Origin of the sequence: Shewanella sp. GutCb (genome assembly GCF_002836135.1) — a bacterium.
Lineage (GTDB): Bacteria > Pseudomonadota > Gammaproteobacteria > Enterobacterales > Shewanellaceae > Shewanella.
The window spans coordinates 173,014-288,356 of sequence record NZ_PJBL01000001.1 but is presented as its reverse complement, the minus strand read 5'-3'; the positions used below and the strand labels follow the sequence as shown (position 1 = coordinate 288,356).

Annotated in this window: 98 protein-coding genes and 1 riboswitch (2 of these 99 only partly in view); of the genes, 40 read left to right on the top strand and 58 right to left on the bottom strand. The window is 43.6% G+C overall.

The genetic code is table 11. From position 1 onward, the window contains the following. The 4 genes from CXF86_RS01270 to yghU form a co-directional block, all read left to right on the top strand. Window positions 1–241 carry the end of an HAD family hydrolase gene (locus CXF86_RS01270; RefSeq protein WP_102038150.1) on the top strand. 764 nt of this gene lie to the left of the window's left edge, so 241 of the gene's 1,005 nt are visible here — the last part of the coding sequence; its start codon lies off the left edge, out of view; the stop codon is at window positions 239–241. A gap of 446 nt (window positions 242–687) precedes the next feature. Then, complete coding sequence (locus tag CXF86_RS01265; protein WP_102038149.1) at window positions 688–2,172, top strand: GIY-YIG nuclease family protein; 1,485 nt, start codon at window positions 688–690, stop codon at window positions 2,170–2,172. Further along, the gene (locus CXF86_RS01260) at window positions 2,172–3,227 is read left to right on the top strand and encodes a coiled-coil domain-containing protein (protein ID WP_101093020.1); all 1,056 of its coding nucleotides are present in this window, start codon (window positions 2,172–2,174) and stop codon (window positions 3,225–3,227) included. Before CXF86_RS01265 ends, CXF86_RS01260 begins: the two co-directional genes overlap by 1 nt. Window positions 3,228–3,435: 208 nt before the next feature. Beyond that, complete coding sequence (gene yghU / locus CXF86_RS01255) at window positions 3,436–4,293, top strand: glutathione-dependent disulfide-bond oxidoreductase (RefSeq protein WP_102038148.1); 858 nt, start codon at window positions 3,436–3,438, stop codon at window positions 4,291–4,293. A gap of 137 nt (window positions 4,294–4,430) precedes the next feature. On the opposite strand, the gene CXF86_RS01250 is transcribed toward yghU, so the two are convergent. The 6 genes from CXF86_RS01250 to CXF86_RS01220 form a co-directional block, all read right to left on the bottom strand. Then, window positions 4,431–5,303 (bottom strand): DMT family transporter, encoded by an 873-nt coding sequence (locus CXF86_RS01250; RefSeq protein ID WP_257985246.1) that lies wholly within the window; start codon window positions 5,301–5,303, stop codon window positions 4,431–4,433. A 374-nt stretch (window positions 5,304–5,677) separates the two neighbouring features. Further along, window positions 5,678–7,729 (bottom strand): hybrid sensor histidine kinase/response regulator, encoded by a 2,052-nt coding sequence (locus tag CXF86_RS01245; protein ID WP_102038147.1) that lies wholly within the window; start codon window positions 7,727–7,729, stop codon window positions 5,678–5,680. After that, window positions 7,719–8,027: a hypothetical protein gene (locus tag CXF86_RS01240; protein ID WP_102038146.1), complete on the bottom strand. Its 309-nt coding sequence runs from the start codon at window positions 8,025–8,027 to the stop codon at window positions 7,719–7,721. The genes CXF86_RS01245 and CXF86_RS01240 overlap by 11 nt, the downstream gene beginning before the upstream one ends. Continuing rightward, complete coding sequence (locus CXF86_RS01235; RefSeq protein ID WP_101093027.1) at window positions 8,014–9,234, bottom strand: EAL domain-containing response regulator; 1,221 nt, start codon at window positions 9,232–9,234, stop codon at window positions 8,014–8,016. Before CXF86_RS01235 ends, CXF86_RS01240 begins: the two co-directional genes overlap by 14 nt. Further along, window positions 9,231–10,193 carry a helix-turn-helix domain-containing protein gene (locus tag CXF86_RS01230; protein WP_198553555.1) on the bottom strand — a complete coding sequence of 321 codons (963 nt, stop codon included), beginning with the start codon at window positions 10,191–10,193 and terminating at the stop codon, window positions 9,231–9,233. The genes CXF86_RS01235 and CXF86_RS01230 overlap by 4 nt, the downstream gene beginning before the upstream one ends. Window positions 10,194–12,350: 2,157 nt before the next feature. Next, window positions 12,351–12,590 (bottom strand): hypothetical protein, encoded by a 240-nt coding sequence (locus CXF86_RS01220; RefSeq protein ID WP_102038144.1) that lies wholly within the window; start codon window positions 12,588–12,590, stop codon window positions 12,351–12,353. A gap of 455 nt (window positions 12,591–13,045) precedes the next feature. On the opposite strand from CXF86_RS01220, the gene CXF86_RS01215 reads away from it, so the two are divergent. Continuing rightward, window positions 13,046–13,234, top strand: a complete 189-nt coding sequence (locus CXF86_RS01215; RefSeq protein WP_101093035.1) for a hypothetical protein — start codon at window positions 13,046–13,048, stop codon at window positions 13,232–13,234. A gap of 64 nt (window positions 13,235–13,298) precedes the next feature. On the opposite strand, the gene CXF86_RS22635 is transcribed toward CXF86_RS01215, so the two are convergent. Then, window positions 13,299–13,469 carry a hypothetical protein gene (locus CXF86_RS22635; protein WP_180960980.1) on the bottom strand — a complete coding sequence of 57 codons (171 nt, stop codon included), beginning with the start codon at window positions 13,467–13,469 and terminating at the stop codon, window positions 13,299–13,301. 147 nt (window positions 13,470–13,616) lie between these two features. Between CXF86_RS22635 and gloA the strand changes: the two genes are divergently transcribed. From gloA to CXF86_RS01195, 4 genes are all read left to right on the top strand, one after another. Continuing rightward, complete coding sequence (gene gloA, locus CXF86_RS01205; RefSeq protein WP_102038143.1) at window positions 13,617–14,006, top strand: lactoylglutathione lyase; 390 nt, start codon at window positions 13,617–13,619, stop codon at window positions 14,004–14,006. A gap of 4 nt (window positions 14,007–14,010) precedes the next feature. Then, the gene (locus tag CXF86_RS01200; protein WP_102038142.1) at window positions 14,011–15,111 is read left to right on the top strand and encodes an alkene reductase; all 1,101 of its coding nucleotides are present in this window, start codon (window positions 14,011–14,013) and stop codon (window positions 15,109–15,111) included. 164 nt (window positions 15,112–15,275) lie between these two features. Further along, the gene (locus CXF86_RS23145) at window positions 15,276–15,545 is read left to right on the top strand and encodes an EamA family transporter (RefSeq protein ID WP_308303106.1); all 270 of its coding nucleotides are present in this window, start codon (window positions 15,276–15,278) and stop codon (window positions 15,543–15,545) included. 17 nt (window positions 15,546–15,562) lie between these two features. Continuing rightward, window positions 15,563–16,126, top strand: coding sequence for a DMT family transporter (locus CXF86_RS01195; protein ID WP_308303105.1), 564 nt, complete (start codon window positions 15,563–15,565; stop codon window positions 16,124–16,126). A gap of 97 nt (window positions 16,127–16,223) precedes the next feature. On the opposite strand, the gene CXF86_RS01190 is transcribed toward CXF86_RS01195, so the two are convergent. Further along, window positions 16,224–18,614, bottom strand: coding sequence for a TonB-dependent receptor (locus tag CXF86_RS01190; RefSeq protein ID WP_257985244.1), 2,391 nt, complete (start codon window positions 18,612–18,614; stop codon window positions 16,224–16,226). Between the two features lie 380 nt (window positions 18,615–18,994). On the opposite strand from CXF86_RS01190, the gene CXF86_RS01185 reads away from it, so the two are divergent. From CXF86_RS01185 to CXF86_RS01175, 3 genes are read left to right on the top strand one after another with little or no spacing between them, the layout of a single operon-like run. Next, window positions 18,995–21,793: a xanthine dehydrogenase family protein molybdopterin-binding subunit gene (locus tag CXF86_RS01185; RefSeq protein WP_102038141.1), complete on the top strand. Its 2,799-nt coding sequence runs from the start codon at window positions 18,995–18,997 to the stop codon at window positions 21,791–21,793. Further along, window positions 21,790–22,323 (top strand): (2Fe-2S)-binding protein, encoded by a 534-nt coding sequence (locus CXF86_RS01180; protein WP_101093045.1) that lies wholly within the window; start codon window positions 21,790–21,792, stop codon window positions 22,321–22,323. Before CXF86_RS01185 ends, CXF86_RS01180 begins: the two co-directional genes overlap by 4 nt. Window positions 22,324–22,330: 7 nt before the next feature. Further along, entirely contained in the window at window positions 22,331–23,662 is a 1,332-nt protein-coding gene (locus tag CXF86_RS01175) for a cytochrome c (protein ID WP_102038140.1), read from the top strand. A gap of 118 nt (window positions 23,663–23,780) precedes the next feature. On the opposite strand, the gene norW is transcribed toward CXF86_RS01175, so the two are convergent. The 4 genes from norW to torS form a co-directional block, all read right to left on the bottom strand. Beyond that, window positions 23,781–24,941, bottom strand: coding sequence for an NADH:flavorubredoxin reductase NorW (gene norW / locus CXF86_RS01170; protein WP_102038139.1), 1,161 nt, complete (start codon window positions 24,939–24,941; stop codon window positions 23,781–23,783). A 23-nt stretch (window positions 24,942–24,964) separates the two neighbouring features. Then, window positions 24,965–26,476, bottom strand: a complete 1,512-nt coding sequence (gene norV / locus CXF86_RS01165; RefSeq protein ID WP_101093051.1) for an anaerobic nitric oxide reductase flavorubredoxin — start codon at window positions 26,474–26,476, stop codon at window positions 24,965–24,967. Between the two features lie 779 nt (window positions 26,477–27,255). Next, window positions 27,256–27,468: a transcription antiterminator/RNA stability regulator CspE gene (locus CXF86_RS01160; protein ID WP_101093053.1), complete on the bottom strand. Its 213-nt coding sequence runs from the start codon at window positions 27,466–27,468 to the stop codon at window positions 27,256–27,258. Window positions 27,469–28,040: 572 nt separating this feature from the next. Next, window positions 28,041–31,079 (bottom strand): TMAO reductase system sensor histidine kinase/response regulator TorS, encoded by a 3,039-nt coding sequence (gene torS, locus CXF86_RS01155; protein WP_308303104.1) that lies wholly within the window; start codon window positions 31,077–31,079, stop codon window positions 28,041–28,043. Between the two features lie 234 nt (window positions 31,080–31,313). Between torS and torT the strand changes: the two genes are divergently transcribed. Next, the gene (torT, locus tag CXF86_RS01150) at window positions 31,314–32,390 is read left to right on the top strand and encodes a TMAO reductase system periplasmic protein TorT (protein WP_101093057.1); all 1,077 of its coding nucleotides are present in this window, start codon (window positions 31,314–31,316) and stop codon (window positions 32,388–32,390) included. A 55-nt stretch (window positions 32,391–32,445) separates the two neighbouring features. Here the strand turns inward: torT and torR are convergent, their stop codons facing one another. The 4 genes from torR to CXF86_RS01130 form a co-directional block, all read right to left on the bottom strand. Further along, a complete protein-coding gene (gene torR, locus CXF86_RS01145; RefSeq protein ID WP_101093059.1) occupies window positions 32,446–33,156 on the bottom strand; it encodes a two-component system response regulator TorR in 711 nt (236 codons plus the stop codon). A gap of 205 nt (window positions 33,157–33,361) precedes the next feature. Next, the gene (locus CXF86_RS01140) at window positions 33,362–34,099 is read right to left on the bottom strand and encodes a TorF family putative porin (RefSeq protein WP_102038201.1); all 738 of its coding nucleotides are present in this window, start codon (window positions 34,097–34,099) and stop codon (window positions 33,362–33,364) included. A 113-nt stretch (window positions 34,100–34,212) separates the two neighbouring features. Further along, on the bottom strand, window positions 34,213–35,040 hold the full coding sequence (locus tag CXF86_RS01135) for an ion transporter (protein WP_102038137.1): 828 nt from the start codon (window positions 35,038–35,040) through the stop codon (window positions 34,213–34,215). A 406-nt stretch (window positions 35,041–35,446) separates the two neighbouring features. Further along, window positions 35,447–35,743, bottom strand: coding sequence for a winged helix-turn-helix domain-containing protein (locus CXF86_RS01130; RefSeq protein WP_102038136.1), 297 nt, complete (start codon window positions 35,741–35,743; stop codon window positions 35,447–35,449). 162 nt (window positions 35,744–35,905) lie between these two features. Between CXF86_RS01130 and CXF86_RS01125 the strand changes: the two genes are divergently transcribed. The 3 genes from CXF86_RS01125 to CXF86_RS01115 are packed head-to-tail and all read left to right on the top strand — an operon-like array spanning window position 35,906 to window position 38,767. After that, entirely contained in the window at window positions 35,906–36,685 is a 780-nt protein-coding gene (locus CXF86_RS01125; protein ID WP_257985242.1) for a PH domain-containing protein, read from the top strand. After that, window positions 36,675–38,183 carry a PH domain-containing protein gene (locus CXF86_RS01120; RefSeq protein ID WP_102038135.1) on the top strand — a complete coding sequence of 503 codons (1,509 nt, stop codon included), beginning with the start codon at window positions 36,675–36,677 and terminating at the stop codon, window positions 38,181–38,183. The genes CXF86_RS01125 and CXF86_RS01120 overlap by 11 nt, the downstream gene beginning before the upstream one ends. A 2-nt stretch (window positions 38,184–38,185) precedes the next feature. Next, window positions 38,186–38,767, top strand: coding sequence for a DUF924 family protein (locus CXF86_RS01115; RefSeq protein ID WP_101093068.1), 582 nt, complete (start codon window positions 38,186–38,188; stop codon window positions 38,765–38,767). A gap of 38 nt (window positions 38,768–38,805) precedes the next feature. Here the strand turns inward: CXF86_RS01115 and CXF86_RS01110 are convergent, their stop codons facing one another. The 3 genes from CXF86_RS01110 to CXF86_RS01100 all read right to left on the bottom strand — a co-directional run bounded on the left by CXF86_RS01110 (window position 38,806) and on the right by CXF86_RS01100 (window position 40,185). After that, a complete protein-coding gene (locus CXF86_RS01110) occupies window positions 38,806–39,249 on the bottom strand; it encodes a universal stress protein (protein ID WP_101093070.1) in 444 nt (147 codons plus the stop codon). A 52-nt stretch (window positions 39,250–39,301) separates the two neighbouring features. Beyond that, entirely contained in the window at window positions 39,302–39,733 is a 432-nt protein-coding gene (locus CXF86_RS01105) for a universal stress protein (RefSeq protein ID WP_102038134.1), read from the bottom strand. 71 nt (window positions 39,734–39,804) lie between these two features. Then, a complete protein-coding gene (locus tag CXF86_RS01100; protein ID WP_101093074.1) occupies window positions 39,805–40,185 on the bottom strand; it encodes a SpoIIAA family protein in 381 nt (126 codons plus the stop codon). Between the two features lie 217 nt (window positions 40,186–40,402). On the opposite strand from CXF86_RS01100, the gene CXF86_RS01095 reads away from it, so the two are divergent. The 3 genes from CXF86_RS01095 to CXF86_RS01085 all read left to right on the top strand — a co-directional run bounded on the left by CXF86_RS01095 (window position 40,403) and on the right by CXF86_RS01085 (window position 42,735). Then, window positions 40,403–41,830, top strand: coding sequence for a coniferyl aldehyde dehydrogenase (locus CXF86_RS01095; protein WP_102038133.1), 1,428 nt, complete (start codon window positions 40,403–40,405; stop codon window positions 41,828–41,830). 20 nt (window positions 41,831–41,850) lie between these two features. Further along, window positions 41,851–42,423, top strand: a complete 573-nt coding sequence (locus CXF86_RS01090) for a TetR/AcrR family transcriptional regulator (protein WP_101093078.1) — start codon at window positions 41,851–41,853, stop codon at window positions 42,421–42,423. A gap of 90 nt (window positions 42,424–42,513) precedes the next feature. Next, window positions 42,514–42,735, top strand: coding sequence for a DUF1272 domain-containing protein (locus CXF86_RS01085; protein WP_101093080.1), 222 nt, complete (start codon window positions 42,514–42,516; stop codon window positions 42,733–42,735). 121 nt (window positions 42,736–42,856) lie between these two features. Here the strand turns inward: CXF86_RS01085 and CXF86_RS01080 are convergent, their stop codons facing one another. From CXF86_RS01080 to CXF86_RS01040, 9 genes are all read right to left on the bottom strand, one after another. Beyond that, window positions 42,857–43,378 carry a DUF4823 domain-containing protein gene (locus tag CXF86_RS01080; RefSeq protein WP_102038132.1) on the bottom strand — a complete coding sequence of 174 codons (522 nt, stop codon included), beginning with the start codon at window positions 43,376–43,378 and terminating at the stop codon, window positions 42,857–42,859. A 311-nt stretch (window positions 43,379–43,689) separates the two neighbouring features. Then, window positions 43,690–45,081, bottom strand: a complete 1,392-nt coding sequence (locus CXF86_RS01075) for a sensor histidine kinase (RefSeq protein ID WP_102038131.1) — start codon at window positions 45,079–45,081, stop codon at window positions 43,690–43,692. Further along, window positions 45,065–46,513 carry a sigma-54-dependent transcriptional regulator gene (locus CXF86_RS01070; protein ID WP_102038130.1) on the bottom strand — a complete coding sequence of 483 codons (1,449 nt, stop codon included), beginning with the start codon at window positions 46,511–46,513 and terminating at the stop codon, window positions 45,065–45,067. The genes CXF86_RS01075 and CXF86_RS01070 overlap by 17 nt, the downstream gene beginning before the upstream one ends. A 121-nt stretch (window positions 46,514–46,634) precedes the next feature. Beyond that, on the bottom strand, window positions 46,635–47,846 hold the full coding sequence (locus CXF86_RS01065) for an ABC transporter permease (protein ID WP_101093088.1): 1,212 nt from the start codon (window positions 47,844–47,846) through the stop codon (window positions 46,635–46,637). 12 nt (window positions 47,847–47,858) lie between these two features. Next, the gene (locus CXF86_RS01060) at window positions 47,859–49,160 is read right to left on the bottom strand and encodes an ABC transporter permease (RefSeq protein ID WP_102038129.1); all 1,302 of its coding nucleotides are present in this window, start codon (window positions 49,158–49,160) and stop codon (window positions 47,859–47,861) included. Between the two features lie 11 nt (window positions 49,161–49,171). Then, the gene (locus CXF86_RS01055; RefSeq protein ID WP_101093092.1) at window positions 49,172–49,963 is read right to left on the bottom strand and encodes an ABC transporter ATP-binding protein; all 792 of its coding nucleotides are present in this window, start codon (window positions 49,961–49,963) and stop codon (window positions 49,172–49,174) included. A 71-nt stretch (window positions 49,964–50,034) separates the two neighbouring features. Beyond that, on the bottom strand, window positions 50,035–50,376 hold the full coding sequence (locus CXF86_RS01050) for a hypothetical protein (protein WP_102038128.1): 342 nt from the start codon (window positions 50,374–50,376) through the stop codon (window positions 50,035–50,037). A gap of 10 nt (window positions 50,377–50,386) precedes the next feature. After that, complete coding sequence (locus tag CXF86_RS01045; protein ID WP_101093097.1) at window positions 50,387–51,649, bottom strand: efflux RND transporter periplasmic adaptor subunit; 1,263 nt, start codon at window positions 51,647–51,649, stop codon at window positions 50,387–50,389. 375 nt (window positions 51,650–52,024) lie between these two features. Further along, on the bottom strand, window positions 52,025–52,408 hold the full coding sequence (locus tag CXF86_RS01040) for an MAPEG family protein (RefSeq protein ID WP_101093099.1): 384 nt from the start codon (window positions 52,406–52,408) through the stop codon (window positions 52,025–52,027). A 392-nt stretch (window positions 52,409–52,800) separates the two neighbouring features. On the opposite strand from CXF86_RS01040, the gene CXF86_RS01035 reads away from it, so the two are divergent. Then, entirely contained in the window at window positions 52,801–54,624 is a 1,824-nt protein-coding gene (locus CXF86_RS01035; protein ID WP_102038127.1) for a hypothetical protein, read from the top strand. A 259-nt stretch (window positions 54,625–54,883) separates the two neighbouring features. On the opposite strand, the gene CXF86_RS01030 is transcribed toward CXF86_RS01035, so the two are convergent. The 9 genes from CXF86_RS01030 to CXF86_RS00990 all read right to left on the bottom strand — a co-directional run bounded on the left by CXF86_RS01030 (window position 54,884) and on the right by CXF86_RS00990 (window position 64,166). Beyond that, a complete protein-coding gene (locus CXF86_RS01030; RefSeq protein ID WP_257985257.1) occupies window positions 54,884–55,627 on the bottom strand; it encodes a cobalamin-binding protein in 744 nt (247 codons plus the stop codon). 421 nt (window positions 55,628–56,048) lie between these two features. Next, complete coding sequence (gene cobO / locus CXF86_RS01025) at window positions 56,049–56,690, bottom strand: cob(I)yrinic acid a,c-diamide adenosyltransferase (RefSeq protein WP_102038125.1); 642 nt, start codon at window positions 56,688–56,690, stop codon at window positions 56,049–56,051. A 111-nt stretch (window positions 56,691–56,801) separates the two neighbouring features. Beyond that, window positions 56,802–58,340, bottom strand: a complete 1,539-nt coding sequence (locus CXF86_RS01020) for a cobyric acid synthase (protein WP_102038199.1) — start codon at window positions 58,338–58,340, stop codon at window positions 56,802–56,804. 60 nt (window positions 58,341–58,400) lie between these two features. Next, on the bottom strand, window positions 58,401–58,943 hold the full coding sequence (gene cobU, locus CXF86_RS01015; RefSeq protein WP_101093107.1) for a bifunctional adenosylcobinamide kinase/adenosylcobinamide-phosphate guanylyltransferase: 543 nt from the start codon (window positions 58,941–58,943) through the stop codon (window positions 58,401–58,403). After that, window positions 58,940–59,719, bottom strand: coding sequence for an adenosylcobinamide-GDP ribazoletransferase (locus tag CXF86_RS01010; protein WP_101093109.1), 780 nt, complete (start codon window positions 59,717–59,719; stop codon window positions 58,940–58,942). The genes cobU and CXF86_RS01010 overlap by 4 nt, the downstream gene beginning before the upstream one ends. A 411-nt stretch (window positions 59,720–60,130) precedes the next feature. After that, on the bottom strand, window positions 60,131–61,159 hold the full coding sequence (gene cobT, locus CXF86_RS01005; RefSeq protein WP_101093112.1) for a nicotinate-nucleotide--dimethylbenzimidazole phosphoribosyltransferase: 1,029 nt from the start codon (window positions 61,157–61,159) through the stop codon (window positions 60,131–60,133). A 55-nt stretch (window positions 61,160–61,214) separates the two neighbouring features. After that, complete coding sequence (locus CXF86_RS01000) at window positions 61,215–62,267, bottom strand: FecCD family ABC transporter permease (protein WP_101093114.1); 1,053 nt, start codon at window positions 62,265–62,267, stop codon at window positions 61,215–61,217. Then, window positions 62,260–63,141, bottom strand: coding sequence for an ABC transporter ATP-binding protein (locus CXF86_RS00995; RefSeq protein ID WP_257985239.1), 882 nt, complete (start codon window positions 63,139–63,141; stop codon window positions 62,260–62,262). Before CXF86_RS00995 ends, CXF86_RS01000 begins: the two co-directional genes overlap by 8 nt. A 73-nt stretch (window positions 63,142–63,214) precedes the next feature. Then, window positions 63,215–63,371, bottom strand: a riboswitch (cobalamin riboswitch). Window positions 63,372–63,530: 159 nt separating this feature from the next. After that, a complete protein-coding gene (locus CXF86_RS00990) occupies window positions 63,531–64,166 on the bottom strand; it encodes a histidine phosphatase family protein (RefSeq protein WP_102038123.1) in 636 nt (211 codons plus the stop codon). A 244-nt stretch (window positions 64,167–64,410) separates the two neighbouring features. Between CXF86_RS00990 and metH the strand changes: the two genes are divergently transcribed. Further along, window positions 64,411–68,169, top strand: coding sequence for a methionine synthase (metH, locus tag CXF86_RS00985; protein WP_101093120.1), 3,759 nt, complete (start codon window positions 64,411–64,413; stop codon window positions 68,167–68,169). 140 nt (window positions 68,170–68,309) lie between these two features. On the opposite strand, the gene CXF86_RS00980 is transcribed toward metH, so the two are convergent. After that, window positions 68,310–69,047 (bottom strand): hypothetical protein, encoded by a 738-nt coding sequence (locus CXF86_RS00980; protein ID WP_101093121.1) that lies wholly within the window; start codon window positions 69,045–69,047, stop codon window positions 68,310–68,312. Between the two features lie 443 nt (window positions 69,048–69,490). Between CXF86_RS00980 and CXF86_RS00975 the strand changes: the two genes are divergently transcribed. Next, window positions 69,491–70,513 carry a transposase gene (locus CXF86_RS00975; RefSeq protein ID WP_101093123.1) on the top strand — a complete coding sequence of 341 codons (1,023 nt, stop codon included), beginning with the start codon at window positions 69,491–69,493 and terminating at the stop codon, window positions 70,511–70,513. Between the two features lie 243 nt (window positions 70,514–70,756). Here the strand turns inward: CXF86_RS00975 and CXF86_RS00970 are convergent, their stop codons facing one another. After that, on the bottom strand, window positions 70,757–72,028 hold the full coding sequence (locus tag CXF86_RS00970; protein ID WP_102038122.1) for a YeeE/YedE family protein: 1,272 nt from the start codon (window positions 72,026–72,028) through the stop codon (window positions 70,757–70,759). Between the two features lie 345 nt (window positions 72,029–72,373). Then, complete coding sequence (locus CXF86_RS00965) at window positions 72,374–73,411, bottom strand: alpha/beta hydrolase (RefSeq protein WP_102038121.1); 1,038 nt, start codon at window positions 73,409–73,411, stop codon at window positions 72,374–72,376. A gap of 228 nt (window positions 73,412–73,639) precedes the next feature. Between CXF86_RS00965 and CXF86_RS00960 the strand changes: the two genes are divergently transcribed. The 4 genes from CXF86_RS00960 to CXF86_RS00945 all read left to right on the top strand — a co-directional run bounded on the left by CXF86_RS00960 (window position 73,640) and on the right by CXF86_RS00945 (window position 81,483). Beyond that, window positions 73,640–75,328 (top strand): sensor domain-containing diguanylate cyclase, encoded by a 1,689-nt coding sequence (locus CXF86_RS00960; RefSeq protein WP_102038120.1) that lies wholly within the window; start codon window positions 73,640–73,642, stop codon window positions 75,326–75,328. A gap of 376 nt (window positions 75,329–75,704) precedes the next feature. Next, entirely contained in the window at window positions 75,705–77,243 is a 1,539-nt protein-coding gene (locus CXF86_RS00955; protein ID WP_102038119.1) for an endonuclease I family protein, read from the top strand. 760 nt (window positions 77,244–78,003) lie between these two features. Further along, window positions 78,004–80,139 (top strand): bifunctional metallophosphatase/5'-nucleotidase, encoded by a 2,136-nt coding sequence (locus tag CXF86_RS00950; RefSeq protein WP_102038118.1) that lies wholly within the window; start codon window positions 78,004–78,006, stop codon window positions 80,137–80,139. 138 nt (window positions 80,140–80,277) lie between these two features. Then, the gene (locus CXF86_RS00945; RefSeq protein WP_102038117.1) at window positions 80,278–81,483 is read left to right on the top strand and encodes a YibE/F family protein; all 1,206 of its coding nucleotides are present in this window, start codon (window positions 80,278–80,280) and stop codon (window positions 81,481–81,483) included. Window positions 81,484–81,653: 170 nt separating this feature from the next. Here CXF86_RS00945 and CXF86_RS00940 read toward each other — a convergent pair whose 3' ends face one another. Further along, window positions 81,654–82,766: a DUF2955 domain-containing protein gene (locus tag CXF86_RS00940; protein ID WP_101093137.1), complete on the bottom strand. Its 1,113-nt coding sequence runs from the start codon at window positions 82,764–82,766 to the stop codon at window positions 81,654–81,656. A gap of 27 nt (window positions 82,767–82,793) precedes the next feature. Beyond that, window positions 82,794–83,861, bottom strand: a complete 1,068-nt coding sequence (locus CXF86_RS00935) for an HlyD family secretion protein (protein WP_101093139.1) — start codon at window positions 83,859–83,861, stop codon at window positions 82,794–82,796. Window positions 83,862–83,961: 100 nt separating this feature from the next. Here CXF86_RS00935 and CXF86_RS00930 point away from each other — a divergent pair, with 100 nt between their 5' ends. Next, window positions 83,962–84,846 carry a LysR family transcriptional regulator gene (locus CXF86_RS00930; protein WP_101093141.1) on the top strand — a complete coding sequence of 295 codons (885 nt, stop codon included), beginning with the start codon at window positions 83,962–83,964 and terminating at the stop codon, window positions 84,844–84,846. A 115-nt stretch (window positions 84,847–84,961) separates the two neighbouring features. On the opposite strand, the gene CXF86_RS00925 is transcribed toward CXF86_RS00930, so the two are convergent. Beyond that, a complete protein-coding gene (locus CXF86_RS00925; protein WP_101093142.1) occupies window positions 84,962–85,840 on the bottom strand; it encodes a LysR family transcriptional regulator in 879 nt (292 codons plus the stop codon). Between the two features lie 94 nt (window positions 85,841–85,934). Between CXF86_RS00925 and CXF86_RS00920 the strand changes: the two genes are divergently transcribed. The 3 genes from CXF86_RS00920 to CXF86_RS00910 all read left to right on the top strand — a co-directional run bounded on the left by CXF86_RS00920 (window position 85,935) and on the right by CXF86_RS00910 (window position 89,842). Next, window positions 85,935–86,375: a PACE efflux transporter gene (locus tag CXF86_RS00920; protein ID WP_101093144.1), complete on the top strand. Its 441-nt coding sequence runs from the start codon at window positions 85,935–85,937 to the stop codon at window positions 86,373–86,375. Between the two features lie 596 nt (window positions 86,376–86,971). Next, window positions 86,972–87,589 carry a MarC family protein gene (locus CXF86_RS00915; protein ID WP_101093146.1) on the top strand — a complete coding sequence of 206 codons (618 nt, stop codon included), beginning with the start codon at window positions 86,972–86,974 and terminating at the stop codon, window positions 87,587–87,589. A gap of 762 nt (window positions 87,590–88,351) precedes the next feature. Beyond that, window positions 88,352–89,842: a lytic polysaccharide monooxygenase gene (locus CXF86_RS00910; RefSeq protein ID WP_219622715.1), complete on the top strand. Its 1,491-nt coding sequence runs from the start codon at window positions 88,352–88,354 to the stop codon at window positions 89,840–89,842. Window positions 89,843–89,966: 124 nt separating this feature from the next. Here the strand turns inward: CXF86_RS00910 and CXF86_RS00905 are convergent, their stop codons facing one another. Further along, entirely contained in the window at window positions 89,967–90,386 is a 420-nt protein-coding gene (locus tag CXF86_RS00905) for a ribosome recycling factor family protein (protein WP_101093147.1), read from the bottom strand. Between the two features lie 243 nt (window positions 90,387–90,629). On the opposite strand from CXF86_RS00905, the gene CXF86_RS00900 reads away from it, so the two are divergent. Beyond that, a complete protein-coding gene (locus CXF86_RS00900) occupies window positions 90,630–91,751 on the top strand; it encodes a TDT family transporter (protein ID WP_102038116.1) in 1,122 nt (373 codons plus the stop codon). Window positions 91,752–91,936: 185 nt separating this feature from the next. On the opposite strand, the gene CXF86_RS00895 is transcribed toward CXF86_RS00900, so the two are convergent. Next, entirely contained in the window at window positions 91,937–92,860 is a 924-nt protein-coding gene (locus CXF86_RS00895; RefSeq protein ID WP_102038115.1) for a LysR family transcriptional regulator, read from the bottom strand. A 116-nt stretch (window positions 92,861–92,976) separates the two neighbouring features. Between CXF86_RS00895 and CXF86_RS00890 the strand changes: the two genes are divergently transcribed. Next, on the top strand, window positions 92,977–93,645 hold the full coding sequence (locus CXF86_RS00890; RefSeq protein WP_102038114.1) for an SDR family oxidoreductase: 669 nt from the start codon (window positions 92,977–92,979) through the stop codon (window positions 93,643–93,645). A gap of 72 nt (window positions 93,646–93,717) precedes the next feature. Beyond that, window positions 93,718–94,914 carry an MFS transporter gene (locus CXF86_RS00885; RefSeq protein ID WP_101093155.1) on the top strand — a complete coding sequence of 399 codons (1,197 nt, stop codon included), beginning with the start codon at window positions 93,718–93,720 and terminating at the stop codon, window positions 94,912–94,914. An 88-nt stretch (window positions 94,915–95,002) separates the two neighbouring features. Here CXF86_RS00885 and glnD read toward each other — a convergent pair whose 3' ends face one another. The 3 genes from glnD to CXF86_RS00870 all read right to left on the bottom strand — a co-directional run bounded on the left by glnD (window position 95,003) and on the right by CXF86_RS00870 (window position 99,570). Then, window positions 95,003–97,606: a [protein-PII] uridylyltransferase gene (gene glnD, locus CXF86_RS00880; protein WP_102038113.1), complete on the bottom strand. Its 2,604-nt coding sequence runs from the start codon at window positions 97,604–97,606 to the stop codon at window positions 95,003–95,005. Between the two features lie 359 nt (window positions 97,607–97,965). Beyond that, entirely contained in the window at window positions 97,966–98,484 is a 519-nt protein-coding gene (locus CXF86_RS00875) for a hypothetical protein (protein WP_101093159.1), read from the bottom strand. Window positions 98,485–98,988: 504 nt separating this feature from the next. Then, complete coding sequence (locus CXF86_RS00870) at window positions 98,989–99,570, bottom strand: TetR/AcrR family transcriptional regulator (protein WP_102038112.1); 582 nt, start codon at window positions 99,568–99,570, stop codon at window positions 98,989–98,991. Between the two features lie 140 nt (window positions 99,571–99,710). Between CXF86_RS00870 and CXF86_RS00865 the strand changes: the two genes are divergently transcribed. Then, window positions 99,711–100,763, top strand: a complete 1,053-nt coding sequence (locus tag CXF86_RS00865; protein ID WP_102038197.1) for an alkene reductase — start codon at window positions 99,711–99,713, stop codon at window positions 100,761–100,763. Window positions 100,764–100,977: 214 nt separating this feature from the next. Here the strand turns inward: CXF86_RS00865 and CXF86_RS00860 are convergent, their stop codons facing one another. From CXF86_RS00860 to CXF86_RS00840, 5 genes are all read right to left on the bottom strand, one after another. Then, window positions 100,978–102,324: an aspartate aminotransferase family protein gene (locus CXF86_RS00860; RefSeq protein WP_232775149.1), complete on the bottom strand. Its 1,347-nt coding sequence runs from the start codon at window positions 102,322–102,324 to the stop codon at window positions 100,978–100,980. 167 nt (window positions 102,325–102,491) lie between these two features. Further along, a complete protein-coding gene (rihA, locus tag CXF86_RS00855; protein WP_102038111.1) occupies window positions 102,492–103,454 on the bottom strand; it encodes a pyrimidine-specific ribonucleoside hydrolase RihA in 963 nt (320 codons plus the stop codon). Window positions 103,455–103,767: 313 nt separating this feature from the next. After that, complete coding sequence (locus CXF86_RS00850; RefSeq protein ID WP_101093167.1) at window positions 103,768–104,970, bottom strand: ammonium transporter; 1,203 nt, start codon at window positions 104,968–104,970, stop codon at window positions 103,768–103,770. 466 nt (window positions 104,971–105,436) lie between these two features. Beyond that, window positions 105,437–106,336 (bottom strand): pyridoxamine 5'-phosphate oxidase family protein, encoded by a 900-nt coding sequence (locus CXF86_RS00845; RefSeq protein WP_102038110.1) that lies wholly within the window; start codon window positions 106,334–106,336, stop codon window positions 105,437–105,439. Window positions 106,337–106,345: 9 nt separating this feature from the next. Then, window positions 106,346–106,780, bottom strand: coding sequence for a VOC family protein (locus CXF86_RS00840; RefSeq protein ID WP_101093171.1), 435 nt, complete (start codon window positions 106,778–106,780; stop codon window positions 106,346–106,348). A 131-nt stretch (window positions 106,781–106,911) separates the two neighbouring features. Between CXF86_RS00840 and CXF86_RS00835 the strand changes: the two genes are divergently transcribed. Then, window positions 106,912–107,445 (top strand): TetR/AcrR family transcriptional regulator, encoded by a 534-nt coding sequence (locus tag CXF86_RS00835; protein WP_102038109.1) that lies wholly within the window; start codon window positions 106,912–106,914, stop codon window positions 107,443–107,445. A gap of 117 nt (window positions 107,446–107,562) precedes the next feature. Here CXF86_RS00835 and CXF86_RS00830 read toward each other — a convergent pair whose 3' ends face one another. Next, window positions 107,563–108,648, bottom strand: coding sequence for a DUF3083 family protein (locus tag CXF86_RS00830; protein ID WP_102038108.1), 1,086 nt, complete (start codon window positions 108,646–108,648; stop codon window positions 107,563–107,565). 353 nt (window positions 108,649–109,001) lie between these two features. Here CXF86_RS00830 and CXF86_RS00825 point away from each other — a divergent pair, with 353 nt between their 5' ends. The 5 genes from CXF86_RS00825 to CXF86_RS00805 all read left to right on the top strand — a co-directional run bounded on the left by CXF86_RS00825 (window position 109,002) and on the right by CXF86_RS00805 (window position 111,787). Further along, entirely contained in the window at window positions 109,002–109,619 is a 618-nt protein-coding gene (locus CXF86_RS00825) for a cytochrome c oxidase subunit 3 family protein (protein ID WP_101093177.1), read from the top strand. Window positions 109,620–109,622: 3 nt separating this feature from the next. After that, on the top strand, window positions 109,623–109,880 hold the full coding sequence (locus tag CXF86_RS00820; RefSeq protein WP_232775150.1) for a cytochrome C oxidase subunit IV family protein: 258 nt from the start codon (window positions 109,623–109,625) through the stop codon (window positions 109,878–109,880). Window positions 109,881–110,013: 133 nt separating this feature from the next. After that, a complete protein-coding gene (locus tag CXF86_RS00815) occupies window positions 110,014–110,823 on the top strand; it encodes a CbbQ/NirQ/NorQ/GpvN family protein (RefSeq protein WP_101093181.1) in 810 nt (269 codons plus the stop codon). A 12-nt stretch (window positions 110,824–110,835) separates the two neighbouring features. Continuing rightward, entirely contained in the window at window positions 110,836–111,468 is a 633-nt protein-coding gene (locus CXF86_RS00810; RefSeq protein ID WP_257985235.1) for a cytochrome c oxidase subunit 3 family protein, read from the top strand. A 31-nt stretch (window positions 111,469–111,499) separates the two neighbouring features. Beyond that, window positions 111,500–111,787 (top strand): cytochrome C oxidase subunit IV family protein, encoded by a 288-nt coding sequence (locus tag CXF86_RS00805; protein WP_102038107.1) that lies wholly within the window; start codon window positions 111,500–111,502, stop codon window positions 111,785–111,787. Window positions 111,788–111,898: 111 nt separating this feature from the next. On the opposite strand, the gene CXF86_RS00800 is transcribed toward CXF86_RS00805, so the two are convergent. The 4 genes from CXF86_RS00800 to CXF86_RS00785 all read right to left on the bottom strand — a co-directional run. After that, window positions 111,899–112,267 (bottom strand): hypothetical protein, encoded by a 369-nt coding sequence (locus tag CXF86_RS00800; protein ID WP_102038106.1) that lies wholly within the window; start codon window positions 112,265–112,267, stop codon window positions 111,899–111,901. Window positions 112,268–112,294: 27 nt separating this feature from the next. Beyond that, window positions 112,295–112,516: a DnrP protein gene (locus tag CXF86_RS00795; RefSeq protein ID WP_101093187.1), complete on the bottom strand. Its 222-nt coding sequence runs from the start codon at window positions 112,514–112,516 to the stop codon at window positions 112,295–112,297. A 25-nt stretch (window positions 112,517–112,541) separates the two neighbouring features. Then, complete coding sequence (locus CXF86_RS00790; protein WP_102038105.1) at window positions 112,542–114,383, bottom strand: nitric oxide reductase activation protein NorD; 1,842 nt, start codon at window positions 114,381–114,383, stop codon at window positions 112,542–112,544. Window positions 114,384–114,465: 82 nt separating this feature from the next. Beyond that, window positions 114,466–115,343, bottom strand: the 3' portion of a protein-coding gene (locus tag CXF86_RS00785) for a cbb3-type cytochrome c oxidase subunit I (RefSeq protein ID WP_101093191.1). The gene runs 511 nt beyond the window's last position; the window shows 878 of its 1,389 coding nt (coding positions 512–1,389); the start codon falls outside the window, past its right edge; it ends in the stop codon at window positions 114,466–114,468.

Below are 115,343 nucleotides of genomic sequence, written 5' to 3'. Positions count from 1 at the left end.
CATACTGGCAGTTGGTAACTCCGATGGCGATCATGCCATGTTGCAATGGAGTACCAGCCAAAATAGTCCGAGTATGGCGATGATAGTGCATCATACTGATAGCGAGCGTGAATGGCAGTATGACCGTGACTCATCGGTCGGCCGTTTAGACAAAGCGCTCGATGAAGCCAAACAAAAAAGCAACTGGCACCTAATTGATATGAAAAATGACTGGTGCACGGTTTATGGAGCGGAAAAATAATAGATACAGTCGCTAATCTCTGCCATTTAGCCGCGTTATTACGACAAGATAGACTAACTTAAACAATCATCACGATATAAGCGAAGGCCTGATGACAGAGGCCTTCTTTGTTAGCGGTTAAATGACAAGCCCCTTATTGTTTCCTTTATTAGCGATAACAGCACTAAAAACAAGCAAACGATTAAGCTTAACTTCATAATGAGAGCTAACACTCTATTTCAAGTAAATACAATATGTTAGTTTCAATTCATCATGTTAAGACTCAATTAATATAGTACGTGCTTCGCTGCCTGAAATCCTCGTTATCGCTCATCACGATACCTGAAGCTTACTTACCGCAGGATTCAAGCAATACACGCACTTTATGACCAGTCAATAACAGCCATTCCCGCTAACTTGCCAAGGCAAGCCGAGCACTCGCCAAGCGTATAGCAAGGATTTACAAAGTGAATGACTCTCCCATTCCCGATACCACACATACTTTATCGCCACTTTCTAACGCCATTGTTGATAAGGCAATAGATAATGTCACACGTAAGCTTGTCGGTGGTGCCAGAAACAAAAACAACTCCTTACCCAATAGTCATAAGGCAACGATTAGCACCTCAATTTCCGACACATTAAGCGCCACCTCTAGCGACTCTGTGATGGCTGTTGCCAATCGTGGTGTGGCGTGGAAAGAGATGATCGCTAAAAGCCTATCGCACGGCATATCATCACTATCAGATATGCAGTTCGATGGTCAGTTCACCGTTAGAAATGGTATTGCGGAAGGTTTACACCAAGTGCCTTCGACTCCCGGAGTTTATGTTGTTTATGACAAAAACAACTCTGCAGTTTATGTCGGCGATAGCACTAACATTCGTCGCCGTTGGCACGCTGGCCACCTCAATGAAAACAAACAAAAACTCGACAGTGGCGAGCAATACAAATTGAGTAGCCAGCTAACAGAGGGCTGCACGGTAAAATTTATCAGCTGTGAATCAAAAGAAACGGCAGCCGCCATTGAAGCTCACCTAATTAAAGAGGCAGCTCCAGAGGTCAATGCACGCGAAGAGTTACTGCAGGAGCAAGGCACACGCTCAAACATTGAAGCCAAGAAGATGAAAGATGCCTCTGGCAGTACTGCGAGTTTAGCCGCTGGCGCAGCAAAGGAAGCCGCCAGTAACGTCGGCTGGTCAGTACTTGAAAACTTAATCACAGCTTGCCTTAAAGCCCTCAAAGATGAGTTAGTTGATATCGTCGGTGGTGGCGAAGACAAACTGAAAATACGCATCAAACGCCTATTCAGTAAAATTTGGCATGTCATTGAGAATATCGTTAAGCACCCAGGAACCTTGCTCAAAGGCATTTTTGAATTCATCATTAATGCTTTTGCCAGTGCAATACGCAAGGTGTACCAACTGGCACGTAACATTTTTGACCTTGGTTACGCCGCATGGCAACTCTATAAAGGCGCGAAAACCCTTTCCAAAGCGGAGTTGATTCAAAAAATTTCAGAAACCATTATTACCAGTGGCTGTCTTGTTATTTGGGATGCATTAGATCCGATAATTGAAGCCAATCTTATCGCGCTATTTCCAGCCATTACGCCATTCGCCCCCTATTTGGCAGCCACTATTGCAGCGATTGGTTTTGGTATTTCAAGCCACTATCTTTCAGGGATTATCCCATTGATTGTCGAAAAAATTATCGACTTTAAATTTACCGCCCAACTATCTTACCAACAACAAGTCAGTGCCTGTGAGCAACTGGTCAGTAACGCTGAAAAAAGTATGTTTTTAGTCAATGGATTAGAAGATTACTTGCGGTCATCCAAAGAGCTGATTGTTGATTTAAAAGTGCAGACTGCAACACTCAAGCAGCATCAAGCCATCAGCCCTTTTAGCATTGAAGACAGACTAAACAGTATTACCTTAGGAACAAAATAGTGACGTTAGTAACCACCAAGCAAACATTAATCGAACGAAAAGAGTACCAAGCCTTCTATCAAGACTTTGAAGGTAATCTCGGCAAATTAACCTCAGCCTTAAAAACCACCAAAGATGTGCAAAAGCTAGCAACTCAAATAAGTGAAAAAGGCTTTTGGGGGACTGCGCTAGGGAGTATTTCAGGCCGCAATGATAAAGATCTCGCCGCGATGATCGAAAATCTTGGTGCCAGTTTAGAGGTCACTCAAAGCATTTTAACGATCGTCCTTAAAGTGCAAAACATAAAAAATGGCTTTTTAAAGGAGTTTCATCAAGCACTGGTTGAGAAAATGACTCGACTGAAAGAAGATGATCTTACATTAGACTCCAACCAAAAAGACGCGGCGATCGCGATAGTCACTAAAATCGAGCAGCAGGTCAGTTATCAACTGGCACAATCGGAACAGATAGAAAACCATGAACGGAAACTGACCCAGCTTGATGACTTTGTCGAGGTCAAAGAGATCCTTGATAGCGAACAAAGCGCAAAGATTGCCCACCTTGATAAAACCTCACAAAAAATCATTCGAGGCGCGGATAACCGTCAACAATTGATTGTTGAATTACAGCAAAAAAGTGTCGCTAAACAGCAAAAAGACATGTCACAAGACAAAGTGATACACCACTTAACAGCGCAAATTCAATCACTCCAGTTAGACAAAGAGCACATGATACAAACGCTTCAATCTCAAGCTCAAGCCATTGAACAACTTAAGCAGAGCAGCAGTGAAATGGGCTTGTCACTTCAATCAAACAAAGAGCAAATGACACAAGCGTTTCAGTCTCAAACTCAGGCAATGGCACAGCTAAAGCTAATCACTGCTGAAATGAGTCAAGGTATACAGAATGCCGATGCAAAAGTGACTCAGTTAACCGATGCCATAACTGAAACCCAAAACACACTGTACTGCACAGAGAAACATCGGAATTTGTTACAAACTAAAATGCTTCAAAGTGCGTTGCCATTACTCGCGCTCATCGCCAGTGGCGCTGCCATTTATTTGAGTTTGGCTTAACACCGTCAAATAAGTGGTAGGCTTAAAGCTGAGCCTACCACTAGCAAGATGATTAAAAAGTGCTTATGTTTAATCACCCCACCGACCGATATTTAAGTTAGACGATGTAATACTTTCTCATTACCAACAGTTCTACCCACAAAGGTTTTAATCTAGATAATCAGCCCCATATCGGTAAGTAATAGTGACTAAACCAATAGGAAACTTTATGAGCAAAGAATATACACCGGCAAACATTTGGACAATGGATAGCGAGAATGGTGGCCAATGGGCAAGCATCAACAGACCGGATTCAGGTACCAGACATCAGCACGATCTTCCAGTCGGTAAGCAGCCGCTGCAACTGCACTCGCTGGCAACGCCTAATGGCCAAAAGGTCACTATTATGCTGGAAGAGTTATTAGCTAAAGGGGTTACCGAAGCGGAATACGATGCCTATCTGATTAATATTGGTGAAGGCGATCAGTTCTCTTCCGGCTTTGTCGATATTAACCCAAACTCCAAAATCCCCGCCTTAGTTGATCATTCTGGTGAGAGCCCCATCAGAATATTCGAGTCAGCCAGTATTTTGTTGTACCTTGCAGAGAAGTTTGGCCATTTCCTACCGAGTAACATTGCAGCGCGCACAGAGACCATGAACTGGTTATTTTGGTTGCAAGGTTCAGCGCCTTATCTTGGCGGTGGTTTTGGACACTTTTATGCTTATGCACCCGAGAAATTCGAATACCCAATCAACCGGTTCACTATGGAAACCAAACGCCAACTGGATGTACTCGACAAACAACTGGCAAACAATGAATACATCGCGGGTGATGAATATAGTATTGCCGACATGGCAATATGGCCTTGGTACGGCAGCCTAGTACTCGGTAATATTTATGATGCAGCAGAATTCCTTGATGTCTCGAGCTACACACACGTTCAGCGCTGGGCCAAACAGATTAGCCAGCGCAGTGCCGTTAAGCGGGGCCAAATAGTAAACCGTACTTGGGGTGAAGAATGGGAGCAACTCGCCGAGCGTCATAGCGCAGCAGACATAGATGACGTGCTAAAAAAACAGCCTTAACGTTATACTTAAAAGTAAGCGAGCAAGTCATTAAATGCGGCAGTGGTTATATTTAACTGCTGCCGCATAGCTCCTGAATAAGAAGCAGATCTTTTCACTACTCGCATGCAGATCTACGCAGTACATTTAACACGCTATTACGCTGTATTCGTTTTCAACACACTTCGCGTTTGCATAAGCGTGTAAGCGCCGCTGGCAACAATCAGTAAACTGCCCAATAGAGTCAGCAGATCGGGCGACTCGCCAAATACAAAAATGCCTAACGCCAAAGCAAACAGTAAACGGGTGTAACGAAAAGGAGCAATAACAGACACGTCACCCGCACGCATCGCGATGGTCAATGCATTGTATGCCATCACCCCAAACACTATCGCCCCTAAAATCTGTATCGTTGCAGTACCATTGATTTGAAGCGGTTCATTTTGATATATCAGCATGACTAAACCTGTCGGGATCAACACGAAAAAGCCATACACTCCAAGCTGTAAGTTGGATAAAACTGGCGGCGCAGCACGAGTTGCCAAATCTCGACCAGCAAAGCCTAAAGTTGACACTACCGCAAATAAAGACGCCGTCTCAAATCCTGCAAGGCCTGGACGAATAATCATTAACACTCCAATAAATCCGACCAGCACAGCAAGCCAACGCTTAACCCCCACTTGCTCGCCAAATAGAAGCGCTGCGCCTATCATTGCAATTAGGGGAGTCGCTTGCAAGATCGCCGATGCACTCGATAGAGGCGTTAATGTAATCGCTAAGGCAAAACAAAACCGCCCAACAATCTCACAGACAGCCCGCATTAATACTGCTTTAGATAATATAGCAGGATGAATAACACGCTGCCCTTGCCGGTACGTCAACAATATAAAAATCAACATGCCACCAAGGCCAAATAGCGCCAAAATAAGCCCAAGAGATGTTGTCTCAGCGGCCGCTTTAATCAGCATGTCCTCTATGGAAAACGCTGCCATTGCTGCAACCATAAACAGGCTGCCTCTAGTATTATTCAAAAAAACTCCAACAATATTTATTCATCAATGATTTCAAGAGAATGGGTTAACCTACCCTCTGAAATGTAAAGTAGTAGCTTAAAATAGAAGTAAAGCATGGTTATCGAACAATCTGAAAAAAGAGGTTATCGATAATGTCTGCTCGCGACGAATGTCAGATATTTCAGGCTCTTCATATAAGAGCTAATAGCAGTGACCTTAATACTATAGGAGGCGGACTTTACATACCATGAAAAGCCATCAACCCCACTGCAAAGCCCGGCCAAATCAACAACTTACAAAGCCATTCCTTTTCAAGATAACATTTGAATTGGTATGAATAAAACGTCCAACTAGTGCGAGAAACTCTAGATATTATCTAGTTAGCTTTAACTTCAAAATAGCTTGAGAAAACTCGGGTCATTTAGCGCTCTTATCGTTTTGATATCAAGTGGTTTTTGTAAAAAAGTAATCTCAGGAAACAGAGCTGACTTTGGTATTTCATCTTTACAATTGGCAGAGAGAATAAAATACTTTGGCTGATGAAAACCTAACGTTCTTAATGACGATATCAGTGTTAAACCATCAGTTTCGTCAAGCATGTAATCCATTAATACAATAAGAGAGGGGGCCTCACTATCTTCCTGAGCTTCAGCATAAATGTTATTTAATGCACTAATTGATTCTCGTCGATCTTTAGCTGTTGTGACTATGTACCCATCACTTTCGAGCATTGACTTACAGACCTCTAAATTAAAAAGATTGTCATCTACGAGTAATACCTGCTTTCTGTTGGTTACATTGGATTGGTAAATTCTGGCATTTGTGGCCAGCTGATGAGTCTCCTTTGCCTCAGTTACACTCACACTTGGATGGTACTGCTTGGCCATTGGGTCGACTACACTTTCTTGGCCATGTGACATATTAGTTAGCCGAAAAGGAAATTGGAAGATAACTAAAGTGCCTTGATTTTTACGACTGCGGATTCTGATACTACCTCCCACACTCTCAATCACTTTTTTACAGGTATACAAGCCAATTCCAATGCCCGATTTAAGCGCCAAGGACGATTTCAAATCTGTGGTAAAAGGTTTTGTTATTGCTTCCATTGATGCTTTTGACATTCCTTTGCCAAAATCCTTAACTGCAACTCTAACAAAGCCATCTAAAGGCTTTTTTCCCCTTTCTGACGTATCCACTAAATGGTGTGGCAATGGACTAACTTTGACATTAAAGATCACAAGGTCACCACTGCTGTACTTAAAGGCATTATTAAGAAAATTGGTGGTTAACTGGAAAAACTTAGTATCATCTAATTGAATAAATTCAGGAATATCCCCAGAAAATTCCATTTCCAAGTGTTTTTTGTGTGTATGACTAAACGCCCGATAATAATCGTCAATATTGTGCAGCAATTGGGGAAAGTTAATCTCTTCATAATGCAGCTTTAAAGTTCCTGAGCTAGCCTTACTGTAGGTTAATGTGTTTTGTGCAACGCTATTAAGTAAGTTAGCTGACCAGATGATTTTATCGAGGGTATTTTTACCACTTATTGAACAACAAGCCTGTGCCTTTAACATATTGGCATAACCTAAAACAGCGTTAATCGGTGTTCTAATCTCATGATTGAGTGTAGACAATAATGCCAATTTTGAGTTTGACTCAATACGCTGCTTTTCTTTATCGGTACGATTTTGAATCATCAAAGAAACGAGCAGTGAGAACGTCAATCCGAACAACGTAAATGCTACTAAAAGTTGTGCTATTTCAAGCATCTCTTTCTTTGTTGGTATGTAATCAACAGAGAAACGATAGCTGATATTATATTCTGGTATATCAACAAATTGCTCTGAATGAAATCCAATTAACGAGGCTGAAAAACTGCTTTCATAGCGCTGACATTCGAGATTACTAAGTGTCCTATCGCCTAACGTAAGCCTCTCACAAATGTCACTATTTTCTTCTATTTTTCGCTGTAGCCTTTTATGAGAAACCGCATAAACTAGATAAGGTTGCTTAGGCTCATCAATACTAATCACTATTGTGGAAAAATCTTCAACCTCATAAGTTATTTTGTCGTTAAGTTCGGTATGAACACGCCCGGAATTTATAACATCATAAAATTCCGGGTCGGAGATATATTTCGGTTTTAAATCTGCACCCAACGTAAATGCAATTGCCGATTTTATTTTCAGTAAGTCTTTAGCAAAGAGCGTAAACTCGGCATTAGTGACCTCATTAGAAGCATTAAAAAACGAGCGAAGTGCATCCATCATAATTCGGTGCTGAATTAACATGTCTCTAGATGAATCGTACAGCTTATCAGCCCGACTTTGGTATCGCTTCGCCATTTCCCCTTCGCCATGATTCCAAAGCACAACATCAATCAGCACTGTACCTAACACCCCAACGACAAAGGCTACGCGGGCAAGACCACTAAATTTCACTTTCAATATCCTTAAGCAACCCTTGAAGACTAGTGATATTGCCGAGCAGTTCAATTTTATTGGTTTCATCGCTGTATAGCGCTTCATTGTGAATGTTCAAATACCGACATATCCCTTTGTACTTATGAAGTTGTGCCGAAATATTAACGGTATTGGTGCTAGATAATAAACTCGTCTCAAAAGCCAGATTATCCAGTTCTAATGCTAATACTCCATAGAGGTGACTTCGGCTATCATCATTGAAATGAGCAAAAAAAGTACGGAGTTTAGTTTTAATCCCTTGGCTAGCAGCTGACATATTGGCGCTCGTGTTGTAGGTTGTAATCATTAATCCAAGCCATTAAATAGCGGCCTTCGATGGGGGGGCTGATGAAATAACCTTGTGCAACATGACATCCGAGCATTTGTAGTCGCTTTAGTACCGATAAGGTTTCTACCCCTTCAGCAACAACTTTGACGTTGAGTTTACGGGCTAAAGCAATCGTAGACTCAACAATGGCTTGGTGCTGTAAATTGACGTCAAGGTCTGACACAAAGTCTTTATCAATTTTGATTTCATCAAATGGAATACTGTCTAACCGATCAAAAGTGGAATAGCTTTTACCGAAGTCATCTAGCGATATCGGAATGTCATTAATAATCAACTTAGCGATAGCCTGTAAGGAGCGATCTTGATTGATCGTTTGTTGAGACTCAGTCAGTTCGAGCATGAGTTTAATATCAGAATTAGTTAAATGTTTATCAATTACGTAATTAATAAAGTCATCAGATAACAAATCATTAGCGCTAATATTAATGGATAAGCTATAGCTCTTAAGTTTCTCAAATAGATGCCATTGCGATAACGCCTGATTGAGCACTAACTTGGTAAATTGACAATTCAAGCCAGCCTTTTCAATCAAAGGGATGAATTTATCAGGATAGATAAACCCATCACCTTGAATGCAAAGCCGAGACAAAACCTCAAAACCGACTAGTTCACCTGTCTTTATGTTTATCTTTGGTTGATAGCACAGAAACAAATTCTCTTCGTTTAGTAGTGAAGTGATGTTCGCTTCATTACAAATAGGCGTGATGTCTGCGGATATATCCGGTTCTTGTGGAAAGGCTTTTTTTGCTGCTATTGAAGCGTAAATATCATTAATATCCAGCGGTTTTTGAAATACCCCGACTAAATTTAAACTAAAACTGTTAGTAATATTACCAATGAGTTCAAGTGTTCGTTTATCAGAAGAACTGACTATTGCTATTGGGATCTCACGGCTACGGGTTGTCGCCATATGGTTGATAATGGCGAGACCATCACCATTTTCCATTTTCAGATCTGCAATCACCAATTCGATAGTTGGCAGATCACTTAAGCTATTATTTTCAAGCATCTCGATTGCCTTATTACCACAATCTGCTTCATGGAAATCAAAAATCACCTCAGGCGCTATTTGGGCAAACTCGCTTTTTATTGTTTCTCTTACAAATGCCTGATCATCAACAATAAGTATCTTCATGAGCAACCTCCTTGTTCATCATTGCCAAGAAAGGTGACTAATCGCTTCGGCGATATCACCGCCAGCTTGAGTAAAAATCGATTCGCCATCAATTCAGAGCGACTTAATAGAAAGGAGTGAATAGCAATCATTCTGTCGTTAAATTCCATATTTCTTGCCTTAAACGGCTCTAACTTGGCCGTGTTTAGTTTTTTGATGAAGCCTTCATCACAGATGCTAAAGCAGAGGTAGCGTAGATATTTTTGCTGAGAAAATTGATTGATATAGGTCGACATGATGCTGTTCTCAACTTGTTTAGTTGCACCTGCGGAGGACAAAACTAACATTGCGTCACGATCTTTTTTATCGCAATTAGCCACTATTTCACTAAGATCACTATTGATATTGACTAGTTCAAGAAAATTTTGAGCCGATGTTTCAAGGTACAAACCATGACCAACAATTTGACCGTTAAATGCGATTGCTATGGATATTTTTACATTTTTCAACCAAAAAAAATCTTCAAGAGGATGCTTTAATTTAAGACTTGGATTACCTTCATAACGTAGGATCATCTTTAGCACTAAGTAAAAACTATCATCTTCAATATCAATATTTTTAATCTGATACTCATCATTTGCGTAATAGGGGTGGCTTGATTTAATCTCCGGCGCATTAGGAATAGCCACTAAATTGCTACACTCTTTTAAGAACTGTTTATCCCGGCTATAAATACTAGTGAGTTCATTATCGTACAGTTCAACTATTTCGGCTTGTTTAGCTAAAGATGGAATATTGACACCACGCTCCCAGCGACTAACAGTAATAGTATCTAAGTTATAAAAAAGACTACTGTGTTGCCTAAGGTGTAAACATAGCTGCTCTTGTGACAGGTCGTTATTTTGACGAAGATGTTTCAAAAACGTCGAAAACACATGGTTCTGCTTGTCTTTTGAATAAGAGTAATTGGTAGAGGTCATCACGCGTTCCATTAGTTTTGCTTAATTGTTTTAATAGTCCCACATATAGTTCTCTGTCTACGCCATCGATACGTTCGGGGTATAACTGTGTATACATAATCCACATACGATGGTTGCTCTCATTAAAATAAAGTCCTGTTACTTGCTCGTTCTTCATACTCTCACCAGTAAGTCATTCGGTAGAATTAACTGATTACTGAGTGTAAAACATTATTAAATATGACAACATTGGCAAGTTATGTACAAAGTTCCACCTAACATGCCTAGCTAATACATGCTGTTACATAAATCACCATAAAATCATTGATAACAAACAGATAAAGCTAAGCCTACAAGCTGAGACAGATTAATATTAGGCATAAAGTTACTTATTCAGTCCGATACAACTGCATTGGTTCAGGTCATTGAACTCAACTATCTTCTCCAACAACACATCATACCGTTTCACTTAGGATTTGTAGCGATTAGTCGTTCTATCATTAACCTTGCCGTTTTAGAATGGATTTCGATATAGTCGTCATTTGACTTCAAATATAATAATTACCTAAAGTAAGGAATCAAAAATTTAGTGCTATCAATAATCAAGTTTTCTTTTCAGAACACCCTATTTTGTAATCTAAAACATCACTAAGAAAACGTTATACTGACGAATTAATTACATCAAAAAATAAATAATTATCTGTCACTTTATGAGAGGTTAATTAAAAAGTTGTAAATTGTAATCCATAAAAAATACAAATGAGTACTTGTGGAACAAATCAAGTAAATTGGAGTTAACTTGAAGGGCACAAAGAAATACAATATGGAATATCATTAGGCTTTGTTCATATTTTTTAAACGTTTAGTCGGTTATTACATGCTTAAAATACGCTGTATAGGAACATATCCATTATTACTCTCACAGCATAATCCGTTAGTAAAAACATATTACAACTACTGCTCTAGGGGATCCCCATTACATTTTTATACTATATGACTTGATTTGTATTAAATACATCGCATCGTTCTTGCAGCTAATGACATATAGGCAGACAATTTGGTTATTATTGAAGATGTCAAAAATTTGGGTCACTAAGCCATCTCTATAGCTCACCAACCAGAATGCATCAACAAGCACCTCAGCCCCTGTTAACGCCTACTAACCCAATGACAGTGGTTAATCGTAGGTTTCGTAAATGGGAAAATAACATAACTAACGACCTTCTACATTTGCTAATACCTTTTGATATCGTGAATGAAGCTTGCTTATAAGAACCCCAAAGAGCTTCGCTGGACTAGAGACATAACCGTCTTAACCAGTCAACTGACTCTTATAAGCCTTATCTATGCCCTCTGCGGGCCAAGTTTGTTAAATACTAGGTTTACACTATATTTGTTCTGAGGCAGCCATTTCCTTTTAACAAATTAATCAACAATTAGTGTTTCCTCCCCTCACCTATTTGACTTTATTTGCAACAGGACCTTCTGAAAAAGCTTTTACTAGCTTGCCTTTTCCTAGCTTATCTCTTTACTCAATCAACTGAACTTAATTCAATTGAAAGCTTACTCGTTGCTAATGACTTGCCATATTTTTTAGAAAAAGAGCAAGCTGTCCAACGTACTAATGATTTAAAAAAGCTATCGATGACATTGATGAAAAATTAGATAATGGTACAATGCAGTTAGAGCTGCAAAAAATAGCAATCATAAACTGTCTAGACACAGTATGACTGTTTTTTTACTGGAGCTTAACCAAGCACCATGCATTTGATCTTGAGGCAAATATTGGTGATGGTCGCCAGAACTATGTTGCGAGCTATACCTACAAATACTGATAACTCTGACTAGATTTAGACCTTAAAAATTTAAGTTCTGATGCCTAGAATCTGGCTTTCTAAAGCCTAGCATTTCCCTTTATTGCTCAGACTAGATCAAAAAGGCAAACCATCAGGTTCACCTTTTGTCTTTCTCATAATTAAAAATCTTGAACCTATTGTCGATGCGATTGCAGTGAGTTTTGCAGATGTTTTCTGTGGTATTACAGCTCAGTAAACGAGCCAACGATAAACTATTACGACTAATCGCTCATCTACTCCCATTCAACATAAAGCCGATATAACGCCCTATGCTCTATCATAGGTGGTATACGCTAGATCCATTTCATAAATCAAAACAAGCCTAATCTTGTTGCTTTTGCTGCTCTGATTCTCTTCTAACGAGAATAAACGTCAGATACATTTTTGTTGGCAATGACAGCACCATACCAAAAGCGATGCACATTGCACTGATAATGATGCCATTGACTCCCATCGCCTCTACTGACGCACTAAAGTTATGGCAATAGATCCCCAGCAAGATGAGTAGCACGCCAAGAGTAATACAGGTTTTTAGCAGTAAAATAAGCTTTGCATCCGCCACTCGTCCCCCTTATATAAGTATTATCCCATACGCTAATATTGAATTGATTCGACATGCAACGTGTTGACTCAGATCAAAGTAGAATAAGTGGCATTTAATTAAATAGCCGCTGTAATAGCGTAGGCTAAAGCCCCCACTTATGGCGACAAATCTAACTGTAGCGCAATAATCTCAGTAAGGAAGTACATATCGCTACGATGCCAACCGCTCAGCACCGTTTCATCTTTTTTTAATGTGAAAGTCTATTCAATTAGATTTTAATGTTGCTGAGTTCCGTCATCAGAATCGCTAATCACATTGGCTTTGATTTAGATCAATGAGTGCCTACGCCTTTTCAGGTCATATAAGAGTGAGCTAAGTCACAAACGTAGATTGCCGTTACATCGCAAGGCTCACGCAATTAATGACTTTATCTCTTTTAACAATAACTGAAACGTAACATTTAGAGGTGCACGATGGAACTATTACCAAATTGTTATACCGATCTTTGTGTCAATGGAAAATGGTTCCACTATGATCATGGCGCAAGCTCAGTGTTCATGCTCAATGGTAGCAAGCCACTCTCTTTTGAATTGAACTGCCTTCCTAAAACTGAAGATGAGTTGGAAATGCATTTAAGCCATATTTCGAACAGCCTGATATAAATTCGGCTGTCTTTATCTGCACCGATAACATCAAGCGGTTGGCTTCAACGAGTAAGCTAAACGGTTAGGCTAAAAAAATTAAACGACTCACACCTTTAACGAATGGGCCACCTATGGCCTTTTTCTGTTTGATTTGACTGTCGCATTCAAACCATTCAAACCATTCAAACCATTCAAACCATTCAAACCATTCAAACCATTCAAACCATTCAAACCATTCAAAAACAATATTCATAAAAAATAATTATTAAATCAATAATTTTTGATAATTTTATGTTTACATTAATTCGCTATAAACTCTGTACATCGAAAATAAATCATCAAACCGCGCTACTCATACTGTTCACGTTCAAGTTCGGTGAGGCGTTTCAAAAGGCAATATATGAAGTTTTTACACACCATGTTAAGAGTCACAGACCTTGAGACATCCATCGAGTTTTATACCAAGGTATTGGGTATGAAAGTACTAGAAAGAACAGACAACAGTGAGTACCGCTACACCTTGGTCTTTGTCGGGTACGAGGCTCAAGCCGATAGCACCACGATTGAGCTGACCTTTAACTGGGACACTAATGAGTACGAGATGGGCAACGCATTTGGTCATATTGCACTTGGTGTTGAAGACATTTATGCCGCGTGTAACAAGATTAAAGCACTGGGTGGCAATGTCACTCGTGAAGCCGGTCCCGTAAAAGGCGGCAATACTCATATCGCCTTCATAACCGATCCAGACGGTTACCAAATTGAACTCATTCAAGTTTCAGGAGAATAACTCTATGACTAATGCACTATTTCAACCAATCCAACTGGGTAAACTTGCGCTAAAAAACCGTATTGTTATGCCGCCGATGACTCGCTCTCGCGCTAGCCAACCAGGTAATGTCGCCAACCAAATGATGGCTGAGTATTATGCACAAAGAGCATCTGCCGGACTTATCGTTGCCGAAGGCACGCAAATTTCTGCAAATGGTCAAGGTTATGCTTGGACACCTGGTATTTACAGCCCTGAGCAAATTACCGGCTGGAAGCTAGTGACTGATGCAGTGCACGCTAAAGAGGGCAAGATTTTTGCGCAGTTATGGCATGTTGGCCGAGTTACTCACCCTGACAACATTGGCGGTGAGCAACCTATTTCATCTTCAGCACATGCAGCTAAAAACGTAAAAGTATTTATCGATAATGGCACTGACGCACCAGGCTTTGTTGATGTTGTTGAGCCACGCGCCATGACTAAAGCCGATATTGAACAGGTCGTTGGTCAATATCGTCAAGCGGCACTCAATGCTATTGAAGCAGGTTTTGATGGCATTGAACTGCACGCTGCAAATGGTTACTTGATCAACCAGTTTATTGATTCTGAAGCTAATCTTCGCACCGACGAGTACGGTGGTTCAATTGAAAACAGATTACGCTTTATGGCCGAAGTTGTTGCAGCGATGACTGATGCTATTGGCGCCGATCGCGTCGGTGTCCGTCTTGCTCCATTCACCTCACTCAACGGCACTGTTGATGCGACACCGGTTGAAACTTATACTGCTGCTGCTGCACTGCTCAATACACTCAACGTCGTTTACATCCACATTGCAGAAGTTGACTGGGACGATGCACCTGAAACTCCAAAAGAGTTTAAACCTGCAGTGCGCGCTGCATACCAAGGTGTGCTCATTTATGCGGGTCGTTACAACAGTGATAAAGGGGCAAAAGCGATTGAAGATGGCGTGACCGATATGGTTGGCTTTGGCCGTCCATTTGTGGCAAATCCGGATCTGCCAAATCGTATTAAAAATGGCTACCCATTAGCGCCTCACGATCCAAATACCCTGTTTGGTGGCACAGAGCAAGGATTAACGGACTATATAGAGTACAATCCGAGCTAAACCGCTTGTAGATTATTGGCCAGAGAGTATCTCCCGAAGCCATAATCTATCACAAGGTCTGCAAACGATACCCTACGGTTATGCACTGTGATGAATAGCGCTCGTAGGGTTAATACGTTACCTCCCAACATATTGTTCAAGAAGCAGAAACTGAAAGAATAACAATGAGAATACCAGCGCTGCGTGGAGAGATATTATTGTTGCTTGCGACCTTGCTTGCAGCTGTGGGTTGGATAGCCTCAAAACGTATCATTTTAGAAGTGCCTGGTGAGACGTTCATCACCGCACGTTTTCTACTTGCCAGTCTCATTTTACTGCCATTCTGTTACCAACGCATTCTCACTCTTACCCTTAAACAAGTTGCCTCAGTTTGTGCTGTAGGGCTTATTTTAGCGGCCTCTGTTCAAGTGTGGGTACACGCACCAATACGCTAGCGGAAGGGGCTTTCATTATGAGTTTGGCGATGATTATTGCGCCAATCACCTCATGGTTACTGTTCCAAATAAGACCGAACCGTGCTTTTTGGATAGCCTTACCGATTGCCATCAGCGGCATGACATTGTTAACACTAGCCAATGGTTGGCAGGTAGAGCCTAGCCAATGGTATTTCCTGCTAGCATCGGCGTTACTATCACTGCATTTTGTATTTAATAAAAAAATCCTAACCAGCATCAATCCACTGACCTCTATCTGCTTACAGTTGTTTATGGTCGGCATTAGCGGTGCATTTTCGGTCTTATTAACCTCCCCTGAAGCATTTGAGATCAACCGCGATATTATATTCTGGTTTGCTATTTCAACAGTTATCGCGACTGTCCTGCGTTATCTCATGCAAACCATCGGACAGTTTTCAGTGAAAATTGAAACGGCGTCGTTGATTATGATCTTGGAGCCTATCTGGACACTGATATTAAGTATGAGTGTGCTTGGGGAGGTTATAGAGACACAAAAGCTCATCGGCGGTGGCATTATTTTTTTATCATTGTTTGTCTACATCAAGTTGTCAAAAAGATAACCGCCAAATCGATTGGTTATTTTTTAAAGACGCAATTAAAGTCAATAAAGGCCACTAATGTGACCTTTATTTAACACACTCTAAAACGATACTTTCGCTAGAATTTATACGCCACACTAACGCGAACATCTCTGCCAGCAGCCGCTACGCCATCGGCCATGTAAGGCTTGTAGTACTGGTTAGTAATATTCTTGACCGTAAGGTAGGCTTCCCAGTTATCTAATGCGCCAGACTCGCCAGTAAACGCCACATAAAAGTCCTGCAAGAAATACGCATCAGTGGCTTGATCCGTTCTAAAGCTACTTTTAGTCGGCATCTCATCTTCAGACTTACTGTCGTACCACTTACCACGCCAAGCAACCATTACGTCACTCGTCAGATAATATCCCAGCTTTAGTCCAATATTGGTCGGCGCTAAATCAGCCAGGTACTCATCTTCACCCGTTGAGTCCTTTAAGCTGCCATCGTGCTTGCCCTCTATATAAGAGGCGTCTAAATCTGCGAATAGATCTTGGTAGCGATAATTTAATACCAAGTCGACACCTTGATTGTAGTATCCGCCAAGATTGGTGTTGTAGCCTTGAGCTTGTTCTACAGAGTTAACCCCAGAGCGCTTAGCCACATCATTCTCGCCTTTGTGGTAGTACAAGGTTATTTGAGTTGATAACGTGTCGCTATTAGCAAACAAGTCATGATTAAGCTGGGTCAACCCTAACTTATAGGCGTGTAAACGCTCAACCTCTAGATCACGGCTTGAGGTGATAGCTTTACTGGCCTTGGCATATTGCACCGTATAAATATCATCAATGACTGGCGCCTGTAATGTATAGGCGTAATCAAAGTAGAGCTGGGTCTGTTCAGTTAAGGCGTAATGAACACCTAATCGCGGTGAGAGTCCCGAGTGTGAAACTGCGCTGTAGTCATGGCCTGCGGCTAAATCATTATAATCAGACGCCAAGTTTCCCTTACCTTCACTACGAATATAGTCATATCTAACGGATGGTTTAACCGTTAGAGCATCATTAACTTGGTAACTTAATTTGGCATAAGCGCTTGAGGTTTGCTGCTTACCGCTGGGCTGATAATACGGCGTATACAGACCAAAGTTTTTCGCTTCTTTCTTCTCATAGGTTTTATTATAAACCAGAGAGTCACGGTCTGAACTTAAGTACTGCAAGCCGATTAATAAGCTGTGGTCGCCGAACCAGCTGGTGTTATTGATATCGACAAAAGAGCGTTTGTAGTTGAGCCAAGACTCATGGCCAAAGTTACCCACCGAGACATACATCTTTTCCCATGCGATATCAGGGCGTACCCAATGACGCTGATTCTCACTGGTTGAAACGACCAACTGAGTATCAATCAAATCATTGTCTGGTGTATAACGATAGTTCAACGAGTAATTCGTATCTTCGTAAATATTGTGAGCCGTTGTTGCGTAAAGCGCTGTTTTATAATCACCATACTTTTTAATATTGTAATCACTGATATTCGGCATTTGACCACGGCGATTAGCCCACGGCTTTTGGCCTTCATCGGTATAATCGGTCATCGATAAAGACAATAAATGTGAACCATAATCAAAATCTAACTTCGCTAATAGGCTATTTTGACGATAACCTGAGTAACTAAATTTAGCTTCATTGCCCATATCATATTCAACGGGCTCGCCCTCATCAGCAATATTCCCCCCCCAAACTCCATTACCTAAAGTGGTATCGTTAGCGTCTCGATAGGTGTAATTAACAATGGCAGACAGATGGCGGTTAAACTGACCATATAAGCTCACTAAACTACGCTTTTCATCGTCATTATCACTATAACCTGCTTTAACTCTTGCGCCAAAATGCTCTCCAGTATCCAAAAAGTCTTCCGCACTTTTACTGGTTACATACATAGAGCCACCAAAACCGCCGTTGCCTGAACGAACATCGTGAGCCCCTTTAATCACCTCAACCTGTTTAATTAGGTCCGGGTCGATAAAGAAAGAGCCATAGCGGTATTGCTCAAAACCCAACGGTGCATTATCTAAGTAGAGGTTCAAATCCTCCACAGCGCCAAAGCCCCAAACATTAATTCGTTCGCCACCAGAACGGGTTCCACCATCAATGTTAACCCCGGGAAGTTGATCGACCAACTCAGCAAATTGTGAAGACTGCTGCTCCTCAACCTCTTTCATGGTAATCACAGCTTCACCCGGAGGTGTTAATTTTAAACCACGACGATATGACCTGCCGGTAACTTCAATAATCTCAATTGCATCAACCTTAGGCTCGCCTAATACTTGATTCATTGAGCGAGAACTGCCTTCTTCAACCCTTTGTTGTAGATGTTGATCCGTTTGCGCATATACATGCGACTGAACAAATAGAGATAAAAAAGACAATAAAAACAGCTTAATAGAACGTGACAGCACTAGGATATACTCATGAGGATGTAAGATGGCGGCAGTATAAAGAAAAAACACCCAAATGATAATGATTATCAACTGCAATTTACATTTGAAATAATTGTGTTACCAAAACACCCGATTTTAACTCATATTTTACAAAATAAAACACAAAGTTAAAGTTCATGTTTTATCTGCGAGCGCATCCCCAATTACGTATCGGCAATTGACCACCGGCAAAATACAGCCCCTTTAAGCAACCAAGCCTAACACTATGAATATTCCTACATTAGACATCCACATACTGCTGTATGTTGAACCTAAAGAATTTATCAATATAGTATTAAAATTAGACTATCATCTTACTAGTATCGCTTGCCTATTTAGGTGTTGATTACACTTAACATTAACACTCTAATCGATGGCAACAAGGATGAAATTACGGCGTCATACCTTCAATTTGTACGTTAGGATCATAGATGAAAAAACTTAAGCAAACTCGTAGAGACTTTATTAAAACGGTCGTTATTGCGGGGGTCAGTGTTTACTTCTCACCGCTTGTCAGTGCCAATAGTCGAGAGCAAGAGTACTTATATAAGCCAAAAAAACCATGGGCTAGTGGGGGTAAGGCTAAATTTAGGGTTGATGCAATTCAGAAGGTTACCGGTGAAAAAGTGTTTGCTCGCGACTTTAGAGCAAAAGACTTTGATCTCTGGCCTGATAAGCAGTGGCACGGATACATTGTGTGTGCAACGGTGGCTGATCGTACATTTGAGAGTATCGATTTATCTTTTTTAGAGAAACAACCCACTAAAGTTATTTTGGCCGAAGATCTTGCTAAAAATGACGTCAAACTCCCCCCTTTTCATGGTGAAGAGATGTTACTAACCAAAGGGAGTGTCGCCCACTTTATTGGCCATCCGGTGGCGATTCTATTGTTTGATGAGTTTGATGACTTTAACGCCGCGAAATCACGCTTAGATTTCAATCCAGATGTACTCAAATTTGGCGATAAAACAGAACTTTATCAGAGAAATCCCTATGCATCATGGCGTGTGGTACGCATAGCAAAAGAGAGAAATGATTCAAGCGATGTTTTTTCCCCCTTCCAAGATGGGCTATTTTTCCCCGCCTATCAGTTAAGACAACCCAAATGGCCTAGGGAACGTAATATAGGAGGAACCCTAGGTGAAAAAGGGATGTATTACGCGGATACAATCCAACAAGATCTATTAAAAACAAATATTCATGTCGTTGAAAAGCAATTTCAAACACAAATTGTTGAGCCGATGATGCTCGAGCCAGAAGCCGCTAATATCTGGTTTGATCAAGCGACTCAGACCGTACACGGTACCGTTACCTGCCAAGATCCAAGCGACTTTACCGAAATGGCAGTACATCTGCTAAAACAGACCAAACAAGCTAAAGATATTAAAAGTATCGTGCTTTATTCAGGATTTGTTGGCGGCGGATTCGGTGCAAAAGACCACTCAGTATTCCCTTATTATGCCCTTGTTGCTAGCCTATTTTCCGATGGTAATCCGATTAGAATCGCCAATGACCGCTATCAACAGTTCCAGTCCGGTCTTAAACGTCATCCCTTTAAAATCAACAACCGTTTAGGGATCAATAAAGACACCTTAAAAATTGAAGCATTAACCTCTGTATGTGACGTGGATGGGGGCGGAAGAGAAAACTTCAGTGCCAGCGTAGCCTCTGCTGGTATGTCTGCAATGCAGGGCGTGTTTTATATTCCAAAAAGTGATTTACAAGCAACCGCTTATCACTCAAGGAATGTCACATCAGGCTCAATGCGAGGTTATGGCTCGACACAATGTATGCCAGTGGTCGATCTCATGATAGGACAGGCTGCCGCAGAGTTAAATGTAGATCCGTTTGAGCTTAGACGCAGAAACCTATTACACACTGATGATCTTAATACTCAAGGAGCCGAAATTGCAGGTGAGCTGCGCTATCGCGAAATTTTAGATAAAGCAGAGCAACATCCTATCTGGAAGAATCGAGCGGCTAACAAACACACTTTTGAAACCAACAACCCAAACAAAACATTTGGTGTCGGCTATTCATTGCTTTCTAAGAATTATGGCACGGGTAATGTTGGCCCTAATGCGGCAGTCAACCTGCTGGAGTCCGGCGAAATTGTTTTAGAAATTGAATATATGGAGATGGGCAGCGGCGCTCAAACCAGCCAAGGGTTATTAACCGATAAGTTCTTTGGCCAAGCAGCTGATGAAGTGCAAGTTGCTGTTACTGAGACTTGGAAAGCACTGCAACTGTTTGAAACAGACAACCCCTATACCATCAGTCAAGAGAAGCAAGATAAGATGTCTAAAGACCCACTCTGGACACCCGTAAAGCTGATGGCAAGTAGTGCATCCGATTCCGCTACTTTTCAAACCGAAGCAACCAAAGGAGCCTGTGCGGTCGTCTATCAATACGGGATTTTACCTGCGGCGCGTACATTGTGGAAACTCGATAAAAACAGCGACCTTTCCGCAGCAACATGGCAAGACGGACAATTCACCCAAGCAGGTTACCCCAACTTACCTTTGGCGTTACTGGCATCAACTGCACACCACCTTGGGTTAGTTACAGGTTGTGTGGCACATACGGTAAACCGCTGGGCTTGGACTGAAGCAGAGTTCACCATTGAAGGTCATACCCAAGTACATTCGTTAGATGCATTAGCGGTTCGCTATGGTAACGGCGCTAATAGCGCTAAAACACAGTTGATGGATAATTTAGGCTACCACCTCATTAAACGTAATTGGGTAAAATACCCAAGCACTCAATATAACAATGCCATGGTGACCTATTACGCTCCCTGTGATTGTCTAGTAGAGCTCAGCGTTGATAAGTACAGTGGAAAGGTCGATATTCTCCGCACTCACAGTGTACTCGATGCTGGCCCCGTGATTTCAAAGCCTATCGTCGAGGGACAAATTCAAGGTGGACTCGCCATGGGAATAGGCCATGTTTTACATGAGTATTTACCACCATTTGAAGATGGCCCCGGTAACGGACGCTGGAATTTGAATCGTTATCACGTGCCACTAGCTAGAGATCTCAGCGTATGGGACATGACACTTGAAATCCTGCCATCAAATGACAGTTCAGAGCGACCTAAAGGGATCGCCGAAGTGGTGATGTTACCGGTGATCTCCGCAGTTCAAGATGCAATATTCAATGCGATTGGCGAACGCTTCGACCACACCCCTATTACCGCTGAACAAATAAAGTCGAGGTTAAGTGTATGAGCAAAAGCACCGTTAATTTCATCCTAAATGGTAAACAAATCGGCCCTATTGCTGTCGATCAAAATACCATGATGATCCAGTTTCTACATGAGCACTTAAACTTAACCGGCACTAAATTTGGTTGCGGCGCAGGGATATGCCATGCCTGCGTGATCTTAGAGAAAACGGCTACTGGGCATGTGACCCATCGAACCTGTATTAATGGCGTAGGGTCATTTAATGGTAAGAACTTGATGACGGTAGAAGGTCATGCACGAATTGATGTGAAGACCCAAGAGCTTGAGTTACATCCGGTGCAACAAGCTTTTATCGAACACTTCTCTTTCCAATGTGGTTGGTGTACATCGGGCTTTGTTAATGAAGCCATCGGTTATTACGAGTCCCTTAAACAAAATCCAGTTAAAAAGTCTGAGCTACGATCTTCAATTGAAGCCTCACTGGCTGAACATGTATGTCGCTGTACAGGCTACGTTAAATACTATGAGGCAATAGAGGATCTTATATTGTCTCAACCAGAACTTGTTCGATAAGGATGTTATGAAAAAGCTCATTATTATCGGTTTGGCTTTGGGTCTAGCCGCGATCATTTTTATCTATCTTGGTAGCGGTAAATTAGCCAATGTCGCAAGTGCAGCTCATCAAAGTGAGGCCGTAGACTTAATCGTTGAGCGTGGCCGACAAGTCGCCATTGAAAGTGATTGTGTTGCTTGCCATACAGGCCCCAGTGGCGCGCCATTTGCCGGAGGCGTGGCGTTTGATTCACCATTCGGAATGATCTATTCAACCAATATTACCCCTGATAAACAATACGGCATTGGGCTTTACCAACGTGAAGATTTTTATCGGGCTGTAAAATGGGGTTACTCAAGTAAGGTCGGCAACTTGTACCCTGCTATGCCATTCACTTCGTACCGGAAATTAAATGATGAAGATCTTGATGCACTGTGGGCTTATTTCCAGTCCATTAAGCCGATTGCAGAGCCTAACAGTGCTAATGATCTTATCTTCCCAGCCAACATTCGCTTTTTCTTAGGAGGCTGGAACCAACTCTTTTTTGAAGACTCCGACTTTAGCCCCGACAGCAACCGCAGCAAACAATGGAACAAGGGTAAGTATTTTGTCGAGGCTGCAGGACACTGCGGTGAGTGCCACACGCCGAGAAACCTATTGTTTGCGATGCAACCCAGTAAAGCGCTACAAGGTGAATTTTTGGAAGGTTGGCAGGCGGGTGATATCACCGCTAAAGAGCTAAATTCACAGGGCTGGAACGCTAAAGATCTGGTTGATCTGCTAAAAATGGGTGAGTCTCGAATGGGCTCAACCTACGAGAATATGTATTTGGTCGTTAACCATAGTTTGAGTCACATGCCTAATGAAGACTTAGCTGCTATATCCGGCTATTTACTGGATAAAGATCAGGTCTCGATTGCAGAAGTTGATGGCTCTAGTGATCTTAAAATGGCTAAGCGAGTGTATTTAAGCCAAGAAGATAAAACACTTTCAGGCTATCAAACCTATGTTGATTATTGCGCAGGTTGTCATGGTTTAGATGGCTTAGGAAAACCCGAAGCCGTGGTGGCCTTAAATCAAAATAGCGCCTTTACCGCCCAATCGCCGTACAACTCTATCGCCGTTATTCTGCGAGGCTTGCCCAGTAAACGTCAAAGCCAAACCAGAGGCGTGGTGTCGATGTCATCTTTCAATGCACAAGTATCAGATCAGCAAGTGGCTGAGCTCGTTAACTTTGCAAGACAAGTTTGGGGAGCACAAAAGGATGCAAAAGTTGATAATGATATGGTCAAAGAGATTAGAGAAAAATTGGATAAAGAGGGTTATTTGAATCATCTACAGATGAAAAAATCGGATTAGAAGCTTTAACGTTATTCCCAAAAAAAACGAACCTAACGGTTCGTTTTTTTTGATCTCGCTAGCCAAATCCAAATAGACACACTTGAGCTTGCGTATGATAAATATCTATCCTATTTGATTAAGTAGCCGATACTTTTCTTAGCAGTGAAAAAGCCTGTTTGGCATTTTCATTGGTCACCACAAACCCTGTCATATTATTTTGATCATCATATGCTTCTGCCGTCACGCCTTGTTTATCAAAGCCCACTTTCCATGATGAATCAGTATTAAACCTGCCGCCGACTTGGATCGGATATGACGGTGTTTTCACTTTCACCATCATCGCTGGGAATGTCAGTTGTGATACTTGACCAAGTAACTGCTTAGCAAGCGCATTGGCACTCAAAATAATAGGTTGTAAATAAGCCATGACCTTGCCGTTAATCTCGGCGCAATCACCAAGGGCGTAAACATTGTTGGCAGATGATTGTAGCTTTTCATCCACTACAATACCGCGATTAACCTTAATATCCGCCTGCTGCGCTAAGTCGGTATTCGGTCGTAAACCCGCTGCAGAGATAACGCAATCGACAGTAAATACTTTACCCGCTTTAGTGGTAACCAGCATAGCTTGCTTGCCCTCTTCAGCTTTTGCGTTAATTTGCTCTATTGTCGTCACGTAGTCGTTAAGCTCGAGTGTCATTCCACCATCACGCAAAGGCTGTTCAAGCTTCAATGCGACAAAATCTGGTGCTACATTTGCGAGTAATCGACTATTAGGTTCAACAACAATCACCTTTTTGCCGCTCGTTTGTAGATCCATAGCCAGCTCAGCACCAATTAAGCCGCCGCCCATTATCAATATGCGATTAGCCGTGGTTAGCTTTTTCTGTGAAGCTCGGTACTCAGATAAACTGTTTAAAGTGACAATATCCACTGCAGCATCGCCTTTTATTGGCGGTACAAACGCGGTTGCGCCTGTTGCAAAGACTAGTTTAGAATATTGATAACTCTGCCCATTAGCTAACAGAGATTGCGTTTTGGTATCAACTTGTTCCACCCGTGTGTTGGCAAATAATTCAACCTGATACTGCGCAGCAAAGTCAGCTGCAGACAAGGTGATTAATGCATTTGCATCCTGCTGCTTGGAAAATACATGGCTTAAATCTGGCTTGTTGTATTCATCACCTTCATCAGCGGTAAAAACCTGAATAGGCAAACTAACATCTTGCCTGCGTATGTTCTTTATTAACTGATAGGCGGCGAAACCACTGCCAATGATTACAATCGGTGCTGTCATTACTACTTCCTCAAATACGTCGACTAAACCTTGTGTGCAATAAACACGTCTTTTCCCAAGTTACACTCAGGACAGAGGAAGTACTCAGGAACATCAGACCAAGGAGTACCGGGTTCAATTTCTTGGTTTGGCTCACCAATAGCCGGATCGTAAACCCAATTACACACGGTACAAATCATGCATTGGCAATCAGAATCATGCTCAGCATCTTTGTTATTGGCAACCGCTGCTTGCTGTGGTTGCTCAGACAAGCTGGCTACAGGCTTATTAGCTTCAGCTTTCTCATCCACAGCTACAGCCTTAGCAAATTGATTTATAGCAGGCGCATCGACCAATGGATGTAACGCCCACTGCTTAGCAATTTGACGGCCATGTTCACGGCATTCTCGCATCGCATTCCCATCTGGACGCCACTTAGTTTTCAAGCTAAGGGCCGTTTCGAAACCCGCGTCCATTAAGCGAGTTTGAATACGATCGACCGCACCGCCGCTCCAACCATAACTGCCGAACGCAGCGGCTTTTTTACCTTTAAATCTTAAGCCGGTGATCTCTTCAAGCATGCCTGCAATTTTTGGCATCATCACATTGTTCATTGTCGATGAACCTACCAATAAACCCTTTGATCGGAAGGTATGCGATAAAATTTCGTTCTTATCATGCTTTGAGACATTAAAGACTTTTACCGCCACGCCAGGGTCCACATCATGGATACCTTGAGCAATAGCATCAGCCATCATGCGTGTGTTGTTCGACATTGAATCGTAAAAGATGGTGATCTTATCTTCTTGATAACTGTCAGCCCACTCAAGGTATTGATGAATGATCTGCGTAGGGTTGTCACGCCAAACGATACCGTGAGAAGTAGCAATCATGTCCACAGGTACATTAAAGCTTAATACTTCGTGGATCTTAGCGGTCACCAGGCTGCTAAATGGAGTTAAGATATTTGCGTAATAGCGAAGACACTGCTCCTTAAGCTCATTCTGGTCCACTTCATCGTTAAATAGATGCTCGTCGCAGTAATGCTGGCCAAAGGCATCGTTACTAAATAACACCGCGTCCTCGGTCATGTAAGTCATCATACTGTCAGGCCAATGCAGCATAGGTGCTTCAATGAAGATGAGTTTCTTACCATTGCCGATATCTACGCTATCACCCGTTTTAACAATTTTAAAGTTCCACTCTGGATGGTGGTAGTGACCTACAATCGAATCAACAGCCGCTTCGGTGCAATAAATGGGCGTGCCGGGGATTTTTTCCAGTAATGCGGTTAATGCGCCGGAGTGATCTTCTTCCGCATGGTTCATCACGATAAAATCGATAGTATTAAGATCAATTTCCATCTCTAAATTTTGCACAAACTGATGACTAAAACGATGATCAACAGTATCGATTAATACTGTCTTCTCTTCACGGATGAGGTAACTGTTATAGCTAGTGCCTCTGGTCATCTTATATTCAGTACCATGGAAGTCTTGCACTTCCCAATCGCGTTGACCGACCCAATGAATGTTGTTTTTCACATGAATTGTCATTAGTTACACCCTAAAATATTAAATAAATTAAATCTTCTACTTGAGTAATTGCACTAACCATGCCAAAAAGTTAATTCATTGAAATAATTAGATAATGACAAAATCAAATCTAATGGGAGTGTAAATATGACAATGCAAAAAAGTGTCAAATAAACACTATCAATGTCAAAAAGACAATCCGATAATAGTCGCAATGACAGGCTAATAAAGAAGGAAATATCGCAGATAATGTCCATTTAGACAGAGTAAAATCAAGTAATTTGAGGACGAGAAATAGGTGCCGAGAGTAAGGATAATATTCGAGGGTCAATTCTGGGACGACTATATGACAACGTGGAATATAGGCAAGAGTAGATTTTGGCTGCCGTCTACAGCAAAGTTTATCAACACATATGACTAAACACATACCGCCAAGCCGATACTAGCTTCAAGCTAGCTCACAACCCTCTTTTTATTCTGACTCATTTGCTTTTTTATACGTATTATACCAATTGCATTAAGCATCTGTGTATTCAGTAGCAATAGCTCATGGTTTTCACTTCTGCTTTTCATTGAACCACTGCAGTCTCATCGATGCGCTTTGATTTGAAAATGGGTGAATGTGGCTGAGTTGACGACCTATTTAATCTAATGGGGATTAGAACAGAATTATTTTCTTTTAAACGCAAAAAAGCGAACCTAAAGGTTCGCTTTTTTTAATAACTAAAGAAAATTTAACTTTTCTTCAATTATTTAAAGTTGACTCAAACAGTAATTAAACTCTTTGTGTCGACTTTCGACTAGATAGCAACTACGTTAGCTGCTTGTGGGCCTTTTTGGCCTTGCTCTAGGTCGAAAGAAACTTTTTGGCCTTCAGCAAGAGTCTTGAAACCCTCTGAAGTGATAGCGCGGAAATGTACGAATACGTCAGCGCCGCCATTGTCTTGAGTAATGAAGCCAAAACCTTTGTCTTCGTTAAACCATTTTACGATGCCAGTAGTTGAGTTAGACATTTTATGTCCCTTATATTTAGTGGAGAATTAATAAATCTATCGCGAAAGTGCGATGTGCTGAGAGCTTGAATTATTAAATGTTACGATGAAGCTAAGGGAAACACAGATGATACAACGATAACGCAGAATCTGAAGCTTTACTTTTACTTGATGTTTCATTAATAACTCTGTATGCCAGAGCAAGGCGTACTTTACAGCACTTTGAGATATTGTAAAGCTTTTATTCATAAAAGATGAAGAGATACTATAAAAATTGAAAATCATTACCAATGTCGCATAGCTTTCAGTTTAGCCGCACGACTAAACTCAGTTCAGATGCTTGATGCTCTAAAGTCATCCTCGTAGCAATAGTACCCGCTCTATTTAGCTGCACTCACTTTATATACCATTCTACTTGAAGATGCAGGATTCAGGTAGAACGGGGATAGTCGTGTTCGTGAATATAGTATGAGTGTACCGCTGTCAGCTTCGCTTAGCCTTGGTAAGGGTAAACATCTTAATCTGCTGAGATGAGGAACCCTGAATGCTTTGATAACAAATATCTTCTATGTCTGCGCCTTTAACTAACAGTTCTACTGCGCTTCTTCCTGCTCGTCTAGCCACAATGATAATGCCTCCATCGAGCGCTGCCATAACGCTAACAACTGTTGATGTTGCTGCAGGTACTCTTCAGCCGTTACTTTTAATTGTTCGATATCACCACATGTCGTTGCCAGTTGCGTTAACCCCATGCTGGCGCTGCTGCCTTTTAGTGCATGTAATATTCGCTCGAAATCCTTAGGCGCTGCCGCTAAAGTTGCCATATGTGCTTGGCTAGAACCACGGTAAAGCTCAAATAGCTCAACCACAGCCTCTTTACCTAAGTAACTCATATCTTGCGTTAGCAGCGTGCCATCTAATAGTGCTAAGTTCACATTTGGCATAGCCTTAGATCCGGGCGCAGTTTCGAGCAGTGGTGCAATAGCTGTCGTTTGCGATGCCGCCTCGGGCGTAGCATTCAATTCATCAATCTCTTTTGCTCGTCCAAGCCAAGCCGTTAACGCCTTCATATCAAGCGGCTTCATTAACACCAAATCAAAGCCTTGCTGTTGATAATTTTCCATATCTTCTACTTGCAGTTGAGCGGTAAAGGCCGCGATCGGCAGAGAATGGCCTATCTGTGCATTTATCTGCTGTAACTCTTCAAGCAGAGTCATCCCCGAGCCATCGCCGAGTTGAATATCAAGCATCACCGCATCGTAATCACTGGCACTTATAGTTGTGTAGGCCTGCCTTGCAGCCTCACAACTAGTCGCTAACACGGAATCATGGCCAAGATGTGCTAAAAACCCTTGCGCAACCATCGCATTAATCTTGTTATCTTCCACCACCAACACCCGTTTAGAGCTAACAAGTACGGCTTGTAGCTGCTGGGCCATATCAGGTTCCACGCACTCTGTAAGCGGTAATGAAAAACCAAAGCTACTGCCTTGAGTAACTTGGCTTGTTACCCATAAAGCCTTTGAGGCTTCAGCACCCGCACTCATAAGTTCGACCAGCTGTTTACTGATAGCAAGCCCGAGTCCTGTACCACGATCGCGGCCTTTACTGGGCTCGTTACTGTAGGCTTTAAAGAGTTTTGTCATGGCACTGCAATCAATGCCTACACCGCTGTCTTGTACTTTAAAGGCCAGTGCACCTTGTTCAACCATCACGCTCAATTCAACAGTGCCTTGCGGAGTGAATTTAATGGAATTACCCAACAAATTAAACAGTACTTGACGTAATTTTGGACCGTCTATATAGACCCACTTTGGCAGGTTTTTATAGTTTGCCACTAATGTCAGGCCTGCCAAACCTGCGCCAGCAAGCATAATGGCCGTAACTTCATCGAGTAACTCAGCAAGATCCACAGCTCGAGGCTCATTAGCCAGCTTACTTTGCTCAAGGCGGGAGAAATCCAATATGTCGTTTAACAAGGTTTGCAACAGCGTTCCACTGTATTGTGATAATGCCAACATCTGCCGTTGTGATGGCGGTAGTTTTGAGTGACCAAGCAAAGTTAACGTGCCAAGCAGACCATTTAACGGTGTTCTAATTTCATGGCTCATAGTGGCCAAAAATAATGACTTTGCTTGGTTAGCCTGCTCTGCCATATCACGGGCTAATACATGCCCTTTGGCTTCTTTATCTAGCTGAACATTGGCCTCAGCCAGCTCTAATGTACGCGCCTCAACGGTGGCTTCCAATGCTTGTTTATGTTCAAACAGCTCTGTAGCAGTATCACGTAGTTCGGCTTGTAGTTTAAGGTTATGTTCGGTCTTCTGCTTAAAGGCTTTAATCGCGCTGGCCATTGCCGCTAATTCATCATCACCTTCAGTATCGATGGTCACAGCAGTATTGCCAAGACTCAACTGCGCCAATGCGGTTGTGGCCGCATTGAGTTTGAGTGCTATGCCTTGATAGATCACTTTGTAGACAACAAAGGCGATAACCAGCAGCATCAACAAGCCTGTCAGCAACAAGCTCACCTTAGACCAACTCAGCTGATTAAGATAATCGACTCTGGCCTTATCAGCTTCCACACGTTGAATGTTCATCGCCGTATCAACGGCACCATTTAGCGCATCTAATTTATCGGTAAGGGCTTGTAGTTTTAACTCTTGCGCTTGATTTAGTTGAGTGTGTTGTTTTTGCAGCAATATACTCTGGGGCAACGTCTGTAAAATACGGACTTGTCTTGCAAAAGCTTTCGATCTTACAGGGTCACGAATAATATTAGATAAGCTGGTCAAGGATGCAAAGTAGCGTAATCCAGCATCTGATGCAGGATCATTCAAACCTGAAATGGACACCCCGAGTTCTCTCAGCTGACTATCGTTTTTAGCTAACGAATTAAAAATGCCACTATCTAACTCTGGAGATTGAAACACTTGCCCCATCAAAGCAATATTATGCACAATTTTAAGGGCACGATTCAGGCGCTCTTGAATATCGAGATCTTGTTCAATCAAGGTATCGAGCAACTTTGAGGTTTGCTCTACTCCCACGACTTGCGGATATGCCAAACTGATTTTGGATAAGATACCCGAGTCAACGATGGCTAACTCTGCCAATAACAAGTCAGTGCTTTCGTTTGACGCGTCCACCAGCGCTTTACCTTGGAGCTGTAATTGATAAGCCGCCAAAATCCGCTGTCCCACTTGCTCTCCAAGACGCGACAAATCGAGAATGATATCCGATGCACTCTGTTCAAGGCTTAAGTCAAAATTTACATTCAAGGCTTTTAACGCACCAATCGCGTTAAGCATTGCGGCGCTATTAATCGACAGTTTACGACCGACCAACTGCCGCTGAGACTCAAACTCAGATTGTCCAAGTAATTTGGCATTTTCGGCCAATGCATTACTTGATAATACCAACTGACGCGCCGCCTCTGATGCTGGTAGTGCTTTATCGTAAAGGTATTTATCGGCTTGCTGTACCCAGTGCAAACTTAAGCTGCCTAACGTCACCAGCAGCAATAACAGCAGTGCCAATAAACTAAAGGCCAGCATTAGGCGACCTATAAGGCTCTTCCTTGATAAAGATAGTCTGGGTCGCGATGATGGAGTCAAATACAAAGCACTCACTCTTTTACGTTATGCTGTTACAATATTGACTCACACATTAATACCAATTGCATTAAATAGGTAGTCAATTCAGAAACACTCAAGCTTTTCAATTCAAGACGCCTTGACCAGATAATGGTTAATCCTTTGTGAGCCGACGAAAGCAGAAGTGCAATGTCTGAACGCTCCCCATAGGCTGGATTTCAACGCTGACTTAATGCAATTGATATAACATGAATCAAGGGTATGTTAATTATGGCAAAACCATTCCAATTGTGGGTAAAAGTATTACTCGCACTATTGCTTGCCAGTCCATTTGCGGAAGCGGCCATATCGGTGCCCTCTTGGTCACTTGAACAAAGATTGCCTTTCGATAACAAAATCCAACACAGCACAGAGGTGCAATATACGCCGCTGACTAACGCTAAAAAAGACTGGCGTATTTGTGTGTTAATGCCTCATCTAAAAGACAGTTATTGGACCGGTATTAACTATGGCCTGGTACAACAAGCAAAGAAGTTAAAACTGCATGTAGAACTATTTGAAGCAGGTAGCTATTACGGCTTAGATAAACAATTAAGCCAACTCGATAACTGCATGAAGCACAATTTTGATGCCATATTACTCGGGGGAGTTCGCCCTGATCTACTTGAATTTTACAAGCCACCCATTAACAAACCTATTATTGCGCTGGTCAATCGCCTTGACCATAAACAGGTCACCACACGGGTAGGCGTTAACTGGTATCAAATGGGCTTTCAAGCAGGGCAATTTATTCGCCAGCAAACAGATAAAACCACCCAAGTCAGTTCCCAAGTCGCGCTACTTGCCGGCCCCGATAAACAAGGTGGCAGTGGTTTGGTTGAGCAAGGGTTAACAGCGGCTCTAATCGGCAGTAAAGTCAGTATATCAGCAGTGCGTCACGCTGATAACAATCGCAACTTATATCGCGATGAAATGGAGGCGTTATTAAAGACACAAACGCCGCAGTATATTCTGGGTAGCGCAGTCGCTATCGAGGCGGGCGTTTCAATTTTAAAGCAGTACCAGCTTGAACATAAGGTCAAATTAGTCAGCAGCTATCTGTCCCCCGCAATACTCAGAGGGATCTATCGGGAGCGGGTTGAGTTCAGTAACGATGATTTGGTCGTCGTGCAAGGCATGCTTGCCATTGACGTTGTAGTGAGGGAACTGCAAGGTGCTAAACCCTTTGGCGATATTGGTCCCAAAATACAAAGCCAAGTCATTGGAAATATTCATCCACAGGTGTTAAAAACCAGCTTAGCTCCGGCCGACTATTACCCTATCTATCGAGTAAACCCAGAAAATTAATACCTAACGGAGCCTATAAACTGCGGCAAGTAAAACCGTGAAATATTAACAGCCCCTAGTCTTTCACCTTCGCGGCAAACAGATAACCTTCGCCATGTACGGTGACAAATAACTCTGGAGATAACTTGTTGCGCAGGCGTCTGATAATCACATCGATAGTGCGATCATTAACGTCCTGATTACGGTGACTGGTTTGCTGCATTAATCGGTCGCGCGACAACACTTGCTGTGGGTGAAGAGCAAAAGCAGTCAATAGTTCAAACTCTGCTTTAGTGAGTTTAATAATCTCACCACTGCAAATCAGTTTTCGGCTATTGAGCTCTAATACATAGTCATTAAAGGCAATAATATTGTCATTGGGATCAGCTTGTGCGCTACTCTCAGTAATCGCTTTTTGAACCAAAGAGATACGCCACAATAAGTTTTTAACCCGCACCAGCAACTCCCTTAACTCAAAGGGTTTGGTCACGTAGTCATCGGCGCCCATCTCTAAACCAACAATTTTATCGATGGTCTCATCACGGCCAGTCACCAGTATGATCCCTACATCGCCGCGACTGCGTAGTTCACGCGCCAAGCTTAGGCCATCGGTTCCGGGCAAGTTAATGTCGAGCATCACTAAATCAATATGCTGGCGATTAAATTCATACCACATCTGCTCACCATCTTGAGCTTCAAGGACTTGATAGCCCTCTTTCTCAAAATAGCCTTTTAATCTAGCCCGAATGACCGCTTCGTCATCGACAACTAGCACTCTGTAGCCCATACATCACCTCAACCAACACGCATTTATTTATCTAACAGCGGCATGCGAATAACCGCTTTATCGCTCTTAACGCCACATCATATACATAATTAGCCGCTAATACACTTACAGCGATCTCAATCTGCCGCAAGAGGTCTTGGTTTCAGCTTCAATAACAAAAAAGCCGATTCTGTAGAATCGGCTTTTCAATATAGGTTCGGTAGGCTTAGAAACTCTTACTTAAGCCAAAGACAACGCGATCATCAAAGATCTCAGTTTGTGTGCCATAGACTAAGTGTGACTTATCAACTGAACTTCCGTGGTAACGAAGATCAAAGACTAAACCGACATAGCTCGCTTCGACACCCAAGTTCCAGTGTGTCCAACCTTCAGCACCTTCACCGTCTAGGTCTTGGTAGCCCATTGATCCAGATACTTTAATGCCGTTATTAAAGTCATAACTTGGATGCACGGCGTAGTTAACCCCTTGCCAACCATCAACACCAAACCAATCATCAAGAGTGGGAGTCACTTCTAGCGTGACATTCGCTTGACCAAATTGCTTACCGACTTTAATCCATAATTCGGTGTAGTTAGAATATGATGCACCGGGATAAAGATATGAAAACACCATCACGTCGTAAGTAAAACCGCTATCACCGAAGCCACCAGCTTTACCGATGTAAGGCGCAGTGACAATCTCTAGGTTAGGATCGGCAAACTTGACGTTTGATGCAAAAACACCGGTATACCAACCCTCATCATTGCCCCAACCTAACGTGCCTTGCACTACGGGAACATCGCCATCCATCGTTTCAGACTCACCGCGGAAAACATAATCAGAGGCAAACTTAACGTTACCACTGAGCTGGCCACCAAACAGGTCATTATTGTCAGCAGCAAATGCAGTTCCCATGGTCGTAGCCGCTAAGCTTACAAACATTAAAGCGTGTGCAGTTTTCATATTCATCATCTCGTTATGTTATTTGAGACAAAGGTTACTCCCAAGTTATTAATAACTTTGGCAGTAGTTGTTAACCAAAAAATTAACTATATGAAAAAATATGAACGGCGAAGTTAGCCCGCCCTCTGCAATAGTAAGCATTTCAGCTCTTCGATTTGTACTTTAAGCTCAGCGACGTCCGCAACACTAGCAGGCTTTTCATCATCGCTTAACTCTGCTTCTTCTTCAGCGCGCATGGCTGCGGTTTCTTGCGTCATCACATCCAGCACCGCGCCCACCATCATATTCAAAAAAACAAATGCAGTCAGAAAGATAAAGCTTAAATAATAGATCCAACTCAGTGGGTAGACCGCCATGGTTTCGTACATCACCGACGTCCAAGACTCAAAAGTCGATACCCTAAACAGGGTTAACATCGCCACTGACACATCGCCCCATAAGAAGTCGTTGATATCCGCAAACAACATGCTACCGATAGCGCCGTAGATATAAAAAATCACGAACATCAAGAGTGCGATGTAACCCATTCTCGGTATAGCTTTAAACAATGCATTCACCAGCATTCTAAGCTCTGGGATCATCGACACTAAGCGTAATACTCTGAAAATACGCAGTAGTCTTGCTAGCAAGATGGCCGAACCACCAGCCGGAATTAAACTACCTATAACAATAATGGTATCGAAGATGTTCCAGCCGCTACTGAAAAAACGTTTCGGGCCATCACTGGCGAGAAAACGGATGACAATTTCAATCGCAAAGAACACCGTGATGCCTATATCTAGCAGCAGTAATCCCTTCTCCATCCAATTTGGCAGGTGATATGTGTGCGCGCCAATCGACAATGCTGACACTAAGATGACGAAAATAACAAAGCCCTGAAACGCTTTGCTGTTATCAATTAATTTTAACTTTGATTGTAAAACGGAGACATTGGCGAGCACTTACAGTTCCCTCAAGTAGAACGAAAATAGATGTGTAAAAGAAGCTGATTATCCCTTAATGCACAAGGATCGCGAAGTTTAATCAGTAACAGTTAATTTGACCTTAATTAATCGCAGTTAATTTTGCACTAGCTGTGCGCTGGCAAACGTTAATTACCACGTATTGGTTACCGCGGTTAGTACAGAGTTGAAGTGTTAACCGTAAAATGTTGTGTGCCACTGCAGTGGTGAAATATTGAATGCTTGCTTAAGGGACTTCCGATAAACGCTCTCCGAACCAGATAGAAAGCAAAAAAGGTACAATTCAGCGATTAATCAACCATTAATCACTGAATTGTACCTTTTGTGAGGCTTAACCAAGCCACTCAGTGTTGAGCACTGTCGCCAGCATAATTTTGAAGTAAAGTTACCCCAGTTCGGCTTCAATTAACGCCAAGTGTTCGCCAACCCAAACTGGGTTGATCGGCCCCCAGTCATTAATTCGGTAGTAGCCAGCGTTATTACGCTCACCATCTTGTACAAATTCACACTCGATACCCAGATCGGTAAAAGCCGCGATGGCATCTTGCAGGGTTCTGCGGGGCATACTTGTCAGCTTATGCAGCGACAGTAAATTGTGCTGCTCATGCTCAATCTGATAAGCGATGTAGAGCTTTCGATAAAAGGCTATTTGCTGTTTTGACGCCACTTTTTCAGTGTTCATGTATATCGCTCAAGCAGTAAGGTAATTAATTTGTATTATATGGCCTTTGATCTCTAAAACAAAATGTAGCCAAATATGTCTCAGGCTGGTGATTTATCACCGCATACTGATATAGTCGATTGAGGAACTGCGTCTTACATACGTCATATAATGAGTAATGAAATGGAAAATTCACACTTGGCTACTGATACAACATCTTCAGCAGCTAAAGCTGATACTGCAACAGCTGATCTCCAAAACCAACAAATGAGCGCTTTGAATCAACAGCACTCAGATTACCAGCAGCATAACACTGTCAGCCAAGCACAGTGGCAAGGGTTCGACCAAATCCCACTGCAGCCCATTGATAAGCGTCACTATACACAAGTGCTTTATGAGTCCTTATTTGTCGCGGTAATTATCTTTAGTGGTGCAACCATAGGCATTATTTTACCTGCTGCATTGAGTGTCGTAATGGCTGTTGTGGTGTTAACCACGCTATTACTGTTACTTAGCAGTATTACCTACCTGAGGTATTTACAAGCAAAAAAGCTTAGCTACGCGGTTTGTGAGCATGAGTTTATTATGGAGCAAGGTTTGTGGTGGCAACAACGTACGTCCTTACCCTACTCTCGGCTGCAACACGTCAGCCTTTCTCAAGGCCCACTAGAGAGACACTTTAACCTGTTCACCTTAAAGTGCTTTAGTGCTGGCAGTGGCAGTGCTGAAATAGAACTCCCAGGTATTGAGCAACATACTGCTGAACATCTGCGCCAACACCTACTTGCTCAAGCGGCGAAGGTACATTTAGCCGATCCTCAGACCTCTGACGTTGAGACGATTACCGCTGGTTCTGAAGCGACTGATGTTGAAAATGTGAGTGTTGAGGCTGATGCTGTAACAGCAGATGCTATAAGCCCAGAGGCCACCGCTAAACAAGCAGAGGCTCATCATGACCAATAAGTTTTCACAGTGGTCATCGCTGTCGGCTTGGTCTGTTATTAGCTTTACCCTGTTTGCTATTAAACAAGTCTTTAGCAGTGGCTATGCATTAATCCCTGTGGTTTACACTGGTTGGAATCAAGGATTCAGTAGCCCCTGGGTGATTGTGGTCGCCGTACTGAGTGTTTTGAGTATTCTTATTTATAGTGTGCTGCAATGGCTAAAGTTTAGATTTAAAATTGACAAGGATAAGCTCAATATTAAACACGGTGTCATCTTTAAAAAAGTCGATGAGATCCCCTTCAATAAAATTCAAAATGTGCGCTTACAGCAGCCATTATATTTTCGCCCAATGGGGCTTTATAGCATTGTGGTTGAAACAGCAGGCTCAAAAGGCAATGAAGCTGAGCTTTCAGCACTCGATTACAAAGAGGCATTAGCGTTAAAAAAGCGCTTAATGGCAGAGCAGGATCAGCACAGCCAAACCGCTAACACAGAGGCTATCTCCAATGAAGATTCAGAGAATCAACACAATATCGTTGCTCGTAAAAGCCTAAAAGAGTTAGTGCTATTTGGTCTATATCAAAATAACGCAATTTGGTTGGCCGTTATTCTTGGGCCTATTTTTGGCCAACTAGATTGGGAGTCGATGGAAAACCTGCAATCGATGCAATCATTTTGGGCTTGGTATGATACCAATATAGCCGTTAGCATGGTGTTGCAGTTGGCATTCGCGATGTTTGCGTTGACGCTATTCTACTTACTGTTTTCATTGCTCTCTATAGCGTCCGCAGTCCTTAAATACTCTCCTTATCGCTTAACCCGCAGTGGCAATACGTTACATCGCACTGGTGGCATCATCGCCAAACAAAACGATGCATTGGCTATAAAGCGTATTCAGGTGGTTAAGTTTTATCAGCCACTAGTGGGTCGACTTTTTAAATTATGGACCGTGTATTTTCAACAAGTAAAAGGTCATGAAGTTGAGCATCGAGGCAGTAACAATATGTTAGTGCCATCAATGAATCGCAATAATATTCTTGAGCTACTCCCCAAGCTTAAAGGTATTGAAGCGACATCAACCCAGTTACCCCATCGCTATCAACATATCAACCTAGGTTGGTTTTGGCGCCGTGGCTGGTTGCCTTTATTAGTTCCGGCCATCAATACTTATTTCCACGGTTTGGATATTTTCACTGAGATATTGTGGGTCGGTGCAAGTATTTTTTGCTTAGGGATCTACCTTAGATATCGCCAATATGGCTATGTAATAGAAGGTGATAATCTTTGGTTCCATTCTGGTCTATTGGGCCATAGCTGGCAACTTATCGCATTAACCAAAGTGCAGCATGTCGCCATTACCCAAAGCCCGAATCAAAAACGTAGTCAGCTGGCTAATTTAGAAATTGGGCTGGCCAGTGGCAATATTAAGCTACCCTATATAACAGTAGAAGATGCCCGCCATATCGCCGAGCGCTCTCTTACGCTTATTCACAATGATCACCGCAACTGGATATAATTATGAGCCCACAAAACAGTCATCCATTAGCAGAGCAGACGCCTGTGACACCCAATACCATCCTGACCTTTTGGTTTGAAGAAATTGAGCCGAAACTATGGTGGGTAAAAGACACAGAGTTTGACGCTTTGATTAAGCAGCGATTCGAAGGTGTTCTAACTCAAGCCATGGCCGGTGAACTCTACCATTGGCGAGCGACTCCAGAGGGGCGTCTTGCCGAGATTATCGTGTTAGATCAATTCTCGCGTAATATCTACCGAGACACACCGCAATCTTTTGCCGCGGACCCTATTGCTCTAGTATTAGCACAAGAGGCAGTCGCCTTAAATAGTGATAGCGAACTGAAAGCCAAGCAAGTGCCGTTTTTATTAATGCCATATATGCACAGTGAGTCACTGCCGATACATGAGGTTGCGATGCGATTATTCAGTCGTGAAGCTGCGCAAGGCAATCTCGAATTTGAGCGTCGACATAAGGCTATTATTGAGCAGTTTGGTCGCTATCCACATCGTAATGCTATTTTAGAACGCAGCTCTACTGAAGCCGAAATAGCCTTTTTAACTCAGCCAGGATCGAGCTTTTAAGCGTTAAATAGCATACGTTCTAATCCACGCAAAAGGGCTTATTTAACCACTAATACTGGGCACTTTGCTTTATAAGCTAAAGCTTCGCCGATATTGGGATTGAGCAGATGCGAAATCCCCTGTCGTCCATGACTCGCAATAACAATCATACCAATCTCGCCTTCCTCCGCTTCTGCCAGAATTTCTCTTAGTACCAGTCCACTGCGAATAACGGTTTTAACGGTCAGCCCTGCATTAAGCTCTTGCTGCACTTCGAGCTGAATTTTCATTAAGCTTTCAGTCGCAAACGAGGTTATCTGTTGCTCAAGTTCAGCAGCAGATTCTACCGCTAGCCCATAATGATGATCACTGAATGGTTCACTCACTACGTGTAACAACCGAACACCAACCCCATATAAATTAGCCATTTCCACCGCATAACTTAGCGCATGCGACGCCGTGATAGAAAAGTCTGTAGGACATAATATTTGACGAGATCGCATAGCGACTCCTTAATCGAATTTAACACCTTAGCCGCAATGCTAACCTTATTAGTTACTTCACCACCAACACCGGGCATATAGCGCCATTAGCCACCGCTTCAGCCACATTAGTATGTAGAAAGTGTGCCAGCCCTGAACGACCATGGCTAGCAATAACTATCATGCCAGCTTCTGACACATCCGCCTCTTTAAGGATCTGCTCGGACGCTACGCCATGGCGTATAACACTTTCCACTGACAGCTCACTCTTAAGATCTGACAGCAACGAATGCATTTTCGCTGCAGCAGATTCCTCCATACTTTGAGCTAGCTCTTCTGGTGTAACAGTGAGTATTTGGTAGTTCTCTATGCCTACAGGCTGATCAATGACATGAACAAGTCGCAATCCGACATGGTAAAGGTTAGCCATTTCAATCGCATATTTAAGCGCATGAGAGGCCGTTTCAGAAAAGTCTGTTGGGCATAATATTTGACGAGTACGCATAACTAATTCCTCCAAACGTTGTTTAGTCCGTTAGCACAGATGCAGCACGCCTAACGATAACAAGGTTAATCTTAGTCTTTTAACCACTGATGTGCTTCAGTAGTGCTCTCAAAAAACTTAGCATCATAAGGGGTAAACCAATCTGCAATTTTCGCCATCCATTGTTGCAAATTTCCCTCTCCGACAATCGCTATCTTTTTAAAAGCACGTCCATGGGCCAAGCCTAGCTTAAGATCATCCCATGCCGCTCTTAATTCCCAGCCATCGAGTTCGGTCAAATCGGCGAGGACATTGATTTCAGGATGTTCAACCCCCGCTAAAGCGGATTCAAGCAGTGGCACCATATATTGATAGTCTTGATGTGTAAGCTTGCCTTTCGCAACCAAGTTCAAATAGAACTGGTTATCTAAGCGCTCAATTCCAATTGATATTCCGTGTCTTTTATCACTCACCTTAATCTCCTTAGAGGTTAGCTATTAAAGAGGGCTTTTAACGATAGCGTTAAAGAGCAATCTTCAAAACAGTCCATATTTCATTCTAGTGAAGTTTAGCGAAGCCGAGTTGATCTCGCTCACAAAGTAAACGAATATTTGACCTTTTCACAAAAGTGGATTACCATCAGACCGACTAATCAGTCGGTTAATTAACATACTCTCAGGAGCTTCGTAAATGAACATGCCTATTCAAGCCCAAACAGCATTGCCTCTGTCTCAAGTCTTAGTCAATCAGCGTACCCACTACCTTGCAGACCCTTCTCCCTCTTATGAAGCAAGAATCGAGCACCTGAAAAGTCTTAAAAAAGCAATTTTGAGCTATCAAGAGCAGCTAGTACAAGCATTGAATCGGGACTATGGTCATCGCTCAGTGGATGACAGCATTATTTCTGACATCATGCCCTGTGTTAACAATATCAATTACAGCATAAAGCATCTGAAAAAGTGGATGAAACCAAGCCGCCGTCATGCGGGATTATTACTGGCTCCAGCCAGTATTAAAGTGCAATACCAGCCACTTGGCGTTGTCGGTATTATTGTACCGTGGAATTTTCCTATCATGTTGTCTGTCGGCCCGCTTATCACTGCACTTGCTGCCGGTAACAGAGCGATGATAAAACTGTCTGAATTTACCCCAGAAACCAATACCGTTCTCACCGCAATGCTTGCCAGTATTTTTGATCAAAACCATGTTGCCTGCATTGAAGGTGAAGCCGATGTCGCCGCCGAGTTTTCATCGCTGCCGTTTGACCACCTACTATTTACCGGTTCAACCACCGTCGGCCGCCACGTAATGCGCAGTGCGGCACAAAACCTGACGCCAGTGACCCTTGAACTTGGCGGAAAGTCACCGGTGATTGTTGCCGATGATATCGACATGGACACTGCGGTAGAGCGGATGATCTATGGTAAGTGTCTCAACTCTGGGCAGATATGTGTTGCGCCTGATTACGTATTGGTTCCAAGCGAAAAACTTAACGATTTTGTGCGAGCCTACAAACGTAAATTCATCAAAATGTATGGCCAAGTCAGTGACAACAAAGACTACGGCAGCATTATTAACCAACGCCAATTTGACCGGATAATGCTGGTTCTCGAAGACGCTAAAGCCAAAGGTGCTACCGTGATGAGTGCCAATGATGAAGCGATTAACATCGAACATCAAAAAGTGCCAACTCAGCTTATCACTGACGCAACCGATGACATGCTGTTACTGCAAGATGAGATATTCGGCCCACTATTACCCGTTATCCCTTATAACAATTTGCAAGAAGCAATTAGCTACATCAATCAACGTCCGCGTCCCTTAGCGCTGTACTTGATGAGTTTCGATAAAAATACCCAGCAACAAGTCATGACCCATACCCATTCGGGAGGTGTTTGTATCAATGAAACGGTATTTCATGTTGCTGCAGAAGATGCCCCCTTTGGCGGTGTTGGTCCTTCAGGTATGGGGCATTACCATGGTAAAGAAGGCTTTCAAACATTTAGCCATGCTAAAACCATCCTCAAACGCGGTAAGTATTTTAATACCGGTAAACTGATCCACCCTCCTTATGGCGGCTGGTTACAAACCCTATTAGTAAAATTCTTCTTGCGTTAAACACCAAGGTAATCGCTTTTATGAGCCGAATAGATAAAAAACAAGCCATATTAGACACTGCGCTGACACTGTTTGTCAGCCAGGGGTTTTATGCGACGTCTACCGCCTCAATAGCCAAAACGGCAGGGGTCGCTACCGGGACGCTTTTTCACCATTTTGCGTCAAAAGATGTATTGATGAACCATCTTTTTATCTCAATAAAACAAGAGTTTGCTTCTGCAATCAAGTCAAAAATGAGCAGTAAAGGGGATCTAAAGCTTGATGCAGAACACCTGTGGCAAGTTGCTATTGATTGGGCAATAGAAAACCCGCTAAAGCAGGAGTTTTTTCAGCAGTATTCAATGTCTCCCTCCATCGCTTCAGAGATAAGACAACAAGCGATGAACGGCATCCTTAGCTTTATGGGTGAGCTAATAATTCAAGGTCAAAAATTAGGCGTTTTAGCTAATTATCCACTACCATTAATGTTAGAAGGTTGTCACGGACAATACTTGGCCGCGACAAGGTACTTTCTAGACCACCCTGATAGGTGGAAAGATGTAGTCCACAAACAGGCGAGCTTTTCCATGTTTTGGAATGCCATGAGAGCCTAAATATTATGTGACAAGCTCATGGAAGAGATAAACCCTTGTTACCACCGCTGTAGATTTAAACTTAAAGACGTTATTCAAGGGAGTGAATTTATGTTAAGAATGAAGACTGAGTGCGAACACTGTAAAACCAAGCTAGCCCGAAAAGAGATCGCTTATATCTGCTCATTCGAATGTACTTACTGTAAGAGCTGTAGTGAAAAAATGCATTTCATCTGCAGTAATTGCCAAGGCGCCTTAGTCATTAGGCCGCCGAGATTAATAGAACCGTTTAAGATCCCCGCAGCCGAGCTTAAAAACACCCTCTTTAGCTAGCGAACGTTAGAAACATAAAGGTCAGCACATGCTGACCTTTATTGTATCTGGGCTTTAAAATATAAACGTTCATTTTTATGCTGTAAAAATACACACTCAAGATTAAGTATTTATTTTTAAGCTACTTATATAAAGTGCCGATATATTCATGAGTGGGCTGTTCAAGAAGGTCTTGAGGGTGATCTCCGCCGAATGTTAACCATTTACTTTTACCAGAGTAGGTCGTGTTACCAATTTCTTTTTTTGTTTTAGTATCATAAGTAATGATTTGAATTTCTACTTTATCAGCCTTCCCAGACCACTCAGTCGCTCTATCTTCCCAATGCAAAATAATGGGCTCGACATAGTAGCCATACTGACTCGAATCTATAGAATCTAAACAATTTTTCCCTTTGCAATCTGCAGTGATAGCGACTTTTCTAGTATTTTTAGAAAACGCACTTCTAATAGCATTAGCAGTCATTTGTCCCGAATTTTTATATTCAGTTTCACCGTACCAACCATTCTCAGGAGTTGAAATTAGTACAGCAAAATTTTGATCTAATTTAACTTCTGGTGATTGAAATTCATTGTGTTTATATGAAGAGCTACAACCAGCAAGAAAAACAATTGCAGTTCCAAACATCATTAAATTGCGGTTCATTTGTTTACTCCTGTAATACAGTTAACGTGACATTTTCTTCTATCGGTAGAGTATCTTCATTACCAGAATAAAAAAACTCTTTGCAGAAAGTATCGACTTCTTATGAGTAAGCTCAATTAAACATCTGAACTCTAGGAGGGGAGGCAATGCCAAATTCTGTCCGTAACATAATTGGCCTGTTTTCGACGGCCTCAGCCGCATCTACACTGGGTTAGAAAAGCGCAACCGTCTAGCATTCGAGTTTAAAGTAGGAACTTAGAAATAGAGGCCACCGAAAACATCAATCAGCAAACCAAAGCCTAACTTGATAGTTAACGTTGTTTAGGTAACCACAACCTAACGCAAAGCCCTTTTTTATCGCGATTTTGCAAGCTTATACGCCCATCGTGAGCTTCTACAATTTCACGGCATAATGGCAAGCCTAAGCCCGTGCCTGATTGCTTAGTGGAATAGAAAGGGAGTAGAGCTTGGCGCAGCACTTCTGGTGGCATTCCAGAGCCTTCATCCTTTACCTCAATGTACACACCTTCGGTGCCATCCGACAGGCTAGAATCAACAATCGACAAACTGACTTTATCGACAGCAGAAGCTGATTCATGCGCATTTTTCAACAGATTAAGCAGCACTTGCTCCATCTGAATCAAATCAAGCTCCACAACTGAGTTAGGTAATTCATTTTCAAGAAAAAACGAGTAATGCTGCTTCAATTGTTCGGTTAATTTAAGCCAGTCTACGGGACTTTTCTTGGGTAACGGCAACTTGGCAAAACGAGCATAATTGAAAATAAACTGACTCAAGTGGCTGGTACGATCTTCGATGGTATCAAAAATAAGTTTGAGTTTAGGATCATCAAGATCTTTAGTTATTATCCGACCAGAATTGACCATTGAGGCTATTGGCGCCACGGAGTTATTAAGCTCATGGCTAATAATTCGGATCACTTTTTTCCATACTGCGACCTCTTGACGATTGAGTTCCCGCGTCATCTGTTTAAGTAAAACAAGATGATGAAACTGGCCGTTCAGTAGAAATTGTCCCCGCGACAGATGCCACGTTTCGAGCTCATCTTCACTGTCTTTGGCGCTCAGTGAAAACAAACCATCCTTGGGGTTTTCAAGTGCGGCCCCTAATTCATCGGCAACCTGCTCCACCAGCTCACTGAGCGGTATCCCTTCAATTCTCTGCCCATGATTAAACAAGTGCCTTGCGGCATCGTTGGCGTAGATGACGCGCTTGTCATCATCGAGCAACAACATGACATTAGGCGAACTTTGGATCACTTTATCGAGCAGTAATTCACGTTGGTAAATATATTGGCGCTCTTTTCTCAGCGCTTCTGCCGAGTCATTAAACAATACCGCCAACGCCTGCAATTGCTTATCTCCGCCCACTGGAAGAGTGACACTAAAGTCGTTGTCTTTAAAATTAAGTAGGCCAACTTCAAGCGCCATTAAACTTGTGGCTAAATGCCGAGAAGACACATAACTCACTGTAATCGTCAGGCCTATTGCAGCAAAAAAGATCATCAACAACAGATTAAACTGCTTAGCAATCGCCTGCGATAAATCCGCATCAGCAAACCATAATAGCAAGCTAAGCGACAGCATTAGCCCGATAGCCGTCGCCAATGCACTGCCAACAATCAACTTAGCTCGCAGCGAGATCCTAGCTAATACAGAGGGAAGCTTATTTTTCAATGCCATACTTTTCCATGCGTCGATACAGTGCTTGTCGACTTAGCCCTAAAGATTTAGCCACGCGGGCGATGACCCCTTTATGGTTATCTAATGCCGCTTCAATATCGGCTTTTTCATCTGTTGAGCTAACAGGCACCCGGTGGTCAAATGCTGTTTCAGCACTCACTACTGCGGGAGGAGTTTGTGGTTGCACCGTGCGACTAGACACTGTGCTGCCATAAACGGTGCCGCCATTAGTCACATTCTGGGGGCTCGGTTTTGCCGTGATATCCATCAAACCAAAATCATCCGCGGTTAAACGGCTGCTTTCAGCCAATATCACCGCACGTTTGCAGGCATTTTCAAGCTCACGCACATTGCCTGGCCAGTGATGTGCCTCTAACGTTTGTTGAGTGTGCTTATTCAAGGAATATTCAGCGCCAACGAAATGGCTGACTAAAGGCAATACATCATCTATGCGCTCATTTAATGCAGGTAAAGCCAACTCAATCACGTTAAGCCGGTAAAACAGATCTTCTCTGAAACGTCCAGCCTGGATATCTTCAATCAAATCAGCATTGGTTGCGCTTATCACCCGCACATTCACTTTATGGGTTTGATGGCTGCCTAGGCGCTCAAACTCACCCGTTTGCAGCACTCGCAGCAGTTTGACCTGTCCAGAAAGCGGAAGATTACCAATCTCGTCTAAAAACAGGGTGCCACCGTCGGCAGCCTCGAAACGACCAATGCGGGTTTTAGTCGCACCAGTAAATGCCCCTGCCTCTGCGCCAAACAGTTCAGCTTCAAGAAGCTCCATTGGCAATGCGCCAATATTAACTTTGATAAAAGGTTTATGCTTTAAATTTGAGTTAGCGTGAATAATATCGGCCAGCTTATCTTTACCCGCACCATTAGGCCCTGTCACCAATACAGACACATCGCTACGGGCTATCTGTAATGCTAAATCCACGCAACGCTGCATCGCACCGCTACTAAAAATAATGCCGCATAGATCGGCATCTTTTATTACCGCCATACGCTGATTATCGACTCTTGATAACTTAGCATTGGCTTTAGATAGGGTATGCAGAGAGATCAGGTTACCCACACTGGTCAACAGCTTGGCATCGTCCCAAGGTTTGCCCATGTAATCTACCGCGCCCTCTTTGACCAGCTCAACGGCGATCTCAAGTTGGGTCCATGCAGTGAGTAGCACAATGGGTAACTCAGGCTGTATCTTTCTGATCGCATAAAATAGGGTTTTGCCCTCTTCACCCGATGTGGTGTCTTGTGTGAAATTCATATCCTGAACCACTAAGACAATATCATGTAATGTAATCAGCTCAAGGGCGACTTCAGGAGAGAGACAGGTGAGCGTATTAAAGCCGTTAAGCTCTAACATCAGTGCCAATGCATTACACACGGCTTGGTTATCGTCGACAATGAGAATCGTATCCATGCTTTTATTCTTGTTTTATGCTGTTGAAATCTAGATGCTCGGCTGTTAAAGCTAACTGAAAAAGAAAGAGAATTAAAGGTTAATACCCATTGATATCATTCTCTTCCTTCAGGCTCAGTAACTAAACACTGCGCGTTGCGATTGCCGGAGAGATATTTGCCGCCTTCCTGGCTGGCAGAATAACCGCAATGGTCGTGAGCACCAATAGTCCTGCTATCGTCGCTATCGGGTAGATAAGCTCGAGTTTAGGCAGGCTATAAACCGTCATTAATTGTTGCCCTAATTGCACCGCAACCAGACCACCAATCACTCCACCAACCACGCAGATAATATAGTTTTCAACCAGGAAGAAGCTGATAATATCTCGTTTCTTAGCCCCTAATGCACGGCGGGTACCTATCTGCTTAGTACGACGTTCAATATTGAACATCACCATACCTGCAAGACCCAGTGATGTGATAAGTAACAAGAGGATCACCATCATCGACAGTACCGTCGCCATCAACTCATGGTTACGGTAAACGCGTTTTCGATGCTCACTAATAAGGGTAAAATTTTCAACAACACGATTACGGTTGTCTTTAAGCAAGGTCGTCGTTATCTCTTGTTTCAGTTGAGCTAAAGTCCCAACCTCAGCACGCACTAATACCTTGGTAAACACATTAACCAGTTTTATGTTTAAGATGACGCTGTTATCCAGAGAGTCACTATTAACCCATGCGCCTTGAAGCTTGTCGACCACGCCGACCACCTTGATTGGCATGTTACCAAAATCCCCTGCATACATGGTTTTTCCAATCGCGGTGTCATCTCCCCAGGTCGCTTTAGCGAATGCTTTTGACACTATGCCATGAGTTGCAAGATCTGGACTTCCCGTCAGCACTTCCTCTTCATAGAAATTACGACCTTCTATCAACTCCACACCTAAGGTATTGAGCATATGTTCGTCACCATAATAGACGGCTGTATTTTCTGTATCTTTAGCCGTTTCTTCGCTGCTTCCGACGGTGTAACCCGATGACCAGCCACCGCCACTTAATGGCACCATACTGGTTGTTGAAGCGTCGATAACACCGGGCAAGTCTCGAATAGCACGCATATCACGTTGAATTTGAGACTCAAGATCGATGTTTTTATCGAAGCTATAAAGACGGAAGTCAAAAACTTGCTCTTCAGCCGTACCCGATGCTCTGTCCATCAAAGTGAGTCGTTCACTAATGATAAAGCTGGCATTTGCCACAATCGCGACCGAGAGAATTATCTGAATAAGCAGCAGTATAGGGCCACTTTTATTACGCATTAGCGTACTTAAAATTGGTTTAATCTGTAACATAATAAATTCCTTTTACTGACTCTTCAGGTGAACGCTAGGATTGGTCGAACATATTCGCCACGCTGGATATACCCCTGCAATAAGTGCGGCGGCAATAGCGATAGTCGGTGCTAACACCCACATCGTCAGATCCAACTGTGTTAGCGCAGCTTCCAGATCAAAGTGAGCCGACAACATAGACAGTGATCCCCAAGCCCATAAAAGCCCCAGCACTCCACCACCGAAGCCTATCAAACCTACCTCAACCATATGTTGAGCAAATATCTGTGCACGACTGGCGCCAATGGCGCGACGTACACCGACTTCAGGCGCTCGCTTAAGAAACTTGGCCAGCAGTAGACCTAACATGTTAACCAAACAAACCAGCAGAAATAGCCCACTGAGGCCAACCAAAATCTTGTTGTCTTCTGGTACCACTTCATTGATTTCCAGCCATTGCTCAACATTCGAAAGCTTTGCTGCAGCTTCAGGGCTATCAAAGCGTCCTAAAAGCTGTTGCTGCTCCACATAACGTTTCAACCACTGTGCATATTCATCACGCTGTGCGTCGTCTTGCACCTCTGCCCAGTACTGGATCCAATGCATCTCAGAGCTTAAACGTTGGTTGTAGGTATTAATCGGCTCTCTTTTCCAGCTTTGATTATTTCCCCAGCTCTGAAACTCCTCAATAGGCGCGAGTGAAAAGGGGACAAATATTTGCGCTGAATCTTTAAATGCACCAGTGGTGATATCATAATAGAGTGGGCTTGGGCTCCAAGTCTTAGTCACGCCGACAATTTGATAAGGCTTGCTGTCCAGATATAACGTTTTACCAATACTGTCCTCACCCGCGAATAACTGCTGATTAAGGGCTTCATTAATAACGACTTGATAAACCGCTTCGGTATCGACGCTCTTATCCCAGACTTTACCGTAGATAAAGGGCACCGAAAACATGTCGAAAAAGTCGCTATCGGTGACGCGAACAGCCTCTAACAAAGGCACGAAATCAGGGTCTTCCGTTTGTACTGCTAAGCCGGTGACAAACATGGCCGTTTGACGTACTGGCACATCACTTTGACGCAGATTATAAGCGTCTTGATAAGTCAGTTGTGCATTGAACTCTTTCCACGCATCTTTATCTTGGCTCCAAAGCTGCACTGCAACCAATTTGTCCGTGCGCTCGCCAGCAGGATTCTCTGACATTAACTGGTATACATTTAAGGTAGTAATGGTAATGCCGATACCAATTGAGATAGCTAACACCATCAGCAGTGACAAAAATGGCGTTTTTTTAATGCTGCGCCAAGCAAGATCCAAATAATAAAAAAACATAGTGATGCTCCTTAGCTTGCCGCTTGTTCAGTTTGAGCCTGCTCAGACTCATCACTCGGCTTATCTGCATCTGTCACTAAATGCGGCTTGTCTGCTTTAGTGCCCATCCCTTGCTGCCCTGCTCCACCTTGGTACATGGTAAAATCACAGACTTGGCCATCGACAATTTGAATATTACGCTGAGCACGGCGCGCAAGCTCGGCATCGTGGGTCACCATGATAATCGTGGTGCCAGCTTTATTAATATTTTCAAGCAACTCCATTACTTGACGCGCCATCATGCTGTCTAAGTTACCCGTTGGCTCATCGGCAAGCAGGAATCTTGGCTCACCGGCAAGTGCACGAGCAATCGCCACGCGCTGCTGCTGGCCACCTGAAAGCTGTGAAGGAAGATGTTTCATACGCGCAGCAAGGCCGACTTGCTCAAGTGCATGCTGTACTCGGCGTTTACGTTCCGCCGCGTTAAAACCGCGATAGCGTAAAGGCACTTCGACATTTTCGGCTAAATTAAGGTCCGGGATTAAATTGAAGCCCTGGAAAATAAAACCAATTTTCTCATTTCGAATTGTCGCACTCTTGTTATCGTTCAAATTAGAGATGTTCACACCATCGAGAAAGTAGTCACCGTGGGTGAAGCCCTCTAATAGGCCCGCAATATTAAGAAAGGTAGTTTTACCCGATCCTGAAGGGCCTGTTACCGCAACAAACTCGCCCTCTTGCACTTCTAAATTAAAATCACGCAGTGCATGAGTTTCGACTAGGTCTGTTTGAAAAACTTTGCTGATATTCTTCATCGATAACATATTAATATTCCCTATTTTTATCGTTTAATTTTTTATCGTTTAATTCGTTATAGCACTGAGTAGCAGCGGCTCTAGCCGAACGTACAGTCAATGAATGCGTTGAGTTGCTGCCAAATTATTTCGCTTAAGTGACCCAAGCCATTCGCAAATACGGCATCCAATTGTTCGCTTAAATGCATGCTGACATTGGAGATATCGCTAACGAGCAAATTAACGGGCTCTGCCATCTCTAATACATTCAATCCCAATACAAACCAGTCACCAGCACTCTGAGTCGAAACCTGCACCGCAATGAGCAAGAGTAATAATGCTGCTACCGTAATCACTTTTTGTACGCTAACGGCTCTTAACACACTCAAGGCTGTTGCGACGCTGAAGCTGCTCTGGTTAATATTTTTATTCAATATGTTCATCTTGCTCTCCTTAACGTACTAGCACTTGTTCTGCTTTTTTGAAGGCTTGAATGCTCGAGATAACCCAAACATCACCGGCCTTACCGCCTTGTAGCACTTCGACATGACTCATACTGCGAGCGCCAAGCTGTATACTTGTTTGCTCCGCGATATCTTCGTGCATGGCATACACCTCAATACCCGCGCCCGTTGACACAAATGCGCCACGTTTCACCATCAACACATTGGGTCTGTTTTCCAGTAGTACCCGCGCTGATAGACGCTGGTTCTGACGTAGGTGGAGGCGGTCATCTTGCTTAAATCTAACTCGAGCGGTCACTTCACGGTTTCTCACCTCAGGTGAAATCGACGACAACTCACCAATCAAGGTCAAGGCACCAAAACTCAGTTCCACATTCATGCCAAGTCCTAACTCATCGGCATAAGACTCCGGCACGGCTAATTCAGCTTCAAAAGCACTCAAATCAACCACGGTTAATATAGGTTGGCTCTGACCGATCCGGGCTTTCTGCTCGGTTAACCAGTTACCGATAATGCCGCCAACCGGTGCCGTAATGTTTAATGCAGCCACTTGACGCACAAGTTCACTCACCACCAAGTTTTGACGATTGACCTCAGAGGCTTTATTTTTTATTTCGAACGCTAAGGTATCTCGCATCAGCTCAGCTTCTTGTTTTGCATGGGCAGAAAGCAGCTTGGCCTTATGCAGATCATCTTTACTTTTTTCAAAATCTATTTTTGAGATGAGTTTATTTTGAATCAACTCATCGCCACGACGACTCTCTCTGTCGGCGGCTTCAAGGTCGACCTTGGCGATATCCAATGTTTGTTGTGCTTTAAGTTGCTGACGGCGGGCATCAAGACGGGCTCGTTCCAATGAACTCTGCATACCTTCCAGTAAAGCTTCTTGCTGCTTAAGACTGTTGGTTAATTTATGGCTCTCTATGGTCGCAACCACATCACCTAACTCGACTCTGTCGCCCGGATTTGCCAGCAGAGTCACCGTGCCTTGGTCTGTGCTGTAAAGGATAGGGGCGTTGGCCGCAACAATCTTACCTGTGGTGGCGATATCCCGAGTGAGAGTGCCTTGCTCTAACGTGGCGAACCTAAGTTCAGAACGCTTGATTGACGTTGCCACAGAATCACTGTCGATACTTGACCAAACTAAACCTGACACCAATAGCGCAGCAATACCTAGCATTGCAGGGCGTTTAAACTGGTTCACCTTACTTGGCTGCTTAACTGTATCTTGTGCGCTGGTATCCTGAATCATCTGCTTTCCCTATGGTGTCCGTTATCTACAAAAACTGTTTCAATAGGCTAATTAATACAAACGCCGTGCCAAAAAACAAAAAGTCTTTAATAACATGAGCTAAGATGGGTTCAGTTAGAGATGGACAGCTGAAAGTGTCCGCGGTCACTGCTTAAAAGTGTCCGCTCATCAATTTGATTGTCCGATATGAGGAAAGTGTCCGTTTACATACGGACGGTAGCAGGCATAAAAAAACTGAAGCACTTGGCTTCAGTTTTTATATTTGAAACAAAAGGTATCAGCTTACTGAAATAAGGATCGTGAGCTTATTAAAGCCATTAGCAGCTGATCTTTGAAATAGATAAGATTCAAATAGAGAGCTTTAAATCAACAACCTTAAAATGCTTGGCAAAAAATAGTGAAGCTAGCAATAATGGCAACAAACCAAGATAAACTTCTTAATGTGCCTTTATCCTTTAAATAAAGTATTTGGTAAGCCACACGTGCAATAACATGCACAATAGCCGCAATTTCGGCGACCATATTGACTTTTCCCGTCGCTAATACTGCTAACACCGCAATGCCAAAAATAAGCAATGATTCGAAGGCATTTTGATGCCCCGCAACCGCTCTAGCACCAAATCCCGTTAACTTTGATTGCTGGTCACGCGGGTGGCTATTGTCATACCCACCGAGTTTCGCCATCGCGATAGCCACCGGCCCCTTGGCAAAGTAAGGCAACAACATGCCAATGAGTAAACAGATAAGTAAAGTGGTCATGCTTAAATCCCTTTTTTAATTTTTATTTGAAAGCTAATGTTGTTGAGCGTTAATATTTGAAAGCTTAATGCCCATATTTACAAACCCACACTTGAATGCTATTTCACGAAGATTAAAATGCAAAGTTATTATTGTATATTTTCAATCTACTCAGCACCATAACATGGGCAAGCGTATTAAACACCGCTAAGCATTAAACCTGCCTCTTATGACAAACATCAAATTTCAATAAACAATAAACAGCTAAAGCGACTAGTTTTATTGACTTTTATTCCAAAGGATTAATAATGAGCCCCTATAAATGCCTAGCTGAATCTAGCTCAAAGTCTATAAGCAGTATAATGGCGACGAAAGCCATTTTATACGGATAAACAATATTTAAAGGACTATCGATGCCACACTGTTCTAGCCCACTTTTTATTAATGACATTTTTTGCCCAGATTGTGGTGATAAAATTGAAACTCCACCGTCGATTAAGCCGCTCACTCAGCAGATCCCTGATATCCTCGATAACTTAAAAACTCACTGCCCCTATGCCAGTGTTTATACTGGTTGGGTAGAGAAAACACACCACTACCAAAGAGTTTATCGCAGCGGAGGTAACGATAGCCAAACCTTATACTATTCATACTGGTTTTTAACGCTGAATAACGAACAAAACGAGCCAATGACCATCAGTATTAGCTCTGAAGACAGTTCATTTGATAGTGTCGCAAAGGGCGATGTCATGACGTTTTTGCAGCCCACCAGCTATAGCTTAAATTACAAGTTAGCCAATGATGCTGACCGTAATATAGTCACTCATAACGAAGCTGCCACTGCCGTTGTCTTCCATCGCGATTCAGGACAAGAGTCAATCCTTGAATCTGCCTATGACGTTGAAGAGTTTTCGACGTTTTCAATCTTACTCAGCACACTCTTCTGGAGTTGCGCAGCTGCAGCTTCTGGCATGTTTTTTGAGTTATATACTATTGAAATAGCTGCAACTCTCGCCGCCCTCGTCACGCTGGTTTGGTCTACCTACCGTATCAGCAGTAAAACTAAAACATTTAAGGCTGAAACCGCAAGGCTTGATGAAATTGAATGCACCATCAAGCGCATTCTGAGTGTCTCTGTCACCGGCATGGGTTACGACCGTAGAGACCGCCCCAGTAACCATAGCGATGTTTACTGTATTCGATGCGAACACCTGCTAGACAGCAACTACCACTATTGTCACTGCTGTGGTGAATCTCAAGTTTCAGTTATGGCTGAAGAACCCTCGCGATTAGCTCAGGATGCCTTAGAAAACCAAACAAACCTTGGGCATAATGATACAAACGTAGCTATACAATCCCATGCATTAGCAGCCAATAGCGTAAACGTCACCCCAATCACAAAAGCGAACGGTCAACGTATGACTCGACGCGACAAGATAATTCAAGTCTGTGCACCGTTCGCCACTGTTGAAAAAACAGAGCATCAACATAAGCACATCTTCGCCAAGAACTATCAATGTGTCTTATCAACCTCATCAAACATTGTTCGCGTAACAGACAAAGAGGTTGGTACTAGCGTGAGTGATGATACCAATTTCACCACAACAACAACCCGTACCGATTACAGAAATGGTTACGGCAATGTGCGCTCTGAATATAAAACAGAGACATCAAGCCATAGGCAAAGAAACTCCAATTTATACGGTGAACTTATCGTTGAAACTCCCGAAGGTGAAGTGCATAGCTTTAAAGCGGTAAGATCGCTGCTGGGCTCTACCGATGTCGGTGACTGGATACTGTTAGGCTCCAGTAAAATTGAAAGTACAACCGACAAAATTGGCTATGATGAGTTCTATTATAATATCAGCAAAGATAACCTTATCGAACCAGAGTCTCTAACCAGTTGGGGGCGAGTATCGAGTAAAAGCCAAACCATCGTCATATTGATGTTAGCGCTTGCAGTTGCTAGTACTATTTACTTCCACGATATAATGAATATTGTTGGCCCACTGGTGCCTGAGCTTATATGGAATTTGGTATTTGGTTTAACTAATTTACTCACTCTGCCCATTAACTACACACCTATGGTGCTATTTAGTCTATTTTTTGTTGTCGTGTTAGTTGTCGCAAAAATGTATGCAAACAACACCAAAAGGAAGCTGCACTCGGCGCTCAAGCCTCTACAGGCTACGCTTAAAAAGTGCCAACAAGCCCGAGAGTCTTTCAATAAAATTTAAGTTAGCCCATAAAAATAGCGCCTTATAAGGCGCTATTTTTTAAAATTTAAACCACAACGCCTACAAAAAACAAAATCAACTAGCTGCATCGATTAAGGTGAATTAGCATCATCCTAAATATGATAGCAAAGCCCCTATAATTTTGTTCACGGCGCCTCGCTATTGAATCAGCAGCATTAATCACAATCGTTAATGACAACATTGAATCACAACAGATCGTTCTTTATGGCGGCGCTCTGTTCAGCTGTAAACTATCTCACTATCTCACTTTATCAAGTGCAGCGCATAACGCTTCAACGCCCAGCAGTGCCCGTGGTGCAGCCCGGTGCAACAAGTCAGCATTGAGTTGATAGATGTGTTGGTTCTTTACTGCAGGGATCTCCGGCCATTGGCTCCAATCCACACCAATGATGTTACCTTCATCCTGGCTCTGTAAAATCACCTGCGGCATTTTAAGCAAAACGCTTTCTAAACTCACTTGAGGGTAATCATTAGCCGAGTCTACGAACACATTATCACCATGGCACACCGTAATAATCTGTTGGATCCAACTGTTTTTAGCGACCGTCATCATGGGAGTTGACCAAAGCTGATAGAAGACTTTTACTTCAGGTTTAGCAGCGTTATCACTGCGCAGTAATTTAAGCTGTTTGAGGTAATTGGTTGCCACGCTATGCGCCTGAGCTTTATGACCCGTCAGCTCACCTAGCGCCTCTAATTCAGCAGCCACCGCTTCAAGAGTTTTAGGATTACTATTAAACACCTTGAAACCCAGCTCTTTGATACGCTCAATATCTTCCGCTTTATTACCGTCTTGCCACACCACAACCAAGTCAGGGTTTAGCTCAAGCACCCGCTCAATTTGAATACCATAATAGCCACCAATACGAGGGATTTGTAACGCCGCTTCTGGATAGTCGGCATGATCTGTGGTCGCCAATATCGACTCCCCAGCACCAATGGCATACAGCATCTCAACCGCATGTGGCGATAATGCCACAATGCGTTTAGCTGGCTCAGAATCCGCAGCATAGGCAACCGATACCGTTGATAACGCAGCAGTGGATACACATACTCCAGCCACAACCGCTAATAAAAATTTAGACAAGATGTTCATAAAATCCTTTTAAATATAGGTTAAAACTGATTAAAGCCGGTTAAAGCCGGTTAAAGCTAAGACGATACTAGCCAAGACGGAAGAGCCGATAACGGCAAAGATGAAAAATACAAAGTATTTTCATCGGCTTTCTATCATCTTAGCTTTTCCGGCCTCAAATCTGCTTCTCATCGACTTTCTATCGCCTTAGCTTTTCCGGCTTCAAATCTGCTTCTAATCGACTCTTAACCGTCTTAGATTTTCCGGCTTCTAATCGGCTCTTAACCTGCTTCTAATCGTTTTTGCTTTTCCTGCTTCAAACCTAAATTTAGTAATCGAAGCCGGGTTGGGCTTTGATGCCTGCATCAAACGCATGCTTTATCGGCTGCACTTCGCTCACGGTATCGGCTATCTCTATAATCGCTCGGTGGCAGGCTCTGCCCGTCACGATGACATGCTGCATTTTAGGGCGATTTTGTAACGCTTTAATCACCCGTTCCACGTCTAAATAGTGGTAGCTCACCATGTAGGTCAGTTCATCTAACATGACCAAATCTATGCTTTCATCTTGCAGTAACTTTTCAGCTTGGTCCCATGCTTTCACTGCGGCTGCGGTGTCTTTTTCTTTGTCTTGGGTTTCCCAAGTAAAGCCGGTTCCCATTACATGAAAGTCGACGCCAGCGCCTTCTAGCAAGGTACGTTCACCGCACTCCCAGTTGCCTTTAATAAACTGTACTATAGCCGCTTTTTTTCCATGACCCACGGCGCGTGCTACGGTGCCAAACCCTGAAGTCGATTTACCTTTACCGTTACCGGTTAGCACCAGAAGAATACCTTTCTCCTCTTGAGCTTTAGCTATTTTGGCATCAACACCCTCTTTAAGGCGTTGCTGACGCGCTTTGTGACGCTCTGCTTTAATCTTTTCTACGGACTTATTTTCGCCGCTTTCAGGCTCGTTTGAATCGCTCATTACATATCCTTGTGCATAGGGTTACTTGTGCATTTTCATTTGCACATAGTGTTAATTAAAAAGTGAATTTTGATGTTCAATACTGTTTATTTCTGCGGTGTTCAAATACCGCTAATGCCAAATATCAGTCAACGCATCAACATCTAAATGTTGCTCTAGTACGTCGGCTAAACGGTTCAGCTGCTGCTCTCTTATCTGGTCAACATCAATGCTGTTGGCATCTTGCATCCCCGCCCATTGCAGTAGCAGTTGGCAAGCTGCAGGTGAATCAAATAAACCGTGCATATAGGTGCCAAGAATTTGATTATCAGCAGATAACATACCTTCACTCTGCCAACGCTGAGGCTGGGTTTGTTCAGCGTCATTGACTCGCCGCGTTAGCGTTAATGGCTGCTCCAATGTCATTAGCGGTTTAGAGCGACCACAGTGAATTTCATATCCCTTGACCTCCACTTGCTGTTCAAGCAGCGACAACACGCCTTCAACTTGCAGCAGCACTTTATCATTGGTCAGTTCAGTCACCAGCGGCAGTAAACCTAAGCCTTCAGAGCAGCCAATACTGCCTTCAACGCCATCAGGGTCATCAATCAAATGCCCTAGCATTTGATAACCACCACAAATGCCCAACACCTTGCCGCCATAACGTAGGTGCTTTTCTAGTTCACTGTCCCAACCTTGCTCTCGAATAAAGTCGAGATCGGCGCGCACATTCTTACTGCCTGGAATAATGATTAAATCAGCAGGCGGTAAACATGAGTGGGCCGTATGGTCATTTTTCTGCGATTGGCTTTGAGATTGAGTTTGCAGTGACACATAATTGAAATCGATCTGGGGGTTGAGTCGTAATGGGTCAAAGTCGGTGTGGTTACTGATGCGAGGCAACACTAGCACCAGTACTTTTAATCTTGTTTGAGCGCTCTTTTCTGGCGCTGCGATTAGCGCATCTTCGGCATCTAAATGCAGATCGTGCAAATATGGCAGAACTCCCAACACCGGCTTTTTGGTGTAATCTTCCAGCCAATCTAAGCCCGATTGCAACAAGCTAATATCGCCGCGAAATCGGTTGATAACAAAGCCTTTCACCCGAGCCTGTTCTGATTCACTTAATAGCGCCAATGTTCCCACTAAGTGTGCAAACACACCGCCTTTATCGATATCAGCAATAATAATCACTGGGCAATCAACTTCTTCGGCAAAGCCCATATTGGCGATATCGCCTTCGCGCAGATTGATCTCAGCCGGACTGCCAGCGCCCTCGACAAACACCACTTCGTAATCATCACATAAGCGCTGAAACGACTGCTTAACCGCAGCCATCGCTTTGACCCGATAACCGTCGGCATTTTTGCCAAAGTAGTCCTGCGCCTCCATCTTCATTAAGGCTTTACCGTGCACAATCACTTGCGAACCAGTATCTGAACTGGGTTTTAACAATACCGGGTTAAAATCGATTTGAGGCTCTAGTCTACAGGCCACCGCTTGCAATGCTTGCGCGCGGCCAATTTCGCCGCCATCGATTGTCACTGCGCTATTAAGCGCCATGTTTTGCGGCTTAAATGGGGCAACCTTATGCCCAGCTCTAACAAACAAACGGCACAAACCTGCGACCAAGGTACTTTTACCCGCATCGGACGTCGTCCCTTGCACCATTAATACTTTGGCTTTTTTATTGTTATTATTGTTATCTAACGTCGCCACAACACTTCTCCTTTAGCCTTTCAGACTCAGCGGTAAACCCGCTGTTACCAAAGTGACTTTATCTGCAATAGCAGCAATATCTTGATGCAGCCAACCCGCTTCATCAACAAAGCGACGACTGATCTCGCCCATGGGCACAATACCGCAGCCCACTTCGTTACTGACTAAAATAACCTCTGCAGATAGCGCGGCAATAGCTTGTAAAAATTCAGTTTTAGTCGTTTGCCAATCGCTAGACGATTGCAGTAAATGATTCGTCAGCCACAGCGTTAAGCAGTCAACTAACACAATACTATTGACCTTTACATTGGCTGTTAATGCCGCCGAAAGCGCCAATGGCGACTCAATCGTGCGCCACGTTATGGCATGGTTATTACGCTGAGATTGATGCTGAGCGATACGTTCGCTCATCTCACTGTCGAGCGCCTCAGCGGTCGCAAAATAGAGACACTCTAACTCAGCGCCATTTTGACTCTCCGCTAGACGCCGAATCACGAGTGATTCAGCAAAGCGGCTTTTGCCGCTGCGGGCACCACCCAAAACCAAATGGATCACCAAGACACTCCTAAAATTAACAGCAGCAGATAACAAGCCAGCTCAGCTATCTGCTGCGTAGCGCCGAGGGTATCGCCGGTATAACCGCCAATCTGCTTTCTAAACCATCCCGCCAAGGCAAATCGCACAATAAATAGACCGGAAACAATCACAATTGCTTGCATCAGCGTTAAGAGCAGCAGCAATACTGCGCCGCTAGCTAATAAAATCGATAACTCATTAACGCCTTGATGCATGGCCAACGGCTTGCTTTTACTGCTGGCATCTTCAGAAACGTACTGCTCTGAATATATTAAACTGGCCGCAGTGACTCGGCTCAGGGTATGACCGATAATCAACGCTAAGCTGACACTGCTAGGGGAAAATAACGCTAATTCGCTGAGCAATTGCCACTTGAGTAACAATGCCAATACCAGTGCTAACGCACCGTAACTGCCTAAGCGAGAGTCTTTCATGATGCTCAGTTTTGCTTCAACCGTCCAGCCGCCACCTAAACCATCGGCGCTATCGGCTAAACCATCTTCATGAAACCCACCCGTTAGCAAGACGCTAGCAATCATGGCAAATACAATCGCAATCGTCGGTGACACCCAATAGAGCATCACGCTATAAACTAACGCGCTCAGTCCCCCAATTAAGGTACCCACCAATCCAAAATAGCGACTGGCTTGATTGAGTTTATCTGCATCTACCTCAATCCATTTTGGCATCGGGATCCGAGTAAAGAACCCCATCGCGATAAAAAACAGATTAAGCTGTTTGAGCCAAGGCTGCATTTAGAAATATCCTTAAAGTAATAGATTAAAAGCCGGTTAGAAGACGGTTGAGAGCAGAATAAGAGCCGATAAAAGCAAAGACGGGGAAGAGCCGAGAAAGACCTAAAAATCTTGAATCGTCTCAGCCTGTACCGTCTCAGCACTATCCGGCTTTAAATCGGCTCTTAATCGATTATCACCGTCTCAGCCTGTACCATCTCAGCTTGTACCATCTCAGCTTGTACCATCTCAGCCTGTACCGTCTCAGCTTGTACCGTCTCAGCTTGTACCATCTCAGCTTGTACCGTCTCAGCTCGTACCGTCTCAGCCTGTTCCGTCTCTGCTCGTACCGTCTCAGCACTATCCGGCTTTAAATCGGCTCTTAATCGATTATCACCGTCTCAGCCTGTACCGTCTCAGCTTTTTCCGCTTTTAAATCTCTATCCCTGCTTCTTCAAAGCTGGCCATTTCGTTGTAAAAATTTGCAGCCGCTTGGATCAATGGGAACGCTAATGCTGCGCCGGTGCCTTCGCCCAATTTCATGCCCAATTTGAGCAAGGGTTTGGCCTGCATACACTCCAGCATTAAGTAGTGGCCCTTCTCGTCTGATTGATGAGAGAAGATCATATAATCGCGGCAAGCAGCATTGATATTAATCGCCACTAATGCCGCCGCAGAGGCTATAAAGCCGTCAATAACCACCAGCATACTCCGCTCGGCTGCGGCCAAAATTGCCCCCGTCATCTGCACAATTTCAAAGCCACCGATACAAGCCAACACCTGCATTGGATCGTCAAGCTCGCTGTGATGTAATAGCATCGCTTGCTCAACGAGCATCTGCTTGCGTTTAAATGTCGACGCATCAATCCCAGTACCACGCCCTACACATTCAGCCGCCGGAATTCCGGTTAACACCGACATAATCGCGGCTGCAGAAGAGGTGTTACCTATCCCCATCTCGCCCAGCGCAATTAAGTTACAGCCATTTTCATGGTGCAGCTGAATACGCGCCGTCGCCATGTCAAAGCCTTGCTTCACGGCGCCAAGCGTCATGGCTGCACGTTTATGGATAGGCCCAGTTCCCGCACCTAAACGTTGATCAATAACACCGCTGTCGCGATCAAATGGCTGTAAAACGCCACAGTCAATCACCTCAAGATCTAGGCCCACTTGGCGAGTAAATACATTTATCGCGGCGCCGCCGGCCATAAAGTTTCTCACCATTTGGCAGGTCACTTCACTTGGCGCTATCGATACACCAGAATTAGCAATACCGTGGTCGGCTGCAAATACAATCAACTTAGGATTAGTGATGCTGGGACTATCTTTACCGAGCACTTTTGCAATCTGTAATGCAAGCGCCTCTAGATCACCAAGCGCGCCAAGGGGCTTGGTTTTCGTGTCAATCTTGTGTTGAATTTCGGCATCAAATTCTGCACTCAATGGCTTAATATTAAACATCTAATCTTATACTCCCATCATCCCGAACAAGGACAAATTAATACAACGGCCCAGCTTAAATCCGCTTTGCACTGCGGCCGCCTAAAATAAATAGGAAAAATACGCTACCCATCACCGAGGTGATAATGCCCACTGGTAGCTCTTGGTAACTCAATAAAGTCCGCGCTAATACATCAACCCACACCATAAATAATCCGCCAACCGCGGCGGTAAGCAATAGCGGATATCTTCCTGGAAACAGTAATCGTACTGTGTGTGGCACCATCAAACCGATAAAACCAATGCCACCACAATTGGCGACTAAAATGGCGGTGATGAGTGAACACAGTAGCAACATCGATAAACGCAATCGTCCTACGTTAATCCCTAACGTATGCGCGGTTTCATCCCCCGCACGCATCGCCACAATTTGACGTTTAAAAAGCAGAATAATCACAGTACATACCGACACAATAATCGCCGGTAATATCAATCCAAACCAACTGGCTTTAGCAAAGCTGCCTAAGCTCCAAAACAGCACCGAAGCGGCAGCTTGAGGGCTTGAAAAATACAGCAACAGACTCGCCATCGCGCCAAACATAAAGGATATCGCCACCCCAGAGAGCAGCATACGCTCAACCTGAGTCGTTAAATTGCGGCCACATAAACTGAGCACCATTAATACCGACAGGCTAGCGCCGATAAATGCGCCCAACGGCAAGCTCAGCCACAATATGCTCTGACTAAAAAGGGTTAGTACCACTACCGCGCCAAATGATGCGCCAGAAGAGATGCCAAATAGATAGGGGTCGGCTAACGGATTACGGGTCACGGTTTGCAGTACGCTGCCGGCAATCGACAATCCTGCCCCCGCAATAAACGCCAATATTACTCGCGGTAATCTCAGTTCCCACACAATGCGTTCGGTCACGCCCATGGAGCCACCCATTCCAAAAATCTTATGGCTGAAGACCTGCAACACATCGCCACTGGTAATACTTGCGGCGCCAAAACTGGTTGCCGCGAACGGGGTGATTAACCCCAGCAACAGCAAGCCAGACAGCAGCAATACATCAAGTGGCTGTTTCCAACCCGTCGCCTGCGGAGCCACTCCTAATGACCTAGGCATCAGTTGTTCCTTTATCTACGGTCACTGAATGAGTCACTGCACTCGCAACGGCTTTTGCTTCAGCGGCCGATATAACGTCACTGCGGGTATAACCATAAAAGTAACTAATCAAAGGATTACCATGTTGCGGATGGGCTTTAACTTCGCAGCACACATCAAATACCTCACCAATACGTTGTTCAGTCAACACCGCTTTGGGCGTCCCTTTTGCCAAGCAGCGGCCCTTATCAAGCAGCAATAACTCATCGCAAAGCGCACTCGCTAAATTGAGATCATGAATAGAGGTGATCACGGTAATATTAAGCGTGTGCAGTAGCTCTAATGTTTGGATTTGATAACGAATATCGAGGTGATTGGTGGGCTCATCTAATATAAGCAGTTGTGGTCGCTGTACTATTGCACGAGCAATTAATGCACGCTGCTTTTCACCGCCAGATAGGCTTTCATACGCTTGATGCGCTTTATGCGTTAAGCCGACTTTAACCAGCGCCTGCGTCACCACTTGGCGATCGCTGGCATTGGTAAATTCAAAGGCGCCCTTATGCGGTGTTAACCCGAGGCTAACCAACTGAGTGGTTGTCATCTCAAAGTGATGTGGCATGTCTTGCAGCACCACGGCAATTTGCTTGGCAAATGCTTTGGCAGATAACACAGAGATATCTTCACCAAACAGCTGAATGTGGCCAGTGGTCGGTTTAATAAAACGATATAGGCAGCGCAGCAGACTCGACTTACCCGCGCCATTAGGGCCAATAATGCCCAGCATCTGCCCTTTCGCTAAACTAAAATTGATGTCAGACAAAATGGCTTGGCCATTTAACTGCCAGCCTAAACCGCTCACTGCCAGTACTGTTTCTAATGCCTGCTTAGACATTGAATAAACCATAAAACATTATTGAATAAACTCCCTTGAGACGCCCGCTCAAGTTGTTATCTAGTGTGAAGTGCTTATCTATCAAAAGTTAGGCTGGTATCTGACTTGAGGGCTAAAATATTGCTCTAGCGCTCATACAGTTGCGGGTACAGTCCGGACTATTAGCTTGTATTGCTTAAACTACCGGTTCCCAATTGATGCGGTTAAGCACCTAACTTGATGACTCGTTCTTAATGACCCACTTAATAAGTGTGTTCTCTAGCGTATTTTTACGCGAGTATCACGCAGTTTACCACGCTCACCCAAATAGTAATTGAACTTGATCAATTACTATTTGGCTGATGGCTCAATTTCCATGCTATTGCATCAAACTTATCCCATATAAGTCGCTATTCCAGCCCCCAATTAAGGCTTAAGTGCCGTTGCTCGCCATCATGCAATACATCAATCACCACGGTTGCGGCATAGGGCAGTTTCAACGCGCTGTAGATCCCCGCGCACTGTTTTAATTGCAACGATTTTGCCATTAAGTGCCTGATCACGCCGCCATGAGTCACTAATACAATCACCTTACCTTGGTGCTGCTCAACGAGTGACCGCCACGCAGTATCAATTCTAGCTTCAAAGACCTGCATCGTCTCGCCATTGGGCGGAGTATGTTGCCAAGGGTTAGCCCAATAAGCATCAAGCTCGCTACTATACTGCTGATAAAGTGCGCTAAAAGATTGGCCATCCCAATCGCCAAAATTGAGCTCCATAAAAGCGGCCTGCTCAATAAAATCGATACCGTACTGCTGTGCAAATATCTTCGCGGGTAAAGCACAACGCAATAGCGGCGAACTGACCACCAGATCCGCTATCTTGTTTTGCGCCGCGACCCCGGTTTTGCTTGTTAACAGCCTCGATATAGCCCTATTTAGCTGCTCTTTTCCGGCTAAATTCAGCATGACGTCGGTATGACCGCGTAAAATATTACCACCTTCACAAGCACCGTGCCGCAGTAAAACCACTCTAGTATTTTGCATTGAAATATTCCACATATTTTATTTATCAGTGACTTACATAAAAAATATCATCAATTCACACTGAAAAACTATCAACTTTTAGTACTTGCACTTCTGACATCGACTCACGTATTATGGACGTCTATACGTATAAATGTCCAAACAAAATAATGTCACGCAAGTATCGCAAATACTTAACTGATAAACACGGACAACGTTTACTGAAATTTATATTTTGCGACTCTGTAATTGGTAGGAATATTCTATGGCAACACGTACCCCAACAACTGCCCCGCATACTCAAGACACGGCTAAAAAAGTGCTAGCGGTGCTAACCCAAAAATTACAGCAAGAGATCCTGCTGCTTGATGGTGCAATGGGCACCATGATCCAAGATCGCAAATTTGAAGAGGAAGACTTTCGCGGCGAACCATTTAAAGACTGGCATTGCGATGTAAAGGGCAACAATGACATGTTGGTGCTCACTCAGTCAGCTGCGATTAAGCAGATCCATAAAGATTATTTATTGGCTGGCTCCGACATCATTGAAACCAATACCTTCAATGCAACCCGTATTGCCATGGCTGACTACGACATGCAGGAGCATTCAGCCGCGATAAACTTAGCCGGAGCGCGCCTTGCCCGAGAAGCGGCCAATGAAGTTGAAGCAGAAACAGGTCGCCAATGTTTTGTGGCGGGTGTACTCGGCCCAACCAACCGCACTTGTTCAATCAGCCCCGATGTCAACGATCCCGGCTACCGTAACGTCAGTTTTGACGAGCTGGTTGAAGCCTATGTTGAATCGATAGATGCCCTCATCGCTGGCGGCGCGGATATCATTATGGTTGAGACCATTTTCGATACCCTTAACGCCAAAGCCGCACTGTTTGCCATTGAAACCGTATACGACACTCAAGGTTTCCGCCTGCCAATCATGATCTCAGGCACCATCACCGATGCATCAGGGCGTACCTTAACCGGACAAACCACCGAAGCCTTTTACAACTCACTGCGCCATGTTAAGCCACTATCGATTGGTCTTAACTGTGCATTAGGGCCAAAAGAGCTGCGCGCTTATGTCGAAGAGCTATCAAAAATCTCTGAATGCTATGTGTCGGCGCACCCTAATGCCGGTCTACCCAACGAATTTGGCGGCTACGATGAAACCCCAGAGCAGATGGCAGAAGTCATTGAAGAGTGGGCTGAAGAGGGCTTTTTAAACATTATTGGCGGTTGCTGCGGCAGCACGCCAGAGCATATCCGCGCTATCCGTGATGCCGTGATTAGGCATGACGCCCGCGTACTACCAGACATCGCAGTGGCTTGCCGTTTATCAGGGCTTGAGCCGCTGACCATTGATGAAAACTCGCTGTTTTTAAACGTCGGTGAGCGTACCAACGTCACTGGTTCTGCCAAATTTTTGCGGCTGATTAAAACTGGCGAATATGAAGAAGCCCTCAGTGTTGCCCGCGAGCAAGTCGAGAGCGGCGCACAGATCATCGATATCAACATGGATGAAGGCATGCTCGATGGTGCCGAGATGATGCACAAATTCCTCAACCTTATCGCCTCTGAGCCCGACATATCACGGGTGCCGATCATGATCGACTCCTCTAAGTGGGAAGTGATTGAAGCCGGGCTTAAGTGTATTCAGGGTAAAGGCATCGTTAATTCCATCTCCCTTAAAGAGGGCGAAGCCAAGTTTATCCAGCAAGCCACCTTAGTCAAACGCTATGGCGCCGCGGCAATTATCATGGCGTTCGATGAACAGGGCCAAGCCGACACTAAAGCGCGTAAAATTGAAATTTGTACCCGCGCCTATCGCGTGCTGGTCGATAAAGTGGGCTTTCCGCCAGAAGATATTATCTTCGACCCCAACATTTTTGCCATCGCCACCGGGATTGAAGAGCACGACAACTACGCCGTCGACTTTATTGAAGCGACAGCCGAAATCAAACGCACCCTGCCCCATGCCATGATCTCCGGCGGTGTGTCGAATGTGTCATTCTCGTTCAGGGGTAACAATCCAGTGCGCGAAGCCATTCACGCCGTGTTCCTCTATCACGCTATTCAAGCGGGCATGGACATGGGGATTGTTAACGCCGGTCAGCTGGCAATTTATGATGATATTGATCCCGAGTTAAAGGAGAGAGTCGAGGCCATAGTGCAAAACCTACCTTGCACTGCACTCGATGCCAACGGTGAACTGACCAACAACACCGAACTGCTGTTAGAAGTTGCCGAAAAGTTTCGTGGTGACGGTAGCCAAGTCGCTAAGAAAGAAGATTTAGAGTGGCGTAGCTGGGACGTGAACAAACGTCTGTCTCATGCGCTGGTTAAAGGCATTACTGACTTTATCGATGAAGACACCGAAGAGGCTCGAGCCGCTGCCACGCGCCCACTGGATGTCATTGAAGGTGCCTTGATGGACGGCATGAACGTGGTTGGCGACCTGTTTGGCTCCGGCAAGATGTTCCTGCCACAAGTGGTCAAATCTGCCCGCGTAATGAAAAAAGCAGTCGCGTACCTTAACCCCTATATCGAACTCGAGAAAACCCCTGGGCAGTCAAACGGTAAGATCTTAATGGTCACCGTAAAAGGTGATGTGCACGATATCGGCAAGAACATTGTCGGCGTGGTATTAGCCTGTAACGGCTATGAAGTCATTGATTTAGGCGTAATGGTGCCGGTTGAGAAGATCATCGATGTCGCCGTGCGTGAAAACGTCGACATCATCGGCATGTCAGGGCTCATTACCCCGAGTCTCGACGAAATGGTGCATAACGTTAAAGCCTTCCATAAAGCGGGCTTAACCATACCGTCGATTATTGGTGGCGCAACTTGCTCTAAAATCCATACTGCGGTCAAGATTGCGCCGCATGCACCGACAGGCGCCATCTATATCGCCGATGCTTCACGCGCCGTGCCTATGGTGTCGAAGCTGATTAATAACCAAACGCGTCAAGCCACTATCGACGCGGCGTATCAAGAATATGACGTGATGCGCGAAAAGCGCCTGTCACAAACCAAACGTAAGATCATCACCTCCATTGAAGCGGCGCGTGAAAATCGCTGTCAGCATGACTGGGAAAACTACACCCCGTTTGTGCCTAACGTCCTTGGCCGTCAAGTGTTTGATGACTATCCGTTAGAGGATTTAGTGGCACGTATCGACTGGACGCCATTTTTCCGCAGCTGGGAGTTACACGGTCATTTCCCGCAAATATTAACCGATAAGGTGGTTGGCGAAGAGGCGACTAAGCTATTTGCCGATGGCAAAGCCATGCTTAAACAGATCATCGATGAAAAGTGGCTCACCGCTAAAGCGGTTATCGGCCTGTTTCCAGCCAATACCGTTAACCATGACGACATTGAACTTTACACCGATGAGACGCGCACCGAGCTTGAGCTAACCACTCATCACCTGCGGATGCAGATTGAACGCGTCGGCAACGACAACTTCTGTCTGTCTGACTTTGTCGCGCCAAAAGACAGCGGCGTGGCCGATTACATGGGCGGCTTTGCCGTCACGACAGGTCATGGCATTGACGAGCATGTCGCCCGTTTTGAAGCAGATCACGATGACTACAGCGCCATCATGCTCAAATGCTTGGCTGACCGTTTAGCCGAAGCCTTTGCCGAGCGTATGCATGAGCGAGTACGTAAAGAGTTTTGGGGTTATGCAAGCGACGAGGTACTCGATAACGAGTCGCTTATTCGTGAAAAGTACAAAGGTATTCGTCCTGCACCAGGCTACCCCGCTTGCCCAGATCACACTGAGAAAGGCTTGCTGTGGGATTTACTCAAGCCTGACGAGACTATCAACCTTAACATCACCGAAAGCTATGCCATGTTCCCAACCGCAGCGGTATCGGGTTGGTACTTTGCCCATCCTAAGTCGCGTTACTTTGGCGTGACCAATATTGGCCGCGATCAGGTTGAGGATTATGCTGAGCGTAAGGGGATGAGTATTGAGGATACGGAGAGGTGGTTGGCACCAGTGTTGGATTATGATCCAGAGTAATTTCGGAGCGAGTCTAGAACCTCAAAGCAACCCGTTTGCTATGGGGCTCTAGGCTAGCAATAAACGCCCTCACATCATCACTTCTCCTGCATACGAAATCCACTAAGGAAAAACCTAGCTATGCACTCCTGCGCCATAAACTAAGAAAAGTTACTCATGCAAGAGTCAATTTTCAAAGAGGTATTATTAGTTAATAGTAGTGCCTTATATTGATTAATATTTCTTTCAACTTGATGCAGTAATCCTTCGGCTCCTTTTGCTGCCGAACTCTCATAAACCAAAGGTACCATCGTGAGTTCATGAGCCTGCGTCTGTGCATCGATGAACTGCAGCTGAGACCAAAATAAATTCGAAATCAGGTGAAAAAGGCAGCTACCGATACCAAGATGACGGAACTCCGGTACGACGTAGGCATACAATAAATAGCAGCAAACACCAACATGCCTCTCATCACTGGGTTGACCATCCGTATACCAAGAGTCGAGCAAGCCAACATTAAAGGTCACAAATGCCACTGGTGTTTGCTTCTTCTCCTCTAAAAAAGCCACTAATTGATATTGTCTTTGATGCCTATTTCGCGATATAGGGTTAACAGATACAAGATTTTTAAATATCTCATGGCTGACTAATTGGTTATCTTTACTTTTGGCACAAAAATACCGTTGTAAGTCAGCAATATCGGTATGAAGTGGAGCATCATAAACACTCACACAAGGGATATTTGATAATTCATCACCCCTAGCTGAGGGCGGAGCCTGAAGGCGTAAGTCTTTTTCAGCTAATGTTTGGACGAAGCCACCCTGTAGCTGAAATTGGCTAAAATCATCAAGTAAATGAAGTAAGGGGAATAGCTCTACCTTACTTTTGTTAGAAGTCATATACAGCTCCAATTAATAAACTTGTTGTTTGTATCAGGCTTATCAGTTGATAAATTAACTATCGTCTTTATTCGTTATAAAAACGTCAGGTTAAACACAAACAACACACTTCATAAACTGCTTATTCAATAACTATAGGTACAATTTAATTTCCTGTAAAACCCTTCACCCCTTATTGGATAGGGGCTGCGAGTTCAAATATCATCAAGCTATTGTAAATAAAGATGACTATCACCTTTAGTGTTCTGCTGTATAAATAAAATAAAATATCAGTAGCATAATATTTCGCCGTAAACTCCTCAGTTCAAATTATCAAGCCGTGTTGTGATACCAATTATCAGAAAAGACACAAAAGACAGGACAGCCATATCTTTTGTACTTTAAACCATCCTCTACTAGGCTTTAATGACCGAACTGGTACTGCCTAGTGAAGGATTGTCATTATGACCTCCGCAAGAAGAACCCTAATAGATGCTGAAACGACGCCTTTTTATCACATCATTAATCGTTGTGTCAGACGAGCCTATCTCTGCGGTGAAGATAAAGTCTCGGGTAAGAGCTTCGAGCATAGGCGGGGTTGGATTATTGATAAAATTAAAGCGCTTTCAAACATCTTTTGTATTGATATATGCGCTTATGCCGTAATGAACAATCACTACCATTTAGTGCTTAAGATTGACGTTGATAAAGCCAAGTCTTTGAGTCACCGCGAAGTCATTACTCGGTGGTGTCAGGTGACCAAAGGTCATGATGTAGCGACTAAGTATTTGAATGGTGACACCTTGATTGAAGGGGAACGTATGCTCCTTGATGGCTTACTTGCTGAGTGGCATGAGCGTTTATCTAGCATTTCTTGGTTTATGAGGTGCCTAAATGAAGAGATAGCCCGCAGGGCAAATCGAGAAGATGAGTGTAAAGGCGCTTTCTGGGAGGGACGTTTCAAATCTCAAGCCTTACTCGATGAACAAGCACTGCTAGCATGCATGATGTATGTTGATTTAAACCCCATCAGAGCAGGGATTGCTGATAGCGTGCAAACCTCTGACTTCACCTCAATCCAAGAGCGAATGACAGAACTTAATACGACCGAGACAGACTCTGCAAAGCACTCAGAACATTCAAATGAGCAATCATTAAAGCCCCTCGCCGAATTTAATGGTTCAACCCACCTTACAACTCAATCAGGTATTCCATTTCACTTTTGTGATTATCTGGAACTTATCGATTGGACTGGCAAAGCTATCAGACCAGATAAGAGAGGGTTTATAGACTCAAGTCGCCCTAAACTACTCGATTGTCTAGGTATCTCACCTGATACCTGGATAACGTCAGCGAAAGAGTTTCGTCGTCAATACAGTGGTATTAGCGGTCGTTGGGACGCGATGTGTGAGTTTAAAAGGCAGCATCAAAACGGGAAGTGGTGTAAAGGAAAGGCCTATAGCAATGCACTACATCCATTACCCTGAATTACAATCAAAGTGAAAGACGAACAGTCATATCTTCTGCCTTTGTCACATGCTCTTCCTAGCGAATCGCTTTTGCATGATGTGTAACAAAGAGAAAGAATATTCTTACCACGAAGCACTGTCCTTTCGAAAAGGCAAGATGGCATTCGAGCCGTTTACTCCTCCCCTATCCATATCTTTAATGGTTGATGATTCAGCCTGCTTCATCAACCATTAATATACTTCAATAGCACTCTAACGATGTTACTTCATCACTGCTTGTTGGAAACGGTTGCCTGCGATAGCACCACCAATCATTACCAGTAAATATACCCATCCAGATAATGAGAAGTTAGCAATAGGGGTGAACAATGCTCCGACATTACAGCCATTGGCAAAACGAGTACCAAATCCCATTAATAATCCACCTAAAGCAAAAAGCGCCAGCTGTTTAGCGGAGTGGTTTAGAGTAAATGAAAACTTAAATTTCCCCATAAACAACACCGCAATTAAGGTGCCTAATAAAATCGCAAAGTTTTGCACTGACACGCCATGTTCAAAAAACGGCGTGGTGAACATCGCCTCTGGTCGCTGGCTTATCTCGGTAATGGTGTTTAATTCAACCCCAAACAACATCAATCCCTTTGCAAACCAAATACCAAAGGGTGTCGATGCTCCCCAGCCTGCGCCGGTACTTGCCATCATGATGCCAAAGATAACCGCGATGACTAACGCGGTGGTGCGCATTTGCCAGAGGTTAGCGAACCAGTTTTGATATGTTTTACGGCTGAATAATGTGAATGAGTTATCTTCGCCATTTTGATTACTTTGCCGTTGAATATTCTGTCGCTCAATTTCACCCGACACACCTAAATATGAGCCATTGCGACGACGATAGTTTTCATACTTTTTGGCAATAACCACTACGCTTAACGCTAAAAATAGGGTCACTAATATAGACATGAAATAACCATTCAGCGGTGTACCAGCAAACAAGTCCGGTAAAAACACGCCTTTACCTTGATAGCTTGCTGATGAAAACCACGAATCGGTTATCCAGCTTTGGCTGCTTTGTAATGGAAAGCCAAAGAAGACGCCGGCACCAAAAAACACCAGTGTCGTTGCAGCTCTTGGGACATCACTGACAAACTCCACCATCATGCCGGTTGCGCAGCAGCTTGATAAGCTCATGCCTGCGCCAAACATGATGCCGCCAATAAGCAGCCCTGCATTGATAGGATTAATCCATAAATCATAGTGCTGGCTGCCAGCATTAAGCAGTAAACCGGCATTGATGATTGCTGTAATGACAAACATAAACATTAGGGTTTGCAGTAACTGCGTTGAACCACGGCGGTAAGCTCGGTTAATACTACCGGCAAAACCAACGGCGCCTTTGGCTAAGGCAAAGCCTAAACTGAGCCCTAATAACAAGCGTAAAAAGAGCCCGTCATTGGCTAATTGAGTCGCGCCAACCACTAACGTCAACAGTAAAATTGTTACGGCCATCACCGCTTGATTCTTATTTATAACCACAACACTAACCAACTATATTTAATAACAAATCTCAAACAAAAAACAAACAAAACGTTATATTTTTCAAACGCTTTGGCATTCCTGCCATTTAGGTTGCAGATTGTGGTGAATATAGCTGTTTCTGTCTATCGCTATAGCGTGTTTTAGATAGACCCCTTTGTAATAACTCATGCGCTTGTATTAAGTGGAGCGAGAGTAAACTTAGATATTAGGAGTCGAATTAGCCATTAACCTATCTGCCGTCGCTTTTATAGTCCCAATATTGTTGTGGGGATGGAATTGCCAAAGTTCAGCCAAAGCGACTCACTCACTATAGAATGAGCGCCAACAATCCTGACTCTTGGGCTACTTCTGTTTTTTAACGTCTATTTCACTCGCTTTAAGTCGGTCTAAAATTGAGTTGCCGATATATTGATGAGCGTTTAACAGAATAGAAAAATGATTTTCGTTAGTCACTTTTTGTAATGTATGAGCGGCATATTGTGGAGGGTTGGCCTCGGCAAAGGCGATGACTTTATTAGCGTCAAAGGCTTCGTCTTTATCACCAATCCATAAATCGTATCGTTGAAGCTGTGCTAGCTGTTCATCGGGCGCTTCGGGAGTCAGGGCATTAGACATATTAACGGTATTAAACGATACGATCTTAGGGTTGTCATCTAAGACCTGTTGCGGGAAATGATATTGAACCGCCTTTGAATGCCCCATCAATAAACCGCCACTCATCGCATTAGTCACAAAAGAGGAAACGCTGACAGTGCTAAACGAAAACGGCTTTGGTTCATCATGATCCGTTTCTGAACGGAAACCAAAATACGGTGCAATAAAGAAGTAGCCATCGACAGAGGCGTGTTGATCCCAGCTTGAGTAATTGAGTATTAGCCCAGATCCCGATGAATGACCAGCCATATAGAGTGGCAAGCTTGGGTAGCGTTGGCGTGCATATTCAATGACACTATTAATGTCTTGCCACACTTGTTCCTTATCGGGGGCATCGCCCCTAGGACCAGATGATGAGCCGTGACCACGAAGATCAGGTGTGAATACCGCAATGTTAAATTCATCACGTAAGCCTGCGCCAACATGGGGATAAATAAGGCCACTGTGGGCGCCTGCACCATGATAAAAGATCACCACCGCTTTGGGGGCGCTAGGTAAGTAAGCGCGTAGTGCCAGTTTTTCACCATCGCTGGCGGCAACATAGTCAAGCGAGGGGATGGTTGTCTGCGGTGCGGTTTTTATTTCACTCAGAGAGAAAAAATCACTGGGGGTGTTTTCGCCTACAGCTACATCCTTGTCTAATAAAACTGCACTGTCGCCTGCTAAAGCGGGAGTCGCGGCATATAGAAGGCTAGCGACGATTAAGTTGAAGGCTATTTTTTTCATATCGTTCTCTCCAAAAAAGAAATCATTAAGCCACTCAGTCCAATTCTATCCTTGTTAGCCTAGCAATAAGTGCCCCTAAAACGCGGCGCTTTTTTGATTGACGGCGGATGGTCTAAAAGACATGCCATTTTAGTCTCTCGATAAGGCACTTTCTGTCTTTAAACACTACTTGGTCGTTGAGCATCTATGTTAATGTGACTACACACTTAATAGCAACAAAATAACAACATGAAAATCAAGCGTGTCTCGGCATTAATCTTGCTCTGGATGATGGTTTTTTTTAGCTCTTTTTCAAACTCTGCTGAGTTTGAAACCCAGCTAACAAACACCACAGACATTGTCATTCAAGATACTGCGATTTGGCGCAAAATTAACACAGTGCCTGACTCTCTCCCTGTATCACTTGAAACGCTTAAACATTTATACCAAGCATCAACTCCCATCAAAACCTCATTGGTTAACCAATCGGGTACCTATGCCGCCCGGCTAAAGCTGAATAATCAGGCTGCATTACCAGCAAACTGGTTCGTCAGGATCAATGCTAATTTTGTCGATCAGGGGCTTGGATTTTGGGAGTCTGAACAATACCTAAATACTGCAGTGATTAACTTTTCACAACATGGGGATAACAACACCCCTGTGCTAATGCACACTCAGGCGTTTGAATTACCTTTAAGTCAGCAAGAGAGTGGTTACCTTTGGCTCTACATTAACGCTGAGCATTTTGCGTTGCCACTGTCGGTTGATATCACTAACAGCGCCAGTTTTTACCACAAGCAATTTATCACTAACACGGTGACACTCTTTTCTATTGCCACCATGCTCACGCTGGCCACCATTGCTTTAATTCTGTATGTCAAAACACGCTTAATCGTCACCCTTGCCTGTTCGGCTTATATTGGGTTACACGGTTTAGGTTGGGCTGCAGCCTCAGGCTTAATCGATGATATATTTAACATCCAAACTATTAATACCAGCTATCTTGGTATCGTGATATTTCCTTTTGCCATCGCTTCGGCCAGTCAATTTACTAAGTTATTATTTAACTTCGACTCTCTGCATAAGCGTCTGGAAAAACTCTTTAATGGCCTGTCTATCGTTTGCCTGATTATTGGCTTTATCTTGCCGTTGTTAAGCTTTTCAATCGCATTTACTATTTCCCATATCATCGCGCTAATCTGGGTGCCGCTTGCCATTGTTATTGGCATAAAAATGCTGGCTTCTAATGATTTCAGAGCCAAATACTATCTACTGGGTAACCTCATGTATGGCCTGTCCATGCTTTACTATATCTTGTCTCATAGCGATGTATTAACCGGACAACGACATGCCGAACTCATCGTTATGCTGGCCTTAACTGGCGATTGTTTTTGTATACTGCTCTCTCTAGCGGCTTGGTTACAACAGAAAAAACAAGATTACTCCCGCACCTATTATCAAGCCAGAATCGACCCCTTAACGCATATAGGCAACCGCTACGCCCTGAGCGAAGCATTAGCTAAGGTCGATGACAACTACATTATTACCTTTATCGATTACGATGGAATGAAATTAGTTAATGACGAGATCGGCCACAACCAGGGCGATGCCTTATTACGCTATGGTGCTAAAACCATGACAAATGCCCTTGATAGTAAAGGTGAAGTATTTCGTACTGGCGGTGATGAGTTTGTGTGGTTACTCAATGCTCAATTGTTTAGCGATATGCCGTCAGCGGTAGAGGACATTGGCCGGATGATGATGCATTGTCAAAGCGCAATGCAGTCGAAATGGCCACACTCTGGGATCAGTTATGGAATAGCGCACGCGCGGGAAAGTAGCAATCAATCTGAATGCCTCGCCCTTGCCGATGCACGTATGTACCAACACAAGCGCAGCAAAAATACCCCTCCGCTCGCTGAGAACGTCAACGGATAGATGTTTAGAACACCATTCTCAGCGGCCAACCACAATCCCCAAAGCCATCTGAAGCAAGGATGGCGGTAAAAAAACCTTTAGTGTTAATTTACAGCAAAACACCCACAAACCATTTTATGTGCTCTTTTTCTCTTTAGCGACGGCTGAATAGATAAATAGCGTTACCATAATGTTGCCCACGTAACTACTTGAATGCCATTAGGTAAAACTAATTAATAGTAATTGTTTTTAACATGTCAGCTTAAGGTTGAGGTTTGCGTTCTAAAAGTGGGATCTATTTCACAAATATGCCCCTAGTTATCAGTCTTAAGGCCTACTTTTGCCTCTCAATTATGATTTAATTACTGTTCAATTTGGAAACACTGAATTCTGTATTATGAAAAGACTATTATTGTTAACCGCCTTTCTCTCTGTCAGCTCAGCCTATGCAGCGAAAGGGGATATCTGTACCAATTGCCCTGATATTACTCCTATTGCTAATCGTGCCGATTTTGATATAACAACTTATTATGCGTCAGCTAATGCCGCTGATAACACTGATATGGTTGAATTTAAAAAGGCCATTAACAAGGATATTTCTGCCCGTCATAAGCAGTTAAGTTATGCTGAAGTGTGGACGGCATTGACCTTCACCGATGAAGATCCTGCTAATGCCAATAACGTTATTTTGCTTTACAAAGGCAACTCTATTCCTAAAAATCAAAATGCATCAGGTGTTAATAATCCAGATTACTGGAACCGTGAGCACGTATGGGCTAAGAGTCATGGTTTTCCTAAGAGTTCTCAGCATGGCTATACCGACATTCATCACCTGCGCCCTTCTGATACGTCGATGAATTCTCAGCGTAGTAACAATGATTTTGATAACGGTGGCAGTGCGGTCGCTGAAGCGCCTGATAATCTTAAAAATGGCTCTATTTCGTGGGAACCAAGAGAAGCGGTTAAAGGTGATGTCGCACGCATGATGTTCTATATGGACACTCGTTATGAAGTCGGCAGTGATACAGATATGCCTGACCTTGTCTTGGTCGATAGAACGGGGACTGCCACAAACAGTGACAACTCCAAACCTGGCGAAATGGGTAAACTATGTACCTTGCTTGAGTGGCATGCTAACGATCCTGTTGATAATTTTGAGCGCAATCGTAATGATGTAGTATTTGAATATCAAGGTAACCGTAACCCTTATGTCGACCATCCAGAATGGACTGACTTTGTTTATAAGAACAAGTGTAGTGACATTCCAGCTGTGACTCCGAGTGTGAGTATTGCAGCAACAGAACCTGTGATTGAAGGTGATAGCGTGACCTTAACGGCGACGGCAAATATTACTGATGCCATCTTCCTTTGGGAGCAAACATCAGGCGCTGATGTTAAGCCTGTAGATACCGACAGTGCTACACTGACTTTTATTGCACCTAAAGTGACAATGGATACGGATTTCGGATTTAAAGTCACGATTACCGATAGTCAGGATGCTAAAGCAAATAATGAAATTAGTATTACCGTAAAAGACAAGTTTATAGCCTCTCCATTTAGATTAGAGATTGCAGCCGTTTCGGTTGTGAGTGAAGCACAGCAAGTGAGTCTTATTGGCTCAAGTAACGGCGATAAGCCCACTTATCAATGGGCTCAGACTGCTGGACCTAAAGTGAATTTGGCAAGTACCACTCAAGCAGAGTTAGTTTTTACTGCACCAAGTGTGAGCCTTGATTCAATGGTGAGCTTTAGCCTTACCGTTAAAGACTCTCTCGATCAAACGATCACTAAAACAGTGGATCTCACCGTGAGAAATACTGATTTAACCACGCCAACAGAACCCACTAAGCCTACCACTGAGTCATCAGGCGGGGCGCTGGGATCATTATGGATTGGGGTATTGGTGTTACTGGGGCTAAGAAGACGCATTCGTTAAAATGATGATATTAAGATATGGTTAGCTTGAAACTGCCATAACTTGAATTAATCTATAAAAAAAGCCAGTCGGTCTCTCCGTCTGGCTTTTTTTATAGCTGCTAATAAGCCCAAACTCGTTATTTCAACTTAATATTTAGGCTTATCAGTAATGCACCACACGTTGCTTCTCAGCTTACTCTGCAGACGTTATGAAGATAGTATATTGTACATGTTTTAGTATATATACCCGCTCACTATATTAGCAATTAATACATTACGTATGTATGAATAAAAATCTCGAGTGATGTTAGAGATATTACCAAATATTCACCTAGCTCTAATATCATCGCCGCTACGCTAAAATTTCCTATAAGCACTAAATATCAGTTACCCAATATTCAACTGTGTGCTTTTACAACTTAGATGTCTCTTTTTGTAACGTATTATGTGTGAACCTGATCACGACCATTAATATTGAAGCCGATACAATTCAGTTCAGTTAATTAAAAGTTATTAAAAAGTAGCTAATTAACCATTTAGTAATTTACTGAAATACTGAGGCGTTTTATTAAAATATTTGGAACAACATAGTGTAATGATTTATTTAGACACTTTTATCTTATAGATGGGTTATCTATAAATAGTTTAAATAATTTTATTATGGGTTGGTTACCGAGAATTTTAATCACTTATTGGGATTGATTATTAATACTAGTCACCACTCGCCTCAGTCAATAGATGTGCAAATAATGCACAATTAAAATAATACGGGGTTGAATATGAAAAAAACTACTCGCAGTGTACTGTGTTTAGCGGTACTTGCTGCTTTAGCTGGCTGTAGCGATGATGAGACAATAATTAATACCGACAGTGGTTATGCGCCAGTAGCCACACAAGGTAAAACACTCACGAATACACCCGACATCATTGTAAAGAGCCAAAACGAAGTCGATGAAGTCACCATCACTATTGGTGCAACATCGGATCTCCATGGCCGTATTTTTGGCTATGATTATGCGCTCGATGCGGTAGATTCTGATGCTGGTTTAACCCGTATTTCTACCTTGCTTGAGACGGCAAAAGCACAAAACCCAAATATGATCTTGATCGATATCGGTGATACCGTTCAAGGCAACTCAGCTCAACTGTTCAACGATGATCCAACGCATCCTGTCGTGTCTACCTTAAACTCACTTGGTTACGATCTCTGGGTTCCTGGTAACCATGAATTTAACTTCGAACGCAGCTTCATCGACCGTAACCTGAATCACTTCAATGGTGCCGTGGTATCGAACAACATTAAATGGGAAGAAAACGATGTTAACTACATTCGTGCTTTCCAAATCTTCGAAGTCGATGGTGCTAAAGTCGCTATCGTGGGTGTGAGCCCATCAAATATCCCTAACTGGGAAGCGTCTGCACCTGGACACTTTGCAGGTCTTAAATTTGATGAAGAGCTGGCATCCACACGCGCTGCAGTTGATAAGTTAATCGCAAAATTCAATCCTGATGTCATCGTTGGTGCCTTCCATATCGGACGTAGCTCTGAAGGTGGAGCCGGTGTCCATAAGATTGCGGCTGAAATGGCTGATAAGTTCGATGTCATTATTGCCGGACACGAACACGCAACGTATATCGAAAGCATCCAAAAAGCGGCGGCAGGCGAAGAGATCACTGCAACCGATATCTCTGTTGAAGGCGGTGATACCGCTGAAGATAAGACACTGTCTGGCACTTATGACGAAACAAACCGCGGCCAGAGTGTGAAGATCATCGAACCGGGCAAGTGGGGTTGGGCTCTGGCTAAGGCTGACATTAAGCTTAAGAAGAACACCGATGGCAAGTGGGAGATGGTGGATACAACTCTGAGCAATATCACCTCTAAAAATATCGAAGAAAGTCAGATAACAAGTTCGCAGTTCCAGTATGTTCATGACATGTCTAAGGCCGATGCTCAATTGGTTCTGGGTCTAGTCGGTGGTGACTTTACCCCAGGTACTGGCGCCGATGAAGCCGTGCATGAAGATTACGACCATGAAGCGGGTCGTCTATATTCAACGATTCATACTGCTAAAGTCATGGATACGCCGTTGATGGACTTCATTAACCAAATCCAGATTAAAAAATCTAAAGCCGTGGTCTCTGCAGCATCTCTATTCTCTGATAGCTCTAACCTGATTGACGGTCAAGAGTACGCGAAGAAAGACTCCACTAATCTGTACAAATATGACAATACCCTTATCGGTATAAACATGACGGGTGCAAACCTGAAGCGTTATATGGAGTGGTCTTACACTTACTTTAATACCTATGAAGACGGCGACATTACCGTATCGTTTAAGAAAGGTGCTAAAGCTTACATGTATGATCAGTTCGACGGTAAGATTGACTTCGTTGTCGACCTCGCTGGCGATGCATTAACCATGGATGAAAACAATACAGTCACCAATGAAGGTAACCGTATCGAGATCATCGAAATCGATGGTAAGCCATTCGATGCGACTGCGACATACAAGGTTGCTTTAAACAGCTATCGTTGGGGCTCAAACATCAAGAAGTTTGGTTGGGCAACGGGTGACGATGTTTATTATGACTCAGTCAACGAGTCTGTTTACGCTATCCGTGACATGCTAACTGAATATGTTGAGGACAATAAAGGCGTTGATGCCAGCGACTTCACCAATCCTAACTGGGAAATTAAACAGTATCAGGATAATGGCGCTATCACCTTACTACGCACAGACAAGGCCGAAGGCCAGGCACTGTGGAATAGACTGATTAGCAAAGAAATCTGTGTCAACATTGACCCAGACAACCCTAAATATCCAGGAATTTTGGACGCGGTTAATGTTAATGACGTGAACTCATACTTTGTCAATCCGACTCAAGATTATGCAGGTTGTGTCACTGATTAAATCGCACTCAACAAAGGCCTGGTAACAGGCCTTTTTTCTGTTCAGGCTAATCTGTCATTATCGGTAATGACTGGTGTGTTAGACGGCCTTAAGATATTTTTGCTCACTTAGTTACTGACAATCTATATTAAAAAACTTATGTTAAAAGACTATCGATTCACCCTATTCATCGCCATTGTTTCAACCTTAATTTTCTATATTTCTCCCAGTTTGAGCGACAGCTTGAAACCTAAGACGCCGCTGCAGCAAGAATTTGTAGAAGCTCGCGTTGTCGCTGTGATCTCAAACAATCTGGCCCCTGATGCCAGAGTGCCCTCCATATTGACGGGCCTACAGGTGATCACCGCCGAAATATTAGAGGGAGAAGAAAGCGGTAAAGTGGTCGAATTGCAAAACCCCCTTAGCAGGCAACATAATGTACTGGTCGCTGAAGGCGACGTCTTTATCATGATGATAAGAGATACCTCTAACGGCACCGTATATTGGGCCTACAACCACAAGCGATCGACGGCTATCTACTGGATGTGTTTTGCCTTCCTGCTGTTGCTGCTCTCTTTCGGCAAGAAAGAGGGATTAAATTCTGTGGTGTCGCTCTACTTTACCGCGGCACTGATCATCGGAGTCTTGATCCCGGCTATTTTTGCCGGGTGGAATCCAGTACTTATCACCATCATCCTGATGGGATTGAAGATTGTAGTTAATTTCATTCTGGTATCTGGTTATAACAAAAAGAGCTTTTGCGCCATGGGTGGCACCTTGCTTGGCGTCATTGCGGCCGGCATTATGGCGCAGGTATTTGGCGAGTTTGCTCACCTTTCCGGCATCTATTTAGATAAAGGCGAAGATGTTATCTATTTGGCCACTCAACCAATTCAGATCCGCTGGTTAATGTTTGTCGCCATCATGATTTCAGCCCTTGGCGCAGTGATGGATGTGGCCATTTCTATTGCCTCCGCCTATAACGAACTGAAAATTGCCGATCCAAAGCTCAGCCCAAAGCAGCTGATGAAAGCCAGTATGAATATCGGACGAGATATCATGGGCACCATGACCAACACCTTGATACTCGCCTTTGCGGGTAGCTCTTTAACCACCATTATGATGGTTTGGGGTTTGGATATGCCACTGACTCAGTTTATCAATACCCCCATTATCGCGTTGAGTATCATTCATGCGTTGGCTGGCAGTGTCGGCATTGTATTAACGATTCCTCTTACGGCTTGGCTCGCTAGGTATATGCTCAGTGAACCTGCCCCCGTTGCCGAAACATCTCAACCGATGTTAGAGAATGAAGTTATTGAACAAGTTGTTACGCCTCGGCCAACCACAGCAGAAGCTCAATAGCAGAGTCTATTATCCGTGAGCGCAGCGTTCCGTTATCCGTGAGCGCAGCGTTCCGTTATCCGTCAGCGCAGCGCTCCGTTATCCGTCAGCGCAGCGTTCCGTTATCCGTCAGCGCAGCGTTCCGTTATCCGTCAGCGCAGCGTTCCGTTATCCGTCAGCACAGCGTTCCGTTATCCGTCAGCGCAGCGTTCCGTTATCCCTGAGCGCAGCGTTCCGTTATCCGTCGCTTTCTTTAAAGGCTTAGCTTTAATGATACGTACCAGAAAATGATGAGTAATCCAAATAGCCAAAGAAGTGCAGACTACCGCCATCAAAATGGAGCTAAAGCGGTAGCAGATAGAGAAGAATGCATCTTTTTGCTCGGGAACAAACGATGTTGTCAGTGGCACCGTTAAGGCTGACATGGCTGAAAAACCGATACCCGCTTTGATGTCCCCTAACGCTAGCCATCGACAAAAAATCCCGGCGGCAATGGCATAGGCTAACAAAAACAATAGCGCATTATTAGACCAAGTATATAGCGTCAGTTGGATCAACATTCCCGCAAAGCAGCCGAGAAACGTGCCAATAATACGGATCTTTGCGACCGCTAATGATCCAATCAACGTCATAGGCGTTAGCACGATAAAGATTGATGCCTGTGCTGACAGCGAATCATTTAAATCTGCAACTTGAAACAGAATGAATGCCGCCATTGCAATCAACCAACCTAATAACGCCTGACGCACCAAACCATTGTGATCTTTACGCTGGGTATCAACATGTGCCCTGCTCTTTGCTGCTGTAGGTTCAGCAGTGAACGCCGAAGCAGGCAATATATTTTGCTCAGGAAACAGATAAAACGCCAAGCCAACAATGGGCGCTGTGACTAATGTTGACGCAATCAGCCCCATAACGAACTCTTCAAGATCAAATCCATTGTAGCTAGCAAAATTCAGTAAAATAGAGCCGATTAATAGCCCGATATAACCGAAAAGATAAGTGCTTTTATGGGTCATCGCGATACATTTAAACATCAGCATCAGCCCTACCGCGAGCGTCATAAGCAGAGGATAAGGTTGTAAAAAACCAACGATTAACGTCACTTGAATACAGATCCAAACAACGCTAATGATCAATTGCATGATAATGCCACTATTCCATCGATCAATTTTAGTCAGGACGAACATTGGCAACAATGCGGCAAAAAGACCATACCACCAACCAAAAACCAGCGTCACGGCTAAGCCTGTCACACTGCCAAACCATATACGCTGGGTTTTTCTTAAAGTATCTACTTTCAAAAGAGGGGTTCCTTGGCGCTAGATAGATTAATAGATGTAATGCAGAAAACTCACCGTCTTAATTTGAGCTTGGCCTAACAATGCCCATAGCCAGTTGTCTCTGGGATACAGCACGACAGTGGCGCGCGAACCGATAAACAGTTGCTTAGGCAATGCAATATTACTGACTAAATTGACCCGCACTCGTTGCGCATCACGCACCCAGCGGTTGTTGGTTTCTATGTTGGTCAATTGACCATTCGGGCTTTGCTGCGCTGCTGCGACCCCAAAATCACGGCTCTGTATTTTCAACGAATAAACTTCACCAGGAAAAGCATCGAAAGCCACTAATGCAGCGGTTCCCTCATCTAATAGTGCCACCGCTTTTTCGCGAAAATCAGCCGCTATCCACAATGAACCCGTCGGGATAAAGGTCATTAAGGGCTGGTTAGTACTGGCTGTGCTGCCGACTTCTAGCTGTAGATTGGTAATAACGCCATCACTGGGGGCCATTATTTGTGTATGTGATAGATTGAGCTCTGCTTGCTCTAAGCTGTTATTCGCTGCGCGTACCATACTGCTTTGCCCAGGTGACGTGCCTAACTGCACGCGCAGTGCTCGTCGTTCTTGCTGAGCGGCATGCAGGTTAGATAACGACACATTGTTATTCGCCAGAGAACTATCAAGCAGCGAGGCTGATACCAGTTTTTTACCAGCAAGCTGCCGAATACGTTGATATTCACTGCTGGCATTATCAAACGCCGCTTGGGTGGTAGCCACATTGGCGTCACCCGCTTCAACTTTGGCGTATAAAGCACTTTCTTGCTCGTGGGCCTGCTCTAGCGCCACATTGGCCTTATTGACTGCCAGTTGGTATTTACGCTTATCAATCGTAAAGAGGCTATCTCCCTTACTGACCTGCTGATTATTTTCAACCTGTACACCGATGACGTTGCCACTGACTTCAGATGCTATCTGAATGACATACCCTTGTACTCGGCTCTCGGTCGTTAACGGGGCATAACGATCGGCAATCACAATGTAGCCAAGAAGAACAATAAAAAGAATAATAAGACTTTGCATCCAACGGCGAAAAGCATGTTCGGCAGTTTGCATTAAACGGTCCACAGTAACCTGAAAGGGACGCTATTATAGAAACAGTGGATTAGATTAAGTAGAATGACAAACAAGACACTTACAACCTATAGGCAGGACAATGAAGCTAAGTATGGATGATCTATACCTGTTTGTACTCACGGTTCGACATGGTGGGATCAGCGCGGCGGCGAAACACCACTGCCTTCAACGTTCTAAAGTGAGTCGACGCTTACAAGAACTTGAAAAAGCGTTAGGTTGTCAATTATTGATCCGCACCACACGCAAAATTGAATTAACTGAAGATGGTCGATTGCTATACGAACAAGTTAATCAGCCACTCAGCAGTGTGGCACAGGCTGCGAACTTACTGACAAATCAACATAAGTCATTACAAGGTGCGTTACGCATAGCCGTTCCTGCTGCACTCATCACCTCCAATCTGTTTACCTCTTTATTGGAAGATTATCTCGAACGCTTTCCCGATGTATTGCTCGATGTGGTTAATAGTCAGGAAAGTCTCGATTTAAGGCGTGAAAACATCGATATGCAGTTATTACCTAAAGGGGTAAAAGTGACCAATGAGGATTATGTTCAACAAAATTTGTTGCGGTTTCCGAGCTGCTTAGTCGCCTCTGCCGATTACCTCAATAGTCATGCTGCAATTACAGAGCTATCTCATCTGTATGACCATCCCATTATGGTGAGCCGATATAACATGACAGCGTTACCAGACAATCTGAAGATCCGACTCTGCTCCGATGATTTAGGATTGATACAGCACATGGCAACCTCTGGTAAAGGGGTGGCCTTGTTGCCAATATCTTTACTCCAAGATGCGTTCAAAGCCGGTGAACTGGTGACGATTCTACCTCGGGAAAAATTCACTGATATAAAATTGACTTTGATCTATCCATCACGTGAATTTTTGCCAGAGAAAACCCGTGTATTAGTACAGTTATTACGAGAAACGTTTACCGAAGCGAATATCAAACTTTCGGTTTAACGAGTGTTAGATTATCCGTTACCTAAGTCATTTATCAATTGTCTATGATCGAGTGCAGTCACCCTGATAAGTCCTTGTGACGAGAATGCCAACAATCTACTTTTTGGTGCAGCCCCTATTCATCTAACAAATTAGTGACCGCATCAGCCAACCACATTAAAGCAGGGCCTCTGGCCTTTTGTTTTGCCATCACACGATCAATCGGCACTCGCCATGGCTTATGATCAAAGCTTAAATTCATGCGCACCATTTCTCCCTGATGCTCATATCGTTCTGCCATATAAGCTGGAATATAACTCCATCCCAGCCCTTCCTTTACCATGCTGTTAATCGCATTAAAGCTATTGCCCCACCAGATATGTGCAGAGATCTCAGGACTGTGTGCCAAGGCTTGTCCTTCAAGGCCACGGATCAATAATTGACGTTGTGGGATCAAATCTGCCGCAGTGATGATATCCATTTTTGCCAGTGGATGCGCTGGGTTCACTACGCCATTGAACGGCAAGCTACCGACGTAACACAAATCCACCTCTTGAGGAAAATCGTTACTGGCAAACATCAAACCTAAATCAGCTCGTTCCGTATGCACTAGCGTTAACACATCGGGGGTTGAAACGGCATAAAGCTCCAAGATGGTACCTGGGAAACGCGTTGCAAAAGTGTTCAACAAACTCGTCACCACCGGCAGTAACGCATCATCTACTGCCATTTTTATCTGTGTTTCATGTGATGAATTTAAGGCGCTAGTCACAGAGTCGAGTTCATAAGTTTGTTGCAGGATAGCTTGAGCAAACGGCAATAGCCTCTCACCATGAGCCGTTAATGAGGGTTTGCGGCTGCTACGATCAAACAGCGTGGTATTGAGCTCAATCTCAAGGTTTGCGATCCCCTGACTCACCGCTGACTGCACTTTACCCAGCTTACGAGCACATGCTGAGAATGACCCTGATTGTGCCGTTTCAACAAACATTCTTAGCTGTTCTAAATTATACATATCACTTTTCCTGATAGTAACTGACTTTATTCTTACGTAATAATTGATGATTATAGCAACCAAGAAGCATTGAACAACCTAAATGAGACTGACTATGAACACAAAAGAGCGCATTTTCCACAGCATATTATTTGAAGCGATTGCCTTAGTATTTGTGATCACTGCCGCCAGCATTTTTACCGATGCAGGGGTAACATCGGTGACCGGTTTAGCTATCGGCCTGTCGTTAATAGCCATGTGTTGGAATTACGTTTACAACTTAGGATTTGACCGCATATTCGGAAACAATCGTATTGAGCGTACATTTAAAATGCGCATAGGCCATGGGCTTGGTTTTGAGTTAGGCATGATTGTTGTCACCCTCCCCTTGATGATGTGGGTGCTACAGCTAGATTTTTGGACCGTATTTATCATGGATATCGGCGTTGTCATTTTCTTCTTGGTATACGCAATTGTCTACAACTGGTGTTATGACCTGCTGCGTGAGCGTTTCTTCGGCAGCAGCGCAGAAGTGAGCAATGCCCTCCCTAGATAAGCATCTGGTGGAAGTAATCATCAATTGCTAACGCTAATACGCTTCATCATAAGCGGCAATAGGTGAATTCAGCGTAAAATACTGAGCTCACCTAGCCTCCATACCTTGCTAATCTAGGACTTTCCCCCAAGAGATACAGGTAAGCGGCTTCTCTGGCCGCGAGTCCTATTTCCATATAAAGAGTAACGAGTGCAGAACGCTATATTGTGCAGTTATGGATTTATACCAATTGGATTAACTATTAGCTTCAATCCCCCATCTCGCCTACAGGGCTTTTAATTCCCGCTGAATGGTCAAACTTTTAATGCAACGGGTATTATATCAGTGACTTTTTAGCTCTCGATTGCTAAACATCCGCGGCTAACTCTGCATCTCAAGTCGTCATCCGCCATTAATAATCAGTGCATCCCTACAATTTGCTAATATTGGTCGCCGACTAGCTTCCTTTAAAGCAATAGAATAGAGTTTACTTTCACTCCCGTTATGGGTGTTCTATAAGAGTATCAATACCACTGCCTACTCTTTCAGAAAGCAACGCTTTTACACTGATACCACAGAACGACTTAGGCCGTTAACAAACCAAGGAAGAGAAACAAATGAGTCAATTACTTGCGCATTCATTAGCGGTTTTCATGGCCTTTTTTGCCATTATGAATCCGATTGCAAATACAACCGTCTTTGCTGGATTAACTGCCAGTATGAGCAAATCTGAGCAAACTAAAACCGCAATAAAGTCGTTAACCATCACTTTTATTATCATTGTACTTTTTTCGCTTTTAGGTAAATCAATCTTCAACCTGTTTGGAATTACCCTGCCAGCATTGCGGATCGCGGGCGGTATTCTGGTATTTCTAGTCGGATACCATATGCTGCATGGAAAAAGCTCAAAGCTGCATACCGCTGCAGCAGATAGCGAATCAGATATCGCGGTATCACCGCTGGCAGTGCCGTTGCTTGCAGGGCCAGGAACCATTGCTACCGCAATGAACTATTCGGCGGCTGGAGGATGGGGAGAAATTACGGTTACAGTTCTCGCGTTTGCAGCCCTGTGTATTATCACTTTTATCTGTTTTGTTTTTTCCTCTAAGATCATAGCTGCAATCGGTGAGAATGGACTGAGCATAGTGACTCGCCTGATGGGGCTAATTCTGTCAGTAATAGGAGTTCAAATGCTAATAGATGGAATAACAGCTGTTGTTAGTAGCATAGGTTAGCCAAATACAAGTAAACCTTGTCCTTGTCCTAACCTTAAGCCCTAAGCCTAGGACAAGGTTTACTCTAAAAATCCTAATCTATAGTTGTCCATTTTGATTTAGGTTTACCGGTGATAAATAATTAGCTTCATCCCTATTCTGAGTCTAATAATTGCATTCAATATAATTAATCCATCCCTGCTATAATTAATTTATGATGAATTTTAACAGTATTATTTTTGACACTGTTAATTGTCAATTAACCTACACAAAAATAGAGTGTTTACTCTCTACAGTAAAATACAACCCTAAACCACTAATAAACAATACGATATTAATTTACACATACAAAAATTCGATTTTAGTCGACTCGTAACATTTACCTTTTAAAAGTCAAAAAAATAGCACGTGACAATTAATTAAAAAGTGTCAATAAAAAGACTATTGACTAAGTGATAACATTCACATAAATTACTGAGAATCAACAACAACCATTTCACAATGCAATATTATATAAACATCCAACAACACAAATATAGTTATTAAAAAATAATATAAATATTGAATCACTTTAAATAATTTAAAGTAAATATACCCACCAACATGTATCAACAAGTAACACTTACAATGTAAAGCAGGGACAATCAGACCATAAAAGTGATGATTCCAATCAAACCTGAAATACACAACAGAGTTCAAACTTAAATAACCTAGCATTTAAAACCATTAAAATGTGTCAACAATTTAAATAATAAAATATTATATAACAAAGGATGAAAAATAATGAAGATAAAACATTTCAGCATGACAATGACGTCAGTGTTTTTGATGTTATCCAGTGTACAAGTACAGGCTCACGGGTGGTCGGAATACCCAGAAGCTAGGCAGCAAACCTGTTATAACGAAGGTGGTATTTGGAGTGGAAGCCCACCAAACGCCGCATGTGCTCAAGCCAAAGCCATTTCCGGCACATACCCATTTGTACAGCGTAACGAATTTTCGATTAATATTACTGATTACAACAATATCCAAACAGTTAAAAATGCTATTCCTGATGGCACCTTGTGTTATGCCAATGACCCACAAAAAAAGGGAATGGGTGCAGCACACAGTGGCTGGACACGATCGGAAGTCAATGCGGGAACATTCGAATACGTATTCAATGCAACAGCACCCCATAATCCATCATTTTGGCAGTTCTACCTCACCAAACCTGATGCAGACTTATCTAAAGCGCTAGCATGGGGGGATCTAGAGCTATTTCAAGAAGAGGGCAACGTACCCGTCGTCGGTGGAAAATACCGAATGGATGTCACCATTCCGGCAGATCGTGTCGGCAATGCAACTCTATTTGTACGCTGGCAACGTGCAGACCCAGTAGGTGAAGGCTTTTACAATTGCAGTGATATTGTCATTGTAAATGATGGCGTAACCCCACCACCCATTGATCCCGATCCAACACCTACCGAACCGTATTTAGTGGCAGGGGATGCTTTTATACCGCAATCGGTCAATCTAAGTTCAGCGACTATCGGCGATTCAGTAAACTACAAAGTATTTAATAAAAACGGCGAAGAACACTCTTCATTCTCTGTTGTGATTACAGAAGAGAACAACAATGATTGGGACCGATTACTAGCATCGAAGGTCAATGGCTGGTACGAATCGAATCATCAAGGCAATGTGTTCATTGGTCGCTGGCATGAAGACATGCGCCACTACATGTATTTCAAGAATGATTTACACGGAAACGACTTTAATTCAAAAGATTCACGAGCGTCAGGTGAGTTTTCCATTACTACAGATACCAACCCAGTTGATGCAGTGATTTCACCAAAAGTACTGAAAACACTAAATAACGCCACTGTTACCCATGGTGATTATGTCGTACTGACCCATGATGAAAGCACGGGTGCAGCAAGCAATATTCAATGGTTACAAGTTAGCGGCACACCGGTAGAAATCAATATTGGTTCAAACAACGAATTAATTGTTGATACAGCTAAGCTCACAAATACTCGCCATGAATTAACTTTTAAACTAGTGATCAGTAATAACGATGCTAGTGATGAGGAGGTCTATTCATTCGTCGTAGAGGCTTCTACTACAGATCCTGTAGACCCTCCCGTTGACCCAGAGACTAAAGCTTGGAGCGCAACGAGCACTTATACCGAAAACGATGTTGTGACTCATGCAGGTAAATCTTGGACTGCTCATTGGTGGACACTTGGTGAAGAACCCGGCACCACTGGCGAATGGGGAGTATGGCGTTAAACCAATAACCTAAAATAGTTCCCTGTTTAACCAGAAGGCTCGACCTTCTGGTTTTTTTTCGAGTAAATGTCAGCTAAATCGAATAAATACACACCTGAACGCTGCCTCGTTTGAACAGCTGCCACTACCAAGAGTCAGCATCAAAACGAGCGGTTCTGGCTTCACTCATGGTGCAATCGGTGACGTGTATCAATTCAGCCAAGGTGACATTAGGGTTTTCGTTAATTAGGCGAACTAACTTTTCCGCTAAAGGCTCTAACTTATCAGCATGATCAAGCAAGGCAGTTTCAATCTTTTGCACAAGATAACGAAATTCTCCCTCATCGATCGACTTCAACTCCAGCGCTTGTAATGACTCCGCTTTCAACTGCCCTGCGAATGATTGAATACTGATCGCCTCACCAGAAAGCCCCCAGTTTCTGGAACGCCGCACACGTTTAAGCTCGCAATGATACTGGGTAGCAACAACTTTGGCTCGATTGACGGCATCCCTTCCTATTCGGTGAATAAGAGACGGAAGTGAGATCGTGATGGCTTCATTCATAACTGTATTTCAAAAGTTTACTCTGCACCGATTTAATCATTACTTGAATCCAGCTTAAGTTTATTCGCTTCTTAATGACATAGTAACAAAGCAGCAGTAATAGAATAATTTTTCTATTTGATAAGTACTCTTAATCACCTAATTATTATAAATATTGTCTCAAACAACAGAATGACAACTTATCCTTATATACTAACGTTAAATTTATGACCTCGTAACATTCGCAAAGACTAAAGCCTAACTATGACTAAAAATGACCAAGTAGAATTAAGCACCGAAATTGGGCCCAACTGGTTTGCCGCAGTTATGGGCACCGGCATTATTGCAAATGCTCTTGCTAACCTGCCTTATGTCGGTAAGCAATTAGTAAACGTAGGATTAGCCATTTGGCTGTTGGCATTTTTAATGCTAATTATCATGGTGGGGCTGAAAATACTTCAAGCAATAGTCAAACCTCATATTATCAAACGCCAGATTAATGATCCCATCATGGCGCAGTTTTTCGGGGCTCCACCAATGGCACTATTAACAGTGGCTGGCGGCACCATTTTATATGGTAACCATCTTTTTTCAGAGCCGACGACGTTAACGATAGCGTGGGCACTATGGGTATTCGGCACGTTGAGTGGCCTTATCGTCTCCGTTGCCATTCCCTACCGTTTATTCACTCACTATGAAGTACGTGATGATGGTGCTTTTGGTGGCTGGCTGATGCCCGTCGTACCACCGATGGTGTCTGCAGCGATAGGCGCAATGCTTATCCCCTATATAGCCAACCCTGAGATACAGCAGTTAATGCTTTACGGTTGCTATGCCATGTTTGGGGTGAGTTTGTTTAGTGCATTCATTATCATCACTCTGATCTGGAGTCGCTTAGCGCATTCCGGTACTTCTGGTGGCCCTCGAGTACCCACACTTTGGATAGTATTAGGGCCGCTAGGGCAGTCGATTACTGCGGCGGGTGCGTTAGGTACTGCTGCATTACTTGTTGTTGAAGGCCCTATTGGCGATAGCATGAACAATATGGCGATTATTTATGGTGTGCCGGTTTGGGGATTCGCCTTCTTTTGGTCAATATTGGTAAGCCTACTCACCTTACGCGCACTGCGTAATAAGATGCCTTTTGCGTTAACGTGGTGGGCATTCACCTTCCCCGTCGGCACTTGCGTAACCGGGACGATTCAGCTGGCAATCCATACCGATTTGGATGTGTTCCGCTGGGCTGCCGTCATTTTATTTATAGGCCTATTTATTTCTTGGATCGTTGCCGCTGTAGGCACTATCAAAGGAATAAAAAAGGGACATATTATTAAAAATCCAATAACACCAGTTCATGCGGTATCGAAAAAAGGCAAATCGCTCTGAGTCCCTCTACGCTATAACCTAAATATTTTAAGCCCATGTTTAGATTGGTCTAAAAAACGAGTTTAGCACCGTACTTCTGATTCAAAAATTACCCCACTACTATGGGTGGTCTATTCGCTTTATTGCATTAAATAATAGGCCTCCCATTCGTTCAACAACAAACAGGAGATAGAGTGAGTTTAATCTTATTGTTTTGATTGATAACTGAATTTATCAATCAAAAAGTCTAAGAATAATCTAATGCGTTTCGGCTGATACTGCTTACTAATGTACACCACATTCAAATTTGCACTCGATACTGATGTCGATGCATTGAAGTTCTGCATGTATCCATTGAGTACAGTCACCAGACGTAGGTTATCAATATCATCTTGAATGTCTAACACTGATTTAAGAGCTATTCCAGCCCCTTCTAATGCCCAGCATCGAATAACCTCACCATCATCAGAAAATCGCTTGGGGACAACAGTGATTGAATTCCTCTTATCTTTATCTTGAAAATGCCAGGTTTTTAACTCCTCATTACTGCGCAACATGGCAAGGCAATGATGACTCACCAAATCCTGTGGTGTTAATGGTACTCCATGTTTTTTGAGGTACTCGGGCGAGGCACATAACACTCGCCTACTGGCCGACAGACGTCGTGATATTAAATTGCTGTCAGCTAGCTCTCCATACCGAATAACAATATCCATACTCGATTCTGCAATATTGGCGATGTTATCGTTCAAATATAGGTAGGGCACCACATCAGGGTACAGTTTACAAAAGTCAGACAGTATAGGAAGAATATATTGCTTACCGACATCCTTTGGCGCCGCTATTCTCAGTGAACCTTTTACCTCCTTGACGCCATTCTGGATCAGAGCTTCAGTTTCACTGACATTATCTAAAATCTCTATACACGCCTTGTAGTACAAAGCCCCCGAATCTGTCAGAGAGATATGTCGGGTACTTCGATTAAGCAGTTTCACCGCGTATCTTTCTTCAAGCGCCTGTAGCCTTGCCGTCATTGTGGCAGGAGAAAGGCCAATATCGCGCCCAGCGGCGGCGAGTCCTTGATGTTTCACAATGCTGACGAACATTTCCATATCAGAGAATTTATCCACTCCCCCTCCTATTATTCAGCTCAGACGAATAATGACTTCGTATTTTGCCCAATTATCAAATTAATACGAATGAATATAATAGCAACTGTCATCAATAACAACTGAAGGAACTAACCATGGACCAGAAAAAAATAACCTACGTCATCATTGGCGGTGCATCAGGGATAGGTGAGGCCGTGGCAAAACACTTCAATAATGGCAATAACATTGTTCATGTAGCAAGCCGTACAACCGGGTTAGATATCAGTGACGAGAAAGCAGTACATCGTTATTTCGAATCCATTGGCCCTTTCGATCATCTTATCGTTACCGCAGGCTCATATGCCCCTGCGGGAAAAGTAACTGACGTTGCCGTTGATGATGCTAAACAAGCCTTCGATATCAAGTTTTGGGGTGCCATCAATGTTGCTAAGCATGCTGCCCGCTACCTGACACCCAATGGAACAATAACACTGACAACGGGCATGTTCTCTCGCAAAGTTGTTGCCAATACTTACGTAAAAAGCGCCATTAATGCGGCGTTAGAGGCGGTAACAAAAGTGCTAGCTAAAGAGCTCGCGCCGATTCGAGTTAATGCGGTTAGCCCTGGTTTAACCATGACTACAGCATATAAAAATATGGATATCCCATCTCGTGAAGCCATGTATGAAAACGCTGAACGCAATTTACCCGCAGGCAGAGTAGCAACGCCTGCAGATATAGCGATGGCTTATGTCATGGCAATTACCAACCCGTATATGACGGGCTCTGTCATTGACGTTGATGGTGGCGCTCTCATCAATTAGTCGATAAAAACAACCTGTCTGGTGTGCAAAGCCATGCCAAATAAATCATAAAGTAAACCAAGGTCATTAATCATGAATAAAGAAAAAATGCCGTTACAAGTATGGATCCTCACACTTGCAGCCTTCGCTATTGGCACTGCAGAATTTGTTATCGCGGGGATCCTTCCTCAAGTTGCAACATCACTATCAATCACAGAAGGTCAGGCAGGATATTTAATTAGTGCATACGCATTAGCGATTGTTATCGGTGGCCCAATCTTAACGATTTATCTAGCCCGTTTTAATAAGAAAAAAGTACTCATTGGCTTGATGGCATTGTTCATCATCGGCAATATAATGTCAGCGCTAGCACCCACTTATAATTTACTCCTTCTTAGTCGAGTAATTGCCGGCTTGGTACAAGGGCCCTTTTATGGAATAGGTGCAGTTGTTGCGACAGGCTTAGTATCAGAGAAAATGGCCGGTCGCGCAGTAGGTCAAATGTTCGCGGGTCTGACACTTGCTAATGTACTAGGTGTTCCTGCTGGCACGTGGATCAGCCTAAAATTTGGCTGGCACAACACCTTCTTTATTGTTGCTGCGTTTGGCGCCATCGCCATGATTTCAATCCTAATGTCTATCAAGTCAACGGGTCACGGTGAAGCAAAAAATATAAAAAGTCAGCTACAAGCATTCAAAAATCCAATGCTCATAATGAGCTTAGCCATCACAGCGTTAGCTTGGTCAGGTTTCATGGCCCTCTATGGATACATCGCACCTATAGCAACGCACATTGCAGGTTATAGCCCAGAGGCAGTCACTTGGATCCTCGTTATTGTTGGTCTAGGTCTCATTATTGGCAACATACTTGGTGGTCGCTCTTCAGACAAGAATCTTAGAAAAGCGTCAATGTTCTGGGCAATCGCGATGATTGTTTCCCTTATCATTGTTGGTCTGGTTATTGATAACCAAATTCTGTTTGTTATTGCCCTATTTGTATTCGGTATAGCCTCATTTGCCAATGTACCGGCTATGCAGCTTCGCGTCATGAATCACGGTGGTGAAGGCCAAGAACTTGCGGCAACAGCCAATATATCAGCATTTAACTTAGCCAATGCATTTGGTGGATTCCTTGGTGGGATGGTACTTGATAGTCACATGGGAGCAGGCATGATCCCTTACGCGGCCATTATTGTGCCCATCATAGGGTTATTCTTTATCGCTAAAGCTAATAAACGTGAGAGTACACAAGATAAGTTGGTTGCCAATTTAGCCAGTGTTAATCGCTAATATCGACTTGCAGTAAAGCACTTACGGAGTTTAATTAACAGCTCCCTGCCTATTCGATGAATAAGCAGGGAGCTGAAATCATAATGAATTAAGCAGGAGTTTGTTCGTTAATCATATCGACAAAGAAGGATTTAAGCGCTTGTTTGTTTTCATCGTCTAATGATTGCCCCTCTTTATCAGAGACCAAAAATACATTATCAACTTGCTCACCCACGGTGGTTATTTTTGCGGAGTGAATATTGAGTTCGAATAACCTGAAACCGTTACAGAAGTGACTCATAAATTGTGGATTGTCGAGCGCGGTAACACTGATCAGCGTTCTATCCTTTTTACGAGAGTGCAAAAATTCTACTTTAGCTTCGCTGACAAATGAGTCAATGTTGCTATTAAGGCGCTTTTTAGGCAGCTTTCTGTTTTCAAACAGCACTTGTTTAAGCCTTTGCTTGATACGATCACGTCGCCCAGCGGTTCTTATTGGATGTTGATCGTAATCGAGTATTTTTAAAGACTCCACCACATAACCATCTTTAGTCCTAGAAATATTAGCTTGCTGAACCGAGATCTGTAGTGAGGCTAAGGTATTAAATAGTGTCACAAATAAGCCCGGCTTATCTTTCATATAAACGAATAGATCGCTGCTACCTTTAGTGCTGCTTTCATCGAGCAAAATAAGTGAATGCTCTGCAGGGTGTTGTGTCATGGCTTTAGAATAGCGAGCAATTTCACTGGGTTGAGCATTACTGAAAAAGGATAACGGTAAGCGTTTCCAAAGCTGTTTAATCACATCAGGATGTTCACTCAAGCCTATCAATTCTAGCGCTTCATTTTTGTGTTCACGGACGATAGTTCGCTGCTCTAAAACATTTTCTAAGCCATTACGCAGTGCATAACTAATCGACAAATATAGATCTCGCAGTAACGTTGCCTTCCAGTTAGTCCACAGATCATCGTTGGTCGCCTTAATGTCGGCAACCGTTAAACAATAGAGAGCGTCGAGTCTGGCTTTAGTGCCAATCGCTTTGGCAAGGTTCTTAACTTCCGACGGGTCATATATATCTAACCGTTGAGAGGATAACGATAACAATAGATGATTTTTAACTAACCAAGCTATCACCTTAGCTTGTGAAGGTTTTAGCTCATGAAACTTAGCAAATTGCAGCGCGTCGACAGCCCCTAATTCACTGTGATCACCGCCACGTCCCTTGCCTAGATCATGGAATAAGGCCGCTAATAGCAATACTTCTTTATTCTCTATCGCTTTGTAAACAGCGCTAGGCTGGGCAAGCGAGGGGATTTCAGCTTTGCCGCCGAGTGAATATAAGTTTTTGAGTAACTTATGAGTATGCTCATCAACGGGATAAACATGGTAGAGGTCGAATTGCATCTGACCGACAATTTCACGCCACTGCGGAAGATACGACGCTAAAATGCCATGTCTATGCATTAATGTCAGCGCAAGCCCCATGCCTTGAGGGTGACGAAATAGCGCGAGGAACTCTTTACGGCAGCGATCAAAATCTTGCAGGTCGCCCAGTAGTCGTCGCCTAACCTGGCGTATTAGTCGAATCGTTTGCGGCGAAATACCATCAATATCGTTAGCGTTTTCTGCAATATGGATAAACAGAGCAATAAGCTGCTTACGGTCAACAAAGACATCATCATGGCGAGCATTTATCTGTCGACCATTTATTTCAAAGTGTTGATTTAACACTATCGACTTCTTGTCTGTTTGTACCAGTATTTCATCTTTAAAATACTGCAATAACATTTGATTTAGTTCGCTAATCCGCCTCATGGCACGGTATAGCTGACGCATCATTTTTTCGATGGCAAGGTGACTGTTGTCGCCAAAGCCCATCAGCCTAGCAACATCACTTTGCAAAGAGATAAGTAGTCGGTTTTCAGAACGTTGTGCTGCAGCGTGTAATGCCCAACGTGTACGCCAGATAAAATGTTGTGACTCTAATAATTCTGCATGTTCGTCGGCGGTAAAGAAACCGAATCGCCTTAAGGCCGCCATATCTTCTGCTGCAAAATACTTGCGGGTTACCCAGATAAGCGTTTGGATATCGCGCATTCCACCGGGACTATTTTTTAGGTTAGGCTCGAGGCTAAAAGCACTGCCTTGTGCCTTTTTATGGCGTTCATCTTGCTCACTAAATTTGGCTTTAAAGAAAGCTTCACTGCTCCAGAGATCATCACCATAGAGTCTCTCTAACACCTGTTTAGCGTGAGACTCTGGTCCTGTTAAATGGCGAATTTCAAACAGTGACGTTGCAATGGTGATGTCTTCACACGCTTTATCTATTTCATTCAGAGCTAGAACACTATGGCCAAGCTCTAGACCAATATCCCATAGTTGGGTAAAAAACTGCCCTATTTGTGTCTCTTGATAGGGACTCAGCTCTTGCGAAAATAATACGCAAATATCAATGTCGGAGTGTAGGTGTAACGTTTGACGGCCATAGCCGCCGACCGCATTAAGAGATAGGTTTTCGGTCGCAAGACCGGCGCATTCCCAGAGGTGGAGCAGCAAGGAATCAAAAAAATCAGCGCGTAACTTTACGATTTCGTCGATAGCAACGTGAGTAAAGTGCTTATTAAAGTAGTTGTCGGCATCTTGGATTACTTTTTTATAATCAGTAATGCCCATTTTTGAACTGAATTGAGGTGATATATCAGAGTCTGACATGTTTCTCCTGTGGCCGTTTGCATTAAGCCCTATAGACCTTATTTTTACGGATTAAACCGCGATGCAATTCCCTTTAAATGAAAAAACAGGTTAGATGATCTAACTAAGAATTACAAATCGACAACAACTTTAACGATTAAGTATTCGCTTATAAATAAACCATGCAGGCAAAGAGGGCTCTGTCTCTAATGACCCAAACGGGCTAAATACAAAAGTGAGTTTGATAGCCAGCTGCTTGGTGATTATGGTGGGGATATTGGATTTTATCTGGCGTAGTCATAAGTGTTTCGAGCGGGAGGTTAACATCAAAAAAGGACGATAGTCATCGTCCCTTACATATATTAGCACCAAGGTTAGTATTATTTAACGCTATAACCCTTACCTTCTAAACAAGCTGAACGGGCGCGATTAAACTCTTCCGTTCCTTGAGTATTACTGCTTTGCACTTCGGCTTGCGCTTGTTGTTGTGTTGCCGCCTGTTGATCAGCTTCATTAGCATTTTGTCGACGGCTTTGTCGTCTTGCTGCAACAGCCCCTACAGCGGCACCATTGGCTGCAGCATCACTTCTATCATCATCACCTATCTCTGCAACAACAGCACCGGTAGCGGCGCCTGAGATTGCTCCACGCATCCCTGAACCGCGTTCAGCACCTTGCTCTTGAGTAGGAGCTGCTGCAACGGGTGCCGCTTGCGGTTGACTTGGATTGTAACCTGACTCTGTTGCCGCCCATGCATCACAACTGGCTTCATCGGCTGTTTGTTGTTCAGCGGTTTGTCCTTTCTCAGGAAACACATACTGCTCGGCCTGAGCGGCACCTAATGAACTTACACATAGTAAGGTTATTGCAAATAGGGTACTTTTATTGACTGATATCATATCGTCTCCAATAGCAGGCTGATTTATGTAAAAGTTGATTTTTAATCAACATTTATTCTAATGTTCTATTCAATCATCAATCCATTAAAGTGTTGTTAGAAGTGATTATTCGCCGTGAATAAAACTTACTGCCATCATTTACCGACAAACCCAATAACCCCACGCCACTTTTCTATTCCTTACTATAGTCTTGATTTAAATAACGGTACAAATACATGCTTGCTAATAAACAGTGACTCAAAGAATTGGCAGTCATAAAAAATACTAAGCCAGCCAGTTTTATGAGCGAAAAAGATCCAGAATGAGGACTTCAAAAAGCACGCTTTTGTATCGATATTTGACTAGGCTACAAGGTAAGTTTATTAGAGTCGATAATTAGGCATAGTGCGTCTCGATGAAACACGCAAATGCGATTGTAGGCTTGGGTTTAGAATTTGAGGCTGAGTAAAAGGTGGAGATGTCTGAGTTTAAAGGGCTTCGCTTTAGCCCTTTAAATCAGCAGCGCTAAGCAGTGATATCGAAAAAGAGTTGGTCGGCAAGTTCTTGCAGTGTTTCACCCTTAGGATGCGTGTGGGCAAAGGTTCTTAAACCATAAATTCCCATGACTAAAAAGCGCGCCAAATGTTGGCTATCACGTTTAGCGCTGAGCTCACCTTTAGATTGAGCTAACGCCAACACATCGGCGATCCCCTGTTGCCAGTTGGCTAGGTTCTCGGTAATGATTGTTTGCACTTCTTCATCTTGTTGCGCCATTTCATTAAGCGCTTTAGTCAACAAACAAGCCTTAGCGGCTTCGCAACTGATGCACTCCTGCACTATGTTATCCAGATACGCTTTTAGCTCGACTAATACCGGTTTATTCCCAGAGAAAAACCGCAGAAACTCGGCACTTCTATCGGTTTTATATTGCTCTAAAGCCGCTAATAGAAGACCGCGTTTATTATCGAACGCACAGTAGATAGAGCCTGGGTGTAGACCTGTGGCTTTAGTGAGATCTTGCATACTCGTCTTACCGTAACCTTTGTCCATAAAAGCAGTCATGGCAGATCTCAGTACTTTTTCTCTATCAAATTCGGCATTACGCATACGAGATTGGCTCCAGGCTTCGACTCATTCATCGACTATAAACTGATTGTACTGAATTTTGAATGTTTGTTCAAAATAATACTTGAATGATTATTCAAATAAGAATATCTTGAATGTTCATTCAAGATACCGAGGTCGTTATGACGGATAACCTATTTCAATCTTTTGCGCTCAACGAGACTATCACCCTACAAAATCGCATCCTGATGGCGCCATTGACTCGTTGTATGGCAGATGATGAATTAGTGCCAACTCAAGCCATGGCAGACTATTATGCTCGCCGCGCCGAAGCGGGTTTGATCATCTCTGAAGCGGTAATTATCCGTCCCGATGGTCAAGGCTATCCCAATACACCCGGCTTATTTACCCCAGCTCAGATCGATGGTTGGCGAGTAGTGACCGATGCAGTACATAACGCTGGTGGCAAAATATTTGCGCAGTTATGGCATACAGGTCGAGTGGCTCACCCACACTTTTTTGAAAAATCAGGCTCGACTCAGGTAGTTGCGCCCTCTGCCGTTGGCCTAGAGGGAAGTGTTCCCAGAAAGCGTGATTTAACCTATCAAGTCCCTAAGGCTGTTAGCCATGACGAAATAGTGCAGTTAGTCGCTGATTACTCTCAGGCTGCGGCAAACGCGATAGATGCAGGTTTTGATGGTGTCGAGATCCACGGCGCTAACGGCTATCTTATCGACCAGTTTTTACATCACGCCAGTAATCATCGCACCGATGAATATGGTCAAACAGCCGTAAACATGGCCCGTTTTCCGTTAGCAGTAATCGATGCTATCAGTGAGCGTATTGGCAGTGATAGAACCGCACTGAGAGTGTCACCTGGCGCTTATTTCAATATGGCCGGCGACAACAAAGACCGCGCCGTATTTGACTACTTATTAGCTCAGCTTGAGCTGCGTGATTTGGCTTTTCTACATATCGGTATTTTTGACGACAGCATGCAGTTTGATTATCTCGATGGCAGTGCATCAAGTTACGTACGCAGTGTTTACAGTAAAACACTCGTGGGCGTAGGCAGTTACAGCGCCGAAACGGGCAGCACCGCCATCGCCGAAAATAAATTTGATCTGTTAGCGATCGGCAGGCCGTTTATCGCTAACCCTGACTATGTCGCCCGCGTTCGTGAAGGCAAGGAACTCGTGACATATTCAGATGAGATGCTAGCCAGCCTAGTGTAAACAGCTTAATGCGCAGAGCTTAATTTGGAGAGATAAGAGTAAAGAGTTTACTGCGAAAGATTTAGTGTGAAACGTTTATAAAAATCATCAATCCTGTGTCTCCGTATTAGTATTTTGAGACAGAAGAGGTTAACCCTAGGGCTAACCTCTTTTTTTTATATCAAAAACCTTAAGCCATTAGCTATTAGCTATTAGCCTAGATTTAGGGGCTGCTTTATTTGCGGTCAGCGATAGCTTTTGCCATAGCTGCATCGGCAATCTCTTCCAGCTTTAGCAGATCGATATCTTTATGGGATTCACAGATAAACCACGGCTCGCGAGAATCAGGTTCTAACATGATGCCGCTCTTAATCAAGTTATGGGCAAACTCGGTATACAAGTCGCTGTCTGTTTTCTTCCAGTCACGATAGTTATGCGGCACTTCGCTGCCAAAGTGAATACCAAACATCGCATCAGGACCAGCAAATTTATGCTCGATTCCGTGTTTAGTAAATACCCGCGATAACACCTGTTGAATGTCTGCACCGGCTTTATTGATGCTGTCATAGGCATCGGTTTCGTTCAAAATCGTTAATGTCGCTTTTGCGGCACTAAGTGCAATCATGTTGGCGGTATACGTGCCACCGTGGGTGACGCCATTCTTACCGAAACTGATCACATCCATGACATCTTTACGACCACCAAAGGCGGCGACCGGATAACCATTGCCCATGGCTTTGGCATAAGTGGTTAAATCGGCATGGATACCGTAGAGCTCTTGTGCGCCGCCTTTAGCGACACGGAAACCTGTTTTAACCTCATCCATAATCAACAAGGTGCCATTAGCATCACAAATATCACGCAACTTTTGCATGTACTCTTGTGAAGAGGCAATGCTGCCGCAGTTACCTAAAATAGGCTCAATCACGATAGCAGCGATATCATCACCAACACGTGCAAAGACTTCATCAATGGCGGCGAAGTCATTCAGAGGCACTGTTTCTAAATGCTCTCGACTCGCTTCAGGAATACCGCCACCAAATGAGGTGATCTTTGGTGCCTCTTCAGTGGTGTTGTCCCAATTATCAACATCAGACTTCCACATCATCTCGTCGTATAGGCCGTGAAAACCGCCCTCAACCACTACAATTTTGTTACGATTAGTAAAACCACGAGCGGTACGTACCGCGCCAATCACCGCTTCGGTACCCGAATTGGCAAAGCGCATCTTTTCAATATTCGGACACATCTGCTTAATAAGTTCGATGACTTGGGAATCAAGATCGGTTGAAAAGCCAGAAATAGTGCCACGTTCAGTGATCGCTGCGACCACTTCTTGATCGACTCTAGAATCGCGATAACCCAAGATGATAGGCCCATAAGCGAGACGAAAATCGATAAACTGCTGATCGTCGGCATCGGTAATGGTGCAACCCAGGCTGCTTTTAACGAATACGGTATTTTCTTCACCCCAGTAGCGGTAGCTATCTGCTACACCTAAAGGCATGTTTTTGTGGGCTTGTTTTAGCAGCGCATTGGTAGCGGGTTTATTGGCATTGCTCATCTTGTCAGTCTTCATCATAAATGTCTGGCACGTATGATACAGGGCAAGATAAGAATTGACTATATTACGGATAAATATCTAAAGGAGCGCATGCAATATTGCGCCCCCTTTTCGATTACCATTCTTTGTGCAGACCCGCCCTCTTACAGTATGGCTGGCGTCTGGCTCTCGTATTAGCGCTTATATTAGCTTTCGTTATTGTAAGCAGTTAAGCATTCAACAATCAGATCAACAAAGCCTGCTCTATCAATATCGCACAGCACCTGAGTATTGTGCGGACGTTCAGTCAGTTGATATCGGTCAACCACCGTCATGCCTTGGGTGTATTCGCCCTTAGTTTCAATCCCGACCCAGCAATCATAAGAGGTAAATAACTCAGGCTTAAGCAACCAAGCGATGGTACAAGGATCATGCAATGGTGCACCTTCAAAGCCCCACTTAGGGTCTCTGTGGTAAATCATGAAGAAATCGAGCAACTCTGCTACGCACTTGGCGACATGATTGGGAATTTTTCTAATGCGCTCAATATCTTCATCCATGATTTGCGCTTGGTGGGTAACGTCTAATCCGCACATGGTGATGGGAATGCCCGCCTTAAACACCATATCAGCGGCTTCTGGATCAACAAAAATATTAAATTCAGCCGCAGGAGTCCAGTTACCGGCAGCTGCCGCCCCGCCCATCAAGACGATACGTTCAACTTTGCTATGCAGCTCTGGGTAAGTTGATAGGAACAGCGCAATATTAGTCAGCGGCCCAGAGGGGACCAAGGTGACGGGCTCGTTGCTAGCACGGACTTTTTCCGCTATCAATTCTATCGCAGACTTATTTAGCGGCATAAAGCTGGGTTCAGGCAGTTCAGGACCATCGAGACCGCTCTCACCATGAACATTATCAGCAATAATAAGCTCGCGGGATAATGGCTTGATAGCCCCACCAGCAACAGGAATATCACTGCGACCGAGCAAGGTCAGGATCCGCAGAGCATTGTTCAAGGTTTTATCTGGCGTTTGATTACCGGCGCTGGTGGTCACTGCCAAAGGCTGCAGTTTACTGCTGCTTAACGCAAGAATAAGTGAGATGGCATCGTCATGCCCGGGATCGCAATCGAGAATAATAGGCTTTGGGGAATGAGCTATATGGGGCATCGTTAGACTCCGCTAATCGGCGTGTTATAAAAAATAGATAAGCAACATCCTAGTGAGTTGTTATAGAAAAAACTGTGACCTGTTGTCGGGTTTTAGGGGCCAAGTGACCCATCGTGTTCGCTTTAAACATCCGTTTTCCCGTCTAATTGGCCCGCCATTTTAATCCCTCTATACAAGGTGGTTAAGCAATTTGATGATCCGCAAAGATCGAGTCAGCCCCCATTTAGCGACTAATGGCTGGCCAGTTCATTGCTGTCCCTTAGCGTTAAATCCATAACCTGATAGCTAAACGCATTGCTGGCTAAGGTTGATTTTACTTATCAAAGCTAGTCGAACCGATTTTATGAATGGCTAAATCGGCGCCGATATATTCATCTTCCTGGCTTAAACGTAAGCTTGATATCTTATTGATGATGCCATAAATAATCACGCCGCCAATTAAGGCAAAAGCAATACCGGTCACTGTGCCCACTAACTGCGACATAAAGCTAACACCACCGAGACCGCCAAAACTTTGTTGACCAAATATACCTGCAGCAATACCGCCCCAAACACCGCATAAACCGTGTAATGGCCACACGCCTAATACATCATCAATTTTAGTGCTACGCTGCAATTTAGTGAACACCATGACAAACAAGCCACCGGCAACACCACCCACAACAAATGCACCGATAGGGTGCATTAAGTCTGAACCTGCACACACAGCGACTAAGCCTGCTAATGGGCCGTTATGAATAAATCCAGGGTCATTCTTGCCGACGATAAGCGCAATAATAGTTCCGCCCACCATCGCCATTAAGCTGTTGAGTGCCACCAGTCCGCTAACACCATCAAGGGTTTGCGCTGACATCACGTTAAAGCCAAACCAGCCGACGATTAATATCCATGAACCTAATGCTAGAAAAGGAATACTTGAAGGTGCAAAGGCAACGCCCGGTTTGCGGCCGCCGCGAACACCTAAAAAGTAAATCGCCACCAGTGCTAACCAGCCACCCATCGCATGGACAACAACGGAACCGGCAAAGTCGTGGAATTCAGCCCCGAAAGTGCTCGCTAACCAAGATTGGTAGCCAAAATTACCATTCCAAATCATACCTTCAAACAACGGGTACACGAACGCGACGATAAGCGCTGAAGCAAATAAGAAAGGACGAAAGCTACCACGTTCAGCAATACCACCTGACACAATGGCAGGAATGGCCGCGGCGAAGGTTAGCAGGAAGAAAAACTTCACTAAATCATAGCCATTATTAGCCGCTAAGGTATCAGCACTCACAAAGAAATGGCTACCGTAAGCGATTTGATAACCAATCACAAAGTAGGCTACGGCTGAAAAAGAGAAATCAGTTAATATTTTCACTAAGGCGTTAACTTGGTTTTTATGTCGAACCGTGCCAACCTCTAAAAAAGCAAAACCGGCGTGCATGGCTAGCACCATGATTGCACCAAGTAGGATAAATAGCGTATCTGCGCCCTGCGCTATCACCCCAATAGCATCACTAATATTGTCCATTGCTGCTCTCCAAAGCTATTCTCTTTTTAATTTCATAGACTTAAGAGAGCAAAAACTATTCCCACTTTACAAAACCGTGACATCAATTAATTTCATTATTGGTGCAACAGGGTAAAAGTAGCGTACTAACAGACAGTTCCGTGAACCATTAAGGTGCAAGATGTGCGCTTTATTAGCGTGTAAGGGGCGTTTTATTAGCAGCCAAAAATAGAACTTTGTCTCAATTTGGTGCAATAACGAATCAAGACAGTGCAATAAACAACCATTAATCATCTCAGGTTAAATTCGTTTATCGCTCATTTAGGCCTAGCGTCAGCTGCAAAAGTCATCAAGATTGGCCGAGTAATCTACGCCATCCTATTTTAGAGCCGGAGATGCGATTTAAACCGATAAATCTCCCCCCAGAGCCAACGATTAAAACCGCAATGGTATATGACCGATAACTCCCAACGCCATAGCGCAAATCTTACGATGGAATAGCTTCAATATAAGCTAAGCCATTCGCGATTTGTTCAACTTTAATTGGCGTAAAACAAAGCGTTCGTTCCGCCGGTGAAGTCTCATCATGCCAAATAATCTCACTGGTTACTGTTATCTGTAGTACACCGCCTTGTTGCCAATCGCAAAATAATAGACTGGCAGTGGGGTTCTCAAGCAAATTACCTAACGTGTTAAAAAAGCCATTACCCACATAATCAGGTACCAGTAATTGTCCCGCCGCATTAATCGATACAAAGCCTGCAGAGCCGCCACGGTGAGAGATATCGGCGCCGCGGTTATTGAGCCGTTCGCCATCGTTAAAGCTGCTGGCAATAAAGAAGGTGTCTGCCCCCGTAATGAGCTGTCGATCTGTTTCACTAAGCTGGGCACGGGTGTCAACGGCAAACTCACCATAATGGCGGTTGGCCGCGAATTTTTTTGGTTGAATGTATTTCGGGCAATTGCCGAAACTTTGTAGCACCTCAACTCGAATATATTTTTGAGTGACATCAGTAATGATACCGTTGATACGATTACGTCGTTTAGTATCAAACTGGATCCCAAGTAACCCAATACGGTCACCCACACTCAAGTTATCACCGATAACATCGCCTAGAGACTGCTGAGTGTTGATCACTAGCTCGACTTCAGAGGGCGATTGGATAAAACCTGGCGAACCAAATAGCACACTGGCACAAATGTCTGATTGATGATCGCTATAGCCGATAAAAATCATCGACTGAGATTGGTAAAAATCTCGATGCTGTTGCGGCATAAATTGCCGAATAAATTTAGGTCCCACAGCAGCCATACGTTTATCCGTTCCTGCCCGCTGCTGCACAGCGATCTCACCTTTATGCCAACTTGGCGCCAGTTCGTTATCCATATTAGCTCCTTAAGCACTGATTAATTCAAGTCTAATACCACCGGGGATCAGGCACATCATGTGTTTAAAAGGTAGTTGCCCTAATGGCTCTGGCGCAAACTCAATCTCCACATCATCAAGAACTGCTAGCTGCAGATGCAAGCGTTCTAGCTCCTCGATATTAGCGACCTTAAGGGCAAAGTGATGCAGACCAACATTGTTTTTACGATCAAAGGTCGTCATATTTTCGACCGAGCTAATCTGCCACAGCGTCAACATAACAGTACCGTCAGAAATAAAAATGGAAGGATAGTCAGCATTTCCGCCTATTTGAGTAAAGCCCAACTGCTCAATAAAAAAGGCTGCTGTTTGCTTGATATCTGGCACGCTGAGACCGAGGTGATGGATCCCTAACGTACTAATGGACTCTGCTTTGGTGGCTGTATCTGTTGTTGTGCTGCACATAGTAAATTACCTTTTTTTGTATTGTTGGAATAAAGGGTGAACAAGTCTGTACACCACTATAGGTGAACAGACTTGTTTACGTCAAGTTGAAAGTTGCTATAATGTCAAAACAGCAGCCAAGGTAATCAACAATGCAACCAAGAAAACAACACTTAATCGACACCGCATTAGCGCTATTTAATGAGCACGGATATCACGCTACTGGCATTGATTTAATTTTGGCGCAATCAGGGGTGTCAAAAGCGACCTTGTATAAACATTTTCGCAGCAAAGATGAGTTGATTTTGACCGTGTTGCAACAGCGCCATGAGCAGGTATTAGCCATGCTTAACAGTAAGGTTGAACAAGCAACAATCGCAGGTAAGTCTGGCGTATTAGCCATATTTGATGCGCTACATGAATGGTTTAATAGCGACACATTCTTTGGCTGTAATTTTATTAATGCCAGTGCTGAATATGCTAAAGCGGATAATTTAATACACCTGTTTTCCGCCAAGCATAAGCAGAGAATAGTCGACTTAATCGCCGCGAATTTGCCAGAAGATAAAGCGGAAACGGCGATTCAAATAGGTTTACTAACAGAAGGGGCTATTGTGATGGCGCATACTAGCGGTAATAAGAACGCCGCGATGATAGCCAAAAGCATAGCGGTAAAACTCATTTAGCTTAAATAGCCAATGAATTAACTTTCTAGCGCCCAGTAAAAAGCGAACCTATCAGTTCGCTCTTTAAACAACAATCTTGGGTGGCTATGTTATTCAAGCCACTCTGACAAAGGCTTATTAGCTGATTAACTGTTCAGGACATTGATAACTAATGTGTTGATGGAACCGTACTATGAGTTCTTGACGTGATTTATCTAACGCCAATTCAGCCGCAAAGTTCTTTAGCGCTTCTTCAACCCGATTCAAATAACGGCCAAGCCCACCATCTTTAGAGTCTTTCACTCCTGCCGCAATAGTAAAGCTAACCATTTCAACTAAGTAGTCACCCTGCCAATGACGAATAAATTGTTGCTCTTCAACATTGGGGTCAAAGCCGAGCATTTGTACTTCGTCGGTACCATCAACTTGATCGTATTTACTGTTGCGTACTAGTGGTGTTAGTCCATTAGCCACCATCGCAATTCGATTGAGCTGTTTGGCTGATGTTGCTTGGATAAAGGCATCTTCTAGCTTTTGATACAGTGGTGTAAAGTCATTTGCATCTGCTGGCAACATAGCTTGTTTAAGCATACGGCTTAAAGGTAGTTTTACCGTGACATAGCATAATGAACCGTGATCGGCAGGCAGCGGACAGTGTCTGGCTTTATATCTGTCGCTAATTGAGCGCAGTTTATATCCATAACTCTCTTTACTGCCCTTAGCTTTGGCGAACAGATCATAAGATAAATGTTGATGATCGCGGACTTTAATGGTGAGATCTTTTTCTGGCAATTGAGGCATCAATTTTGCGATAAAAGACTGCACCTTTAGATGAAGGTTAGCCGAATTACTGCGAATATCTTCACCCGTCGCTAAAAATACAATCCTGATTTTACGTGCGCGATAGTCGTCCTGACTATGCAGACTTTGTGCTTCATGATACTCAGGATTATAGAAAAATATGATCTGCTCTGCGGTTGGAAAGCAATACGCTTCGGTGTGAAAACGCACCACGGGTAACTTATCATTAGTGATCACATGAATGTTATATAACTCTTCTTGCTCAGCAAGATTAAAAATGGCGCGACTAAGCGTCTTATAACACGTTTTGTAATCGGGGTAATGGGCCAACAAAGCATCCGTTACTTTGATTTCTGCAGTGATGTATTGATTGCTTCGAACATCCTTGGGTATGTACACTTTTTGCTGATGGCTAAGGGACATATATACTCCTTTGATAAGTTAACCATGTTTAGCTTGGCGCCAATGGTAGCGATAAACGCTGACGATAACCCTGCGGTAAGACACGCTTTTACCTGCTGGCAACATAATACCCGTCGAATATGATTTATTTCTTAAAATCAAAATGTAAATGCTCAATGTAGGGATAAAAGTAATCATCATGGCTAGCCATGTCGTTTTTATAACCTCGATTTATATCCATGTTATTCGACTCACTCGCCGCACATTAGCAAGCCTGTGTATCAACAGAACCGCCCAGTCTGTTTTGCATTATTCAACTAAACTAAGGTAAACAAATAAGAATTGGTCAAAAGGGCTTTTGATGATCAGTACCGATGAATAGTGAGCCCCCAAAAGCGCCTTTGGGTATTTTTCCAAGTTCATGGAGTGAACAACGGGCGGGTCGAATTCCGGGCCATATTCCGATATGGGTGGGGATCCTGTCTGAATTAACCGAATTTGGCATTTTCTTTGTCGCCTATTTTATTGCCAAATACAACTACCCAGAAGCCTTTTCCCAAGGTCCCCAAAGTGTAAGTACCCTCGCTGGGGTGACTAACACATTGATACTACTTTCCAGTAGTTACTTTATCGCAAAAGCCATGATCAATATTAGGCTAGACAATCGAGCCAAGTGTGAAGTCTATCTGTGGCTCACTCTGGCTTGTGGTTGTTTGTACCTATTGGTGAAGACGGGCGAATTCTATTGGAATCATCAACAGGGCTTTCGCACCAGTAGCAGTCAGTTTTTTACCGTCTATTACTATATGACTTTTAATCATTTTCTCCATGTAGGTTGGGCTGCATGCGCAGTGTTGTGGGTTATTTTTCGTTTGCGTCGAGGGGCCTACTCAGCGAAACAGCATTCAGGTCTAGAAGCATTAGCCATGTACTGGCACATGATTGATTTGATGTGGATCCTTATTTTTCCACTCTTGTATGTTCTAAGGTAGGCCATGATGAAATCTTTTGGAAAAATGGAGTATTGCTGGTGGACCCTGATTGGAATAACGCTATTCAATACGTTTTTGGGTGAACAATTCAGTTCTTCAGCGTTGGTTAGCATCTTGGTGGCATTGACCGTGATGTGTAAGGGGTTAATGATCATCGATCATTTCATGGAGTTACGCCATGCCCATCGCTACTTGCGATTAATGATGCGTGTTTACCTTATTTTTTTCCCATCCTTGATTGTCGTAACGACCTTTTTATGAGCCACCTATCTTATGGAATAATTATAAACTCGCTTTCTAAGGAACCAGCCGAGCTGTTTTTCTGCTAAACATTTGATAAATGCTATATTTAAATAGATTTATTTTTGAGTAGTATCGAATGTTAGGGACCAATATGACCTTTTCAACTACCACAGCTATTGCTATTAAAGACCCGATATTCTATCAGCAGCAAGACAAGGAAATACAGCTCTTCGAGTACGCGTATTCTCATCAACTGCCATTGCTCATTAAAGGGCCAACTGGCTGTGGTAAAACACGTTTTGTCGCTCATATGGCGGAGAAACTTGGCAGACCTTTATACACAGTGGCATGTCATGATGATTTAACCGCCGCTGATTTAGTTGGACGCCATTTGATTGGTCCAAATGGGACTTATTGGCAGGACGGACCGCTAACGAGGGCGGTAAGAGAAGGCGGTATTTGTTATCTCGATGAAATCGTCGAGGCGCGTAAAGATACCACTGTGGTACTGCATCCCCTGGCTGATGATCGTCGCATATTACCCATCGAACGCACCGGAGAAGAACTCGCTGCAGCGCCAGGCTTTATGCTGGTGGTGTCTTATAATCCTGGTTACCAAAATATTCTAAAAGGAATGAAAGCGAGTACTCGGCAACGCTTTGTCGCATTGCGTCTTGGCTATCCCGATCCTTTGCTTGAGAGCCAAATATTGATGACAGAATGTCAAATAGAGCAAGACTTAGCGGTTAAGCTGATTGAATTGGCAGGCTCACTGCGCAGACTGGACTGTGACTTAGATGAGGTGGCTTCTACCCGCTTGTTAATTTATGCGGCGCGAATGATATCCAGTGGTATGTCGCCGTTAGCCGCATGTCGCAGCTGCCTAGCGGAGCCCTTATCTGATGATATCAGTACTGTCGAAGCGCTCATGGATGTCGCGCGCCTGTACTTCGACTGTTAATGCCCTCTAGCGATGAAAAATCATAACATGGTCAATACTGGATCCAATCAGGTACCGACTGCTGATGTCACGAGTGTGGTATCAAGCCCACGGCCATATTTGCCAGGTGATTTAGCCATGTGGTTTTTTATTTTGGCGGAACTGACAGTATTCGCTATTTTTATTATTGGATTTGCAGTCACACGGCAGTTGTATCCAGATATGTTTCAACAGGGACAAACCTACCTGCATCCCGTCGCAGGGGGGATTAACACCGTTGCATTAATCTCCAGCAGTTGCTTGGTCGCCTTAAGCTTAAATGCGGTAAAGCATTCTCGCCAAAATTATGCTGCTGCGCTATTGGGCGGGGCGTTACTCACAGCGAGTGTCTATTTAGCGGTGAAATCATGGGAATATAACGAGTTAATCCAACAAGGATTTGGTTTGTCGACCAATACCTATTTTACCTTGTATTTTTTTATCACAGCGTTTCATTTCATGCATGTCATTCTCGGGATGATCATCTTAGGGTCCATGGCATTCAAAACCACAAAAGGAGCCTATCAGGGCAAGAGCCTTTCCGGTTTTGAGTCAGGTGCATGCTACTGGCATATGGTCGACCTCGTGTGGATCATTATTTTCCCACTGCTGTACGTCATTAACTAATGATCACTAGGCTAATGCGAGGCTGCAAAATATGACCCATCATCAAGGCCTCATTCTCCGAGTTTATCTCTATCTGATTATCCTGACATCCGCTTCTGCTTATATGGGCAGTGTCGCGCTGGACTCAAGTCATTCCTGGTTGCAGGGTATGGAAGAGGTTATTTTAGCCAGCATCATGCTGTTCACATTGATAAAGGGACTACTGATCGTTGATGTCTATATGGAATTGAAACAGGCGCCGCCATTGTGGCGCAACTTACTGCGGGCCTATGTCATCTTACTGCCGATAACGATTGGCTTGATATACCTCTTATTTTAAGTGCCCTACTGTCTATGCCTCATTAAGCATCTGATTAAGAAGCAGATTTAGTAACTGATTTAATCCGCTAGGCATTAGCCTCTATATCTATTTTAGGCGTGATATCAATAACTACACTTGCTTGTAGCCCATTTTATGACCCGCCCACGCTCGCACTAACATCCATACAGAAATCAGAATAAATACCGCGTGCACTGAGATAAAATAAGTAATGACAAATACCCAAGTCATCCCAGAATTTAAACCCCCAAATAATATTATCAGTGCACTCACGAGTATTAATGCCGTTGCGGCGGCTAAATTCAACTTAATGGCAAAATTGAGGTGATAAGTGGCAAAGGAATTGGCCGCAAAATTATTGATTTTGCTGAGCAACACGATAAACGATAGCAGCGGCAAAAAGGTGAGATTGAGTAGCGACCACAAGGCGATTGCAGACGCTTGTTTTATTTCTTTTTGATCGTATTTATTTATTTTCATGTTTACATACCTGTCTGCTGACATCCGTTATCTGGGTAAATAAATGATCATCAGTAAGCAAAATAACGCAATGAATACAAAGGCCCATAAAAACACTCTAGTTTTGTAAAAACGGCTACTAGGGTGAGCTTTTGGTAAAGCCATGCCGCAGTGGCAACAGACCGGCACGGGGTCGGTCAAATAACTCGTCGTTTCGCTATCAAGTGTATTTTCAGTCTGACAATACAAACAGGGTACTTTTTCAATCATTTAGGCCTCCTTTGCTCAATAAAATCTAGTAAGAAGATTGAGTCAGTTGATGATACAGCTGCGGTAACTTTGTCGGTAACTGGCTCGGATCAAAGATAACGCTGAAGCCATTATGACCAAAAATGTAAGGCAGATATTGATCAGCCTTTTGATCTATAGTGATACAAAATGGAATGAGCCCAAGGCGGCGGGCAGCAATAATCGCTTGCTTGGTATCTTCAATGCCATATCGACCTTCGTAATTGTCGATATCATTCGGCTTGCCATCAGTCAAAATAAGCAGCAATTTTCGGTGGTGTGTTTGTTCCGCCAAAATATTGCTCGCTTGGCGGATTGCTGCCCCCATGCGGGTATAAAATCCTGGCCGCAAACTCAGAATGCGGCCACGTATATGATCATTGTAGGATTCGGAAAAGTTCTTTAACAGTGTAAACCGAACGTGATGCCGCTTTACCGATGAGAAACCATACAGTGCAAATGGATCGCCCACAGCAGCCAAAGCTTCACTGAATAACAGCATACTGTCCTTAATCACATCAATAACCCTAAGCTCATTATTGATGTAGGCATCTGTCGACATCGAAAGATCTGAGAGTAACAAGCAGCTGATGTCACGCTGGCAGCGCTGAAAGCTACGGTAGAGTCCGGTGTCTTGCGCCATTGAGGTCTGACTTTCAATATGAAAATCCAACCAGGCGGTTAAATCAATTTCATCTCCGCTCGGCTGAGATTTCTGCCAATTTTTAATACTTTGCAGTTGCTGGAATTGTTGGCGTATTTTTTTGGCGGCCGAGTGTAATGATGACGGCAATGCCAGTGGCTTGCTATCGCGGGGTAACATAGGTTGCAATAGACAGCGATCGGCAACCAGTAGGTTAGATTTATAATTCCACTCTGGCAGTGTAATGCCTTTCCCTAAGGGTAAGTCATCCTCAATGGCTGCCGGTAAATCGAGATCTATTTTAAGCTTGGCAGTTTTTTGCTTTGAGCCCTTTGCCACTGTAATAATATCAAGGTCTTCTGCCACTCTTTGGGCATCATCATCTTCGGTATCGTCCTCGGCCCGATTCACTCGTGAAAACTCGCTCCATGAGAATAAGTTTTCTAAGCGAAAAACCATCAGACTATCTTTGGTGTCATCTTCCTCAATTCGTTCTGATTTTTTTCTAGCCTTTACGCTTTGCTGCTTCTTTGCCGCTGATGAACCTTGCTCTTCTTCGCAATCAATATCTGCTGCGCTAAAGGGGTTCGCTTTGACGTTCTCATTAGGATATAACCAGATATAAATGGCTTGAGGTGCGTAGTGGGCAACCGGAAATTCAATAATAGATTCAGGATGTGTTATTGCTTGGATCACTGCCCGTTCGAGCGGTTGTAAGGATTTAGGCAATGCTTCAATAGGGACTCGTTGCTTGAGTATTGCAGCCACCAGCCGTTGGTAGCGTGGCCTTATAGCGGGGTATTTACAGAGTACTTTTGCTACGACTGTTTGATTGTCTCTGGCCCAGTGAGTGAACTGTTCGGGGTAATGCGGGGCAAGAGCTGCAAGCCAAAGGTAGAGTTCTTTATTCAGTTCTGGCGTATCAAAAATAGCGATGGATTGCGGCAAGCGCAGGCTGGTTTCATCTTGCCAAGCAAGGCTGACTTGTTGCTTGGCTCCTGAAATTTTATCGATAAACTTTCTATGGGCGTAATAATCACGCGGTATAGCGGCTTCGACGCGTTTTGTCGGTGAGCCTCCGAGTGCACGAAAAATCACCCCAACCGATTTCTTGATATCATCAAATTGAACTCGGGCATGATCAAATTCAGTGTTGCTCTTTTGCACAATGAATTTATGCCAAATACTCCCAACCCATTCTTCCATATATGGTTAACCATGGTGATAAAAAATAGGTGGAACTAGCGTCGATAGCAACTCAGCACTAGCTCCATTTGATTAATTCAGTCTATTTAGCAGCTTTTCTGTCGACCAGAAAGTTGCACATATAGGTGATTAAGCCTATCAAGAATATAATCCCCGTCGCTTCTCGTGCCCAATAGAAAATCGATAATTTATCTTGGGTTTCCATAAAGCTTAATGCTTCGCCGCCTTCGGGTAGACGTTGTAACCAGACCTGCAATACCCCAGCTCCAGTTAAGAACAGCGTAATGAAAACCATGGCAACCGTCATTAACCAGAAGCCCCACATTTCCAGCACTTGTGCTTTTTTACTCGATGCTTCGCCAATACCGCGTAACTTCGGCATCGCATAGGAAATAATGGTCAGCACTATCATTGCATAGGCACCGTAAAAGGCCATATGGGCATGTGCCGCGGTGATTTGCGTACCGTGAGTGTAGAAATTGACCGGTGCCAATGTATGTAAAAATCCCCAAACACCCGCGCCAAGGAATGCCATGACTGCCGTGCCTAACGCCCACAGCGTGGCTGCTTTGTTCGGATGTTCTCGGCGGCGATTGTTCACCATGTTGAATGCGTATAGCACCATAGCAAAGAAAGGTAGAGGCTCTAACGCAGAGAATACCGAACCCACCCACTGCCAGTATTCAGGCGTGGCTAACCAGAAAAAGTGATGCCCTGTCCCCAGCAGGCCGGAGATCAATGCCATTGCAACAATCACGTACAGCCACTTCTCAATAATTTCTCGGTCAACGCCAGTGATCTTGATCAGTATAAAGGCGAGGATCGCACCCATAATTAATTCCCACACGCCTTCAACCCAGAGGTGGACAACAAACCACCAATAGAATTTATCCAACGCAATGTTGGACGGATTGTAGAAAGAGAATAGGAAAAACACAGCCAGTCCAATGAGGCCGGTGA

Excerpts from the sequence above, each read along its gene's own strand:
- yghU (WP_102038148.1), top strand. The coding sequence starts at position 3,436 with ATGAGCAAAGAATATACACCGGCAAACATTTGGACAATGGATAGCGAG.
- CXF86_RS01240 (WP_102038146.1), bottom strand. The coding sequence starts at position 8,027 with ATGTCAGCTGCTAGCCAAGGGATTAAAACTAAACTCCGTACTTTTTTT.
- CXF86_RS01235 (WP_101093027.1), bottom strand. The coding sequence starts at position 9,234 with ATGAAGATACTTATTGTTGATGATCAGGCATTTGTAAGAGAAACAATA.
- CXF86_RS01230 (WP_198553555.1), bottom strand. The coding sequence starts at position 10,193 with ATGACCTCTACCAATTACTCTTATTCAAAAGACAAGCAGAACCATGTG.
- CXF86_RS01215 (WP_101093035.1), top strand. The coding sequence starts at position 13,046 with ATGGAACTATTACCAAATTGTTATACCGATCTTTGTGTCAATGGAAAA.
- CXF86_RS22635 (WP_180960980.1), bottom strand. The coding sequence starts at position 13,469 with ATGAATATTGTTTTTGAATGGTTTGAATGGTTTGAATGGTTTGAATGG.
- gloA (WP_102038143.1), top strand. The coding sequence starts at position 13,617 with ATGAAGTTTTTACACACCATGTTAAGAGTCACAGACCTTGAGACATCC.
- CXF86_RS01200 (WP_102038142.1), top strand. The coding sequence starts at position 14,011 with ATGACTAATGCACTATTTCAACCAATCCAACTGGGTAAACTTGCGCTA.
- CXF86_RS23145 (WP_308303106.1), top strand. The coding sequence starts at position 15,276 with ATGAGAATACCAGCGCTGCGTGGAGAGATATTATTGTTGCTTGCGACC.
- CXF86_RS01195 (WP_308303105.1), top strand. The coding sequence starts at position 15,563 with ATGAGTTTGGCGATGATTATTGCGCCAATCACCTCATGGTTACTGTTC.
- CXF86_RS01185 (WP_102038141.1), top strand. The coding sequence starts at position 18,995 with ATGAAAAAACTTAAGCAAACTCGTAGAGACTTTATTAAAACGGTCGTT.
- CXF86_RS01180 (WP_101093045.1), top strand. The coding sequence starts at position 21,790 with ATGAGCAAAAGCACCGTTAATTTCATCCTAAATGGTAAACAAATCGGC.
- CXF86_RS01175 (WP_102038140.1), top strand. The coding sequence starts at position 22,331 with ATGAAAAAGCTCATTATTATCGGTTTGGCTTTGGGTCTAGCCGCGATC.
- norW (WP_102038139.1), bottom strand. The coding sequence starts at position 24,941 with ATGACAGCACCGATTGTAATCATTGGCAGTGGTTTCGCCGCCTATCAG.
- norV (WP_101093051.1), bottom strand. The coding sequence starts at position 26,476 with ATGACAATTCATGTGAAAAACAACATTCATTGGGTCGGTCAACGCGAT.
- CXF86_RS01160 (WP_101093053.1), bottom strand. The coding sequence starts at position 27,468 with ATGTCTAACTCAACTACTGGCATCGTAAAATGGTTTAACGAAGACAAA.
- torT (WP_101093057.1), top strand. The coding sequence starts at position 31,314 with ATGGCAAAACCATTCCAATTGTGGGTAAAAGTATTACTCGCACTATTG.
- torR (WP_101093059.1), bottom strand. The coding sequence starts at position 33,156 with ATGGGCTACAGAGTGCTAGTTGTCGATGACGAAGCGGTCATTCGGGCT.
- CXF86_RS01140 (WP_102038201.1), bottom strand. The coding sequence starts at position 34,099 with ATGAAAACTGCACACGCTTTAATGTTTGTAAGCTTAGCGGCTACGACC.
- CXF86_RS01130 (WP_102038136.1), bottom strand. The coding sequence starts at position 35,743 with ATGAACACTGAAAAAGTGGCGTCAAAACAGCAAATAGCCTTTTATCGA.
- CXF86_RS01125 (WP_257985242.1), top strand. The coding sequence starts at position 35,906 with ATGGAAAATTCACACTTGGCTACTGATACAACATCTTCAGCAGCTAAA.
- CXF86_RS01120 (WP_102038135.1), top strand. The coding sequence starts at position 36,675 with ATGACCAATAAGTTTTCACAGTGGTCATCGCTGTCGGCTTGGTCTGTT.
- CXF86_RS01115 (WP_101093068.1), top strand. The coding sequence starts at position 38,186 with ATGAGCCCACAAAACAGTCATCCATTAGCAGAGCAGACGCCTGTGACA.
- CXF86_RS01110 (WP_101093070.1), bottom strand. The coding sequence starts at position 39,249 with ATGCGATCTCGTCAAATATTATGTCCTACAGACTTTTCTATCACGGCG.
- CXF86_RS01105 (WP_102038134.1), bottom strand. The coding sequence starts at position 39,733 with ATGCGTACTCGTCAAATATTATGCCCAACAGACTTTTCTGAAACGGCC.
- CXF86_RS01095 (WP_102038133.1), top strand. The coding sequence starts at position 40,403 with ATGAACATGCCTATTCAAGCCCAAACAGCATTGCCTCTGTCTCAAGTC.
- CXF86_RS01090 (WP_101093078.1), top strand. The coding sequence starts at position 41,851 with ATGAGCCGAATAGATAAAAAACAAGCCATATTAGACACTGCGCTGACA.
- CXF86_RS01085 (WP_101093080.1), top strand. The coding sequence starts at position 42,514 with ATGTTAAGAATGAAGACTGAGTGCGAACACTGTAAAACCAAGCTAGCC.
- CXF86_RS01080 (WP_102038132.1), bottom strand. The coding sequence starts at position 43,378 with ATGAACCGCAATTTAATGATGTTTGGAACTGCAATTGTTTTTCTTGCT.
- CXF86_RS01075 (WP_102038131.1), bottom strand. The coding sequence starts at position 45,081 with ATGGCATTGAAAAATAAGCTTCCCTCTGTATTAGCTAGGATCTCGCTG.
- CXF86_RS01070 (WP_102038130.1), bottom strand. The coding sequence starts at position 46,513 with ATGGATACGATTCTCATTGTCGACGATAACCAAGCCGTGTGTAATGCA.
- CXF86_RS01065 (WP_101093088.1), bottom strand. The coding sequence starts at position 47,846 with ATGTTACAGATTAAACCAATTTTAAGTACGCTAATGCGTAATAAAAGT.
- CXF86_RS01060 (WP_102038129.1), bottom strand. The coding sequence starts at position 49,160 with ATGTTTTTTTATTATTTGGATCTTGCTTGGCGCAGCATTAAAAAAACG.
- CXF86_RS01055 (WP_101093092.1), bottom strand. The coding sequence starts at position 49,963 with ATGTTATCGATGAAGAATATCAGCAAAGTTTTTCAAACAGACCTAGTC.
- CXF86_RS01050 (WP_102038128.1), bottom strand. The coding sequence starts at position 50,376 with ATGAACATATTGAATAAAAATATTAACCAGAGCAGCTTCAGCGTCGCA.
- CXF86_RS01045 (WP_101093097.1), bottom strand. The coding sequence starts at position 51,649 with ATGATTCAGGATACCAGCGCACAAGATACAGTTAAGCAGCCAAGTAAG.
- CXF86_RS01040 (WP_101093099.1), bottom strand. The coding sequence starts at position 52,408 with ATGACCACTTTACTTATCTGTTTACTCATTGGCATGTTGTTGCCTTAC.
- CXF86_RS01035 (WP_102038127.1), top strand. The coding sequence starts at position 52,801 with ATGCCACACTGTTCTAGCCCACTTTTTATTAATGACATTTTTTGCCCA.
- cobO (WP_102038125.1), bottom strand. The coding sequence starts at position 56,690 with ATGAGCGATTCAAACGAGCCTGAAAGCGGCGAAAATAAGTCCGTAGAA.
- CXF86_RS01020 (WP_102038199.1), bottom strand. The coding sequence starts at position 58,340 with ATGGTGCAAGGGACGACGTCCGATGCGGGTAAAAGTACCTTGGTCGCA.
- CXF86_RS01010 (WP_101093109.1), bottom strand. The coding sequence starts at position 59,719 with ATGCAGCCTTGGCTCAAACAGCTTAATCTGTTTTTTATCGCGATGGGG.
- cobT (WP_101093112.1), bottom strand. The coding sequence starts at position 61,159 with ATGTTTAATATTAAGCCATTGAGTGCAGAATTTGATGCCGAAATTCAA.
- CXF86_RS01000 (WP_101093114.1), bottom strand. The coding sequence starts at position 62,267 with ATGCCTAGGTCATTAGGAGTGGCTCCGCAGGCGACGGGTTGGAAACAG.
- CXF86_RS00995 (WP_257985239.1), bottom strand. The coding sequence starts at position 63,141 with ATGTCTAAGCAGGCATTAGAAACAGTACTGGCAGTGAGCGGTTTAGGC.
- CXF86_RS00990 (WP_102038123.1), bottom strand. The coding sequence starts at position 64,166 with ATGCAAAATACTAGAGTGGTTTTACTGCGGCACGGTGCTTGTGAAGGT.
- metH (WP_101093120.1), top strand. The coding sequence starts at position 64,411 with ATGGCAACACGTACCCCAACAACTGCCCCGCATACTCAAGACACGGCT.
- CXF86_RS00980 (WP_101093121.1), bottom strand. The coding sequence starts at position 69,047 with ATGACTTCTAACAAAAGTAAGGTAGAGCTATTCCCCTTACTTCATTTA.
- CXF86_RS00975 (WP_101093123.1), top strand. The coding sequence starts at position 69,491 with ATGACCTCCGCAAGAAGAACCCTAATAGATGCTGAAACGACGCCTTTT.
- CXF86_RS00965 (WP_102038121.1), bottom strand. The coding sequence starts at position 73,411 with ATGAAAAAAATAGCCTTCAACTTAATCGTCGCTAGCCTTCTATATGCC.
- CXF86_RS00960 (WP_102038120.1), top strand. The coding sequence starts at position 73,640 with ATGAAAATCAAGCGTGTCTCGGCATTAATCTTGCTCTGGATGATGGTT.
- CXF86_RS00955 (WP_102038119.1), top strand. The coding sequence starts at position 75,705 with ATGAAAAGACTATTATTGTTAACCGCCTTTCTCTCTGTCAGCTCAGCC.
- CXF86_RS00950 (WP_102038118.1), top strand. The coding sequence starts at position 78,004 with ATGAAAAAAACTACTCGCAGTGTACTGTGTTTAGCGGTACTTGCTGCT.
- CXF86_RS00945 (WP_102038117.1), top strand. The coding sequence starts at position 80,278 with ATGTTAAAAGACTATCGATTCACCCTATTCATCGCCATTGTTTCAACC.
- CXF86_RS00935 (WP_101093139.1), bottom strand. The coding sequence starts at position 83,861 with ATGCAAACTGCCGAACATGCTTTTCGCCGTTGGATGCAAAGTCTTATT.
- CXF86_RS00930 (WP_101093141.1), top strand. The coding sequence starts at position 83,962 with ATGAAGCTAAGTATGGATGATCTATACCTGTTTGTACTCACGGTTCGA.
- CXF86_RS00925 (WP_101093142.1), bottom strand. The coding sequence starts at position 85,840 with ATGTATAATTTAGAACAGCTAAGAATGTTTGTTGAAACGGCACAATCA.
- CXF86_RS00920 (WP_101093144.1), top strand. The coding sequence starts at position 85,935 with ATGAACACAAAAGAGCGCATTTTCCACAGCATATTATTTGAAGCGATT.
- CXF86_RS00915 (WP_101093146.1), top strand. The coding sequence starts at position 86,972 with ATGAGTCAATTACTTGCGCATTCATTAGCGGTTTTCATGGCCTTTTTT.
- CXF86_RS00910 (WP_219622715.1), top strand. The coding sequence starts at position 88,352 with ATGAAGATAAAACATTTCAGCATGACAATGACGTCAGTGTTTTTGATG.
- CXF86_RS00905 (WP_101093147.1), bottom strand. The coding sequence starts at position 90,386 with ATGAATGAAGCCATCACGATCTCACTTCCGTCTCTTATTCACCGAATA.
- CXF86_RS00900 (WP_102038116.1), top strand. The coding sequence starts at position 90,630 with ATGACTAAAAATGACCAAGTAGAATTAAGCACCGAAATTGGGCCCAAC.
- CXF86_RS00890 (WP_102038114.1), top strand. The coding sequence starts at position 92,977 with ATGGACCAGAAAAAAATAACCTACGTCATCATTGGCGGTGCATCAGGG.
- CXF86_RS00885 (WP_101093155.1), top strand. The coding sequence starts at position 93,718 with ATGAATAAAGAAAAAATGCCGTTACAAGTATGGATCCTCACACTTGCA.
- glnD (WP_102038113.1), bottom strand. The coding sequence starts at position 97,606 with ATGTCAGACTCTGATATATCACCTCAATTCAGTTCAAAAATGGGCATT.
- CXF86_RS00875 (WP_101093159.1), bottom strand. The coding sequence starts at position 98,484 with ATGATATCAGTCAATAAAAGTACCCTATTTGCAATAACCTTACTATGT.
- CXF86_RS00870 (WP_102038112.1), bottom strand. The coding sequence starts at position 99,570 with ATGCGTAATGCCGAATTTGATAGAGAAAAAGTACTGAGATCTGCCATG.
- CXF86_RS00865 (WP_102038197.1), top strand. The coding sequence starts at position 99,711 with ATGACGGATAACCTATTTCAATCTTTTGCGCTCAACGAGACTATCACC.
- CXF86_RS00860 (WP_232775149.1), bottom strand. The coding sequence starts at position 102,324 with ATGATGAAGACTGACAAGATGAGCAATGCCAATAAACCCGCTACCAAT.
- rihA (WP_102038111.1), bottom strand. The coding sequence starts at position 103,454 with ATGCCCCATATAGCTCATTCCCCAAAGCCTATTATTCTCGATTGCGAT.
- CXF86_RS00850 (WP_101093167.1), bottom strand. The coding sequence starts at position 104,970 with ATGGACAATATTAGTGATGCTATTGGGGTGATAGCGCAGGGCGCAGAT.
- CXF86_RS00845 (WP_102038110.1), bottom strand. The coding sequence starts at position 106,336 with ATGGATAACGAACTGGCGCCAAGTTGGCATAAAGGTGAGATCGCTGTG.
- CXF86_RS00840 (WP_101093171.1), bottom strand. The coding sequence starts at position 106,780 with ATGTGCAGCACAACAACAGATACAGCCACCAAAGCAGAGTCCATTAGT.
- CXF86_RS00835 (WP_102038109.1), top strand. The coding sequence starts at position 106,912 with ATGCAACCAAGAAAACAACACTTAATCGACACCGCATTAGCGCTATTT.
- CXF86_RS00830 (WP_102038108.1), bottom strand. The coding sequence starts at position 108,648 with ATGTCCCTTAGCCATCAGCAAAAAGTGTACATACCCAAGGATGTTCGA.
- CXF86_RS00825 (WP_101093177.1), top strand. The coding sequence starts at position 109,002 with ATGAATAGTGAGCCCCCAAAAGCGCCTTTGGGTATTTTTCCAAGTTCA.
- CXF86_RS00820 (WP_232775150.1), top strand. The coding sequence starts at position 109,623 with ATGATGAAATCTTTTGGAAAAATGGAGTATTGCTGGTGGACCCTGATT.
- CXF86_RS00815 (WP_101093181.1), top strand. The coding sequence starts at position 110,014 with ATGACCTTTTCAACTACCACAGCTATTGCTATTAAAGACCCGATATTC.
- CXF86_RS00810 (WP_257985235.1), top strand. The coding sequence starts at position 110,836 with ATGAAAAATCATAACATGGTCAATACTGGATCCAATCAGGTACCGACT.
- CXF86_RS00805 (WP_102038107.1), top strand. The coding sequence starts at position 111,500 with ATGACCCATCATCAAGGCCTCATTCTCCGAGTTTATCTCTATCTGATT.
- CXF86_RS00800 (WP_102038106.1), bottom strand. The coding sequence starts at position 112,267 with ATGAAAATAAATAAATACGATCAAAAAGAAATAAAACAAGCGTCTGCA.
- CXF86_RS00795 (WP_101093187.1), bottom strand. The coding sequence starts at position 112,516 with ATGATTGAAAAAGTACCCTGTTTGTATTGTCAGACTGAAAATACACTT.
- CXF86_RS00790 (WP_102038105.1), bottom strand. The coding sequence starts at position 114,383 with ATGGAAGAATGGGTTGGGAGTATTTGGCATAAATTCATTGTGCAAAAG.